The sequence below is a fragment of the Mobiluncus mulieris genome (genome assembly GCF_014204735.1).
GTDB lineage: Bacteria > Actinomycetota > Actinomycetes > Actinomycetales > Actinomycetaceae > Mobiluncus > Mobiluncus mulieris.
Genome location: NZ_JACHMA010000001.1, coordinates 1,153,428 through 1,268,770, shown reverse-complemented (window position 1 = coordinate 1,268,770; position 115,343 = coordinate 1,153,428). Strand labels below are relative to the sequence as shown.

Annotated in this window: 98 protein-coding genes and 1 pseudogene (2 of these 99 cut by a window edge); 59 read left to right on the top strand and 40 right to left on the bottom strand. The window is 56.1% G+C overall.

Annotated elements, in window-relative coordinates; all coding sequences use genetic code 11:
• Positions 1-156: the end of a LacI family DNA-binding transcriptional regulator gene (locus F4555_RS05665; protein WP_004012113.1), read on the top strand. The gene continues 900 nt to the left of window position 1, outside the view; only the last 156 of its 1,056 coding nucleotides appear in the window; the start codon falls outside the window, past its left edge; the stop codon is at positions 154-156.
• Positions 157-213: 57 nt separating this feature from the next.
• Here the strand turns inward: F4555_RS05665 and F4555_RS05660 are convergent, their stop codons facing one another.
• Together F4555_RS05660 and F4555_RS05655 are read right to left on the bottom strand one after the other, a co-directional pair.
• A complete protein-coding gene (locus F4555_RS05660; RefSeq protein WP_004015633.1) occupies positions 214-1,665 on the bottom strand; it encodes an LCP family protein in 1,452 nt (483 codons plus the stop codon).
• Positions 1,665-2,972 carry an LCP family protein gene (locus tag F4555_RS05655; protein WP_004015634.1) on the bottom strand — a complete coding sequence of 436 codons (1,308 nt, stop codon included), beginning with the start codon at positions 2,970-2,972 and terminating at the stop codon, positions 1,665-1,667. Before F4555_RS05655 ends, F4555_RS05660 begins: the two co-directional genes overlap by 1 nt.
• 108 nt (positions 2,973-3,080) lie before the next feature.
• Here F4555_RS05655 and F4555_RS05650 point away from each other — a divergent pair, with 108 nt between their 5' ends.
• Positions 3,081-4,079 carry a glycosyltransferase gene (locus tag F4555_RS05650; RefSeq protein WP_249933559.1) on the top strand — a complete coding sequence of 333 codons (999 nt, stop codon included), beginning with the start codon at positions 3,081-3,083 and terminating at the stop codon, positions 4,077-4,079.
• Positions 4,080-4,106: 27 nt separating this feature from the next.
• Here F4555_RS05650 and F4555_RS05645 read toward each other — a convergent pair whose 3' ends face one another.
• Both F4555_RS05645 and F4555_RS05640 read right to left on the bottom strand, forming a co-directional pair.
• Positions 4,107-4,577: a DUF2304 domain-containing protein gene (locus F4555_RS05645; protein WP_004012117.1), complete on the bottom strand. Its 471-nt coding sequence runs from the start codon at positions 4,575-4,577 to the stop codon at positions 4,107-4,109.
• Between the two features lies 1 nt (position 4,578).
• Positions 4,579-5,289, bottom strand: coding sequence for a glycosyltransferase family 2 protein (locus F4555_RS05640; protein WP_004012118.1), 711 nt, complete (start codon positions 5,287-5,289; stop codon positions 4,579-4,581).
• Positions 5,290-5,410: 121 nt separating this feature from the next.
• Here F4555_RS05640 and F4555_RS05635 point away from each other — a divergent pair, with 121 nt between their 5' ends.
• From F4555_RS05635 to F4555_RS05595, 9 genes are all read left to right on the top strand, one after another.
• Complete coding sequence (locus tag F4555_RS05635) at positions 5,411-7,765, top strand: cell wall-binding repeat-containing protein (protein ID WP_115325984.1); 2,355 nt, start codon at positions 5,411-5,413, stop codon at positions 7,763-7,765.
• A 29-nt stretch (positions 7,766-7,794) separates the two neighbouring features.
• Complete coding sequence (locus F4555_RS05630; protein WP_004015638.1) at positions 7,795-9,009, top strand: glycosyltransferase family 4 protein; 1,215 nt, start codon at positions 7,795-7,797, stop codon at positions 9,007-9,009.
• A gap of 42 nt (positions 9,010-9,051) precedes the next feature.
• Entirely contained in the window at positions 9,052-10,197 is a 1,146-nt protein-coding gene (locus F4555_RS05625) for a glycosyltransferase (RefSeq protein WP_115325985.1), read from the top strand.
• A gap of 113 nt (positions 10,198-10,310) precedes the next feature.
• Complete coding sequence (locus tag F4555_RS05620; protein ID WP_115325986.1) at positions 10,311-11,729, top strand: lipopolysaccharide biosynthesis protein; 1,419 nt, start codon at positions 10,311-10,313, stop codon at positions 11,727-11,729.
• Positions 11,726-12,850, top strand: coding sequence for a glycosyltransferase (locus F4555_RS05615; RefSeq protein ID WP_115325987.1), 1,125 nt, complete (start codon positions 11,726-11,728; stop codon positions 12,848-12,850). Before F4555_RS05620 ends, F4555_RS05615 begins: the two co-directional genes overlap by 4 nt.
• 242 nt (positions 12,851-13,092) lie before the next feature.
• A complete protein-coding gene (locus F4555_RS05610) occupies positions 13,093-13,578 on the top strand; it encodes a chymotrypsin family serine protease (protein ID WP_004016618.1) in 486 nt (161 codons plus the stop codon).
• Positions 13,579-13,584: 6 nt separating this feature from the next.
• Positions 13,585-13,761, top strand: a complete 177-nt coding sequence (locus F4555_RS11540) for a trypsin-like serine protease (RefSeq protein WP_112664868.1) — start codon at positions 13,585-13,587, stop codon at positions 13,759-13,761.
• A gap of 3 nt (positions 13,762-13,764) precedes the next feature.
• On the top strand, positions 13,765-14,358 hold the full coding sequence (locus tag F4555_RS05600) for a hypothetical protein (RefSeq protein WP_231282872.1): 594 nt from the start codon (positions 13,765-13,767) through the stop codon (positions 14,356-14,358).
• 9 nt (positions 14,359-14,367) lie between these two features.
• Complete coding sequence (locus F4555_RS05595; RefSeq protein WP_004015648.1) at positions 14,368-14,919, top strand: hypothetical protein; 552 nt, start codon at positions 14,368-14,370, stop codon at positions 14,917-14,919.
• 6 nt (positions 14,920-14,925) lie between these two features.
• On the opposite strand, the gene F4555_RS05590 is transcribed toward F4555_RS05595, so the two are convergent.
• From F4555_RS05590 to F4555_RS05570, 5 genes are all read right to left on the bottom strand, one after another.
• Positions 14,926-15,924: a Gfo/Idh/MocA family protein gene (locus F4555_RS05590; protein ID WP_004012128.1), complete on the bottom strand. Its 999-nt coding sequence runs from the start codon at positions 15,922-15,924 to the stop codon at positions 14,926-14,928.
• 101 nt (positions 15,925-16,025) lie between these two features.
• Positions 16,026-17,126, bottom strand: a complete 1,101-nt coding sequence (locus tag F4555_RS05585) for a DegT/DnrJ/EryC1/StrS family aminotransferase (RefSeq protein ID WP_115325988.1) — start codon at positions 17,124-17,126, stop codon at positions 16,026-16,028.
• Between the two features lie 71 nt (positions 17,127-17,197).
• Positions 17,198-17,839: an acyltransferase gene (locus tag F4555_RS05580; RefSeq protein WP_004012130.1), complete on the bottom strand. Its 642-nt coding sequence runs from the start codon at positions 17,837-17,839 to the stop codon at positions 17,198-17,200.
• A 150-nt stretch (positions 17,840-17,989) separates the two neighbouring features.
• The gene (locus tag F4555_RS05575; RefSeq protein WP_260399988.1) at positions 17,990-18,991 is read right to left on the bottom strand and encodes a glycosyltransferase family protein; all 1,002 of its coding nucleotides are present in this window, start codon (positions 18,989-18,991) and stop codon (positions 17,990-17,992) included.
• A 52-nt stretch (positions 18,992-19,043) separates the two neighbouring features.
• The gene (locus F4555_RS05570) at positions 19,044-20,177 is read right to left on the bottom strand and encodes a glycosyltransferase family protein (RefSeq protein ID WP_115325990.1); all 1,134 of its coding nucleotides are present in this window, start codon (positions 20,175-20,177) and stop codon (positions 19,044-19,046) included.
• Between the two features lie 55 nt (positions 20,178-20,232).
• Between F4555_RS05570 and wecB the strand changes: the two genes are divergently transcribed.
• Positions 20,233-21,390, top strand: coding sequence for a non-hydrolyzing UDP-N-acetylglucosamine 2-epimerase (gene wecB, locus F4555_RS05565; RefSeq protein ID WP_004016623.1), 1,158 nt, complete (start codon positions 20,233-20,235; stop codon positions 21,388-21,390).
• A 19-nt stretch (positions 21,391-21,409) separates the two neighbouring features.
• Here the strand turns inward: wecB and F4555_RS05560 are convergent, their stop codons facing one another.
• Positions 21,410-21,739 (bottom strand): hypothetical protein, encoded by a 330-nt coding sequence (locus F4555_RS05560; RefSeq protein WP_211580257.1) that lies wholly within the window; start codon positions 21,737-21,739, stop codon positions 21,410-21,412.
• Positions 21,740-21,761: 22 nt separating this feature from the next.
• Between F4555_RS05560 and F4555_RS05555 the strand changes: the two genes are divergently transcribed.
• From F4555_RS05555 to F4555_RS11155, 3 genes are all read left to right on the top strand, one after another.
• Positions 21,762-22,940 (top strand): hypothetical protein, encoded by a 1,179-nt coding sequence (locus F4555_RS05555; protein ID WP_255312889.1) that lies wholly within the window; start codon positions 21,762-21,764, stop codon positions 22,938-22,940.
• Positions 22,941-23,013: 73 nt separating this feature from the next.
• Positions 23,014-24,273: a heparan-alpha-glucosaminide N-acetyltransferase gene (locus tag F4555_RS05550; protein ID WP_263478087.1), complete on the top strand. Its 1,260-nt coding sequence runs from the start codon at positions 23,014-23,016 to the stop codon at positions 24,271-24,273.
• Positions 24,274-24,281: 8 nt separating this feature from the next.
• A complete protein-coding gene (locus tag F4555_RS11155) occupies positions 24,282-24,410 on the top strand; it encodes a hypothetical protein (RefSeq protein WP_004012137.1) in 129 nt (42 codons plus the stop codon).
• Here F4555_RS11155 and wecC read toward each other — a convergent pair.
• Complete coding sequence (wecC, locus tag F4555_RS05545) at positions 24,407-25,642, bottom strand: UDP-N-acetyl-D-mannosamine dehydrogenase (RefSeq protein ID WP_004012138.1); 1,236 nt, start codon at positions 25,640-25,642, stop codon at positions 24,407-24,409. The genes F4555_RS11155 and wecC overlap by 4 nt on opposite strands.
• 297 nt (positions 25,643-25,939) lie before the next feature.
• Here wecC and F4555_RS05540 point away from each other — a divergent pair, with 297 nt between their 5' ends.
• From F4555_RS05540 to F4555_RS05520, 5 genes are all read left to right on the top strand, one after another.
• Positions 25,940-28,165, top strand: coding sequence for a DUF6541 family protein (locus F4555_RS05540; RefSeq protein ID WP_115325992.1), 2,226 nt, complete (start codon positions 25,940-25,942; stop codon positions 28,163-28,165).
• Between the two features lie 39 nt (positions 28,166-28,204).
• Complete coding sequence (locus F4555_RS05535) at positions 28,205-29,326, top strand: glycosyltransferase family 4 protein (protein WP_004016628.1); 1,122 nt, start codon at positions 28,205-28,207, stop codon at positions 29,324-29,326.
• 497 nt (positions 29,327-29,823) lie between these two features.
• Positions 29,824-30,438 carry a dTDP-4-dehydrorhamnose 3,5-epimerase family protein gene (locus tag F4555_RS05530; RefSeq protein ID WP_004017855.1) on the top strand — a complete coding sequence of 205 codons (615 nt, stop codon included), beginning with the start codon at positions 29,824-29,826 and terminating at the stop codon, positions 30,436-30,438.
• A gap of 155 nt (positions 30,439-30,593) precedes the next feature.
• Entirely contained in the window at positions 30,594-31,901 is a 1,308-nt protein-coding gene (locus F4555_RS05525; RefSeq protein WP_115325993.1) for a glycosyltransferase family protein, read from the top strand.
• Entirely contained in the window at positions 31,895-34,072 is a 2,178-nt protein-coding gene (locus F4555_RS05520) for a DUF6541 family protein (RefSeq protein WP_115325994.1), read from the top strand. The genes F4555_RS05525 and F4555_RS05520 overlap by 7 nt, the downstream gene beginning before the upstream one ends.
• Positions 34,073-34,085: 13 nt before the next feature.
• Here the strand turns inward: F4555_RS05520 and F4555_RS05515 are convergent, their stop codons facing one another.
• Both F4555_RS05515 and F4555_RS11150 read right to left on the bottom strand, forming a co-directional pair.
• Positions 34,086-35,393 (bottom strand): cell wall-binding repeat-containing protein, encoded by a 1,308-nt coding sequence (locus F4555_RS05515; protein WP_255312892.1) that lies wholly within the window; start codon positions 35,391-35,393, stop codon positions 34,086-34,088.
• Positions 35,390-35,755 (bottom strand): cell wall-binding repeat-containing protein, encoded by a 366-nt coding sequence (locus F4555_RS11150; RefSeq protein WP_255312893.1) that lies wholly within the window; start codon positions 35,753-35,755, stop codon positions 35,390-35,392. Before F4555_RS11150 ends, F4555_RS05515 begins: the two co-directional genes overlap by 4 nt.
• Before the next feature lie 172 nt (positions 35,756-35,927).
• Here F4555_RS11150 and F4555_RS05510 point away from each other — a divergent pair, with 172 nt between their 5' ends.
• On the top strand, positions 35,928-36,773 hold the full coding sequence (locus tag F4555_RS05510; protein WP_004012145.1) for an NAD-dependent epimerase/dehydratase family protein: 846 nt from the start codon (positions 35,928-35,930) through the stop codon (positions 36,771-36,773).
• Between the two features lie 263 nt (positions 36,774-37,036).
• Here F4555_RS05510 and F4555_RS05505 read toward each other — a convergent pair whose 3' ends face one another.
• Positions 37,037-38,476 (bottom strand): hypothetical protein, encoded by a 1,440-nt coding sequence (locus F4555_RS05505; RefSeq protein WP_004012146.1) that lies wholly within the window; start codon positions 38,474-38,476, stop codon positions 37,037-37,039.
• Positions 38,477-38,611: 135 nt separating this feature from the next.
• Here F4555_RS05505 and F4555_RS05500 point away from each other — a divergent pair, with 135 nt between their 5' ends.
• Positions 38,612-39,652 carry a glycosyltransferase family A protein gene (locus F4555_RS05500; RefSeq protein WP_004012147.1) on the top strand — a complete coding sequence of 347 codons (1,041 nt, stop codon included), beginning with the start codon at positions 38,612-38,614 and terminating at the stop codon, positions 39,650-39,652.
• Between the two features lie 123 nt (positions 39,653-39,775).
• On the opposite strand, the gene F4555_RS05495 is transcribed toward F4555_RS05500, so the two are convergent.
• Complete coding sequence (locus F4555_RS05495) at positions 39,776-41,197, bottom strand: hypothetical protein (protein WP_249288357.1); 1,422 nt, start codon at positions 41,195-41,197, stop codon at positions 39,776-39,778.
• A gap of 282 nt (positions 41,198-41,479) precedes the next feature.
• Between F4555_RS05495 and F4555_RS05490 the strand changes: the two genes are divergently transcribed.
• A complete protein-coding gene (locus F4555_RS05490; RefSeq protein ID WP_231282878.1) occupies positions 41,480-42,763 on the top strand; it encodes a CAP domain-containing protein in 1,284 nt (427 codons plus the stop codon).
• A gap of 25 nt (positions 42,764-42,788) precedes the next feature.
• Here F4555_RS05490 and F4555_RS05485 read toward each other — a convergent pair whose 3' ends face one another.
• Genes F4555_RS05485 through F4555_RS05460 form a run of 6 tightly spaced genes read right to left on the bottom strand, consistent with a single transcriptional unit; the run spans position 42,789 to position 50,528 of the window.
• Positions 42,789-44,087 carry an ABC transporter ATP-binding protein gene (locus F4555_RS05485; RefSeq protein WP_004012150.1) on the bottom strand — a complete coding sequence of 433 codons (1,299 nt, stop codon included), beginning with the start codon at positions 44,085-44,087 and terminating at the stop codon, positions 42,789-42,791.
• Positions 44,087-44,986, bottom strand: a complete 900-nt coding sequence (locus F4555_RS05480; RefSeq protein WP_004015665.1) for an ABC transporter permease — start codon at positions 44,984-44,986, stop codon at positions 44,087-44,089. The genes F4555_RS05485 and F4555_RS05480 overlap by 1 nt, the downstream gene beginning before the upstream one ends.
• Position 44,987: 1 nt before the next feature.
• Entirely contained in the window at positions 44,988-46,049 is a 1,062-nt protein-coding gene (locus F4555_RS05475) for an NAD-dependent epimerase/dehydratase family protein (protein WP_004012152.1), read from the bottom strand.
• Between the two features lie 32 nt (positions 46,050-46,081).
• Positions 46,082-47,446, bottom strand: a complete 1,365-nt coding sequence (locus F4555_RS05470) for an alginate O-acetyltransferase AlgX-related protein (RefSeq protein WP_103759095.1) — start codon at positions 47,444-47,446, stop codon at positions 46,082-46,084.
• Positions 47,443-48,669: an acyltransferase family protein gene (locus F4555_RS05465; protein ID WP_004012154.1), complete on the bottom strand. Its 1,227-nt coding sequence runs from the start codon at positions 48,667-48,669 to the stop codon at positions 47,443-47,445. Before F4555_RS05465 ends, F4555_RS05470 begins: the two co-directional genes overlap by 4 nt.
• Before the next feature lie 17 nt (positions 48,670-48,686).
• Positions 48,687-50,528, bottom strand: coding sequence for a rhamnan synthesis F family protein (locus F4555_RS05460; RefSeq protein ID WP_004015667.1), 1,842 nt, complete (start codon positions 50,526-50,528; stop codon positions 48,687-48,689).
• A 195-nt stretch (positions 50,529-50,723) separates the two neighbouring features.
• Here F4555_RS05460 and rfbB point away from each other — a divergent pair, with 195 nt between their 5' ends.
• On the top strand, positions 50,724-51,716 hold the full coding sequence (gene rfbB, locus F4555_RS05455; protein WP_004012156.1) for a dTDP-glucose 4,6-dehydratase: 993 nt from the start codon (positions 50,724-50,726) through the stop codon (positions 51,714-51,716).
• 47 nt (positions 51,717-51,763) lie between these two features.
• The gene (rfbD, locus tag F4555_RS05450) at positions 51,764-52,624 is read left to right on the top strand and encodes a dTDP-4-dehydrorhamnose reductase (protein ID WP_004015668.1); all 861 of its coding nucleotides are present in this window, start codon (positions 51,764-51,766) and stop codon (positions 52,622-52,624) included.
• Between the two features lie 106 nt (positions 52,625-52,730).
• On the opposite strand, the gene rfbA is transcribed toward rfbD, so the two are convergent.
• The gene (gene rfbA, locus F4555_RS05445) at positions 52,731-53,594 is read right to left on the bottom strand and encodes a glucose-1-phosphate thymidylyltransferase RfbA (protein ID WP_004015669.1); all 864 of its coding nucleotides are present in this window, start codon (positions 53,592-53,594) and stop codon (positions 52,731-52,733) included.
• 172 nt (positions 53,595-53,766) lie between these two features.
• Between rfbA and manA the strand changes: the two genes are divergently transcribed.
• The 4 genes from manA to F4555_RS05425 all read left to right on the top strand — a co-directional run bounded on the left by manA (position 53,767) and on the right by F4555_RS05425 (position 60,658).
• Positions 53,767-54,966 carry a mannose-6-phosphate isomerase, class I gene (gene manA, locus F4555_RS05440; RefSeq protein ID WP_004012159.1) on the top strand — a complete coding sequence of 400 codons (1,200 nt, stop codon included), beginning with the start codon at positions 53,767-53,769 and terminating at the stop codon, positions 54,964-54,966.
• 268 nt (positions 54,967-55,234) lie between these two features.
• Entirely contained in the window at positions 55,235-55,528 is a 294-nt protein-coding gene (locus F4555_RS05435) for a WhiB family transcriptional regulator (RefSeq protein ID WP_103759094.1), read from the top strand.
• A gap of 196 nt (positions 55,529-55,724) precedes the next feature.
• Positions 55,725-59,036 (top strand): glycosyltransferase family 2 protein, encoded by a 3,312-nt coding sequence (locus F4555_RS05430; protein ID WP_103759093.1) that lies wholly within the window; start codon positions 55,725-55,727, stop codon positions 59,034-59,036.
• Complete coding sequence (locus F4555_RS05425; RefSeq protein WP_036369516.1) at positions 59,033-60,658, top strand: DUF5719 family protein; 1,626 nt, start codon at positions 59,033-59,035, stop codon at positions 60,656-60,658. The genes F4555_RS05430 and F4555_RS05425 overlap by 4 nt, the downstream gene beginning before the upstream one ends.
• A gap of 89 nt (positions 60,659-60,747) precedes the next feature.
• On the opposite strand, the gene F4555_RS05420 is transcribed toward F4555_RS05425, so the two are convergent.
• Positions 60,748-61,599 (bottom strand): RDD family protein, encoded by an 852-nt coding sequence (locus tag F4555_RS05420; RefSeq protein ID WP_103759092.1) that lies wholly within the window; start codon positions 61,597-61,599, stop codon positions 60,748-60,750.
• 20 nt (positions 61,600-61,619) lie between these two features.
• Between F4555_RS05420 and F4555_RS05415 the strand changes: the two genes are divergently transcribed.
• From F4555_RS05415 to F4555_RS05385, 7 genes and pseudogenes are all read left to right on the top strand, one after another.
• Positions 61,620-62,603 carry a stage II sporulation protein M gene (locus F4555_RS05415; RefSeq protein WP_115325995.1) on the top strand — a complete coding sequence of 328 codons (984 nt, stop codon included), beginning with the start codon at positions 61,620-61,622 and terminating at the stop codon, positions 62,601-62,603.
• Positions 62,604-62,742: 139 nt separating this feature from the next.
• Positions 62,743-62,943 (top strand): annotated as a pseudogene (rpmE, locus tag F4555_RS05410) (50S ribosomal protein L31); the annotation flags it as partial.
• Positions 62,944-63,121: 178 nt separating this feature from the next.
• The gene (prfA, locus tag F4555_RS05405; protein ID WP_115325996.1) at positions 63,122-64,222 is read left to right on the top strand and encodes a peptide chain release factor 1; all 1,101 of its coding nucleotides are present in this window, start codon (positions 63,122-63,124) and stop codon (positions 64,220-64,222) included.
• Positions 64,219-65,211, top strand: a complete 993-nt coding sequence (locus F4555_RS05400) for a N5-glutamine methyltransferase family protein (protein ID WP_115325997.1) — start codon at positions 64,219-64,221, stop codon at positions 65,209-65,211. The genes prfA and F4555_RS05400 overlap by 4 nt, the downstream gene beginning before the upstream one ends.
• Positions 65,212-65,321: 110 nt before the next feature.
• On the top strand, positions 65,322-67,580 hold the full coding sequence (locus F4555_RS11430; RefSeq protein WP_115325998.1) for an HlyD family efflux transporter periplasmic adaptor subunit: 2,259 nt from the start codon (positions 65,322-65,324) through the stop codon (positions 67,578-67,580).
• Positions 67,581-67,598: 18 nt separating this feature from the next.
• Positions 67,599-68,447, top strand: a complete 849-nt coding sequence (locus F4555_RS05390; protein WP_004015677.1) for an ABC transporter ATP-binding protein — start codon at positions 67,599-67,601, stop codon at positions 68,445-68,447.
• Complete coding sequence (locus F4555_RS05385; protein WP_004016646.1) at positions 68,444-69,745, top strand: ABC transporter permease; 1,302 nt, start codon at positions 68,444-68,446, stop codon at positions 69,743-69,745. Before F4555_RS05390 ends, F4555_RS05385 begins: the two co-directional genes overlap by 4 nt.
• A gap of 241 nt (positions 69,746-69,986) precedes the next feature.
• Here F4555_RS05385 and F4555_RS05380 read toward each other — a convergent pair whose 3' ends face one another.
• Together F4555_RS05380 and F4555_RS05375 are read right to left on the bottom strand one after the other, a co-directional pair.
• Entirely contained in the window at positions 69,987-70,850 is an 864-nt protein-coding gene (locus tag F4555_RS05380; RefSeq protein ID WP_115325999.1) for an aldo/keto reductase, read from the bottom strand.
• Positions 70,851-70,943: 93 nt separating this feature from the next.
• On the bottom strand, positions 70,944-72,002 hold the full coding sequence (locus F4555_RS05375; RefSeq protein ID WP_255312894.1) for a L,D-transpeptidase: 1,059 nt from the start codon (positions 72,000-72,002) through the stop codon (positions 70,944-70,946).
• Between the two features lie 94 nt (positions 72,003-72,096).
• On the opposite strand from F4555_RS05375, the gene F4555_RS05370 reads away from it, so the two are divergent.
• On the top strand, positions 72,097-72,966 hold the full coding sequence (locus F4555_RS05370) for a YwiC-like family protein (protein WP_255312895.1): 870 nt from the start codon (positions 72,097-72,099) through the stop codon (positions 72,964-72,966).
• A 229-nt stretch (positions 72,967-73,195) separates the two neighbouring features.
• On the opposite strand, the gene F4555_RS05365 is transcribed toward F4555_RS05370, so the two are convergent.
• The 4 genes from F4555_RS05365 to F4555_RS05350 form a co-directional block, all read right to left on the bottom strand.
• The gene (locus tag F4555_RS05365) at positions 73,196-74,452 is read right to left on the bottom strand and encodes a class I SAM-dependent methyltransferase (protein ID WP_311768831.1); all 1,257 of its coding nucleotides are present in this window, start codon (positions 74,450-74,452) and stop codon (positions 73,196-73,198) included.
• A gap of 176 nt (positions 74,453-74,628) precedes the next feature.
• Positions 74,629-75,060 (bottom strand): Fur family transcriptional regulator, encoded by a 432-nt coding sequence (locus tag F4555_RS05360; RefSeq protein ID WP_004012177.1) that lies wholly within the window; start codon positions 75,058-75,060, stop codon positions 74,629-74,631.
• A gap of 104 nt (positions 75,061-75,164) precedes the next feature.
• Positions 75,165-76,097, bottom strand: coding sequence for a hypothetical protein (locus F4555_RS05355; RefSeq protein ID WP_255312897.1), 933 nt, complete (start codon positions 76,095-76,097; stop codon positions 75,165-75,167).
• Positions 76,098-76,295: 198 nt separating this feature from the next.
• Positions 76,296-76,454 (bottom strand): hypothetical protein, encoded by a 159-nt coding sequence (locus F4555_RS05350; protein ID WP_004012179.1) that lies wholly within the window; start codon positions 76,452-76,454, stop codon positions 76,296-76,298.
• 82 nt (positions 76,455-76,536) lie between these two features.
• On the opposite strand from F4555_RS05350, the gene recA reads away from it, so the two are divergent.
• The 4 genes from recA to F4555_RS05330 all read left to right on the top strand — a co-directional run bounded on the left by recA (position 76,537) and on the right by F4555_RS05330 (position 79,936).
• A complete protein-coding gene (gene recA, locus F4555_RS05345; protein ID WP_004012180.1) occupies positions 76,537-77,655 on the top strand; it encodes a recombinase RecA in 1,119 nt (372 codons plus the stop codon).
• Positions 77,652-78,182: a regulatory protein RecX gene (locus F4555_RS05340; protein WP_004015684.1), complete on the top strand. Its 531-nt coding sequence runs from the start codon at positions 77,652-77,654 to the stop codon at positions 78,180-78,182. Before recA ends, F4555_RS05340 begins: the two co-directional genes overlap by 4 nt.
• Complete coding sequence (locus F4555_RS05335; RefSeq protein ID WP_115326004.1) at positions 78,175-78,738, top strand: CinA family protein; 564 nt, start codon at positions 78,175-78,177, stop codon at positions 78,736-78,738. Before F4555_RS05340 ends, F4555_RS05335 begins: the two co-directional genes overlap by 8 nt.
• Before the next feature lie 85 nt (positions 78,739-78,823).
• A complete protein-coding gene (locus tag F4555_RS05330; RefSeq protein ID WP_004015686.1) occupies positions 78,824-79,936 on the top strand; it encodes an NADH:flavin oxidoreductase/NADH oxidase in 1,113 nt (370 codons plus the stop codon).
• A gap of 57 nt (positions 79,937-79,993) precedes the next feature.
• On the opposite strand, the gene F4555_RS05325 is transcribed toward F4555_RS05330, so the two are convergent.
• From F4555_RS05325 to F4555_RS05315, 3 genes are all read right to left on the bottom strand, one after another.
• Positions 79,994-80,833: a hypothetical protein gene (locus F4555_RS05325; RefSeq protein ID WP_004015687.1), complete on the bottom strand. Its 840-nt coding sequence runs from the start codon at positions 80,831-80,833 to the stop codon at positions 79,994-79,996.
• Between the two features lie 57 nt (positions 80,834-80,890).
• Complete coding sequence (locus tag F4555_RS05320) at positions 80,891-82,504, bottom strand: ABC-F family ATP-binding cassette domain-containing protein (RefSeq protein ID WP_004016653.1); 1,614 nt, start codon at positions 82,502-82,504, stop codon at positions 80,891-80,893.
• A 137-nt stretch (positions 82,505-82,641) separates the two neighbouring features.
• Complete coding sequence (locus F4555_RS05315) at positions 82,642-84,417, bottom strand: hypothetical protein (RefSeq protein ID WP_004016654.1); 1,776 nt, start codon at positions 84,415-84,417, stop codon at positions 82,642-82,644.
• A 129-nt stretch (positions 84,418-84,546) separates the two neighbouring features.
• Here F4555_RS05315 and F4555_RS05310 point away from each other — a divergent pair, with 129 nt between their 5' ends.
• The 3 genes from F4555_RS05310 (at position 84,547) to miaA (ending at position 88,719) form a co-directional block, all read left to right on the top strand.
• Positions 84,547-85,953 carry a hypothetical protein gene (locus tag F4555_RS05310; RefSeq protein WP_004015690.1) on the top strand — a complete coding sequence of 469 codons (1,407 nt, stop codon included), beginning with the start codon at positions 84,547-84,549 and terminating at the stop codon, positions 85,951-85,953.
• A gap of 166 nt (positions 85,954-86,119) precedes the next feature.
• Positions 86,120-87,763, top strand: a complete 1,644-nt coding sequence (gene miaB, locus F4555_RS05305; protein ID WP_004017970.1) for a tRNA (N6-isopentenyl adenosine(37)-C2)-methylthiotransferase MiaB — start codon at positions 86,120-86,122, stop codon at positions 87,761-87,763.
• Positions 87,760-88,719 (top strand): tRNA (adenosine(37)-N6)-dimethylallyltransferase MiaA, encoded by a 960-nt coding sequence (miaA, locus tag F4555_RS05300; RefSeq protein ID WP_115326005.1) that lies wholly within the window; start codon positions 87,760-87,762, stop codon positions 88,717-88,719. The genes miaB and miaA overlap by 4 nt, the downstream gene beginning before the upstream one ends.
• On the opposite strand, the gene F4555_RS05295 is transcribed toward miaA, so the two are convergent.
• The 3 genes from F4555_RS05295 to F4555_RS05285 form a co-directional block, all read right to left on the bottom strand.
• Entirely contained in the window at positions 88,648-89,595 is a 948-nt protein-coding gene (locus F4555_RS05295; protein ID WP_255312898.1) for a type III secretion system chaperone family protein, read from the bottom strand. The two genes, miaA and F4555_RS05295, sit on opposite strands and share 72 nt — an antisense overlap.
• Before the next feature lie 191 nt (positions 89,596-89,786).
• Positions 89,787-90,620: a class I SAM-dependent methyltransferase gene (locus F4555_RS05290; protein ID WP_115326007.1), complete on the bottom strand. Its 834-nt coding sequence runs from the start codon at positions 90,618-90,620 to the stop codon at positions 89,787-89,789.
• A gap of 58 nt (positions 90,621-90,678) precedes the next feature.
• Positions 90,679-91,662, bottom strand: a complete 984-nt coding sequence (locus F4555_RS05285; RefSeq protein ID WP_103759079.1) for a hypothetical protein — start codon at positions 91,660-91,662, stop codon at positions 90,679-90,681.
• 191 nt (positions 91,663-91,853) lie between these two features.
• Here F4555_RS05285 and hflX point away from each other — a divergent pair, with 191 nt between their 5' ends.
• Both hflX and F4555_RS05275 read left to right on the top strand, forming a co-directional pair.
• Positions 91,854-93,395, top strand: coding sequence for a GTPase HflX (hflX, locus tag F4555_RS05280; protein ID WP_103759078.1), 1,542 nt, complete (start codon positions 91,854-91,856; stop codon positions 93,393-93,395).
• Entirely contained in the window at positions 93,392-95,413 is a 2,022-nt protein-coding gene (locus tag F4555_RS05275) for an ATP-dependent DNA helicase (protein ID WP_103759077.1), read from the top strand. The genes hflX and F4555_RS05275 overlap by 4 nt, the downstream gene beginning before the upstream one ends.
• A gap of 131 nt (positions 95,414-95,544) precedes the next feature.
• On the opposite strand, the gene lexA is transcribed toward F4555_RS05275, so the two are convergent.
• Complete coding sequence (lexA, locus tag F4555_RS05270; RefSeq protein ID WP_103759076.1) at positions 95,545-96,300, bottom strand: transcriptional repressor LexA; 756 nt, start codon at positions 96,298-96,300, stop codon at positions 95,545-95,547.
• A 254-nt stretch (positions 96,301-96,554) separates the two neighbouring features.
• Between lexA and F4555_RS05265 the strand changes: the two genes are divergently transcribed.
• Both F4555_RS05265 and nrdR read left to right on the top strand, forming a co-directional pair.
• A complete protein-coding gene (locus F4555_RS05265; RefSeq protein WP_103759075.1) occupies positions 96,555-97,010 on the top strand; it encodes a LysM peptidoglycan-binding domain-containing protein in 456 nt (151 codons plus the stop codon).
• A gap of 93 nt (positions 97,011-97,103) precedes the next feature.
• On the top strand, positions 97,104-97,574 hold the full coding sequence (gene nrdR / locus F4555_RS05260; RefSeq protein WP_252865141.1) for a transcriptional regulator NrdR: 471 nt from the start codon (positions 97,104-97,106) through the stop codon (positions 97,572-97,574).
• Between the two features lie 172 nt (positions 97,575-97,746).
• On the opposite strand, the gene F4555_RS05255 is transcribed toward nrdR, so the two are convergent.
• The 3 genes from F4555_RS05255 to F4555_RS05245 all read right to left on the bottom strand — a co-directional run bounded on the left by F4555_RS05255 (position 97,747) and on the right by F4555_RS05245 (position 103,238).
• Positions 97,747-99,525, bottom strand: coding sequence for an AMP-binding protein (locus tag F4555_RS05255; RefSeq protein ID WP_103759073.1), 1,779 nt, complete (start codon positions 99,523-99,525; stop codon positions 97,747-97,749).
• A 95-nt stretch (positions 99,526-99,620) separates the two neighbouring features.
• Positions 99,621-100,862 carry a phosphoglycerate dehydrogenase gene (serA, locus tag F4555_RS05250; RefSeq protein ID WP_004012201.1) on the bottom strand — a complete coding sequence of 414 codons (1,242 nt, stop codon included), beginning with the start codon at positions 100,860-100,862 and terminating at the stop codon, positions 99,621-99,623.
• A 51-nt stretch (positions 100,863-100,913) separates the two neighbouring features.
• Complete coding sequence (locus F4555_RS05245; RefSeq protein WP_103759072.1) at positions 100,914-103,238, bottom strand: HelD family protein; 2,325 nt, start codon at positions 103,236-103,238, stop codon at positions 100,914-100,916.
• 107 nt (positions 103,239-103,345) lie between these two features.
• Between F4555_RS05245 and F4555_RS05240 the strand changes: the two genes are divergently transcribed.
• Positions 103,346-104,389: a PAC2 family protein gene (locus F4555_RS05240; RefSeq protein ID WP_004012203.1), complete on the top strand. Its 1,044-nt coding sequence runs from the start codon at positions 103,346-103,348 to the stop codon at positions 104,387-104,389.
• A 122-nt stretch (positions 104,390-104,511) separates the two neighbouring features.
• On the opposite strand, the gene F4555_RS05235 is transcribed toward F4555_RS05240, so the two are convergent.
• Positions 104,512-105,819 carry a hypothetical protein gene (locus tag F4555_RS05235; protein WP_103759071.1) on the bottom strand — a complete coding sequence of 436 codons (1,308 nt, stop codon included), beginning with the start codon at positions 105,817-105,819 and terminating at the stop codon, positions 104,512-104,514.
• A gap of 230 nt (positions 105,820-106,049) precedes the next feature.
• Here F4555_RS05235 and F4555_RS05230 point away from each other — a divergent pair, with 230 nt between their 5' ends.
• From F4555_RS05230 to murD, 10 genes are all read left to right on the top strand, one after another.
• A complete protein-coding gene (locus tag F4555_RS05230) occupies positions 106,050-106,460 on the top strand; it encodes a DUF3040 domain-containing protein (RefSeq protein ID WP_103759070.1) in 411 nt (136 codons plus the stop codon).
• A gap of 163 nt (positions 106,461-106,623) precedes the next feature.
• Positions 106,624-107,055: a division/cell wall cluster transcriptional repressor MraZ gene (gene mraZ, locus F4555_RS05225; RefSeq protein WP_004015704.1), complete on the top strand. Its 432-nt coding sequence runs from the start codon at positions 106,624-106,626 to the stop codon at positions 107,053-107,055.
• On the top strand, positions 107,052-107,201 hold the full coding sequence (locus tag F4555_RS05220; protein ID WP_004015705.1) for a hypothetical protein: 150 nt from the start codon (positions 107,052-107,054) through the stop codon (positions 107,199-107,201). The genes mraZ and F4555_RS05220 overlap by 4 nt, the downstream gene beginning before the upstream one ends.
• A gap of 57 nt (positions 107,202-107,258) precedes the next feature.
• Positions 107,259-108,281, top strand: coding sequence for a 16S rRNA (cytosine(1402)-N(4))-methyltransferase RsmH (gene rsmH, locus F4555_RS05215; protein WP_004012208.1), 1,023 nt, complete (start codon positions 107,259-107,261; stop codon positions 108,279-108,281).
• Positions 108,281-108,685 (top strand): cell division protein FtsL, encoded by a 405-nt coding sequence (gene ftsL, locus F4555_RS05210; protein WP_004015708.1) that lies wholly within the window; start codon positions 108,281-108,283, stop codon positions 108,683-108,685. The genes rsmH and ftsL overlap by 1 nt, the downstream gene beginning before the upstream one ends.
• Before the next feature lie 69 nt (positions 108,686-108,754).
• Entirely contained in the window at positions 108,755-110,557 is a 1,803-nt protein-coding gene (locus F4555_RS05205) for a peptidoglycan D,D-transpeptidase FtsI family protein (RefSeq protein ID WP_004015709.1), read from the top strand.
• 104 nt (positions 110,558-110,661) lie between these two features.
• The gene (locus tag F4555_RS05200; protein WP_004017916.1) at positions 110,662-112,212 is read left to right on the top strand and encodes a UDP-N-acetylmuramoyl-L-alanyl-D-glutamate--2,6-diaminopimelate ligase; all 1,551 of its coding nucleotides are present in this window, start codon (positions 110,662-110,664) and stop codon (positions 112,210-112,212) included.
• Positions 112,213-112,222: 10 nt separating this feature from the next.
• On the top strand, positions 112,223-113,674 hold the full coding sequence (locus F4555_RS05195) for a UDP-N-acetylmuramoyl-tripeptide--D-alanyl-D-alanine ligase (RefSeq protein ID WP_004017847.1): 1,452 nt from the start codon (positions 112,223-112,225) through the stop codon (positions 113,672-113,674).
• Entirely contained in the window at positions 113,671-114,774 is a 1,104-nt protein-coding gene (gene mraY / locus F4555_RS05190; protein WP_004012213.1) for a phospho-N-acetylmuramoyl-pentapeptide-transferase, read from the top strand. Before F4555_RS05195 ends, mraY begins: the two co-directional genes overlap by 4 nt.
• Positions 114,771-115,343, top strand: partial view of a UDP-N-acetylmuramoyl-L-alanine--D-glutamate ligase gene (murD, locus tag F4555_RS05185; protein ID WP_004017940.1) — the start only. Its footprint extends 945 nt past the window's final position; the window shows 573 of its 1,518 coding nt (coding positions 1-573); its start codon is at positions 114,771-114,773; its stop codon lies off the right edge, out of view. The genes mraY and murD overlap by 4 nt, the downstream gene beginning before the upstream one ends.

Here is a 115,343-nt window from a genome sequence, read left to right as displayed (position 1 = left end):
CAGCCCATAGCAGAGAAAGGCCGAATCGCGGCTGATATCCTCGTCAAACTGATTCAGGGTTCCGCCACCGGCCGAGGAACAGAGGATAAGCCAACTCACCACGTGCTCAACGCTGTTTTTGTCCCGCAAGCAACCCTGGGCGGGATACCACGCTGACAGGAGCCAGGAGTTTCACCTAAAACGGCAAATCGTTGCCGTTTTTACGGCGCTACACTACGACTGCGTCGAAGTGCGGCTTGTGCCGCGCGTCGCAGAGGGCTGAAAGTCGGCGGGTGACAGGGTTCCGGCCGTCAGTTTCTCGAAGAAAACCGGGGCTTTTTCCCGATCCAGCAACACCGTGGAGCCCACGCCGTGCCCGGGATTGTAACCAACCGAGGCAATCGGTGGCACCCCCTGCATCCCGTCTCCAGAAGCCCGGCGCATCGCCAACACTAGGCGCGCCACATCCCAGGTTTTCGTCTCGCGGTCAATCGACAAAGCTGTTGCGCCCGCATCCGCCAAGGCCAACTGGCGCGACGGCGAAACAAGCACTTCGCGACTCACAGCCTTCTTTAACACCGCCGAAATCACCAGGCGCTGACGTTTCGTACGGCCAATGTCCCCGGTGGGATCCGAATACCGCATCCGGGAAAACAACAAAGCCGTACGCCCATCCACATCGTGGCACCCCGCTTGCCAATCCAATGCCGTGAAACGGTCGTGAAATGATTGATCCCAACAGACATTCACCCCACCAACCGCGTCCACAATCCGCGACACGCCACTCATGCCTACCTGAACATAGTGATTCACAGTCAGCCCGGTCAAGCCCTCCACGCTTTGCACCAACAGTGGCGCGCCACCCCAGGAAAACGCGGCATTCAGCTTTGCCGCACCTTTGCCGGGAATCTCGGTATAGGTATCGCGCGGCAGGGAAACCATCGCAGCTTGCCCACCCGGAGCTTGGTGTACCAACAGAATCGAGTCGGAACGCTCGCCCTCGGTGCCATCGTTAATCAAGCCTTCGCGGGAATCTGACCCGGCTATCAACCAAGTCGTGCCGGGGGTGGCCGCCGCCCCACTCAGCGCGTCCACCCGTCCAATTTGGCTCTCAACTCGCTGCACCAAGAACAATCCCCAAAACACTACGGCCAAGGCCGCCACCAGCATCACGGCCAGGAACACCAAGAAAAATCTGCGCCGCGGGTGGCACACGCGGGTCTTTGCAACGGGACGCGGCTGGTTCTTTGGGATTGGCGGTTCGTCGGGCGGAAATTCGAGGGATGCCGCTGGAAAACTTGGGGGCAGAGCAGTGGGGATTGCGCCGGGAGCGTGGGTCGGGGCAGGCGGTGTTTCGAGTGGGTTTCGCGGCGGAAACGCTGGGGGCAGAGCGAATTCGGCGTCGCTCGTGTTCTTGTCGGCCGCCGGGTTCGGCGGGTAGTTGCTATCGGTTGGGTTCATGAGGGCTTGGCTTGGGTGCGCCGCCGGGGCGGTCGTGTTGTCCCGGTTCATGAGGGGATTGCCGATTGGGATAGCGTTTCGACGGGAGGGCGCCCCGGCGGAAGCACCTAATGAAGCCGCGCCCGGAACCACCGGCTGATCCGCAGCGCGTTCCCCAACGCGACCCGCAGTTGAGTCGGCGTTTCCGGTTGCTGCGGGAGGGGGAAAACTGGGCGGTCGATTCATCAGCGCGAACCCCTGGAAGTACCGCTGTCGTACCTATTTATGGAAGTATCGGAACCGTTGTGCCTGCTAGTCAAGTCACCGGTATCGCTTAAACTGTTGGATTGCCCAGATTCCACACTGGATCCATCGGAATCACCGCTTGTCCGCGAAGAATTCGACGCATCGGGGTCAGCGCTGGCTTCCGGGGTGGCCTCTACCTGTTTGCCATCCAGGTCTTGATACGAGAAAATCGAAGGAATCGGTGTGTCCGCCCGCAAAGCCTTGAACATCTCATCAGCATTATCCGCCACCGCTACCCGTGCCGGGTCGGGGGGATATTCACCGAAAGGCAGGGTATAGAACCGAATATTCTCCGGCTTAATTTTCGCCAAAGACACGGCTAAACCACCCATATTGGTGGCTGAACCAAATTCTTCCGAGGTAGTCAAAGACTTCATCCCCGCTTTCAAGAAAGCGTACAAACTGGGTAAATCCGTTAACAAGTTGCGACTCTTGGCTTCTTTCATCATGGCGCCGACCAGCTGCTGTTGTCGCCCGATACGTCCAATATCCGACCCGTCCCCGATGCCCTTACGCGCCCGGGCAAAAGCCAAGGCCTGTACCGGGTCAAGCGTGTGGCACCCGGCGGGAACATCCAACCCCGCCAAGCGATCCTTTAATGGATTCTCGAAACACATCGGCACCCCACCCAAGGCCGCCACCATGTTTTGGAAACCATCAAAATCCACCACCACGAACTGGTCAATATACACTCCCGTCAACTTCTCGACGGCTTTAATCGTGCAAGCCGTGCCCGGGGCAATAAACTTGTCCTGGCTGAGCAGGGAAAACACCGAGTTGAACTGGACTTTCCGCAGCGAGGCAGGCTCGGTGTGTCCATCTTGGTAGCTGCATTCGGGTCGATCCACCATCAGGTCGCGGGGGATCGACATAATCTCGATTCGCTGGCGATTGGCGCTGATATGCGCCAATAAAGTGGTATCCGAGCGCATACCCACCACCAACTGCCCACGTTCGTCGTATTCCTTATGCGCCCGGTAATCCGTGCCGATAACCAGCACATTCAAATCCCGGTTCGCAAAACTGTCCTGGGGGTCTTTGGGTTTTTCCTTGCGGTGTTCTGTGCCCAGCATGGAACTGATATCAACTTTTTTTGCCCAAGACGACACATCGGCCATCACCATCGTCACAAACGACAGGCCGAAAATCACCAGGAACACGACAATACTGACCAGAATCCGCCATGGGTGACGTGTCGGGGGCAACGCCAGGGCGTGAGAGGCTATGGGGTGTCGCTTCGTTATCACCTGGCTATTGTAAACTGGTTGGGTGTGATTTGCCCGCTCGGGCAAGCCCAAGCCGGCGGTTTTACCTTATTTTTCCAGCCGGAAACCCCCAAAGGAGGTAAACCAATCATGAGCCCCACCGTGCGCCCTAACCCGGAAATACGGGTGGTCTGTGTGGCGTATCACAGCGCCACCCAAGTGCGCAATCTGCTGGAAAGCCTGCCGGCGGCCACCCACCGACGGGTACAAGCGGTGGTGGTGGATAACTCGGAAGCCCCGGATGCCGAACTGCAGCAAATCTGTAAAACCGCTGGTGCCGCCTATGTTTCCCGTCCGGATAACCCCGGTTTCGGGGTGGCCTCTAATCTGGGGGTCGCGCTGCGGGTAAACGGGGTGGCCAGCGAACCCTGGGTGGTATTAGCTAATCCTGACCTGCGGTTTTTGCCGGATTCATTAGATGCCCTCCTGGACGCAGCTGTTGCCCATCCCCAGGCGGCGGTGGTAGGTCCGGCGTTGGTTGACCAGTCTGGCACGCGCTATCCCACCGGTCGGTCTTTCCCGTATTTCTCGGTGGGAATCGGTCATGCGCTGTTTGGCTGGTGGTGGCCGGGTAATCCCTGGACTCAGGCGTATTGGGGGCGAGCGTGGCGCGGAAATGAAAACTGCACGGTGGACTGGGTTTCCGGGGCTTGCCAGGTGTGGCGCCGCGCGGATTGGCGGGTCTTGCACGGTTTCGACCCCAGTTTCTTCATGTACTTCGAGGACGCGGATTTATGCCTTAAGGCGCGGCGACGCTTGGGGAAAACGGCCTTGTTGGCGGCTGGCGTGGCTGTGATTCACGACCAGGGTGCTTCGACGGGGAACGTCACGGCTGGGACTGGCACCTCATGCATCCGCCGCAACGCGATCGACGCGCAAACGCCACTCGACGGTTCCAACTCCCGCAACACTTTCAGCACGCCGAACCCACCCGTCCGCAGCACGCCGAACCCGCGAGCGCTGCGTGCCCACCACGAGTCGACGCTGATATTTCTACGGCACCTCTATCCTCAAATCTATTGGAGGCCACTCTTGGCGTTGATAGGGTTGGGCTTGAAATTGCGCCTCGCCATTTTGCGGCGGAAGTAATTTACGCGTGAATTTTCTCCAAGCGACTCATGAATCCGCGCCGCCAGTTCCGTTGGGTGAAGAATCGTTGGGCGGTAACGGGTCGCGGTGGTTGGGGTCGGATTCACGAGGTGCCATCGGATATTCCGGATTAGCCAAGGCTAGCGAGCGGGTCAATTCAGTAATCCGCGCCTGAACCGCTATGTTGTAGCGCCACTGCACCAGCCAAGTCGCGACCACCACCACGACCAGGGAATATAACAGCAAATCCGTGCCGCGACCCACCCCTAGGAACCGTGCCACCGCCGAGATGAGGTTTGGGAAAATAATCGCCAAAGCCGCCCCAACCGCGAATAAAGCCGCCAAGATACGCCGCATCGCTAGGTTTCGGGCTCCCTTAAGACGCGACACATAGACCAACCCGAAAACCACCGCTACCAGCAAAACCACCTTTATCCCTAAGTGGGAAATCGAAGCCAGGTTCCAGGCGGGCGTGACGACCCAACTGAGTGAAAACACTTTAACGCACCCCCATAATCAAGTCAGCCACAATGTTTATGGAATTCCACAGGGACTGGCCTTTGGCCTTGGAATACGCCGTGTAACGGATATTTACCGGTGCCTCGGCCCAGGGCAGTCCGGAGCGACCCAGCTGCGCCACAATCTCGGAGGCATGCGCCATCCGATTTTGATGCAAATGCAGCGAAGCGGCGGCACGACGGCTGAGCAGACGCAACCCATTGTGGGCATCTGTCAAGCGCATCTTGGTGCTTTTAGCGGTCACCCAGGCGGCTGTTTTTAAAACAATCTTCTTGGGTAAACCCATTTCTTGGTGGGTCGAGAGGAACCGCGAACCAAAAACAATGTCCAAGTCGTCACGCTTGGCTTGTTCCCACATTGCCACCACATCGGTCGGGTCGTGTTGCCCATCGGAATCGAAAGTCGCCAGGTAGGGAAAATCGGTGTGTTGCAAAAAGAACGAAATCCCGGTTTGTAAGGCGGCACCCTGCCCCAGATTAACCGCGTGGTGCAGTACCGTCGCCCCTGCCCGGTGAGCCAGGGCGGCCGAGTCGTCGGTGCAACCATCATCCACCGCGATGATATGGGGGAAAGTCGCACGGGTAGCGTTGATTACTTCCGCTATCACCGCGCCTTCGTTGTAAACCGGCACGACGAGGGCGACTTCCTCGCCGGCACCGCCGTCACGGTGGACAGACACGTTTTCACTCACGGTTTCATTGTGTCACGTTCGCGGGCTTTTTTAGAAACACGCGGCTTTTTGGCATAGCGCAGCTGGGGGAATCGTAGTAAGTTTCAAAAGAGTGTTTTATTTATAAGGAAGGCATTTTTGTATGGGGAAGCTGAGAATATTTTTGGCTGGAATTGGGGTCTCGCGGCAGGCCGGGACAGGTAGAAAATGGAGTGTTTCTGTGTCCGTAGCCGCGATGCTGGGCTTGGCCGCTACCGGTCAAGCGGTGGCGGTGCCCGACGCCATGATTGATCGTCCCGGCAGCGACACCCTAAGCTATAGTTTCAAAACTGTGAAATCCTTGCCGGGGCTGTCCACAGCGGAACTGAGCGCGAAAGTAAACGAGTTTAACGCTGCGGAAGGCGAAGTTAGCTATGCCCCTGACGGGCGGCGCATCACCACAAAATTCGCTGCTGGGTATGCCAATCTCGGAGAGACCGCGAAACTTAGTGCCACAGCAAATCTGACTTCCCCCGTGGCGCTGGTGGCCGCGCGGTGGCCAGCGCAGGGAGCACAACCTGTGGCGGTGTTGGGGCGGACTTTTAAAGGCGGAAAATGGACCAAGTGGCAGAATGTTGGTGACGAGGTTGACACGGCCAAGGACGGGGTCACCAGTGCTACCGATGCTTGGGTGGTAACCAACTCGGCCAAAGCTGAAATCGCCTTGATTATGGCAGAATCCACCACAAAGGTTCGCCCGCAACTGCAGATTATTGACCCGGGAACCCGCGTGGCGGATCGTAAATTCGCCCTGCCCGCCAAAGGAGAAACTGCCGCTGGAACCAAGCCGTCCAAAACTGTCCCTGGACAAGCCGGTGGGAAGGACGGCGAAAAAGCCAATGACAACGACAGCATTGATGACTCGGGGCAAAACGTGACTCCCCCCAGTCCCACTAGCCTCTGGGCGCAGGTTCCCGAGGTACCCGGACCGGTGGAACTGTTGAGCCGCGAGGCTTGGGGCGCTAATCCTAGCTGGATGCGTTGGCAGGTGGAACCTGGAAATGTTCAGGCTGCAGTGATTCACCACACCGCCGGACAAAACGACTACCCCGCAGAAGCAGTACCGGGAATTTTGCGTTCCATCTACCGCTATCACGCGGTGAGCCTGGGGTGGGGCGATATTGGATACAACGTGCTGGTAGATAACTACGGGCGTGCCTGGCAAGGACGCGCCGGGGATTTCTGGTCGTATAACAGTGTGGGCGGACACGCCTTGGGGGTGAATAAATCCACCTTCGGGATTTCCGTTTTGGGAAACTACACGGATTTCCGACCTTCTGATGCCGCCATTGCCACGGTAGCAAAGGTGATTACGTATAAATTGCCGGTGGGATTGAATCCCCTGAATCTTTCCACCCCGATTGTCAACGACAAAGGCAATGTGATTTACGCGCCCGTGGTTTCGGGACACCGCGACTTGGTTGCCACCAGCTGTCCTGGCCAAGCTTTTTATGACTATCTGCCGGAAGTTCGCAAGAAAATCGCGGAATATATTGCCGCTCCGGGCTATACCATGAAGAATCCACAAGAGAACCCGGCAGAGCGTGAACAGCTGGCGCGGGGTATCCCCACCCAACTGGCTGGGGCGAATCGCGTGGAAACCTCTATTTCTATTGCCTCTTATGCTTTCCCTAAAGGAAGTAAAACTGTCTATGTGGCACGCGCTGACAACACTGCTGATGCTTTGGCCGGGGGTGCCCTGACTGACGGGCCGATTGTGCTGGTCAGTCACAATAGCAAGGCGCTAAACCAGGTTTCGAACTACATTGCTTCGGCCGGAGCTAAACAAGTGATAGCCTTGGGTGGCTCGGGGGCGATTGCTGACTCTACGCTGTCCGCCGTGTCTGGCAATGCCGTCACTTCCCGTCTAGCGGGTGCTGACCGGGGGGCAACAGCAGCGGAAATCGCAAAGGCTGTTATAAAGGCTAACCCGCAGATGAAAACCGTCTATTTGGCGGAACAGAGCCAGGGGATTGATGCTTTGGCGGCGGGCTCTTTAACGGATGGACCGGTGTTGCTGGTACCAACCCGAGGGACCCTTCCAGCCGCTGTTAAAACCGCGATTAACATCATCAACCCCGCACGGGTAGTTGCTTTAGGTGGGAATAACGCGGTTTCTTCTCAGATACTGCAAGAAGCTGGGGAGGGACGCACTACCGAACGGATTGCCGGGGCGGATCGTTACCATACTTCCCGGCAAATTAGCCGATACGGGTATCCTAATGGTGCTGAACATGTTTTTTTGGCTTCCGGGAAAAACCCAGTGGATGCTGTGGCTGGTGGGATTCTGACTGGCGGGCCGATTTTGCTGCTGTCCAACGCCACTAGCGCTACCCTTGACAGCAGGGTCGGCGAGGAAATCAGCCGCTTGAAAGCCAAGAACGTGACTGCGTTGGGGGGTGTGGCGGCGGTGTCTGCGAACCAGACCCGTCAAGCCTTGACATACACTACAAGGTAGATACGAAAGAACCATAAAGGCTGAGAGCAGTGCCCGATATTCAGATTGTCTCGCGGATTTTCGCCCCTGAACCGGCCGCCGCGTCTTTCCGGTTGGCCGCGCTAACAAAAGCCCTGCACGCGCACGGGGTAACAGTGGACGTGTTGACCACGATTCCTGCCCCGGGGCATGACCGGCAGGCTCACTGTGACATGGACGACCTTTCCGGGGTGCGGATTCGCCGGGTGCAAGCCAAACGGGACAAAACCGGGTATATTCGCGGGTATCTTTCCTATCTGTCCTTCGACATTCCCGCGTTTTTCCGCTTGCTGTTTATGCCTGCGCCCCGAGTGTACGTGGTGGAGCCCCCACCCACCACCGGCCTGGTGGTGCGGGTGCTCAGCTGGTTGCGTCGACGTCCCTATGTGTTCTATGCGGCGGATATCTGGTCGGATGCGGCTGCAGCCATGGCGGTGCCCGCAGTGGTGGTGCAAGCCTTACGTGGGGTGGAATCCTGGGTTTTGCGCGGCGCGGCTGTGGTGTTAACCCCTACCGAAGACGGGGCGTGCCGCGTCCGCGCCCTGGGGGCGCGTCACGTTGTGGTGGTACCCAACGGCATCGACACCGAGGTTTTCACTGACCAAGGCGCGGTTCCGGAGCCCCTAGCGGGCGCTAATCCGGGGGATGGCGACTGGCTGGTCTATGCTGGCACGGCCTCCGAGTGGCAGGGAGCCGAAGTGTTCCTAGAAGCATTCGACCAGGTCAGACAGGATTTTCCGCAGGCAAGGTTGCTGTTCCTGGGACAGGGCTCGGCCTGGCCGGCCTTGCAAGCCCGCGCTGCACGGTTGCCCCGGGGATTGGTGTTTTTTGCGCAAACAGACCCGGCTTCGGCCGCCGCGTGGCAGCGTCAAGCGGCGGCTGCCCTGGTGTCCCTGAAGCCCGACACCGGCTATGACAGTGCCTATCCCACTAAGGTTTATGCCGCCTTGGCTTGCGGCACGCCGGTGCTTTTCGCCGGGGTGGGACCGGCCGCCCGGGATATCGCCACGCATCGGTTGGGGCTCGCTCTGCCGTGGCGGGTGGACGCGGTTGTTCGCGGGATGCGTCGGGTACTGTCGGGTAATCTGGACACGGCTGATTTGCGGGCGTGGGCTTTGCGGCACTGTTCATTAGACGCCACCGGGGATAAAGCGGCTCGTGTCGTGATGAAAGCCGCCAATATTTCGGGTCAGACCCCTGGGAAAGGACAGCCAGGCAAGGTATAAAGCCTGGATTAACGGATAGCACCTCATGAAAAGGAAGGAAAAGTGAAAGTAACCGCCGTAGCGACCTGGTTCCCCACCGAGAAAGCCCCCGCCTCGGGGTCGTTTATCGTCAAAGATTTGCACGCCATCGCCAAAGCCGGGGCGAAAGTACGGCTGATACACCTGGTGGCACCCCGGCTCTATGACGGTTCACGGCGGGTGAACCACGAGGGTATCGAGGTGGTGCGCATTCCCTTTGACCCGTTTTCTCCCCTCGACTTGGGGCGCGCCGGGCGACTGCTGCCGACCTACCTGCGGGGCTCTGACCTGGTGCATTCCATGGCCATGTCCGCGTTGGCACCCGTGCTAGTGGGGAAACCTGCCGGTATGCCGTGGGTACACACCGAACACTGGTCAGGACTGACGAATCCCGACACGCTTGGGCTGGGGTTGCGCGCCGCCAGGCCAGTGATTTTAGGGCTGGAACGCTTGCCCGACGTGGTTACGGCGGTGTGCCCGTATCTGTCGGCTCCGCTGCGGACGGTGCGACCGCATAAGCCCACGGTCGAGATTCCTTGCGTAGTGGAACCGGTGGCGAACCTGGTGGAACGCCGCGTGTTGAGCGCCCCGTCCGCGCCGTGGCGGCTGGTGTCGGTGGGGGGACTGGTGGAACGCAAAGACCCACTGTTCGCGCTGCGGGTGGTGCAAGAGTTACAACGACGCGGCCGGGAAACCAACCTGACCTGGGTGGGAACCGGACCGCTGGAATCCGCGTGTCGGGATTACGCGGCGGAACACGGACTGGATTTGCGGCTGACCGGAGCCTTGCCCTACGAAGGCGTGTCGCGGGAGCTCGCGGCCGCCGACGTGTTTATCGGGCCGACGCATGGGGATAATTTCTATGTTTCCTGTGCGGAGGCGATTTTGCACGGCCGGCCCGTGGTGGTGGGGGATGCGGGGGGACACCCGGATTACATGCGCCCGGCGGCCGGCGAGGCCTTGCCACACCACGACCCGGGGGATTACGCCGATGCGGTGGAAGCCCAGATTCTGGATAACCAACATTGCGCGGGGGATATTGCCGCTACTATCGGCACAGCCTTTTCAGAGGACACGGTTGGCGCCAGTTATGTCGCGGTGTATCGCGCCATGCTAGACGGGAAGGTGGATTCTTTGCGGGAGACACTGCCTTCGTGGCGCGGTTGGTAGCGGGTGGTAGCCTTGGGTTCTTCGTCACGAGGTGCCAGCCGCGTGTGGCGCCCACTGCGCCCAGATCGCGCCTAAATATTCACGGGTGACAAATTACCAACTAAAATCACACTATGGCCACGAATACTACTGCCGGGGGGCAAGACCCCAACCCGGGGCGGCGTTTCGCCCGGTGGCGGCGTTTCGCCTCGGCGCATCCGGTGCTGAGTAATATTGGGATTCTGGCTACCGGCACCGCCGCCGGCCAGGCCATCGCTATCGCGGTTTCGGTGGTAACCGCCAGGTTGTTTACCCCTGAAGCCTTCGGAGAGTTCGCCCTGTTTTCCTCGATTGCGGGGATTTTTGCCGTGATAGCGACCTTGCGCTACGACCTGGCGATTGTCCTGCCGGAATCTGATGATGAAGCCAGGCAGTTGGCGCGCCTCGCCACCCGCGCCAACCTAGTAGTATCGCTCACCGCCACGCTCCTGGCTTTCCTCTACCGTGACACTGTGGCCGAAATCTGGAGCAGCCCCACCCTGGCGACTTGGCTCCCTTTGGTGGGTTTATCCGTATTTTGTGCCGCACAAATTTCGATTTGGCAATACTGGTTTAACCGCAAGCGTCAATATCGGGTGATTGCCCTGAACCGTTTCACTCAATCCGTGGGTACCAGTGGTGGCCAGTTGGGTTTCGGTCTGGGCGGGATGCGGTCTTTCCTGGGTCTGCTGTGCGGCAGTTTCATCGGCCTGGTTTGGGCCTTGTTCAACCTAGGGAGGCAAAGCGGCGAGTTGCGCCGCCGCCCCGGCACAGATGCCCCCACTATCCGCCAGGCCGCTCGTCGACACCGTAAAATGCCCCTGTTGAATCTGCCCAATGCCCTGGTGGATGCGGTGCGCACCAACGGAATCCAGATGTTGATTGGAGTTATCGCCCTGAATGCTTTGGGACAGTTCAACTTGGCGTGGCGCGTGTTGCAAGCCCCGATTGCCTTGTTGAATGGGGCTATCGCCCAGGTGTTTCTGGAGCGCATGAGCCGGGTGCAACGCGGGGAGCTGACGGGTCTGGTGCGCGCCGTAATGAAACGCGCAATACTGTTTGCCGTGTTGCCGTTTGGCTTGCTGTGGTTGTTGGCGCCGTGGTTGATTCCCCTGGTTTTTGGTTCGCAGTGGGTCGAGGCCGGGCTGATTACCCGTGCCCTGGTGCCATGGCTGGCGATGAATCTGGTGACGTCCCCGATTTCCAATGTGTTCGTGGTGACTTCACGCCAACAGTGGGTGCTGATTCACGCTATCGTGTTCACGGTTATCCCCTTGGCGTGGCTGTTTTTCTCGCCACTGGAGTTCCTCGAGACCCTGCAGGTGTTGAGTTTGATGATGGCGCTAATGTTGGGGTTGTTGCTGGTTTTGGCCGATATGGCCGCGCGGGCTTACGATCATGAGGTGCCATCCCGGGGGGCGGGCGAAACGCCGGATGCCGCCCCGGACACTAATCAGGAAAACGGGGCGGACACGGTTGAAACTAAGCCTGAAATCGAGGGAGGCACCTCATGAACCCGAAACCCACCCCACCCAGCGCCACCGTGGTAATCGCGTGTCACGACCCTAAGCGTCCCCTGCGGCGAGCGGTGACTTCCGTGTTGCAAAGCCGGGCGGCAAAAGTCCTGGTGGTGGCGCATAACCTGGAGGCGGCGCAATTGGCGGCGGTTTTGGATAAAGATGTCTCGGGCAGTGGCAGGGGAGCCGGGGCGGGGAGGCTTTCGACGCATCCCCGCGTGGAAATCCTCGAGTTGCGCGACGGTTTGCATTCCCCCGCCGAGCCTTTCAACTACGGTCTAAGCCGGGTACAGACCCGGTTTGCGGCGATTATGGGCTCCGATGATTTTTTGGATCCCGGGGCGGTGGATGTCTGGGTGGCTTTAGCCAAGCGATATCACGCGGATATGGTGATTACCCGGTTGCAACGCGGGGGACGTGACGCGCGGCGGCCGGTGCACACTCCGCCAGTACGACCGTGGTTGCGTGGTTTAGCGGATTTTCGCCGCGATCGGCTCTATTATCGCAGCGCCCCCTTGGGGTTGATGCGAGTTTCTCGGTTGCGGGAACTGGGGTTGGAAATGACTCCGGGTTTGGCGGTGGGTGAGGATATCGCGTTTTCGATGCGGCTGTATGCGTCTTCTCGGGTGGTGGTGCAGCGTCGAGGATTGGGCTATGTGGTTGGCGAGGACGGCCCGGCACGGGTCACCTTGCAGTCTCGTCCGATTGCCGAGGAGCTGGGCCATGTCACGGACTTGTTGGGACGTGCCTGGGCGAAAGCCTGGCCGGTGGCGGTTCGCCGGGCGGTGGCCGCGAAGACCTTGCGGATTCACGTGTTCGGGGTGGTGTTGAATCGGGAGCGTGACTGGTGGGATGTCGAACAACGCCAGGCTTTGGCTGCGATTACCCGGGAATTGCTGGATTTCGCCCCGGGTTGCGAGCGGGTGTTTAGCCGGGCGGACACGGCTTTGTTAGCGGCTATCTTGAATCCCACGATTCCCGTGGACGTGTTGCGCCAACGCGCCCAGGCGCGCCGCCGTTTCCTGTCTTTTGGGGCACTCATGCCCGCGCACCGCGAGGGCTGGTTCGCGGCGGAAGGCCCGTGGCGCTTCGCCGCCGCTTCCTTCCTGGTGCAATAGACATAGGCACCACTTCCAAGATTCCTACAATTCTCGATTTTCATAAAGTCCCAGGTTAGACCGGGGTATCGCCTGGCTGAAACCCACTGACCAGGCTAAATATTTGTGCTAACATTTAGGATTTAGGTATTGACTTCTGCCGTATATGACTGCTAAAAAAGATTCAAGCCTTCCAAGTGTGGGATTTAACGTCCTTGGTGTTGGCGCGGAATTGATTACTTTCTAAATTTGTCGAGGAGGACATGATGGGCAAGAAGGCTGTGTTCCTTATAAAATACGCTCTTTCCCCCGACACCACAATGCACGACGAAGCCCTCTACGGCGGGGGGAAAATCTCGTATGATGCAGGATATAAGGGAATTGGGACATGCACCACGGCCTTTGCAACAGAGAATGAGTACTATCCACATGCGCTATTTACTGCGGGACATTGCTTAAAACACGGTGCAACAGTGTACGGGAAATGGGGTTCCGGAATATTCTTAGACAAGATATTTACATATAAAGAATACAACGGTGATGTGGGTGTGGTTGTGCCGAGCGGAGAAGCTGTAACTGAAGGTAAATTTTGGAGTGAAAAAACTGGGGGGTTAACCCCTGTTACCTGGCGTATCGAAGAACCCTCCTATGGACAGTGGCTTGCAGTTAAAGGTGAATTATCCGGTAGGCAATATGCAATTGTGCAAGGAGATGTTTGCTACCGTGACGCTGAAAGAAAGTTTGATTGAAATCTCGTGTACGTAAATGACCATGTTACGCAGAGGGGCGATTCTGGTGGACCATGGTTCTCCAGTGGTGGTGCCGCCGGTATACACAAAGGCCAAATATATGTTGATGGACAAGCGAGTTCAGTTTTCACTAAAATCACCAAAGCTGAATCGGTGTCAGGTTTCAAGCTAAAAATGGAGTAATCCATGTATAAAAAGACGTTAACTATGTTATTTTACCTATTATTGGTAGCTAGTTTTAGCGTAGCTGGTTGCTCAAGGGTGATTTCTGCTAAGCAAACAACGCCTAATTCCCCTCCTACAGTTACAAATGAACCTACCGCAAGTAATTCCTCACCACAAAAGCGATTTGCGACGCTTTTCGAGCCTGAAACCGAATGGGTGAAGCTTGCGAAGACTGATAAGTTCAAATACTGGCAAATACCTGAGGAGAATACTAAGTATGCGATTTATAACGAACTTTTGCTGAATGGGATAGGTGAGTTACAGGTAGTGGGAGGGCAGCTTTGCTTTAAAGAAGGTATCCACATGGTTCCTGCCGTGCTATCCTCAACGTATAAGGTTTCAGGGTCTAAAATTCAAATAGGTAAAGATGAATTCGTGCAAATTGGTGAAAAATTTGAATTCGACAATGGGGTTAATAAAGGAAATGTTTCTGAGATTGGGATGTACAGCCCGGAAGAGAAATTTCCAAAGGAATTTATTAACTCCCCGTGTTTTGAAGGAAAGAAATTTACAGGTGGTAGCATAGACATTTTTTACGATTCTTCAAGTGATTAAGGAGATGTGATGGGTAGGAAGGCTGTGCTTGCTACTGTCCTGTGTCTTGCGGTTTCGCTTGGCGTAGCCGCTTGCGGCAGCCCGAAGGCTCCAGATTCCGGCTCTGATGAGGTCAGTAAACAACCGGTGCCGCACGCGACGCTTTTCGAGCCTGAAACCGAATGGGTGAAGCATGCGAAGACTGATAAGTTCAAATACTGGCAAATACCAAGGGAAAATGCTGATAAAGCTGTACACTTGGAACGAGCTATGGGAGGGACGGGAGAATTCGTTGTTCGGGAGGGGCAGCTCTGCTTTAATGCGAAACACGAGCAAGTTCCTGCGGTTCTATTGTCGGATTACCAGGTGTCCAGTGAAAAAATTCAAATCAGCAAAAACGACTTTGTGAGATTGGGCGAAAAATTTAAATATGACAATGGGAACTATATAGGAAATATATCGCTGATTGGACTGCATGGTTCGAAAGAAAAGATTCCCCAGGAATTCACCGACTCTCCATGCTTTACTGGAGAGAAATACGATAGATATGTGATAATTTTTGAAAATTCCTTATCCAACTAAAATTATTCAACCCACCTGATTTAGAGTGATGGTTTCACCAGTGCGACAGGACTCCACTATGCCATCCAGCACCCGCAGGGTGCCCAGAGCATCACCTAGGCTGACAATACGACTGGTATCCCCGGCTATCGCCGCCAAGAAATTCTCGTGCTCCACCCGCAAGGGTTCACGCTGATCCAGGGCGTATTGGCGCACCTCGCCCACCGATACGCCCCGGACATTAGCAACCTGATCCCATTCGACTTCCTTGGTTCCATTCTCAAAGAAGGTCAAGGTAGAGTTCATCGTATCCGCCACCAGTGCGCCGCGTTCGCCCGTAACTGTGGTGACACGTTCCTTAAACGGACTAAACCAGTTCACCACGTGATTCACAATCACCCCGTTTTCCAACACCCCGGTTGCCAACACCAGGTCTTCCTGGTCGCGCCCGGATTTCCGTGCCGCCCGCGCCGCGATACTGCGATACGGCGCGCCCGCCAGCCAAGCCGTCAAGTCCACGTCATGAGTCGCCAGGTCTTGAATCACCCCCACGTCGGCAATCCGCACCGGGAAAGGTCCTTGCCGCCGGGTCGCAATCTGAAAAATCTCGCCCAGCTCCCCGGCTTTCACTCGCCGCGATAGTTCCATTAAAGCCGGGTTGCAACGCTCCACGTAGCCACACGCTCCGACCACCCCGGCTGCCTCGAATGCCGCCACAATCTCGCGCCCTTCGGCCACGCTGGGAGCCAGAGGTTTTTCAATCAAAGTATGCACCCCCGCCGCAGCCAACTGCAGTGCCACTTCACGGTGAAAGGCAGTGGGCACCGCCACAATCGCAGCCTCGATTCCCGCCGCAATCAAGGCTTCCACATCCGGCAGGACTTCCAAATCCCCGGCGACCCCGAATTTGTCGCCGCCCGGGTCAGCCACCGCCACCAGGGTCTCGCCCGGGGTTTCCCGCACATTGCGCACGTGGTGGCGACCCATAGAACCGATTCCGATGACTCCGACTTTGATTTCTTCCATAACTTTCCTAACTTTCCGTGGTTGCGTTACGTTTTTTACGGTTCATGAGGTGCTAGCCGCAAATCCCGGCAAGCCCCTCATGAACCGGCAAAGAAGCGAAACTACGCACCCGCCCCCGCCAAAGTATTCACCGCCGTAACAATCCGCTCCAAGTCTTCCGAGTCCAACGAAGGATGCACCGGCAGCGAAACGACCTCGCGGGCGGCAGCCTCGGTGGCGGGCAAATCCAGCCCCGGCGCGAAACGCGCCAAGGACGGCAGCCGATGGTTGGGAATCGGGTAGTACACCCCAGAACCTATCTGGTATTCCTCGCGCAAAGCCTTGACAAACCCGTCGCGGTCGTCCGCCACGCGAATCGTGTACTGGTGGAACACATGGGTGGCCTCCGGGGCAATCGCGGGTACTTTCACTCCCTGCAGATTGGCCGACAAGAATGCGGCGTTTTCACGGCGCTTCGCCGTCCAGCCCGCGAGCTTTTTCAACTGTTCGCGCCCAATCGCGGCGTGAATATTCGTCATCCGCAAGTTGTATCCCACAACCTCGTTTTCGTATTGCTTTTCCATACCCTGGTTGCGATACAGGCGGCATTTGCGCGCCAACTCCGAGGTTTCGCAAGTAATCATCCCCCCTTCACCGGAAGTCATGTTCTTGGTGGGATAAAGCGAAAACGCCCCGAAAACCCCGAAAGTCCCCACCGGCTGTCCACTCCAAGTCGCCCCGTGAGCCTGAGCCGCATCCTCGAAAATCGTCAGGCCGTTTTCCCGCGCAATCTCGCCCAAGGCGGTCATATTGGCGGGGTGACCGTAAAGATGTACTGGCAAAATCGCCTTGGTACGCTCGGTGACCGCCGCCGCCACAGCTTGCGGATCCAGACAGAAATACTCGGGCTCTATATCGGCAAACACGGGGGTCGCTCCGGTCAGCGCCACCGAGTTCGCGGTAGCCGCAAAAGTAAAGGAGGGCACAATAACTTCGTCGCCTGCTCCGATGCCGGCCGCCAACAGTCCGCACAACAGTGCGGAAGTCCCCGAGTTTACCGCCACGGTTTCACGCCCGGCGGCAAGCACGTCCGCGAACTCGGTTTCAAAGGCTGCGACTTCGCTGCCCTGCGCCAGCATCCCGGATTGCAGCACGCCGTCCACCGCCGTCCGTTCCTCCGCACCGATAATTGGCTTCGCGGCGGGAATAAAGTCCTTACTCATTTACTTCTCCTTGCAATTTGGGTTTTTGTCGGCCGGTCGCCCGGTCAAGTTTGCCACGGTTAACGCTACTCTCACTGGGGGTCTAAGACCAGGGTTTCACCGTGTTGCGTGTAGGTTTCCCCGGTGGCGGGGCACTCCCAGTGGGTGACGGGTTCATGAGGGGCTTGCTCTGGATTTTCGGCTAACTCCTCATGCGTGGGACATGGAATCAAACGCACCCCGGCGCGACCAACCCACCCAATCCGCCGGGCGGGAACCCCCACCATCAGCGCATACTCGGGCACATCCGTGGTGACCACCGCCCCGGCTGCTACCGTGGCCCAGGCACCGATGGCGACTGGCGCAACGCACACCGCGCGCGCCCCAATCGCCGCGCCGCGACCTACGGTGACTCCCACGGCCTCCCAATCCGAGGCCGTTTTCAGCGTCCCATCGGGGTTTATAGCTCGCGGCCAGTGGTCATTGGTCAACACGGCGGCCGGACCAATGAACACCCCATCGGCGAGCTGTGCCGGCTCATAGACCAGTGCATAGTTTTGTACCTTGCAGTTGTCCCCCAAGGTCACACCCGCATCAATATACGCTCCGCGTCCGATGATGCAGTTATCACCCAGGGTGGCGCCTTCGCGGATTTGGGCATAATCCCAGATAGAACAAGCTTGACCAATGGTGGCATTCGGTGCGACCTGCGCGGTTTCAATTATGCGTGACATGCGTTCCTTTCCGTCTGGCACCAAATCCGGCGCGTGGCAGACTTAAGAATTATTCTATATCGGGGTTCCACCGGCAGAAATCGGGGAGAAAATGGGGGTGAGGCTCTGTATATTTGAGCCTCACCCCCAAAAAATCCCCGATTTGTGTCATCAAAGGGTGGCGCGCCGGTAGTCCGCCAACAATCCGGGAATATAGGCATCCGCGAGGTGATGCGCCACCACCCACTGGCGTCCGCCCAGGTCAGTGGCGGTTTCCTGGGGGTTTTCCAGCGCCGCCGCGATGGCTTCCACCACATCTTCCAGGGTGCCTTCCAGGGCGGGGGGCGTGGAGTGGTCATCCAGGCGGGGCAGGCGCGAGCCCAACGCGGCCAGCGGCAAGCCGATATACATGGCTTCGAACTCGGAGATGGCGAGGATACGGTTGGCCTGACCGATGGCCAAATCCGCCCCGGCCAGCCAGTCCAGGAATTTGGAGTGGGGCATCTTGGGATACAGTTTTACCCCCAGGCGGGCGGCTTCCGGTGCCCCCGGGCCCCAATCCAAGCCTTCTAGGGACAGAGCCGGGAAGGCTTGGCGCAGCCGGGCGACCAGTTGTAGCTGGCGGGCAACGCCTTTGTCCTCGTCCCACCGCGAAACGAAGACCACCCGGCGTTGCCTGATGTCCCTCCCGGGTTGGCCTCCGCGCCAGGCGGGTAACAGTTCCGGTTCGACAAAGGCGGGCATGTACTGGGCATCCGCCCGGGCTGCGGTAGCTTCCTCAACCGTGTCCAAATTGGTGTAATACACCTTTTGCGCCCCGTCGATGGCGTGTTGCACCAGGTCGTGCCACTGGGGTTCCTTCCAGCGGCGGCGAATATCGCTGCCGTGCAGGTGCAGGAAATACGGGCGTTTGGGTAGGGGACGCTGGTGGATTAGCGGCACCGAGGTTGCGTAGTGGACGTGCACGATTGTGTTACGGTTCATGAGGTGCCAGCGCCTCATGAAGTACGGTAACCAACGCACCCGGCCGATTCCCTGGGGGGTATGCGCGGGACGCACCTTGTCCGGCGGCAGGTAATCCCAGTGGTAACCGGCCCGCGCCGCCGCCCGCACCAAAAAAAGCCCTACATTAGCACAGTCATTGAAGTGCAGTACCCGCAGGTTTTCCGCCATACGCCCCGCCCTTTTCTTTAGGATTGACATCGCTCATTTTACCGTGGACAGCTCAGGGTGCAGACGGGTCTGTGGCGACAATTGCCGCAACCGCGTCGCGCCAGGTGCCCACGACAGTTTCGCTGGACATTTCGCGGGCGTGCGCGGCCGCGTTTTGCTTCCACTGCGCGACCTCTTCGCGGGTGGTTTGCTCTAGTGCCACCCGTAGCGCCTCGGCGGTGAAATCGGTGGCCGCCCGCCCTAAATGGTACTTATCCAGGCGCGAAACCATTTCCGGGCTAGGACCGACCACCATGCCTAGACGAGCCTGGACAAAGTCAAAAAATTTATTTGGTAGCGCATAGCGATTATTGAAGTTCACCGGCGGGAGATTGTGAATCCCCAGGTCATAGCGATTTAAGGTGGGAATCAGCTCGTGGTAAGGTACCCCGGGCAGCACCCGCACATTCGGCGTCCGCGCCGCGTATTCACCTAGTTGCGCGACATAAGCCGCGTTATTAGCTGTCAAATACATATCCAAGGTGTAGCGACCTGGCAGTGCCGCCACCGAGTCAATCATGGTTTCCAAGTAGCGATCCTCGCGACCCGCCCCGGCGTGAACCAGGCGCAACGGCTGACCCGGCTCCGGCAGGGGAGTGGGATTCAAATCCGCATAGGGCGAAGCGTTAACCACCAACTTCGCGTCCACCCCAAAGTTACGTTGGTATTCCTCGCAAAACTTGGTGGCCGTGGAAGTGACCGAGTCGGCGCGGGTTACAAAGTGGCGCACCTGCCATTCCATGTATGGTTTCACAAACACCCGCCACCGCCACACGTCTTCCTTTTCGCGGGGGGAATATTCATGCAAATCAGCGTGAACCCCGCAGCGGGGTCGCAGCCACAAAGCCAGACCCGCCGTGTCAATGTCATCGGCGAAGCACACGTCAAATCCGCCCCGAGAAAGATTCTCGCGGCACCACGCCGAGGCTGGGGAAGACCAGTACGCCCGGGTATAAAGCCGCAAAATCGTCTCTACCCGGTTGCGTCGCCAATAGGCTGCCTCGTCGGGAATTTGGTAGTGCGCCGCTGCTCCCGTTGGAGCCGGGCCGTATCCGCAGGTGGTCAGTTCGTAATCGTCTTTGAACAGGTTGATTTGCTTCAAAATTCGCGCATCAGACACCAAGCGCGAATACGACACCAACAGCATTTTCAACTTTTCCACCCCTACAGTCTAATGCGGCTAATCGCGCTAGACTGGATACATGAGCGAAAAACCCCACATCCTTGTGGTTTACGGCACCCGCCCCGAAGCCATTAAAGTTGCCCCCGTTATCCTGGCTTTGCGTGACTCGAAGTTGCGGGTCACGACACTGACCACCGGGCAGCACCCCGAGATGGTCGCCTCGGTCAATCAGGTTTTCGGTATTACCCCCGATGAAAGCCTGTCGGTGATGCGCCCGGGACAATCTTTGAACGCGCTGGCGGCGCGGGTTTTGGTGGGGCTGGACGAAAAATTGGCGCAAATCCGCCCGGACGTGGTCTTGGTACAGGGGGATACCACTACGGTGATGGCGGCGGCGTTAGCGGCTTTCAACCGGGGGATAAAGGTGGCGCATCTGGAGGCCGGTTTGCGTTCGGGGAACCTGGCGCTGCCGTTCCCGGAGGAAGGCAATCGCCGTCTGGCTGGCGCGGTCACTTCCCTGCATTTGGCTCCCACTGCGGGGGCGCGGGATAACCTATTGCGTGAGAACGTTGACCCGGGCGCGATTGCGGTCACCGGTAATACGGTAATTGATGCTCTGCATCACGTGATTGCTTCTGGTCACGCGGGGGAGGGGTTGGATGCCGGGTTCATGAGGGGCTTGTCGAATCCCGGGCTAAAAGTCTTGGTTACGGTGCATCGCCGGGAATCCTGGGGGGAACCCATGCACCAGATGGCGCTGGCGATTCGCGATTGTGCCCAGGCACACCCCGAAGTCACGTTCTTGTTACCAGCCCACGCTAACCCCCAGGTGCGAACCACCCTAACCGAAGTTTTAGGTGGGGTGGAAAACGTGATTATTGGCGATCCCCAGCCCTATGCGCCTTTTGCGGGTTTGTTGCAGGGGTGTGACGTGGTGCTCACGGATTCTGGCGGGATTCAAGAGGAAGCTCCCGCCTTGGGCAAGCCGGTATTGGTGATGCGCGACACTACGGAGCGCCCCGAGGCGATTGCCGCCGGTACCGCGCGACTGGTAGGTGTCGCTTTTGACTCGGTGCACGAGCAGCTGGAACACTTGGTGACTTCCGCCCCGGCACGAGCGGAAATGGCTCACGCGGTTAATCCTTACGGGGACGGCCGGGCAGCGGCGCGGGTGGTAGCTGCTTTGGAGGAGCTTTTCGGGGTGGGTAAACGTCTCCCTGATTTTTCGGTGCTGTAGTGCAGCCCCAGCTTCCCTATCACGCTGCGGGCAGTGAGCCCAGGTGCCACACCCGGTAATAGAGTCGATTCAGGTCGGGATTCAAGGGGCACGGTGCCTGGAAAGGAGCCAGAATCGAAAAACGCGGCCGCGCTACCGGGGTGCGTGCCACTCCGGCACCCTCGCGTTTTTGTCGGCAGATATACCCAGCATTATTGGGGGTCAAATACATGTCCAAGATGTAACGCTCGGGCAAAGCCGCTACCGCCTCGATTATGCGCTCCAGGTAGCGATTTTCGCGACCCGGTCCGGCGTGCACCACCCGGCGGCATACAAAACTGTGACTTGCCGCAGCGCGTGGTGGTTCCAAAAACGCGCTAGAATCTATCGGTGTGAAAACAGCGACACAACTTCCCATGAAGCCACGTGCGAACCAGATTATGACAAGGAAAGAAATCCTGGTAGCGGTGCTTTGTGTGCTGGTGGTGGCGATATTGTGTGTCGGGGTTGTCCACGTGACGCATAGCGAAGCGCCGCGCCAAATGCACCTGTTTCTGACCCCGCATCCTGACGACGAACTGCAAGGTTTGACCGCGCTATCCACCGACAACTCCACCTATATGCTGATAGTTACCGCCACCTCTGGCGAGGCCACCGGCAACTGTCGAGTTGCAGGTCCCCCTGGTTTGCAGGGTGACTTGGGGGAGTATCCTCCACCTGTGCCACAGGCATTGGCGCACACCCCGGAATGTGGGGGAAACCGGATTCATTCCTGGAACCAGTTTTGGAACCGGGTCGCTGCCCGGTATCCCAGCCTGGCCTTGGATCTCGAAGCGACTCATGAAACGGTTAATGTTGACGGCCGACCCGTCGACACTTGGTTGGGGAAAAATAGCGGTCGTATTGCTTTGAACCTGGGCGACGGCACCTTGACCAGCGAGAAAGTCGTGGCTGGGGTAGAAAAAATCCTGACGTGGCGCGGTTCGAAACTGCCCGATTTACCGCTGGTGGCTGTTACTGCGGCCGGGTATTACAACGACCCCGAGGTCGACCCGAAACATAGCTCCGAGGCGGCTTTGCTGTACAAGCATCACGACCACCTGGCGGTGACGAATGCGGGAATTAAACTGGCTGATAAAGCTAAAAACGGGGCGTGGATTGTGGTGAACCCCTTTGATCCGAGAGCGAATGAAAAGCGGGTTCTATCGATAGACGAATACGAGGACTATATGGGTTTGCAACACAACGGTTCGTCGTGGCAGGGGTGGCATGACGAATTCCAAGGGGTTGAAATTCAACCTGGGGATAAGCCCCGCAAATACCCTCAGTTCAGTTGGATAGACACCGAGTTTCGCGAGGGCATATCAAAGCATTCCGTGTTGTTTCCAGCCAAGCGTCTTGGTGCCTACCAGCAGTTTTACGGGTGGCTGGCTTTCCCTGATCCGTGGATTCCGGGGGAATATCAGTTGGCTCATTCCGATGTTTTATTCGCACGTCAACAGTTTTTCTTGCATACCTTGACTGCTCGGGGTGTCAGTTTGGCTCCTGAAACCGTTTTGAAACAGGGGTGAATTTGTGAATTTCTGGCAGCATCGAAATCTTCCGGGAGGTCCGCATCACGCGGCTCCTGCGGGTTACGTGGGGGTGAGGTTTGATACTTCGGTTTCACGAGGTGCCATTTCCGATTCAAGCGAAGTTTCCGGGATGGCACCTCGTGAAACGGGAAACCCCAGCGCGGCGACCCAATCCGAGGCGGCAACAACCCGACAGACCGAGCCTAACACTGGCGAGACAAACCAAACCGAAACGAAACCGGCGAAGCCCGGGCGTATCACCTCGCTGGACGTGGGGCGTGGCTGGTTCCTGATTATGTCGGTGACCTCGGCGGCGTGGCTGCTGCCGCGTCCCGACTGGCTGATTCACGCGCCTTGGATAGGGATTCGCTATTATGATATGATATTTCCGCTGTTCGTGACCCTGTCAGGTATCGGCTTGGCCTTCGCCTATCACAATCGGGTGTCCTTCAAAGTCACCCTGCGTCGTATCGTGGTGTTGGTTGTGGTCGGCCTGCTGTACAACGGGGTTTCCAGCGGGCAATGGGATCCAGCCACCTTCCGTTTCACCGGGCCACTCCAGGTGTATGCGGTGATTGTGGCGATAATCGCGACTTGTCACCTGTTCGCTCGCAATTGGATGGCCTGGGCGGGAATTACCGCCGGGGTGGCAGTGCTACAGACCGGGCTGTTGACGTGGTGGGCGGGGACTTGCCCTTCCGGAGTGCTTTCGCCAAGCTGTAACCCCTCCGGGATGTGGGATCGGGCGCTGTTGGGAGCGCATATGTACTATGGGGGCTTTTTAGGCCACGACCCCGAAGGCCTCGTAGCGATTACCGGGGCTTTACTCACGGCCGCAGCCGGCACCACCGCCGGACACCTGGCCTTGTCTTCGAGGCGTCTGGGATGGAAAACCGGGCCGGTGAAACTCTTGGCTTTAGCCGCAGCGATGAGTGTGTTCGGGCTGATATTGACCATTTGGGTGCCGGCTTTCAAACGCTTGTGGACTCCATCATTTTCCTTGATAGCCGGGGCGGTTGGGGTATTGATTTTCGCGGTGGCGTTTTTGTGCTTCGACGTACCGCTGCGCTCCGGAAATTCGCGAATTCGCGAGCGGATAGCCTGGCCTTTTACGGCTTTAGGTCGGAATTCGCTGCTGGTCTACTTCGGGTCACACCTGGCGATAGATGTGTTGAACCGTCTGGGCCCCGAACCGGGACTGGCCTGGCGTATCGCCGCTAAACTGGGTGATACGCTCGGGGCTCCCTATCGGTTTATTTTCTTGAATATGGTGGCGTGGTGGGCATTAGCGCTGCTGTTACACTGGCGCAAGATTTATATTCATGCCTAGCGTGCCTGTTGAAAGAACCTTCGCCCTTCGAGGTGGCACCTCGAGAACCTGGCGAAAAAGCCGGGGTATTCAAAAAACGCCGGGAAAAGCGGGCGGCACCTCGTGAAGCCGCTTTCCCCGCAACCAACGTGAGCTAGCGCCAAATCCCGCACGCGTCCAAAACCGGAACTGTGAGGGAATCGCGGGAAAGCGCTCGGAACTGGCGGTGTGCCACCAAACCCACCACCAAATCCGCGTCTTGCAACCCTTCAGCTAGCTCGACCTTCCGAATATTGGAACGCCCGGTCAAAATCGGGGGTAAAGTGGCGGTATTTGGCTCGCAAACCAGCAACTCTACTTTGTCCAAACCGGCCAGTTTATCCGCTACCGTAATCGCAGGGGAGGAACGCAGATCGTCAACATCCGGTTTGAACGCCAAACCCAAGACTGCGATTTTTGTGGGCTGACCCGCATTTTCGGCGCGCACCTCATGAATCAGAGTCTGTGCCTGGGCAACCACATCGTCAGGACGCGAATCATTTACCTCGCGAGCCGTGTGAATCAGACGTGCCAGGCTAGGCGCCACATCCACAATGAACCACGGGTCGACCGCGATGCAGTGCCCGCCCACTCCGGGACCGGGACGCAGAATATTCACTCGCGGATGCAGATTAGCAAGATCTATCAACTCCCACACATCAATGCCCAAATAGTCACAAATTTTGGCCAACTCATTGGCAAAAGCAATGTTCACATCCCGGAAAGAATTTTCCGCCAGCTTCGACAACTCAGCGGTTTTCGCGTCCGTCAAGCGAATCTGGCCGCGACAGAAACTGGCGTAAAGTTCCTGGGCGGCCTGGGCTGCTTCCGGAGTGAGGCCGCCGACAATCCGGTCATTAGTGAACATTTCCACCATAATCTTGCCCGGCAGCACCCGTTCGGGACAGTGCGCGAACAAGAGACTCCCGGCCAGGTCGGGGCGGTTGTGCTCGATGCGTTCACTCATGGCTTCGGTGGTGCCCGGGGGGGAAGTCGATTCCAAAATCACCAGCGCGCCCTTGGACACGTAGGGGGAAATCTCGTCGGCGGCGGCCATCACGAAAGACAAATCCGCGTGGTGGTCGCCCTGGAATGGTGTGGGAACCGAGACAATATAGACATCAGCCGGGGCGGCTTGTTCCGAGGCGGTAATCAGCCCCGCCGCGTGGACTTTTTGCAAGGCCTCGCCTAAGCCTGGTTCCAAGAAGGGCACTTGACCGGCGTTTACAGCCTGGACGTGGCTGGGATTGGTGTCCACTCCGAGGATGCGGTGCCCTGCTCCGGCCAACGCCACCGCCGTGGGGAGGCCAATGTATCCCAGGCCGATAACAGCCACGGTCTTCGTGTTCATTACGTATTCCTTCCTTTGGGGATTGACTGTGGAATATTCTGCGATTTATGCCGCGAACTTTCCGTAAGCTTCTGAGATAAATCATAGCGTTTCCGCCCAGATGGGGGGAAGTTCTGGTGTGGGCGGCGGGGCAGCTTGTGCCTTGGCGGGGCGTTCCTTGGTTTCGCACCCGCAGTTCTGTATCATTTTCCTGGAAAGACACTAAAAGCGCTACAACCGCTCTAAATACGTTAAATTCACTCAATACGTAAAAACACTACGGATGCGACACGAAGGGTTCAAGCCTTGGGAACAGTATTGCTTATCGCCGGCCTGACAGCTGCCCTAGGAGCCGCCGTAGTGGCTTTGATTATTCCCGGCTGGATGGTGGCGTGGGGTTTGGGAATCCAAGGTGCCTTGCGTCTGGTTACCGCCCCAGCCTTGAGCCTGGGGGTGTGGGCGGCGGTGACCTGGATTGCGATTGGTTTGCACTTGCCGTGGCGGGTATGGCTGGTGTCGCCACTGATGGGGCTGGTGTTGCTGCCTTTCGTATTGGGGCGTTTACTGACCTTGCGGCCAGGGGTGAAGGCGCGATGGCCCCAGGTGCCCCAGACTCGACTGACTCGCGGCTGGTGGCTGGCCGGGTGGCTCTGTGTTTTCATTAGTGGCTTGCCGTATTTGGTGGCAACCCGCGCGGGGGGACGCGTGGCGCAAACCTGGGATGTGGTTTTTCATCTTTCGGCGATTCGCTATACCCGCGAACGCGCCTCGGCTTCGCCGTGGGTGGCTTTTGCGCCGCTGTACAACGGGGAGGAAGTCTATTATCCCAATATTTTTCACAATATTGTCTCTTTGCTGCCTGGATCGCCGGTGACGGTTTATACCGCGATTACTTTGGTTTTTTTGGGGCTGTGGCCACTGATGATAGGGGTGTTTACGCTGCTGACGGTGGTTTCTTTGCGTGGGTCGACTCCGGATTCCTATTTCATGAGTGGCCTTGCGATGCTGGGCGCGGCGGTGGGAATAAACTTTCCTACCCTGGCGGTAGCGAACTATGCAACCCCGCCCTATAACTTGTCTCTGGTGGCTACCCCCGGGGTGATAATCCTGGGGTTGATGATTTATCGGCTGCGACCCCAGCCCGGCCTCGGTCTTGGGGCGGGTGCTTCGTGCGGTGGCAAATCGGGTGGGGCAAGCCTATGCGATTCTTCGCGTGCTGACGCCAGTTCTCGCGATTCCCGCGATTCTCGCGCCATCGGGCATATCCCGCCGAGTATCGAGTATCTTAAGTCCACTTGGTACCGCTGGCACCAGGTGTTATCCCAAGCTCTCTATTCCTCACAGCTCTTCGCCTGGCTCGGTCTAGGGTTTTTTGTGGCGGTCTGTGGTCTGGCCTGCACCCACCCCAGTGCCATGTTTAACCTTTTACTGCTGTTGGGGATTCCCTTTGCGGCGTGGCTTGGGTGGCTTCTCATGAAGTGGCGGCGCGCTCGCCGTACGAAAATCCTGGTGGGTGGCGGTTTCGCGATGTTGGTGTTCGGGATGTTTGCGGTGGTGTTGCTGCCTCGGCTGATTGGTATGACTAAGTTTGCTAATCACCGCAACAACCTGGTCGCCAATGCTTTGTGGATGTTTGCCGACTGGCCTTCCGGCTGGGCACGCCCGGATTTCGGTATCACCGGGATAATAACCACTGTGGCGGCTCTGGGAGCCAGTGTGTCTCTGTGGCGGGCGCGGCGCTTGGGATGGCTGGTATGGGGTTTCCTAATCTCTTGGGTGTTTTATCTTTTAGCGGCCGGCCCCGTGTGGCCGGGGTACTTCTTGGCGGCTCCGTGGTATCTCCAGGCTTCCCGTTTGGCATCGTTGGTATTAATGTACAGTCTTCCTCTGGCTGCTTACGGGTTCATGAGGTGCTTGCAGAGTCTCGAGGCGTTTTGCCTGACTCGTAACCTGGACGTATCCATGAAATCCTTGCAGTTAGCTTTGGTGGGAGTGCTGCTGGTGGCCAGTTCCGGAGCCACTTTGTGGGGGCGCCAATCCGTGATAGCCCGTTCTTATGATCCCCAGGAAATAGTGCGTGGCACCATGTTAACTGCGGCGGAACAGGATTTTATAAGGCATCAAGCCCCGCATTTGCCGCCCCAGGCCGTGATTTGGGGGGCACCTCAGGAGGGGACAGCCTACTGGTGGATACTGGAGGGAAAACGGGTCGTGTTCCCCAGTCTGTCTTGGCCGCGCGGAGACGCTTTGCGGGTGATGCGTGACTTGAATGACGGCACCCTCAGCGCCGTGAGCTGTAGGTACCTAAAACAGCTGGGGGTGACACATTACTACGTGGATACTGACCGCAGCGCGGCGGGATCGCGGTTTGGCGCCTACCGGTGGTTGTGGCACGAAAACGACGTAACATTTCGGCTGCCCGAGTCGATACTGACCAAGGTAGCGGAACATCCTAGCGGCAGCATTAACGGCAGCGAATTTTCAGGCCAACGGCTCTATCGAGTGGACTTGCAGACTTGTTCGGGGCAATATTCAGGCGTTTAATAGCACGAGCTGAAGACGTTTTAACGGCATAATAAAAGCATGAAGGTTGCTATCGTCTCTAATGATTACCCCACTGAAGCCTCACCCCACGTGGGACAGTTCGTACGGATTACCGCCCAGGCTATCGGCCAAATTCATGATGTTACCGTGATTCATCTGCGCAGCGAAGCAGCAGGGGCAGAGGAAAGCCGTTACCAAGACGGGGCGGTAGAGGTACGGGGCTTCCCTAATGCCTTGAGAACCCCGGAGGACTACGAGCGTGCCGCCCAGATTGTGTACTCTATTGCGCCGGGATTCCAGATTATGCACACCATGAATCTATGGTCGCTGATTCCCTTTGGGCTGCCAGAGCGGCAAGACGAACAGCTGGCCTGCCCGTGGGTGCACACCGAACCGTGGCAGCTGACCAGCCCGCAAGGCTGGCCCAGTGAGATTCTGCCGGTGGAAGAGATTCTGTTGAATCCCGACGGTTTAACCGCCCCGTCCGTAAAAATGCTTGAGGATATTGCCGAACGTCGTTACGGGAAGTACACGGCGGCGGTGCCCTATATTGTGCTTAAACCCGAGGCTTTTGTGGAACGGCCGCGGGAAAAAGGCAAGCTGCGATTGGTTTCGGTGGGGGCAGTTACGTCGCGCCATCAACCCGAGATTGCGATTCGTACTGTGAAAACCTTGCGGGCAGCGGGGGTGGATGCGACTTTGACCTGGGTGGGCGAAGGTACCGCCAAGATTCGCTCCCAGGAGAAGGTCAAGGAATTAGGCTTGGGAGAGTGGGTTGAGTTCGTGTCTTCGGCCGAGGCTGGGGGGGTGGACGCGGCGCTGGAGGCAGCGGACTTGTTTATCGGCCCGACCAAGTCGGAGAATTTCTATCTGTCTTTGGCGCAGGCCTTGTTGGCGGGACGACCCGCCGTGGTGGGAGAGGGCGCGAAGGATTTGGAATATATCAACGACGACACCGCCAAAGTAGTCACGGTAGTAACCGAAAAGAACTCGAAGTTCTGGGCCGAGGCTTGCCAGCAGTTGCAGGCTAAAACCCTCGGCCTGTCCGCTGCCGAGGTTTCCGCGACGATTGGTGACCGCTATTCCCCGGCGGCTATTGCCGAAGAATACGACGAAGTGTACCGTGAAACCCTGGCGGTCAGCGGCTGGGAAGTCGACTAGCCTTGTGGCTCGGTTCAGGTTCGGAATCTGGTGTCGAACGTGATGAATTCAGGAGAAAACCGGCACTCCAGGCAATATATCGGCCTTCTGTATGCGAATTTTCCTGGTTTTGTCACATAATCCGCCGCCTCGTCCCTGAATTCTCCTGATTCTGTCCCGCAGTGGTTTACTGTCAAAATCGAGGCACGGCTGTGGGTATTTTCGTGGCAGGCATGCAACGTAAGTGCAACGAAAGTGGAATCGTTGCATTTACGTTGCGGTATTTTTCGGGTTCATGAGGTGCCATCCGGGATTCTTGGCGTGGGCGCTTACGCGGCGGCTTATTTTGAATCGGGAAAGGGGGCAGGCTGGGGGAGAGCGCTCGCCGTCCGGGTTGGCACCTCATGAAACGGAAACGTCAAGGGGCACGAACGGTAATGCCAACGTGGGTGTGAACGCAACCTGGCGAACTATAATTGAACGGGTAACTGCAACGACTGTGAGAGAAAGAAGTATCAATGGAATACCGCGAACTGAAAGTGCCCGGCGCGTGGGAGATTACCCCCAAGCAGTTTCCCGACGAACGCGGGGCGTTTATGGAAATGTACAAGCTGGGCGAATTTGCCAAGGTCGTGGGGCATCCGCTGAGCCTGGTACAGGCCAACTGCTCTATTTCTAAAGCCGGGGTGGTACGCGGGATTCACTTCGCGGAGGTACCCCCCAGCCAGGCCAAATACGTGATGTGTCCACGCGGGGCAGTGCTGGATTTCGCGGTGGATATTCGCGTGGGTTCCCCGACTTTCGGGGCTTGGGATTCGGTGTTGCTGGAGGGTGAACATCGCCGGGCGATTTATTTGTCCGAAGGCTTGGGGCATTGTTTCGTGGCTTTGGAAGACGATTCCACCGTGGTGTATCTGTGTTCCGAGGGCTACAATCCGGGGCGTGAGCACGGCGTGTCGCCGGTTGACCCCGAGGTGGGTCTGGTGTTCCCGGATAAAGATTTGCAAGGGCGACCGCTACAGGTGCTTTTGAGCGAGAAAGACACCGCCGCGCCGAGCCTGGCCGAGGCACGCGAACAGGGGTTGCTGCCCGAATACCAGGCGACCTTGGATTACATTGCTTCGCTGGGCTAGTTGATTCGGGCAGGTCTATCTTTTGGATAGTTCAACGCGATAGACCAATCCGGGTTTAGGACAACCGAGTCGGTGTTTGACGTATTCTGTCGCGCAAAACGCGTCGTGCAACTTAGCGCAATTTTGGGTTTTCGGTACCGGTTAGACTGGGTGGTATGAAAGTAAACGAGGCAAAAGTCTGGGCTATCGGGGTGGCGTTTCAACCCGACACCGCACGGTTGGATGCTACCATAGAGTCCCTGTTGCCGCAGGTCACCGGGGTAATTGTGGTGGATAACACCCCGAGTCCTTCTGCCGAGCTGTTGCGGTATTGGCGGGGGTGGACGCGGCGCGGGGTGGTGGTGTTGGCGCTGGGGCGCAACCTCGGGATTGCCGCCGCCCAGAATATTGGGGCGCGCCACGCCTTGCGTCGGCTCGGGTTTTCTCCGTTGCATGAGGCGCCATCCGGGAATCCCCGCGAAACTTCCGGGGTGGCGCCTCGTGAAAAATCCCGCGAAACCCCGCCCAACGAAGACACCTGTCGCGCGGGCGACGTGCCCGGCGTAACCGCAGTAAAAACCGGGGAAATCCCCGGGGCGGGAGGCAAAGACAGTCCCGGAGCGAGGGAAGCACGTCGGGCGAGAGCATGTGGCAACGAGCCGACCGGGGGCGATGCGGCGTTACTGTTCTTTGACCAGGACTCGGTTTTTGCCCCGGACTATGTCTCGCAAATCCAAGCGGCGGAAATGGCGGAATACCAACGCTTGGTCGGGGACGTTGCGGGGGGAATCTCGGTTTTCGGTGGTTTGGCTTTCGACCACCGGGAAACCGATCCGGCTAAACGCGATGTCCTGGCCTACCGGGACACTCCGCGCGGGCCGCGGCGCTACCCCGACGCGGAGCTGCAGGAAAACGCGGTGCTACCGGCGGCTTTCCTGATTGCCTCGGGGCTGTACGTGCCGGTGACGGTCTGGCGAACAGTGGGACCGATGAATGCCGACATGTTTATAGACCATGTGGATTTGGAATGGTCCGCGCGGGCGCGGGCGGCGGGAATGCAAACCCTGCTGGTCACTGCGGCCACTATCGACCACCAGCTGGGCGATGAAATTGTGAAGCTACCGGGGCGGGCGCAAGTGGTGCATGTCCACAGCCCATTTCGCGTGTATTACCTGGTGCGCAACACCTGCTGGTTGATTCGCGGCCTGGCACCGATTCCGACCGGCTGGCGGTGGGGATACGTGCTGTGGTTGGCGAAATTCGTGGCCTTCAACCTGGTGTTTGCGCCGGGACGTCGGCAGAGATTCGCCAAGATTCTGCGCGGGTTGCTTGACGGGTGCCGTTTCCGGCATAAACCCCGGGAAATGTTTCAGCCAAAACGTTCAGAGCCTGGTTGCCGGGCACCTGGTCGAGGAATTCTTGCAAAAGAGATGACGGGAGGGTTATTCACCGGCAAATCCGGCCGAAAGGGACAGAGGTGTTAAGTCTTTTCGCCGCCATAGCCGTCGTGACGGGATTCTTGATTTTACCCGGTGCGTTGCTAGCTGTTTGCGCACGGTTTCGCCCGCTGGCATCCTTGGCGTTGGGAGCTCCCATCACTGCTGGGTTGCTGGCGGTTTTGGCGCAGGTTTTCGTCTGGGCGCATATCCCTTGGACGCGGATTCCGGTGGGAGTGACCTTGGTGTTCCTCGTGGTGTTGGTTTGTGTTTTGAGCTGGTGGTTTCGGGCGTACCGTCCTCGGGTGGCGCACGCGAGAAACACTGCAACCACACCGGATGTGTCCGGGGGGCAATTTAGCTCAACTAGTGAGGGGATAGGGCTCTTTGGTGCAGCCGAAATGGCGCCTGATGAAACTGCGAGCCTCAAAACCAACGCCAGTAGAAAAGCCAGCGTAGTCATGGCGCCATCGGGATGCATACCGACAAAACCGTTCCTGGCCGTGACCTTGGCCGCTTTTGTGCTGGCCGGGAGCGCACAACTGATGCCGTTTTTACAAACCATCCCGGTTGTTTTTGCCCCCGCCCAGTCATTTGACGCTATGTTCCATTATTCTTCGATTCGGGCGATTGCCGATTCGGGTGCTGCGGGCTGGCGCGGCTCCTTGGACGCGCTGTATCCCGGGAAAACCGGGGTTTACTATCCTAACCAGTGGGCGGCGATTTTAGCTTTGTTTTTGCCCCTGATTTCACCCACATTGATTTCTAATGCGACATTAATGTCACTAACTTTATTTGTGTGGCCCCTAGGCGTGGCATTGCTGGCGGAACAGGTGTGGGGGAGGCGCTCCCCGGCTATTCCCTTAGCCGTGCTGTTCAGTCCCATGCCGCTAGTGTTCCCCTATTTTTTAGGAGTATTGCAGGCGCTGTATCCCTATGTTTTGGCGGTCATGTGGTGGCCGGCTGGTTTGTGGGTAGTCCTTCGGGGTGCCGATGTCCTAGCGATTCGGCGGCTGGCTCACAGTAGCATATCGCTAAATGGTGTTAGTGCACCGCAATATGCACTGTTGTCGGATGTGACCGTGGGGTCGGCGCTGGTTGGTGTCAATCAAAGATCTTGGGGGCGACTGGTTTTAGGCGTGCTGGTGCTGGTCGCGGTGGTTCACGCGCATCCGGCAGCCTTCGGATTTATTGCCATTGCAGCCTTTATGGCATTGGTCAATTTGGTGTTGAATCGTCTGCTGCCACCCTGGTGGTGGATTTTCATCGTGGTTGCAGCCGTGTGTGGGGGAATTGTGGTGCCCCTGGGCTTGCAGCGTCTGGGAGTTAGTGCCCGAGCCGGTTTAGCCGGTGACAGTATAGAAATCTGGCGTTCTGTGGCTTCGATGCTGGGGTTGTGTCAGATTTCTTCGGAGCCCTGGTGGGTGCTGTTGCCTTTCGGTCTCGCCGTACTGCTGGGCTTGGTTTGGCACGCGTTGACCGCGCGAGATTGGCGTTTTCTGGGGATTTTCGCGGCTGTTTCGCTGTTAGTTTTGGCTACGAAGCTGCCATTAGGTTCGATTTCTACTTTGACCGCCCTGTGGTATGGAGCCTATGACCGGGTGGGGACAGGTCTTGCCGTGCTACTGCCGGTTTTCGCGGCTGGTTTCGTGGCTCGCCTGGCAATGCTGGTCGCCAGGCGAGTCTCGAAACCTGCGTGGCGCCTCTTGAGCGCTGTAGTGGCAGGTTTGCTGCTGGTTGGTTTCACGAGTGGCATGTACCTTCCCCAGCTGCTGGCTGACCGCCGGGGTTTGACTCAAATCGCATTCGTTCCCGGCTCACAATTCCACCCGCCGTGGGTCAGTATTGCGGAATACCAGGCTCTGGTGGAACTCCGACTGCCGCCTCATGCGAACCTAATCGGTGACCCGTCATCCGGCGCCGGTTTGGCTTACGCAGCTGGCGGTACGCAACTGTTTATTAAACAGCTCAACCCCACCGGGTTTAGTCCTGTGCAAAAATACCTGGCACAGCATTTCCGCGAAATTCACGAAAACCCGCGCATTTGCCAGCTTGTTCGCCGCGAGAAAATCACCCATTTCTATGATGACGCTACCGGGGTGGGGTCGAGTGAAAAATTCACCTACCCCGGTTTGCATGACGTTGACGTCAGCACGGGTTTCACCGAAGTTGCCCGCGTGGATCGGGCGCGCGTCTATCGTATTGATGCCTGCTGGTAGCCACGGGACACAATCACTGTTTGCAAATTCGCTTCCAGACGAGGCGGCAATCAGTGGGTTCGCTGTTTCGGTAGCAGGCACTGCTTTTCGCGAACTCTTCAGCGGTTTTGGCGCACATGGGAGCATCACTGTTTTGCTGAGAAGAGTACTGCGGAGCTGGCTCTTCAAAGTTTTGTTCCGTGTCTGGAACCCCGTCGGTGCTTTTCCCGTAGCTTCCCGGTTTGGTGGGTTCCTGCTTGATGGGTATATCGATACCGTTGGGGTCAGGGACACATCTGCCGGTACGAATTGCCAGCCCCTCGTGTTCAGCGTAACTAGCCGAAGAAGGAGCAATTTTTTCCGGATAGTTATCCCCGTGGGATTCCCGTAGGGTTTCATGGATAATCCGAATGTAATTGGAACCGGATTCCGTTAAAAACCCCATATGCGGTGGCGAGGACAAGAAATTCTCGGGATTCCAGACAGAAGACCACACGGATCCGTCGCCCTGATAGGTGTGACCGCCCCAGTTACCGGCGTTGATTAAAAACTTGCCGTGGCAGCTTTTCAGGGTTTCCACCCCACGCTGGGCACGAATTAACGCGGCTTTACGCCAGGCATAGTTCACGTTTTGGGTGGTACTGGATCCCAGGTAGGCCGAAGACCACCCCCGGCTTTTGTCGTTGTGCGTTGTCGGGTCGAAAACCCAAGCGTTGTAGTCCAGGGGTAGCTCTAGTACGGAAGCGATGTTCTTTTCCAAGAACAGGGGCTTGCCATTAGCCCCAGCCGCCGGAGCTAATTGTAGCACATTGGCCCATTGTCCGGTGGCCATCCCCACGTCCCAGGGCCAGGACTGCGCAGCAGAATTTTGCAATCCTACGAAAACATCTTTTTGTTTGGGAAAGAAAGTCTCGGCCAACCGGTGTGAGGTGGCGTAACGATCTGCCCCGTAGACGCGCTCTGTCCCGGCAATCCCCGCCAGTGAGGCTGCTTGGCTAGCCACTACGTCGTTGATGGCTCCGGAGCCGCCGGCCACGATAATGCGCTTCGGATGCAGTTTTTGGATGGCTGCTATCGTAGCGGCGGGCATGGAACCGGGCTGTGTCAGCAGTATGGGAGCGTTCAATTTGGTTCCTACCGGGCCGGCTGCGAGAGCATCAGCGGGGTTATCACCCCTGGCCAAAATAACGGCAGGGGCGCCATTGGGCCAGTAGTTTTGAGCAATACTGGCGGCAGTGGCATACCTGTCAGCGCCACTAATCCGACTGACCTTCTTGCCTAGGTTGCGCCAAGCAGTGGCATTTCCTTCCGGTACGGCACCAACGCCGCCCAGGATAATCACGTTCTTTGCTTGCCGGAGAATTGTTTGACCGTCGGCATCTGGAATCGCTGCGCCTTGACGGTTAATAAACAGGGGAGATTTATTTTTCCGGCCACAGGACCTATCGCCAGGGCATCCGGCCAGGAAGCGTCCGAGTATCCAGCCAGGAACACAGTCTCTTTGTTGGATAAAAACAGGTTAGCTACCTTGGAACCGAAATCGGGATTGGTAAAATCCCCGGATGCTATAGAGTGAACCCCCAGGCCATGGATCTCATCAGATGAGGGAGTAGCCGTGGCACTAGCTCCGGTCAGGCCGCTGAAGCCTAAAGCCAGCGTGAAAACAGAAATCCCGGCAGTTAGACAAAATCTAGCGCGTCGCACATCTACCTCCTAAATTTTCGGTGAACTATAGTTCACCTCATATATTGCCTCTCACGAGCGCTTTAAGTGTTTCTACTCACAGTCTAGGACAAGTTTAGTCTTTTCGGACAGTTCGGCGGAGGGAAAGATTTCGTAACCGGCATCGTTGACCTTAGGTAGTAGCATGGTACCTATGGAGAAACATATTCTGGTGACAGGAGCCGGTGGCTACATCGGCAGACACGTAGTCTCGGCGCTGTTGGAACTGGGGCAGCGCGTCAGCGTAGTAGATCGGCGCACTGAGGGCATTGATCCCAGGGCGGAAATTGTGGCGGCGGATATATTCGGCGGGGACAAGGACATTTACCAAAAGTTGGGTTGTCCCGAAGTAGTGGTTCACATGGCGTGGCGTGACGGTTTCAAGCATAACTCTCCGGCACACATTGATGACTTGGCGAAGCACATGCATTTCATTGAAAATTTGTACCAGGGCGGTTTGAAGCAACTGGTCGTGATGGGTACCATGCACGAGGTCGGATATTGGGAAGGCGCGATAGACGAAAATTCGCCGTGCAACCCGCAGTCACTGTATGGAATTTCTAAAAATGCGTTGCGCCAGTTTGCTTTTCTGGCGGCAAAACAAAACCATGCGATATTACAGTGGGTTCGCGCTTATTACATTGTAGGTGATGATCTCAAGGGGGATTCGATTTTTTCCAAGATTGCCCGCGCCGCTCTGGAGGGCAAAACCCGTTTTCCATTTACTACCGGTAAGAACCGCTATGACTTCATTTCCATTTCGGAATTGGCTCGCCAAATCGCTCTGATTGCCAGTCAAACCGCAGTGGATGGCATTATCAATGCTTGCAGTGGCCAGCCGCAGACCCTAGCTCAACGTGTGGAGGCCTACATTAAGGAAAACGGCTACCATATCAGCCTCGATTATGGGGCTTTTCCGGATCGTCCCTATGATTCCCCTGGAGTGTGGGGGGATTGCCATAAACTCAATCTGGTGTTAAAAGCCGAATCCGGGTGCTAGGCGAGCAGCTGACTGCGGATTGACCGCATTATTTTGCGAACAATACCCTTAACGGTGGCAGGGCAGGTTCAAAACCTGAGCGTGCGTGACGGGTGAGACAAAAGCAAATCCTTCTGGGGATGGTACCAGGAGTGGTATCAGCGTGACAAGCCTAGCGGACACCTTGTGGCGCCGGACGGGGTAATCATGCGATACGGTAGTCACGATATGGTCACGCGCAGTCTTGCAGTCCTTGCCTACCGGGCTTTTTTAGTCCCGTGATGTCAGGATTCTTTCATGCATTTGGCATTAGCGTCAGCCTTTTCGCCGGGCTGGTACTGCCAGGTCATTACCACCGCGCCCACCAGGGTCGTGTCCCAGTCCTTACCATCCGGAACCCCTTGGGCGGTGCCATGAATTTCAAAGTGCCCTTTACCATCCCAAACCGTGTTAATACCATAGTTTTTCACGCTATCCCACAGGGGGAAGAATCCACAATCCCTGGTTTCCTTATACCCCACTCGTGCTTCCACATGGTCAAAATAGGCGTGAACCACGTCGCCGTTATGCGCAGCGTTTCCTTCCACGGAAGCGTAGAGGCGACCCTTTAAATGAGCGCGCATATTCGCTACCGGTTTGCCGTCAAGCCAAATCACAGCCCAGCCGGAGTCTTTCCACCATTCTACGCGTACATTGTGCGTCCGGTAGTCGGCTGGTTGAATGTAGTCATAGTCAAAAATTCCATCCTGCATCCGCCCCGAAATCAGGTAGGGCCTGCCCCAGGTTTCGTGTGCGGTTAAAGCCGTTTGGATTCCCCCGGAAATCGCCGAGCCGTACCCGTCATGAAATTTAATGTAGGCGCTAAATCCGGTTCCCCAACCGTTGCTCATCATGTCGGCGCTGATGGAAGCATACGGCTTGCCGTCGGGAATGAACACGGCGCGTCCAGTGACCCCGCCAGCCGTATAATTAATGTTTGTAAACTTGGCATTGATTGCATTACCAGGGTGCTTACCCGCTCCTTGGAAGGAAACTTGCACCCCGTTAGTGGGCCAGGCAAATTTGTATTTTCCAAAAATGCGGGTGTTGTCTACTACGAACATAATGAAGTTGCGTGTCCATTGCGCTTTGATTAGATGCCTGTGGCTGCGCACGAAGTGTTGCTGATCAATGTCGAGGTGAGTACCGTCGCGCATTTTTTCCACAATAGAAGCGTTGTTAACCTGTTGAGCCATCGTCACCAGGGGAGTAATGGTTTGGAACATGTTTCCTTTATCTGTACCGCGTACCACAATCTGTGGCCCGTAAGTGACAAACCCTTCGTTGAGAATGCCTATCTCGTACCAGTTGGCCGGGTCAAAGCGAAACTGCATCATCGCTTTGTACCCAAAACCGGCACCGTAGGGGCAGTCGTTCTGGTCACAATCAGTCCCCATATTCCCTTCAACTTGGGCATTTATGGTACCACGAGGAGCGAGTTGCCCTGGGGTGGTAGCTGCACCGCCGGTCCATTCGCCGTTTCGGACACTGCCAGAGACACTCACGGTAGTGTTGTGGTCAAAGGTATTCACCTCGAAACCTGGGGAGCTGGCCGTGAACAAATCAATAGTGGCCGCGTTTGCTGGAGGGACGTTTGTGAAATTTAGACACAATGTAGCCAGAAGCGAGAACGCGGCAACCAGCGCCAAGGATAGTTTAGAAAATCTATTCACTTTCACACGCATTAGTCTTTTCTCTTCTTTTTTCTTTTCCTATTTGAACCGGTACCCAGTCTAGCAACCGTGACGCTCGAACAACGGTAGAAAACGCTTGCGTGGTGTAGACTTAGTGATGTAGTTAAAGTCAGGGGGTTATGTTCCATGTCACCTAGAGTTACCATCGTGACGCGTACCAAAAACCGCCCTCTGTTGTTGGCTCGGGCGCTACAATCTGTGAATGCTCAGACTTTTCGTGACTATCAGCATGTTATTGTTGACGATGCGCGTAACCCTGAACCTATAGAGCGGATGCTGGAAGGCTTAGATTCGGAGGGGCGTGACAAGGTTCTGCTAGTTGCCAGTGCGGAGAACACTAGGAGGGAAGGCGTAGTTTACGCTGGTTTATCCGCATCGCATTTGCAGTACTTGTGTATTCACGATGATGACGACACGTGGGAGCCGCATTTTTTAGAAAAAACCGTGGCGTGGATGGATGCTCATCCTGAAGCGGGAATGGTGGGCGTGCGTTGCAATCTGGTAAAGGAAAAGGTGGAAGAAACCGAAATAGTCGAGCTAGAAAAAGCACCGCTGCGTCCCGAGCTTGACAGTTTTACCCTGCTGGAAACTAGTTATGCTAATTACGTTCCGCCTATTGCCCAGTTATTTCGTCGAGCTAGCGTGGATCGGTTAGGTTTCTGGGATTCTTCCTTGGCTACTCAGGCGGATTGGGAGTTTAATTTGAGGATGCTGGCCGATAGTCCGGCAGGTTTCTTAGGGGAGGAACCGTTAGCGAACTGGCACCATCGTAGGCAAAGTGAAAACGAGTTGGATAATTCGGTGGTCTCAGAGCGTTCTGGCCACTATAACCAGAATCTTTTGATTCGTGATTCGTATCTGAAACGCAGTTTGCAGCAGGGTGATACGGGAATGTTTGCAACCGTGTTGGCGCAGCAGGTGTGTATTAAAACGTTACGCGAGGAAATGAACGAAAAGCTGCAAAATGCAGAGGATTCGCGCCAGATGATTCACGCCAGTTTGGTTAAAACTATTTTGGGGCAGCAAGAGCAGTTATCGCGGCTGCATGAGGAGTTGCAGGAAATCAAGGTCGCTAACGCGGAAGTACTCTCGGTGGTGAAGGACTTGCAGTCCTACCAGTACCGGTTCCGGCGACGTTGGAACAAACTGTGGGGGCGGGGAAAATAGTCCGAAGCCTCGTGTTGAGGGGGAAACTCCTGGTTATGTTGGCAGCATTAAACCAGTTGGCATCCCGAATTCGGGATGCCAACTGTGCTATTTAGGGTGCCGTCGTGGCTGTCAAGCCGCGATTTATCTATGTGCCGGGTCTTGTGACCAAGACGAAGTCATGCACTGTCCAGACTGGCGATTTTCTGGAAGATACTGCCAAATCATCGCTACCCCACCCACGAGTGTGGTATCCCAGTCCTTCCCGGCAGGAATTCCCTGAGCCTGTCCCTCTACTTCAAAGGAATTGGCACCAGTCTTGCGGGCTTGCAAACCGTAGGTGCCCTGGAGTCCCCATTCGTGGTGGAAACCACAGTCCCCGCCACCATGTCCAATCTGAGCCTCCACCCCGCTGAAGTAGGCATGCACATAGTCGCCGTTTTGAGCCGCATTGCCCTCTACGGAGGCATAGATACGGCCGGACAATTTAGCCTTCATATTCGCTATGGGTTTACCATCAGCCCAGATTACCGCCCAGCCGTTTTCTTTCCACCATTCGATGCGCAGATTGTGCCAGTTAAAATCGGCGGGTTGGACATAGTCGTAGTCGAAAATTCCTGCGGACATACGACCCGAAATATAGTAGGGATTCCCCCCAGTTTCCGGTGCAGTTTGGGCAGTTTGTATTCCTGCAGAGACAGCAGTTCCATGGTCATCATGCAGCTTAATGTAGCTGGAATGCCCCACCCCGTAACCGTTGTCCTTCATATTGGCGGTAATCATGGCATAAGGCTTGCCTTGGGGGATAAACACGGTGGAACCGGGAACCTTACCGGAAATATTGAGGTTATCGAATACCACATTAACCGCATCATTCGGATTTTGAGCGGCTGCCATAAAAGTGATGGAGGGGCCATTCTTATCCCCGGCGGTGAAATTGTATCCGCCGAATACTCGTGTGTTATCCACTACGAAACGGATGTAATTCCGGGTCCACTGTGCCTTGATTAGGTGGCAAAAATCCTTAATGTAATGTTGCTCATCCAAATCTACCTTTTGGTTGGACTGCATTTTTTGAATGATATTGGCATTAGCAGCTTTCTGCGCGTCAGTCACTAGGGGCTGAGTGACGCGGAAAGGATTCCCCAGATGTGTCCCCAAGACTACAATTTCCGGTCCCCAGGTCACATTACCTTGGTTGAGAATACCGATTTGATAGTAGTTTTGGGAATCGAAGCGGAACTCGACTACCCCTTGATATCCCGACCCGCTACCGAAGGGACAGTCCCCTTGCTCGCAGTTTTTGCCCATATTGCCACGTAACACCACATTGGTGGTTCCAGTGGGGGGCATTTGATGAGCAGTGGTTGCCCGTGATCCGGTCCACTGACCGCCTCGGGAGGTACCGCTTAGAGCCACAGTAGAGTTGTTATCCGTGACGTTAACCGTGAATCCTGGTCCGGCAAAGCCCCAAAAATTGGTAGTCGCACCATGAGCAGGAATAGCGGTCAGAGAAACTAAAGTCAGAGCGCATGTCCCAATCATAGCGATAAGTTTGCGTTTCATTATCAATAAAATCCTTCCTCTTCTCTGGTGAAAATGTGTTTCGTACCCTCCAGCATAGCGCTACCGGGAAGATAAAAGGGCGAAATGGAAACTGTTCTTTCGGTGCTTGATGTGTTTTTACAAGTCTTTATCCCGAGGGGATTTACAGTTCTACCGGTACCAATTTCGGTGGCGCTGAAACAAATTGTGGGCCGGGGAATTAAAAAAGTTCTTTTCATGGCTAGTGGTGAAACGATAGAATCGTTGCAAGCGAATATTTTACTTTCAAAAGGAGATGATTCGATGCTATTGCGAACCGTTACTGTTAGCCTGGGAGCCTTGGTATTAGTGGGCAGCGCCTTTACGGCGGTGCCTGTTCCTAAATCCGCTGATACCGACGTGACCACCTCGGTCAAATCTGCCACAGTAGCAACCAAATCTGTGCCGACTGCGGGATCAGCTACACCGCAGTACCGTTGGAATAATGCCCAGGCAACCTATCGGGATTTAGCTAATTTAGCGTATCACGTACACATGCGACCGGGGCTGAAAGTTTCCGTTACCCAGGGAAGTGCCGCCGAGAACTGTATCCCGGGGGCAGCCGACCCGAACTTTTTGAATCTGGCTTTAGACGCGTGGAACTACTTCCGTTCTCTCAATGGACTCGACCCGGTCAAGCTGAGTGGCGAATCGGCATTTGTTCAAAATGCTCAGCACGCCGCGATGGTGATGGCAGCCAATAATTCCTTGGGACACTATATCAGCCCCGAATGGAAGTGCTACAACGAGGCTGCTAGCGAGGGAGCGAGCAGTTCTAACCTGAATCTTCGCCACGGCTACGGAGAGCGCTCTACTGGGTTTGCGTACAGCCCGGCTGAATCCATGTTGGGTTATTTCACCGAGAACGGAGTGCGCAACGATGGTTTAGGCCACCGCACTCAAATGATGGAACCTTATTTGACTACTTCGGCCATTGGATCGTCTTGTACCAGTTATGGAACCTGCGGTGAGAGCGTACGGATGCATCGCCCCAATCACGCTGCCTTCGGAGTAATGTTTAACAGTTCGCGTCGTCGCCCCTTGGCCTTATCGTGGCCTGCGGCGGGTTATTTCCCACGCGAAATGCTGCCCAATACTCAACAGGGATCCAAGTGGCACTTCGCCATGGATGGGGCGGATTTGACTGGAGCTACGGTTACACTCACCGACGCTTATGGTAACCCGATTCCCTTGGATGAAGTGAAGAACTCTAAATCTCCCAACGGGCCGTGGCCTGAGCTCGTACAAAAGGATGACTACACAACCTATGAATATGACACGATTCTGTTCAAGCCATCTATGGCTCATCTCGGTTCTGCGGGGTATATGGACAAGGAAATCAAAGTCACTGTTACAGGGATTAAACCCAAAAAAGACGAGTACAAGCGTCCGCAGATAAATGTTCCCTCGTCCTATACCTATTCCGTGTTGATTATGGACACGACTGTGCCCGGTAATCCCTACGGGGATGCGGATGGAGACGGAATCTCCAATGTGGATGAGCTAGAAGTGTTCCGCACTAACCCCTTTATTCCCAACCGGCGGTAATCCCCGCATCCGGAGAACCGGGAATCTAGGCATTATCGGCGGCGTTAAACTCCGTGTGTGCGGCCAGCTCTTGCCAGTAGGCTTCGTCGCGAACCGGCAGTTTGGCCATTTCTGCGGGCGGGCACAGGTTTTTGAAATGCGAGCCGAAAGCCACCACGCCGCCGGATTCCATTCCCACCCAGGGCAACACGTCAAAAGCGACTCCTTTTTGCCAGGCGTCAATTACTTGGTTAACCTCAAAATTTTGGATTGACGCTGACAGGTAGTAAGTGGCGGGACGTAGTGGCAGGTGTGGAATCGTGATGTCAACACTGCCGGTTCCGGGGAGTAACATTTCGGGCACAAAACTGTCATCTAGACTGTGATGTCCCCAGACCCAAAACCCTTCCCTGGTATCAATAGAAGCCCCGAAAACCGGGCGTTTAATGGCTTGCAGGCATTCATAGTGCAGACGAATCGTAATCGGGTCACCGGTGTGAACTTTTCTCGTATCTGTCCCCTGAGGGCCAATCCATTCCATTTTGGTAATTTTGGCTTCGCCAGAGCCGAAACGGGTGCCGCCTTCTTCCACGCGCACGGCTCCATGCGCCATGTTGGAATAACGATCCACGATACTGGCGGCAGAACCGGATGCCACTAACTTGCCGTGATTGAGCCAGGCTGCTTCGTCACAGAAAGTTCGCATCATTTCCAGGGCGTGCGATACCACTACCACGGTGCGTCCTTCCTGACGGAACTGAGCGAATTTATTTAAACATTTTTCCTGGAATTCCAGGTCGCCCACGGCGAGAATTTCGTCTACTAACAGGATTTCGGGTTCCACGTGGATGGATACGGCAAATCCTAGGCGCACGTACATGCCGGAAGAATAGTTTTTGACCGGTTGATCAATAAATTTTTCCACCCCGGAAAACGCCACGATTTCATCGAACTTTTTTTCGATTTCCTTCCTGGACATGCCAAGAATCGCCCCGTTTAGGTAGATATTTTCTCGGCCGGACAAATCCGGGTGGAAACCGGATCCGACTTCCAGCATGGCCGCCATACGCCCGGTGGAAGTAATATGCCCCGAGTCGGGCGCTAATATTTTCGCAATACATTTCAGTAAAGTGGACTTTCCTGAACCGTTTTGACCCAAAAGGCCGAAAGTGGATCCCCTGGGGATGCTTAACGTCACGTCGTTTAAAGCATGAAACTCCTCAAAGGCACCCTGGCGTTGGCGCAGCAGGCGTCGTTTCAGAGAACGGTCACGCTCCTTGTATATGCGAAAGGTTTTAGAAAGGTTTTCCACTGTGATGGCAGTATTGTTGTCAGGGCTAGTCATCAGAGTTCCTCCACAATCCGTTTGGAAGCCTTTTTAAACACGAGGATACCCGCTAGCAGGCTAAGCACGGCCCAGATGGTAATACCCAGCCAGACTTCTGGGGGGGCAACTGCGTAATCGTAAAACACCGCCCGGTTGGCTTCCAGAATAAGTTCGGCGGGATTAATCCGGAAGATTACGTCCAAAGGCAGTGGTTTTCCACCCCAGTTAAAACCTTTAGCGGCCAGGGTTTCCTGGGCGGAAACCAGCATGGATAGGGGGAAAACCACTCCGGAGGCATACATCCAAATTTGGGTGAATATCCCCCACAAGTGGGAAATGTCCCGGTAGTACACTGTTCCTACGCTCAGTAGCAGAGCCAATCCCGTCCCGAAAGCGGCGCTCAGCAGTAGTATCGGTATCAGCAGCGGTACGTAAAGCAAGACTTTCGGCCCGCCCATTAGCATGGTAACAATCAACAGCACCAGCAGCTCGAAGAGAAAATTAAAGGTTTGCGCCACCGTAGAGGCCAACACTAGCACCCAGCGGGGAAAATACACTTTGGTCAATAGTCCGGCGTTACCTACCAAGGTGTTCATCCCGTTGGTGATGACCCGGGAGAGGTATCCCCAGCACAGTACCCCGATTCCTATCCACAGGGCAAAGGAATCAATGTCGGAGTTTCTCCCCGGTTCCACGCCACCTCGAAAAATCACCCCGAAAATCACTGCGAAAACCGCTATCGTGGCTAGGGGATTAATCAAAGACCACAGGCGTCCTAACACGGTGCCTTTGTATTCGGCGGAAATTTCGCGGCGAGCCAGCACCCACACCAGCTGGCAGGCGTGGAGGTATTCGGCTTTTCGTGATATCCCGGCGGGTGGTTCGGGATGGGGGGAAGAAATACGGGGAAGCTTCACGTTAATTTTCCTGATTTCGCGCATCAATCCAGTTACAAAGGCGTTCGATACCGGTAGCGATATTCACTGCCGGGTTCCACTCTAGGGCGGTAGAGGTTTGAGAAATATCAGCCCATCCGGCGCGAATGTCTCCTTCGCGGTATTGCCCGGTGATGACAGGGTCGGGAGCCTGGTAGTAGTTTGCGATTTCGACGGCAAGCTCGTGAATAGTGGTGGCTTTGCCTAATCCCACGTCGTAGGGGTAGCGGTTGGTGTGGCCTCGTTCCACTCCTGCCGCTAGGGCGCTGCTAACATCGTCGATGTAGACAAAATCGCGGATAATTTTGCCGTCTTCGTATACGGGGATTGGTTTTCCTGCTTTGGCTAGGCGGGCAAATAGGGAAACTATTCCGGTATAGGGGTTAATCAGTGACTGGCCTGCGCCGTAAACATTTTGCAGACGGAACCGTACCAGTTCCACTCCCATTGATCCGCACCAGGAGGATAACAGGTTTTCCTGGCACAGTTTCGTGGCCGCGTAAACGTTGGCGGGGTCAGGGGCGACTTCCGGGGAGAATTGCACGGTGGGTTTCAATCCGGGGAATTCCCATTGTCCTGCTTCTAGCATGGCATGGGTGCGCATTCCCGGATAGCAAGTTTGTCCTTTCTCGTCAATCCAGCGTCCTTCCCCGTATACCGCGCGCGATGAGGCCAGGACGATTTTTTCGGGAATGATTTTGTTTCTGGCCAAGGCGTCGGTCATTTGGGTGGTACCGACCACGTTAGTCGAAGAGTGTCGTGTGGCTTCCAGCAGGGACTGGGCAGTGCCAGTTTCGGCTGCCAAGTGCAAGATTACGTCTGGTTGCACTATTTGCAGGAGGGCATCCCAGTCCGCTGATTTACGCACGTCTCCCACCACCAGTTCGGCTCGGCTGTCGAGGTCTGCGGGGCGGGTGGCGGTGGCGTGAATCTGCGGGTGCAGATTATCGAAAGCCACTACGCGATCGTAGAGTTTTACCAGCAGGTGTGAAGTGGCGCAGCCAATAAAACCGGCGCCTCCGGTGATGAGGCAAGTTTTTCCCATGATTCTCCTTATTCCTAAAACTCGAAGCCATTCTAGTCGGCTTTTGTGGGCTTTGACGTATTCGCGCTTGGGTGGGGCAGGGGTGGCGGGGTGAAGGTCAAGTATCTTTCCGCAAATTCGAAAATAATGACTCTGGGTTTTTGCGTGGCGATAGCGGTTGCAAAGTCGGTGGGGTGGCCGGTGTCCAAGTAGTGTCCCATCTGGTATGTTCGTGAGAATGCAAGGTTCCACAGGGGAGAAATCCCGTTTCCCATGGAATCGCGGAATATCAGCGCCGCAGGTCCGGTGGCGTGTGGGTTGCGGGTTTCTGTTGGCAGGTTTGCGAAATCGGTGCCGCTACCCACCGGTAGGGTGAGAGAATTTCCGTTTTGATCTGTCGCGGTGAAAGTACCGGGTTGTAGTGAGAACGCGGGTACTACCCAGTCGTTGGCTTGCTGGTGGTACCCCAAGGGCAGGAATTCATTGGGTGCTTGTGTCACTCGTAGTTGCGCCACCGGGGGGACGGTTAGGCCTTGCAGTTGTGAATCTAGTGCGGCCAAGCATTTGACGGTTTGTTTCCAGGCCAGGTATCCCCCGTAGGGCGACCAGTGCGAGTTGACTCGCGACCAGCCGTAGAACGTGTCTGGGGTCTTAGGTTCGACTGGTGCTTTTGCGGAGACGGTTTCCCGCGTGTCCAACCAGGGGAGTTGCGGGTAGGCGCGAATGAGCTGGTTTAGTGGTTTGTCGGAAAGTAACTGTTCGGTCCATTCTGGCAAGAATCGTGCGAAAACGTCCCATTTGGCCGGACCGGGCATGATTACCAGGGTGGCGCCTCTTGCGTTTGCCAGGGTGCGCAAGTTTGTGAAAAATTTTCCCCATTCTGCTAGCTTGGCGGCGGATAGCTGTTCTTTTCCGATGGCTTGGGAAAAATTATGTGCTTGGGCGTCGGCCCAGAACACCCAGTTGTCGCGTCCTATCACGTAGGGGCTGGTGGTGGCGTGAGTGATGAAGGTTTCCGTGGCTCCGGTGCCGGCGGTGCCGGCAAAGTGTGAGGGTTGCGGTTGCGGGATTGAGGGTAAACATGGCGCAGGGGCGAGTGGGGCTAGGGCTTTGGTGGTATTAGCGGTGGCGTTAGTGTTGACACGGGGGGTTCGGTTGGTTGTTTTGCCGATTTCGCAGTGCGTTGCACTATACCACAGTCCGATTCCGGTGGCGGCGATAACCGCGAGCATTAACCCCATTAGCGGGAGGTAACGCAGTATGCGTTTAAATCCTCGTTCTTTTAATTCTATATCCCGTACACCGGTGGTGGAGGCGGTAAAACCGGCGGTGAAAATCCGGTTGCGTAGGCGCGGCCGGGTGGCTGAGCCGTTTTCGTGGCGCTTTGGTGAGGGGGATGCAGGTTCAGCGTGGTTCATGAATTTGCCTTTGGGGATTCGGGGGAGGCTTTCACCTCTGCGGGGGGCTGATTCTTGTCGGCGCGCCGGCATTTTTGAAACAGTATTTTCATCCATACAGGCGTCCAATTTTTCAGGCTCATAGCGGGTTTTTCGATCAGGTGCCATGAAAGAAACGCCACCACGTGGGTCGCTATGATAATCACCAGGTGGTAGACTATCCAACCACGTTGGGGTAGCCCGAAGTGCGCCCCGAAGGTCATTATCGGCCAGGCGAAAATATAAACCCCGTAAGAAAAATCCCCGAATCTCTCCCAGTTTTTTAATGGCAGCACCACTGCCAGCCACATGAGGAAGTAGCAGAAACCAAATTGTCCCACAATATTCCATCCGTGCGTGGCGTAGGTAAACACCCCTAGGCAGATTCCAAAAAGAGCTAGGCGCCCATCCAGGGGAATCCGATCCCCAAACAGGGCGAATAGGGTTCCAAACGCAAAGGGAGCGAAGAACATGAGCAAGAAAATATCCGAAAAAACCGGGCTTAAAGCGGTGACTTTCACTCCCATCCACATCAGAGCATTCAACACGATTGCCGCTAGGGCGATAAGCCCGCCTAAACGACGGTGGGTGAACAGTCCGAATAATCCCGCCAAACCCACTAAAATATAGCATAAAAATTCGTATTTTAGGGTCCACGCGCTGCCATTCCAGTCAAAAGCGCCGTGCAGGATGGAATAGGGCAGGTTCCCTCCCTCCCCGGCGATATTACGCTGGTTTAACACCAGGAACATATTGTTCCAGAAGTAGGTGAGAGGGGATTCTTTGGGCGGGTGGAGGTAACCGTTCAAATTCCCGTGTTCGTGATAGTAGGAAATAGGAGCCAGCACTACCACAGTGAACAGCAGCGCCGTCCAAAAGGCGGGAAAAATCCTGAGGATACGGCGCCAAAAATACCGGAAAATTGTGGCGTGTCCCATGCGTGATTTGGTAATCAGAAAACCGGAAAAAAAGAAAAACCCGGCTACCGCTACCCCGCCTAAGGATTGCTCGGAGGAAATTTGCACCCCTAAATCTTCCCCACCATAAAAACCTCCAATGGGCCCGGCGTGGGAAAAAATCACTAAAAAAGCCATCAGCCAGCGTAGAAAACCAATCGAGTTGCTGCGCGGGTCAAAAACTTCTGACAGATAATGCCACTGGCGAGAATGCTGCCCGGTGACGACGTGCGATTGTTGCGTACTCATGTCCAGTTTCTTTCCCCTTACCTTGAGCGGACTTTGTGATAAACCTGGCGGGCGAGGAGATAAAACGGGCGCAGCGTTTTCGCCAGATGGGGGGAGCGGCGTTGTAGTGTGAGTTTCAACTCGGGCAACAGCCCGTAAGGTCGCCGATTCTGCAAGGCGGTGACAGCCTCAAGTGGAAAGCCGGGTAATTGCGATAGCAACGCTTGCACCCGGTATTCCATAAATCCGTAATAGATACCCGCCCACTCTCGGTTCATGACGCTTTTGCAAATCAGTCCTTCGCTCAGGGAGGAGTAGGAAAAGATTCGCTCAATCACGTGAGCCAAAGATCCGTCAGAATACTGGCCTTCTTCGGGGAAATCGTTAAAAGTGAAGTGAGCCTTTGTGAGGGGAAGCAGGGCTTCGGGCCGCGCGAAAAACATTGACCCGTAGGGAGACAAGGGAGTCGTATCGTCGAAAGGCAGTTTGATTCCCAAGCGTTCGCACAGCGCCAGGGCGGGTTTTTTGTTTGCAAACCAGGCGTGCCCCAGGGTGGGGTAGCCCAGAGACACGGCGGGAGGAAACACCATTCCTAGGTAGGGCTCGGTTGCGAACAAGTGCAGCAGGTTGGCGGTGTAGCCTGGGGAGGGCAGCAGATTTTCGAACAGGTGGCGTTTGAATAATTCTGCCGCGTTGTATGCGTCCTGTGCGGATTTTTTGGAGTGAATTTTTGCCACCACGTCGAAACGTCCCGGTTCCAAGACGTCGGCGCAAGTCACCAGGAAAGCGGAAACGTCGCGGCCGCGGTTCGATTCCACGATGCGCACTTCGGCTTGGCGTCCCATGGTTTGGAGCTGTTGTTCAATTTGGGTTTTCTTCTCGGGGGTGGAAGTGGTGAGGAAAATTTGGGCGTGGTCTCCCAGGTATGAGAATCGTTTCATGATTTCTGCGGTCATGTCCGCGTAGAAAACATGAGCCACCCCGGCAATTCGCAATTTGGCATTAGCTGCTAGAACGGATTCTTCCGCATTGTCATCCAACACTTGAGTCAGATTGAAATTGGTGGACAAAACCCGGGGCTTGGCGTTGTGTGATACGTTTTGCCAGATTAGTTCTTCGGGGTATCCCGCCCGGCGGACTTCGCGCATGATATCGGCACCGATGATGGCCTGTTTGTCCAGGTAGAGCGGGTCATGGAAGAATAAGCGGCGTTTTAGAATCGGGCATCCATCGGCCAACATTAGAGCAGCATTGTCGAAAATCGGATGCACTGCGGGGTAATTTTCCGCCGGCCAGGCCACCTCGTAGCGCCACCCTAAGTCGGCAAAATGCTTGGTGAACCGTGACTCGTGGTGTACCACGGAGTCTGTGTAGGAGTTTATCGGGGGCATGGTTGCCCAGTATTGCCGGAAGTCTGTGGATGCCAGCAGTTTGTGGCGCACCGCAATCCAGTGCGATTGAATATGCAGCGGCATTTCTAAAGCTACGGTAAAAGGGTGGGGGCGTACGGCTTTGTGAGCGCTGATGCCCCAAAAGTCAGTGTCGATGGCATCCATGCGGTTAAACATGTCCGCGTAGGGGTGGATGGGGCCAAAAAATGTGTAGTTCATGAGGATAACCTCATCGAAACTATCCAGACGTTCCCAGCCGATTTTTTCCAGGGATTCCTTATAGGCGTACACGTCAAACCCGTTGTTTTCCCGCTCCCACACGGTATCCGCTACTTTGGACAGTTTCTGTTTGGAGGTTTCGGTCAGGACGCTGTTGGAGACGACGAAAATCAGTTCGGCGTGTTCCCGCAGCTTTTCCAGGTTGTATGTTACGTAGTCATCCACTTGACCTGATTTGTCATAGAACAAGTAAATGACGGCTCTGCGCATAGATTTTCCCCTTTTTGGCGTTGCTGCGTGGAAGAATGAAGCATCTTCCCGTGTTGTACATCTTATTGTATCGGGTAGTGCGGTGCTAAAAGTTTTGGTTTTCGCCACGCGCCATGTTCGACCATCTGCTATCAGTGGAGATGTGTAAGCTAGTGGGGAGCAGCATCGAATAAAACAGATGAGGGAGGATTTTGAATGCATGTCTTGGTTACCGGTGGAGCCGGGTTCATTGGCGCTAACTTTGTCCACACTACGGTGGAAGAGCATCCGGATGCCACGGTTACTGTTATCGATAAAATCGGTTATGCCGGCAACCCTAAATCCATTGAGGGTCTTGATCGGGTCAAGCTGGTGGTTGGCTCTACTGAAGATAAAGACCTTATGGATGCGTTGGTGAAAGAATCTGACTTGGTGGTAAATTTTGCAGCTGAGTCTCACAACGACAATTCACTAGTCGACCCCTCGCCTTTTATCTATTCCAACCTGGTGGGAACGTTTAACACTCTGGAGGCATGCAGGCGTCACCGGGTGCGACTTCACCACATTTCCACCGATGAAGTTTATGGGGACTTGGCACTGGATGACCCGCACAAGTTTGAGCCCGATTCGCCCTATAGGCCGTCTTCGCCGTATTCCGCTTCCAAGGCGGGTTCTGACATGTTAGTTCGCGCGTGGATTCGTTCATTTGGTATCGAGGCTACCATCTCGAACTGTTCTAACAACTACGGTCCCTATCAGCATGTTGAAAAATTCATTCCCCGCATGATTACTAACCGTATGGACGGGGTACGTCCGCGCCTCTACGGGGATGGTTTGAATGTGCGCGACTGGATTCATGTGCTTGACCATAATACGGCAGTGTGGGCTATCATCAACAAAGGCCGCTTGGGGGAGACATACTTGATTGGTGCCAATGGGGAAAAGAACAACTTGCAAGTGGTGCAGGCATTAAACAAGATGATGGGGTTCCCCGAAGATGATTTCGACCAGGTTAAAGACCGTCCCGGTCATGACCGCCGCTATGCGATAGATGCCACTAAGCTACGTGAGGAAACCGGGTGGGAGCCCAAGTACACCGACTTTGAGGAGGGTTTGCGTCACACTATCGAGTGGTATCAGAGTAACGAAGCCTGGTGGCGTCCCACCAAGGAAGCTACGGAGGCCAAATACGCCCGGCAGGGTCACTAGCCGACGCTCCGAATGTCCGCTTTGAGAGGCGAAAGTAAGGTGGAAAAATGCGGTGGATAGTTCTCGGAGCTAAAGGTATGCTCGGTCAGGACGTGGTGGAGTTGCTTCAATCTAAGAACCAGGAAGTTCAGTCCCTGGACCGTCCGCAGGTAGATTTAACTCTTTTTGACTCGCTACGTTCTCAAGTTCGCGATGCGGACGTGGTGGTGAACTGCGCGGCTTTCACTGCGGTGGACGCGGCGGAGGAACAGGAACGGCAGGCTTTTGACGTCAACGCTAAGGCGGTGCAATATTTGGCGGTGCAGTGTCGGGAAATCGGGGCGCGTTTGGTGCATGTTTCCACTGATTATGTATTTGACGAACCAGCCGATCGTGACACTCCATGTCCGGAGGACGCTTTGCCCGCACCTGCTGGCGCCTACGGTCGCACGAAACTGGCTGGGGAATGGGCTTTGCAGGCGCAAGGCAAAGACTATCTGATTGTGCGCACGGCTTGGCTATACGGGGCGAAAGGGAACTGTTTCCCTAAAACGATGGCGCGTCTGGCTGGTGAACACGACCGGTTGACGGTGGTGGCCGACCAGTTTGGCCAACCCACGTGGACGCGAGACTTGACGGATTTGATTTGGCGCCTGGTGGAGGCTAAAGCTCCTACGGGGATTTACCACGGTACTTCCAGTGGGAAAACCAGTTGGTATGGTTTTACTCAGGAGATTGTTCGTTCTTTGGGTAGGAATCCGGCGATGGTGGTTCCGGTTGCTACGGCTGATTTTCCGCGCCCGGCGCCGCGCCCGGCTTTTTCGGTGTTGGGGCATAGGGCTCTGGAGGCGATTGGGGTGGCACCGATAGGCCAGTGGGATTCACGCTGGAAGGTCGCCGCAGGGGAGGTTTTGGCAGACTTCCGCTAGTTTTTGGTTTTCTCATTAGGTGTCAGCCGGAAATGCCGGTTGACACCTAATGAACCCACCTCATGAGTCCGAACCCGTTAGCGAGCCCGCGACGGATGGTGTCTGTTTAGTCTTGCAATAGTCCGAGCAGATACTCGCCGTACCCGGATTTACGCAGCGGTTCGGCCACCCGCGCTAAATCCGTGTCGCTCAAAAATCCGCGCCGCCAGGCGGCTTCCTCGGGGCAGCCTACCTTCAGGTCTTGGCGTTTCTCAACGGTACGCACGAAGGCCGTCGCGTCCGCCAGGGAATCGAAAGTCCCGGTATCCAACCAGGCGGTGCCGCGCGGCAATACTTCGACATGCAGTTTCCCGGCCTCCAGATACTGACGGTTCACGTCGGTAATCTCGTATTCCCCGCGAGCCGAAGGCTTGAGGTCGCGGGCAATTCCCACCACGTCATTGTCATAGAAATACAACCCAGGCACTGCGTAGTTGGACTTTGGCTGTGCCGGTTTTTCTTCAATCGAGACGGCCTTGAAATCCGAATCGAATTCCACCACACCATAGGCCTGGGGGTTGTGGACGTGATAGGCAAACACTGCGCCCCCGTCAATACGATGGAAACGTTGCAGCTGGTCGCCCATGCCCGGTCCATAGAAAATATTGTCACCCAGCACCAAAGCCGCAGAATCCTGTCCGATGAAATCCGCGCCTAACACGAATGCCTGTGCCAGGCCGTTGGGGACTTCTTGAACCACATAGGACAGGTTGATTCCGAACTGGGAGCCGTCCCCCAGCAGCCGATGGAAAGCCGGGGCATCATGTGGGGTAGTGATAACCAGAATATCCTTTATCCCCGACAGAATCAGAGTGGTCAAAGGATAGTAAACCATGGGTTTGTCATACACCGGCACCAGCTGCTTTGAAGTGCCTTGGGTAATGGGGTGTAACCGAGTGCCGGAACCGCCGGCTAAAATAATTCCACGCATACGGGAATTCTATCAGGGTACGGGGTGTGGCGCGGCTTTGTGGCGGTGTGTTGGATTGCGGTTTCATGAGGTGCCATCCCCAAAGAGCTGTCTTGGTAATTCGGCCTGGTAAATTCCCGCATTGGCGGGGTTTTTAAGTAAAATCAGAGGTAACAAGGCGTCGGGAGGAAACATGGAACGTATCAGTGGAGTAAAGAAGCAATACGCTTGGGGATCGGATACCGCTATCCAGGAACACTTTGGTATTGGCGAACCGGGTGAAACCCTGGCTGAAGTCTGGTTCGGGGCGCATCGTTTGTCGCCATCTGCGTTGCTGTCAGATGAATCGGCTGACCCGATTTCCTTGGCGGATTGGATTAGCGCCGACCCCGAGGGCACCCTGGGGGTTTCGGTGGTGGAACGTTTCGGGGCACGTTTACCGTATTTAATAAAGCTGATTGCCCCTAAGCGGCCCCTGTCTCTACAGGTACACCCGGATCGGGAACATGCCCAGTTGATGTTTGATGTCGAAGAACGCGCCGGGATTCCCCTTGATGCTGCCCAGCGCATGTACAAAGACCCCAACTATAAGCCGGAGCTGATTTACGCTTTGACCCGTTTCGAAGCCTTAGCGGGTTTCCGTGCCCCGCGGCGTATTGTGGAAATCTTTTCCGATTTGGATACGGAACTGGCCACTCAGATTGTTTCTCAGCTGCGCGCGCAGCCTTCACCTGAGGGAATCCGGGAGGTCACCGATCGTTTGCTTTCCCCCCACACTACCCCGGCAGCTCCCCAGGTAGAGGCTACGGTGGCGGCGATGAGTGACCGGTTACAAGCGGGGGTTTCACCTTCGGTTCGTGTTGATCGGGTGGTCACCAGCCTGGCACGTCAATATCCGGGGGATGCTGGGGCGGTAGTAGCTGCCATGCTGAACCCGGTATCACTTCGTCCCGGCGAGGTTCTGTTCACCCCCCCGGGAGGGATTCATGCTTATGTTTCGGGGCTGGGCGTGGAAATCATGGCGAATTCCGACAATGTGTTGCGCGCCGGGTTGACCGAGAAACACGTTGACTGCCAAGAACTGTTGAACTGTCTGGACTACGTGGCAGCACCCCCGGTGCGGATTGCCCCGGAATGGGTGACGGATTCCACCCAGGTGTTCTATGCCCCAGTGGATGACTTCGAACTGTCGGTTACAAAGTTGGGCGACCCTCAGCTGTTGCCAGGGCACGGGGGGCGGATTGTGCTGTGTATCGAGGGCGAAGCCATCCTCAGTGACGCGGAAACTGACCAGTTGCGCTTGTTGCCGGGACAGGCTGTGTTTGTGCGTGCTGATAAAACCCCGGTCTATGCATCGGGACACGGGGTGGTGATGCAATCCGATATCCCCTAAATCCGCCGGATTCCCAATTACCCAAAATCCGGTTTTGTGGCAAACGGTCCATGGTGTGTCGTAGTAAATGTGATATTTATCACACTTGCGGTTTAGCTGGGTAATCAAGCGGATTGAGCTCGGTTTAGGGACAAGCACCTCGTGAATCACTTGTGAATATGAATGACAAACGTGTAACTTGGTACTAGCGATTTCCCGTCCAGCGGCCCGAGACAGGCCTCGGGTGCCGGGAAACTAAAGAACTCGATACAAGAGAGGTGCGTTGAATATGTGGAATCTGTTTGGTGAGGGAGCCATCGACTATGTCGATACCTCCACCGCCATAGATGATATTTTCAACGGGCCGCTCGCCTGGCAAGCCCAAGCCTTGTGTGCCCAAACCGATCCCGAAGCCTTTTTCCCGGAAAAAGGCGGCTCCACCCGGGAAGCGAAAGCGGTGTGTGCTCAGTGCGAGGTGCGCGAACAGTGCCTGGAATACGCTTTGGACAACGATGAACGCTTCGGTATTTGGGGTGGCCTCTCAGAACGAGAACGCCGCCGCTTTAAACGACGGGTGTCCTAGGTGAAACCCCGGCCAGGGCTTGAAATCCAGGATGGCACCTCATGAAGGGGCAACCCAACCAGTCCCACCAATCCAGCCCAGCCCAACCCCGCCGGCCAAATACCCTCCCGGCAACAGCAACTGGATAGCAAACTAGGCAACACGCCCCGACCGCGCCACTTAGGAACCAGCCCCTAAAAACGCTAACCTTAAACCTATGCCATTAGAAGTCAGCGCTTTCGTCGTCACCTCCGGGGAAACTCCCTACCTAGCGGCGACTTTGTTGGCAGTGTCGCGCCAAACTACCCCCCCGAAATCTGTCTATGTGATTGACGTTTCTACCTCTGGGGTGGCGCGGCGAGTCGGCACCCAGATTTTAACCGCGCCCGGGGCTCGTAACCTGGGGGCAGCTCTCGAACAGGCGCGTCTTTCCCCCGATTTCCCGAAGCTGGAATCCGGTGCCGCCATCTGGTTGCTGCACGACGATTCGGCACCCGACGCGACTTGCCTGGAAGAACAGCTGCGCGTTTTTGCTGCCAGCGATGATACCGTGGTGGTGGGCGCCAAACAACGTGCCTGGGACAAGGCCGCGCAACTGCTAGAAGTCGGGATTCAAGCCACTGCTTCGGGTCGGCGTCTACAGGAAATGGATGCCGGGGAAATCGACCAGGGGCAATATGATGGTCGCAGCGATGTACTCGCGGTGGGAACTGCCGCGATGCTGGTCGACTGGGATACCTATCTCGAACTAGAAGGTTTCGACCCGCAGCTTGGTTCCTTTGGGGACGGATTGGAGTTTTGCCGCCGGGTGCATTTGGCGGGGTATCGCGTCCAAGTGGCGCCTCGTGCCGTCGTGTACCACAAACTTGCCGGATACTACGGACTGCGCGGCCCCGACGGCGGGCGGCCCACCCGCGCGACCCGCCTGGCTGAAGAAAAAGACGCTCTGGAACCGGATCCAAAACGCTCTTTCACCCCTCGAAGGGTGGCGCAACTGCATAACTGGTTGGTAGCCGCACCCTGGTGGCAGTTTATTTTCCTGCCGCTGGTGGTGCTGATTCTAGGCGTTATTCGCATTGGGTGGCGCATTGTCACCAAGGAACCTAAACTGGCCGCCGGGGAGCTAAAAGCCACCCTGGTCACCGTGTTTCACCCCGTGGGGGTGTGGCGCGCCCGGCTGAAGCGTGCCCGCCACCAAAGAGTCCCGAGTCACGCCCTGAAACCTTTACAGATTAAAGGGAGGCAAATCTGGCAGGCCAAGGTCACCCTGCGAAAAATCGCCAAAGACGCGCGTAAACCCCTGATTACTGACCAGCAAGCCCGGCAAAACTATATCATCGAAAAGAATATCGATGCGGGACTTTCCCTGGTGGTGGCGCTGATTCTGTTGATGATTTCCTTGTTGACTGGGCGTTTCGCCCTGGGCGGGGTCGCTGGGGGAGCGCTGCCTAGCTTGCCAGAGGCATCCTCGGAGTTTTGGGCGCACCTGATTTCTGGGTGGCTGCCGGCCGGACTGGGCTACGGCTCCCAGATTCTAGCGGCCGACCCTTTGGGGCTGCTGCTGGGTATCCTGGGGGTGTGCCTCGGGACAGTGGGGATTAAGAGTCCGGTAATTCTGGCTATCTTGGGTTTCGCGACCCTGCCGGTGGCGTGGCTCGCGGCCTGGTGGGCGGCGGCAGTGATGACCACTTCCCGTCCTTTGCGGATTACGGCGGCTTTGTCTTGGGTGCTGTCCCCGGCTTTGCTGGCGAGTCTGGGGGCTGGCCAGATTTCTGGGTGGATATTGGCCTGGGCGATTCCGCTGTTCGCGGGGGCGTTGGCGCGAGCCAGTGGAGCGGGGCACACCCGAATAGTGATGGGCGACGGCAATGAACCGGTAGAGATTACGGTGGAATCGGCGCGAATCATTCAGGCTGGTTTAGCAGCTTTGGCTGGTTTCGTGGCGGTTTGTGCCGCTCAAGTTTTGATTGTGCCGTTGGTTTTGCTTTTGGGTTTGGGATTCATGAGGGGCGTGTCCAGAATTCCGGCGGATTATTCGCCATCCGGGCTATCCCCTCATGAGGCCGCGCCCAAAGCGACCCACGCCCGGCTCGCCTTTCGCCACCTGCTGATTATCCTGCTGCCCTCGGCGTGGCTGGTGTTGCCGATGCTGTTGCGTACCTTGAGCCACCCCAACCAGTGGCCGCTGTGGGTATCTACCCTGGGGGTGCCCCAGGAATCGCCGACTCCGAACTGGATGGATTTGCTAACTGGTTGGCCACTTTCTTTGCGTCAGGTGCATCTGGCTCTGCCGCTGCCCGGTTGGCAGTGGCTGGCAGTGGCGCCCGTGCTGCTGACACTGATAGTGACGCTGGTCAGCGTGGTGGTGCCGGGGCACAGCCTAGCCTCGCACTGGTCGGTAATCTTGGCGCTGTGCGGTTTGGCTATCGCCGGGTTGTCTGGGGTAACTCCGGTGGCTGTCCACGAGGCACATGCGGTCACGGCCTGGGCCGGCCCGGGCTTGGCCGTGTATCATGCGGGGCTGCTGACGGCGGCAGTGACTTTCTGGAACCGGCTGCGTTTGGATACCCCCCTTCAAGTCGCTGGGTGGGTTGAAAAAACCTGTCGGGTCGGGTTGGCGGTGGCGGTGTTCATCCCGGTGGTGGGGGTGGCACCGGGTCTGATTAGCGAAATCGTGCACCCACGAGCCAGCGATTTTGGGCGTCTCCAGGCTTTCCACGAAGAAATGTTGCCGGCCACGGTGGTGAATGGCCAGACTGGTCCCCAACAGCAACGTTGTTTGAACTTGGTGGTGCAAGCCGCCCCCAATCAGTCCATCCTGGTAGAGGCCAGCGTGTGGCGAGGGTGGCGCGATACCGTGTTCGAGGCTGCGCCGTGGGTGAAACTGAAGAATTATCAAAATGTGTCTGGGACGCGCAGTCCCGATGCCGCCGACACGGTGCTGTCCCAGACCGTGGCGGCGGTGTTGGGGGGTGACACTCCGCGGCTAAGCGAGCAATTGGCCAGTCTCGACATTCACTTTATTGTGGTGGCGAACGGTGATTCGGAACCGGTGCGCCATTTAGTGAATCTCTTGGATTCCACCGCTGACTTGGAGCGGGTGACTCAAACCGCAGCGGGGACGGTGTGGCGACTCGGCGATGATAGTCAAGCCGGCTTGGTACGGGTGGCTTCGGCTCATTGGATTGGGGGTCGCCCCAGTTGGCCTACCGAGAAAAACCAGGCTATGGCTTTGTCAGGGCGAGTCCCAGGACAGGTGGCTTTGCCGGCTGGTAGTGAGGGGCGATTGATGGCGCTCTCGGAGCGTCGCGATGCTAACTTTATGCTGCATCTTGACGGTAAGCCTTTGAGTGCTGTGGACAACGGTCAGTGGAATAATCTGTATCGATTGCCGGGCGGCAAGGGTTCCTTACAGATTCGCTATGCATATCTGCCCTATCAGTTGTGGGGAGCGGTGCTGGTGTTATGGCTGTTTATCGCGTTCGCGGCGGCTTTGCCTTTGCGGCGAGTCTCGGAGGTGAAAGTGTGACAAATTCAGGAAAAAATGCTGTGGGGAAAGCGCGCGAGCCTCGCGCCGGGGTACAGACTTTGAAAATGGTGTTGCACTGGGGCTTGGGAACCGTGCTGGTGTGGGGCATGAGTCTTGCCCTGGTGGTTTTTGCTTGGAAGCATCCGGTAGTAACTGGGGGGGTGCGTTATGGAGAGCCGGTGCCAGTTCCTGCCGCAGAGGTAGTGTTGTCTTGCCCGGCTGTGCCTCCCACAGTGAATCCGAAAGCGGTGGATGCGGCTGGACAGCGGGTCGCACCCCCCCAGATTGCCGGATCGCTGACCGCCACCGTGTTGGCACGTAGTGGTAAAGTCCCGACGGATGCGGTTTTCTCGCCTCTAGTTGATTCCGTTCATGAGGTGCCAGCCGCTACCCCGACCGCTAGCGCTGCACCGACGTCTGTCCCGAAAAAAAAGTCTCGAGGCAAGGATGATGATGCGCAGGCTGAGAGCGAGCCTCCCGAAGACACCCGGTCTGACCTGGTGTTACGCCCCCGCTCGGCGATGCTTTTTGGTCGTTTTTCTAAGCCGGTAAGTGGGTTTTTACGTGCGGCTCCTTGGGAAAACCGGGCAGCTTTGGCGGCGGCTGATATTGAGCAGTCGGTGTCCTCGGGAGACTATCGCGGCTTGGCTACGGGAACATGCCAGGTCGCCTCCCAGGATGTCTGGTTGGTGGGGGGTGCTACTATCCCGGGAAACTCCACCGTGTTGCAACTCATGAATCCTTCGGCGAATCCGGTGGAAGCCAAGGTAGAAGTCTGGGGGGATACCGGAAAACAGCGTTTCCCGCGCGGCGAGAAACTGCGTATTAACCCTAAAGACCAGGTTTCGATTCCTTTGGAATCCGCGCTGCCCAGTCTGCAAAGCCTCGCGGTACACGTGAGTGCTTCCGGGGCGGGAGTAGCAGCTTCTTTGATGACCCACAATTTGCAAGGACTGACAGCGGGTGGCGTGTCCTTGGTGCATGCCAGCGTGGCTCCGGGGAGAACCCAGGTGATTCCCGGGGTGGCGATGAGCGAGGATTTGGGAGCGGTGCGGATTTTGAATCCTGGTTCGGAAACCACCCATGCCTCGATAGAGGTTGTAAATGAAAACGGTCGTTTCCCTTTGCCTGGCGGAGCCAAAGTTACCTTGGATGCCGGCACCGTCACCGATTTTACTTTGGGAGGATTGCAGGCGGGTAACTATGCGGTGGTGGTCACGTCTCCAGACCCGGTGGTGGCGGGAGCGGTGGTGTATCGTCACGGTGGGGAGTCCGAGCAAGACCCAGGACGGTTCATGCGTGATCATGCTTGGCTGCCGGCTTTACCTCCCGGCGGTGGAGTGGTGCTGGGACCGGCAGCAATTAATCGACAACTTTTGGTGACGAATCTGGGCGAGGCAAATAGTGAGTTTAAAGTTGCTGGTCACACCCATGTGGTAAAGGCTGGAACCACGGCGGTGGTGCCCCTGACCGAGGAAGCGGCTGATTTGGTAGAGGCTCCGGATTTGTATGTGACTCAGGTTTTAACCACCGAGTTGGGGGATGGCTTGGGGATTGACTCCTTGGAGCCTTCCCCAGATTTAGCTCAATCACGTCAGGTTTATGTCCAACTGCGCAGCTAAATTCTGACAGACAAAACAGTATTGTAGACTTCTTGGATAACGCCAAGTTTCCCCGTTTTTTGCGATGATGAATTCGGGGGTTGTCGAGTTTAAACCCCGTATTTCGGGGCAGAGACCGCCGCGACTTTCTGGGAAATATTTGCGTCGCGCCTCATATAGGTTTCGTATTCGAGGTCGCGGCGCAACACCAGCACTGCCGCAATGAAACGTTCCGGATTTGTGTTGGGCGGCGGTGGGGGATAAACCGAGGGCTCTAGCTCGTTGGCTATCTGTAGGGCGGCCTGGCGGCGTGCCTCAGGTTGCATCTTGCCTGCAGTTTGCAAGAAACGACGTGCCATTACTGAAAATGCCCCGTCAAGTTCTTTGACATGTGCGACCATTGCCCAACCCGCGAGCTCCGGGGCTAGGAGCAGCGCCTGACGGCGGGTGACTGCGGGTTCGGAAATCACATAGGTTCCGGCAAAGAAATCCCCGACCCGCCGGGAACGTCGGTTGAAGGTAGCAGTCAGAATCGCCACGGCACCCCCGGTGAACCAAATTTCGCCCACCCCAACCAGAGCACGAATAAAGGCGTGACGGAATGTAATCGGGCCACCGTCGTCGCGTACCACGCGAGTTCCCGCCACGAACTTACCCAGGGAACGACCGTGGGTCAGGGTTTCCACAATCATGGGATAGAAAAATGCCCAAAACGCTATTGTCGTAGCGGATAAGGCCATGAGCTGGGCAGAATTGTTTATCGGCAGCTGATCAGTGGGACCAAAAAAATAAAACAAAGCCACGACTTCGCCAGTTAACACCATGCCCACAATCGCGGACGCAATGTCGATTAGGCCTGAAATAACACGTAAAAACAGGGATGCCGGCTGTACCAGCAAAGCCACTGCTTCGCCGGTGATCACAACATCTGGTCGCATCTTCTCGCCGCGAAAAGTCTCCATATTACTGTTAGATTACCATTATGGATATTGACGCGTATAGTGCAAGGCAACGCCCAGCCTGGAAACGACTGGAAAGACTGAACCGGAAACGGCGTTTGGACGGTGCGGAAGTCGACGAACTGGTGGGACTATACCAACGTACAAGCTCAGATTTAGCCACTTTGACTTCTTCAGCTACCGATCCCGATTTGGTTTTAGAGCTGACCCGAATTGTACAGTCCGCCCGCGGCCGCATCAGCGGGGCACGGGCGGGAACCTTGAAAACCTTGGGATACTTCTTTACGGTTACCCTGCCTCTAGCCATGTATCGCTTGGGACCACTGTTTTTAGCTACCTTGGTGTATTCCCTGTTCATAGCGGTTTTCGCAGGATTCTGGGTGTTTAACCACCCAGAGATTATGACTGCCCAAGGCAGTGAGTCGGATTTGCAGCGATACGCTCAAGAGGCCTTTATCTCCTATTATTCCAATAACCCCGCCCCAGACTTCATGGCGCAAGTATGGACGAATAACGCCACTATCGCCGTGCAAATGGTAGCCACATTTATGACTGGGGTGATTCCCCTGATGATTTTGACTACTAACTTTGCCCAGGTAGGTATGGCCGGGGCGATATTGGCGAAGTACGGGGACATCAAGGTTTTCTTTGGGTTAATCACCCCCCATGGCATCCTGGAATTGTCCTGTATCGTGCTGGCCACCGCTGTGAGCCTGCGTTTATTTTGGGCAATTTTCGTGCCCGGGGACTTGCCGCGTACCCAAGCCTTTGCAAAGATCGGGCGCGAGCTGCTGCCGGTGGGCATGGCTTTAATTATGCTTTTGGCTATAGCGGGAATCGAAGAGGCCTTTTTGACTCCCTCGCCGCTGTTACCACTGGTAAAGGTGCTTGTGGCGGTGGTGGTCTATGCTCTGATTATTACCTGGGTGGTGGTTTTGGGGCACCGTGCCAAAAAACTGGGCTTGACTGGGGATATCGCGGCCAACCAGGCCGGTTACATGGTCTAGGCTCAGTTCCTTTTCGGGACTGGCGCGGTAGCATTTTTCAACAGTTATGATTAGCTGTGGCATAATAGACCCTGGTTCCTGGTTCACCTGTGGAAAAGCCGCCGGACCCAGAACCCATTGAAACCCCTAGGAGAAATTGATGAAAAAGGATATCCACCCGGAGTACGTTGAAACTCGGGTTACCTGTACTTGTGGAAACAGCTTTACCACTCGTTCCACTTTGACTTCCGGTGAAATGCGCGTGGATGTGTGTTCTGCCTGCCACCCCTTCTATACCGGGAAGCAAAAGATTTTGGATACTGCAGGTCGTGTTAATCGCTTCGAGGCGCGCTATGCCAAGTACAATGCGGCCAAGAAAGCGGCGGCGGAAAAAAAGGCCGCCGAGGCTAAGAAGGCTGCTAGCGAAACCACTGCGGCTAAATAGCTTTGCTTTGGCACCGGTTCGACCCTTCGGGGCGAGCCGGTGCCTTTGCTTTAATTTCTAACCGGTGAAACCGGGTGCTTTTGAAAGGAACATCATGTCTAAATTTCCCCCCGAGCTGGCGGGGGTTGAACCCCTGCTTGAAGAATACGCCGCCGTGGAACGCGAAATGAGTGACCCGGATTTACATTCTGACCAATCACGTGCCCGCCGGGTGGGACGTCGCTATGCGGAACTGGGACGAGTTGCGGCGGCCGCGCGAGCCTTCTTGGAGGCACAAGACGACTTGGAAGCCGGACGGGAGATGGCTGCCGAAGACCCGGATTTTGCGGCGGAACTGCCGAAACTCCAAGAAGCTTTCGATACTGTTCAAGCTGCGCTGATAGAAATCCTCACCCCACGTGACCCCGACGATGCCCGTGACGTGATTATGGAAATCAAAGCCGGAGAAGGCGGCGAAGAATCTGCCCTATTCGCTGGGGACTTGATGCGTATGTACCAACACTATGCGGAAAAAATGGGATGGGCCGTACAGATTTTGGGTTTGACTGAATCTGATTTGGGCGGGGTTAAAGACGCCCAAATCGCGTTCAAAGCTAAGGGTAATCCCACCCCAGAAGAAGGCGTGTGGGCACACCTGAAATACGAAGGTGGGGTGCATCGGGTTCAGCGAGTGCCCGTCACTGAATCTCAAGGCCGTATCCACACTTCGGCTGCCGGGGTACTGGTAATGCCGGAAGCCGAAGAAACCGGGGATATCGAGATAGATCCCAATGACTTGCGTATTGACGTGTATCGTTCTTCGGGGCCGGGGGGACAATCCGTGAACACCACCGACTCGGCGGTGCGTATCACCCACATTCCCACCGGCATCGTGGTGTCGATGCAAAACGAGAAATCTCAGTTGCAAAACAAAGAAGCTGGGATGCGCGTGTTGCGATCGCGCCTGATGCAGTTAGAACAGGAAAAACGTGAAGCAGAGGCCGCTGAAGCCCGGGCTTCCCAGGTACGCACCGTGGACAGGTCCGAGCGAATCCGCACCTATAACTTTCCGGAAAACCGGATTGCGGATCACCGCACCGGGTACAAGGCCTATAACTTGGACGCAGTTTTGAACGGAGAGCTCGCACCGGTAATCCAATCCGCCATCGATGCCGACGAAGCTGCACGCCTTGCCGCTGTTGGCGAAAAACAGTGAAAATCCCGGAGCATATCTCCTCGCGGGCAGCAGTGAACGATGCGGCCTTTGTACTCAACGAAGCCGGGATTGGCAATGCCCGCATGGAAGCTTCCTGGCTGCTGCAGCATGTGTTGGAGCACCCTCCACTTTATGACGAGCGTCTCGATGCAGCGAAATATCAAGAGTTTTTTGCGCTTGTAGGCCAGCGTGCGCACCGGGTTCCCTTGCAACACGTGATGGGAGAAATGTATTTCCGAGGACTCAAATTGCGGGCGCGACCCGGAGTATTTGTGGTGCGTCCGGAAACCGAGTGGGTCGCCGAAGCCGGCATCGAGACAGCTCAAGTTTGGGGGGCACAGGGAATACCTCCCCAGGTTTTGGATCTCGGATGCGGGTCGGGCGCACTGGGGCTAGCTGTGGCTGCCGAGGTCGCGGATACGGTTTTAACCAGTGTGGATATCAGTCCCGAGGCCGTAGCCTTGACGCAGGAAAATGCGGATTTGTGCGGGATAAAGGCGCGGGTGATACTGGCCGATGCTACGGATTTAGGGGGGCTTATATCCGCACTTACAGCTGATTCCCGGTTGGCACCTCATGAAACGGACAGAAAAGTCGCCGCCACGGAGGGCGAATGCCAAACCGAAGCGGCACCTCATGAATCCGAAAACAACGGAGCAAACGAAACCAAGGCGACCCCGAAATTCCACGTTATAGTAACCAACCCTCCCTATGTAATCGAGACAGTAACCCAACCCGAGGCCGCCGCCGACCCACCCCAAGCCCTCTACGGCGGGGGGACAGACGGCTTGGACATCCCTCGCAGATTCCTGGAAAACGCGGCAAAACTGCTGGTATCCGGGGGAACTGTGGTGATGGAACACGGAGAAACCCAAGGGGAAGCTTTGGTCGTGGCGGCACGCGACCTGGGATTCGCGCGGGCACACATCGAAAAGGACTTGGCAGGACGACCCAGATTCTTGCGAGCCAGCGAGTATCAGGGACTTTAAAACTTTGTCCCCGATACTGAAGTTTTTTGGTAAGGGGTTAATTAGGGATTTCCCCTATAGCGATAAATTTAAGATTGCTTTATCGTGGTTAACGACCGAAAGGATTGCCCGTGAGTGATGATGTTAAGAAAACCGAGATTTCCAAGGAAGTAATTAGCCCGGTGAAGCCTGGCGCTAAACTTGCCGATGAGTCGGAAACAAAGCCGAGTACGAACCCGTTTGCAACCCCGACAGTGAAACCTGGCGCGGCTGGCACCTCAGCCCCGGGAGCTTTGAGCACGAAACCCATGAAGTTCAAGAAAAAACTGGGGAAGGGGAAAAGGAAGAAACGGCGTCGCATTATCATAGCCATAGTGGTGGTATTGGTGCTAGCGCTGCTTGTATTTATGCTGCCAAGTCTGTTTGGGGGGGGACGAAACGATGCTAATGCAAACGCGATTTATTCCGGTGATATTACCTCGGTGAAACGTAGTGATGTCACTAAAACCGTGTCCTTGAATGGTACTTTGGAAAGTTCCAAATCAATGGCGATATATACCACGCTTAATTCCCCGGTGACAGCCCTGAAAGTAAGGGCGGGTGATGCAGTCACCACGGGACAGGTACTAGCGCAATTGGATACCGATGCCACTGTCAAAGAAATTGCTTCGCAACAGGCAGCGATGCAAGATGCCCAGGTTTCCAAACAAAATGCCATAAACCAAGCCCAGGACACTTATCAAAACTTTGCCGATTCCTTGGCTAGCGGTACCAACCCGGAGATAAACGCCGCTAAGAAAGGCATTAAAACCGCCCAGGCTGAATATCAGAAAGCGCGAAAAGCTTTTGAAACCTTGAAAACTGATCGGGCAACTAAGATTACGGATTCCCTAGTCACTCAGGAAGCTGCGTTGCGCACCGCCTACCAGGAGGTAGAGAAAACCCAGATGAGTGCCTCGCGGATTGGGGCAGCATTGAAAGAAGCCGACAGGATGCGAGACCTAGAGAGTATTTCGCTGGCATCGGACAAAGCGGATTTGGCTTTGCGTCAAAAAGAGCTGCAAAAGGCACAAAACGATTCCAGCCTCAGCAAGGAAAAGAAAGCTGAAGTGATTAACGCTTTGCAGTGGGAAATCAACCATTTGACTGAAGTAATCGCCGAGGGCGAAGCCAAAACACAGGCCGCCAAGGAAAAGTATGATACAGCTTGGTCTCAAGAAAAAGAGAATAAGCTAAAGATACGTCAAGCCACCGAAAACTTAGGGATGGCACGCCGGCAATATCGCCTGGCTTTGCTAAAAGTTGACCGTGAGCTGGCTGATGCTCAGGATGCGGTGGCTCGGGCTCAGGACGGAATTTTGGATGCGAATGCGGGGTTGCAACAGGCCGAAGCGACCGCCCAATTGCAAAACCGCACGAACCAACGGGCGATAGAAACCGCGCGATCCGGGGCAACTAATGCCCAGGGACAACAGGCCATTGCCAAACTGCGTGCTGATATTAATTCCGCCACGGTCAGAGCCCCGATGACTGGGGTAATCACCAGCGTGACTGCCAAAGTTGGATCACCCGCTCAGGGAGCCTTATTCATGGTAGAGGATAACCAAAACTTGTTAGTTAAGACAGCCGTGAAAGAAAAAGACGTGGCGAAACTCTCGGTGGGACAACAAGTAACTTTCAAGACTCCCGCCACGGGGGACAAGAAATACACCGGAACCGTAACATTTATTTCCCCCGCTGCCAGCCGAGACCTGGCCGGTGGCGGTGACGGGAACAATTCCTCGGGCGGATCTGCCTCAGGGGGAGGAGCTGGTGGCTCTGGCGCTTCGTCGGTTATGTTCCCCGTGGAAATCAAGGTCACCGGGGAGTTGACCGGGCTGCGCTTGGGATCCACCGTGAAAGCTAAGGTTATTTTGCAAGACGCACGCAATGCTTTAACTGTACCTTCGAGCGCCTTGCTGGATGCTCCGATGCCGGTGGGGGCAAGCAGTGCCGGTGATGCTGGCGACGAAGGGGAATCCGTCCCCTCCAAGTCCGGGGCAAAACCCAGTGTGGTTTTGGATCCGGGAGCGCCCCCGGAAGCTCGGGAAGAGGCGAAGAACCCCTCGGTAGCCGGGGCTGCCAAACCCGCAGGTCCAAGTAATCCCAATGCGCCTAAGTCTGTGCTGGTCTTGGAAAATGTGGGAAGCAAAACCCCCACTATCAAGGAAGTCAAGGTGAAAGTACTGGTGGAAGGCGCTAGCGCCACCGCGATTGAAGGGTCAGGAATCGGAGCGGGCACCAAGATTCTGAACAATCCCATGCAGTACATGCACCTTATCGGTCTGAAAGCCCCGATTGTGGATACTCCGCTGCCCGAAAGCAGTGCTGGTAGCGCTCCACAAGGCTAAATAGGGAGATACAGAGCGATGAAAAATATTCCTGATACACCCGCACCGCCTGGAATTCCCAGGGTATCCGGTACCCCGGGGGTGCCACCCGTGATTGACATGCACGGTATCGTCAAACGTTTCTTCGAAGACACCGACCACGAACTGACGGTGCTAAAAGGATTTGACCTCGCCATATATCCGGGAGAATTCGTGTCCATCGTGGGATCTTCGGGCTCGGGGAAATCTACTTTGATGAATATCATTGGCTTGCTGGATCGACCCACAGAGGGCAGCTATGTAATCGCGGGTCAAGATATGGCCGATGCCGATGATGATGACATGGCATTGCTGCGTTCCTTGTCCATAGGTTTCGTGTTTCAAAGTTTTAATCTGGTTAGCCGCACCAATGCCCGAAGAAATGTGGAACTGCCCATGATGTATGCCGGGGTAGGACGTAGCGAGCGTCGTGAACGCGCCGAAGAGTTATTGGAATTGGTGGGCATGGGGGAACGCATGAACCACCAGCCCAATGAACTTTCCGGTGGACAGAAACAACGCGTGGCAATTGCCCGGGCGATGGCTAATGACCCCGATATTATCCTGGCGGACGAACCTACCGGGGCACTGGACACCGAAACCGGAAACATGGTGATGAATCTGTTCCACCAGCTGCATCGCCAGCAGGGTAAAACCATTGTGCTGATTACCCACAACCCGGAGTTGGCCGAGCAAACCGGGCGTATTTTTCACATGCGTGACGGGCTGTTGGACGCACCGGTACCGGGTTCACTGGCGCAAAGTGTCCAGGTGTCAGGTGAACAAATCGATGCTTTTAGCGGGCATTCGACCCGAGCCGCTGCGGCAACGGGGGGTGGAACGCGATGACTCTGGGAGAAAGCCTGCGCCTAGCCTTAGCCGGGCTATGGGCAAATAAGCTGCGCGCCTTGCTGACCTTGCTGGGCATTATTATTGGTATTGCTTCCGTGGTGGCGATTATGACCCTTTCAGAGGGAATCACCCAATCGGTAACCAAGTCGCTCAACAGCATTGGTGGCACAGACATGTATGTCAGGGTGGATACCAAAGAAAATATTGCCAAGATGAAGAGCAATGATAATGGTTCCTATGTCGATTCCGCCAATGTGCCCAATAAAGAGGACTCCGACTATATCACCACAGATTTTTTGGAAAAACTACGCAGCGATTTTGCCAATCGCATCGAAGGCGTAAGTGTTTCCGGAGCCGGTGGATTTGGTACGGTGACCTATCGCGAAAAACAGGTTGATGTTAGCAACCAGTCCACAAACCAGGATTTTCTGATTGGATCCAACCAAGAGATGCTTGCCGGGCGAGGCTTTACCGCCGATGAAGTTCTTGATGGGGAGCCAGTGGCAGTTATCAGTGAAAAAATGTTGAAAGAAGTCTTTGGTGGCAACAAAAATCTGGCCTTGGGGGCGGAATTTAGCTATTCGGCTGGCAACGGGGATATGACGTTTAAAGTCATTGGTATCTATCGGTCGGTGAAGGGCAAAGGTATCGGAGGAGCCCTGGCTGGAGGCCTCGGTGGGGATGACAATCAATTCTATATCCCCTATACCCTGGGGGATGAAGTAAATGGAACCACCACCAGGGGATTCGAATATGCCACGATTAGGCCTAAAGCTAGCGGGAATCTGAAGGCACTGCGAGACGAAATCCAACGTTACTTTGACAAACAGTGGGAGACCAGCCAGAACTTTGGGGTAATCGTAGTTTCCATGGAAAATGCCATGAAACAGTTAAACCAGTTGTTCGGGACGATTTCTTTAGGCCTTTCTGCGATAGCCGGACTGTCCCTGCTGGTAGGCGGAATCGGGGTAATGAACATCATGCTGGTTTCCGTTACGGAGCGCACCCGCGAGATTGGGATTCGCAAAGCTCTCGGTGCCACCCGCAGCAATATCCGCAGCCAGTTCATTATCGAGGCTATGATGGTGTGCCTCTTGGGAGGCATCCTGGGGGTGATACTTGGCGGGGTTGGCGGCTATTACGGGGGTGCCGCCATGGACGCTTCTGCGCTGCCACCCTTGGGGGCATTGATTTTTGCCCCAGCGTTCTCAGTCGGAATTGGCGTGTTTTTCGGATACTATCCCGCGTCGAAAGCCGCCAAGCTCGACCCCATTGAGGCCCTACGCTTTGAGTAGTTTGTTGTGGCCAGACGAGTCACCGCAAAAGCAGCGAAAGAGTGCTCCCAAACGCGAGACTGCTGCCGTCGCACGGCACAAGCCGTATAACGACGCAGCTACAACGCGGCGGAGCGGCGGAGCTAAAACAGCGAAGCCGCGTCGTTTTAGCCGAAACGGCTTAAGTGGCAAAGCCGCGTTCAGGGGAACCTTCCCCCTTTTGTCTCGCGTGGGGGCACTCCAGCGACGAGCGGTGACACGATTACTTATGCAGCCAGTTGACCTTATCGGGATGCGAGCCGGTGCGACCGGCTTCACCCCGGTCAAGATTATCCAGCACGGCGCTGGCCTCGGCATCGAGCTGCACCTCGAGCGCTCCCAGGTTTTTTTGCATCCGTTCGCGGTGGTTCGACTTGGGGAACACCACATCACCCCGGTCAATCGCCCAGCGCAGAACCAGCTGTGCCGGCGTGCAACCCAAACGTTTCGCTTCACGCTGTAACCCCGGGTCGTCAAAGAATCGCCCGCGCGCCAGTGGCGACCAGGCTTCGATAATTCCCCCATGAGCCCGGGTGAATTCGCGTACCTTGTTATTAGCAAACCAGGGATGTGTCTCTATCTGGTTCACGGCCGGGAACTCCCCGACTTCATCAAGGAGCCGTTGCAGGTGCGACACCTGGAAATTCGACACTCCCACGTGGCGTACCAGCCCGGCATCGCGGAAATCCAGCAGCAACCGCCAGCAATCGGGATATTTTCCGTCATAGGTATCGGGCATAGGCCAATGAATCAGAAATAAATCCACATAGTCCGTACGCAACTTTTCCAGGGATTCCTCTAGGCTACGCCGGGCATCGGCCTCGGCGTGGAACGGATTATCCAGCTTAGTCGTCAAGAAAATTTCGCTGCGGGGAATCCCACTGACCGCTAAAGCCGTCCCCACCTCAGCTTCGTTGCGATACATTTGTGCCGTGTCTATATGGCGATAACCTAGTTCCAAGGCGGTTTCCACAATCTGCTGAGCCGAATCGGGTGCAACCTTGTAGGTACCGAAACCTAGCTGCGGGATGGTGCCTCCCTTTGGGTCGGAAAACTGTATTTGGGGAATAATTATCTTGCCTGTCATTTTGGCCTCCTTTAGCCCCGATTTTATCCCACGATTGTCATCCCGGATGGCACCTCATGAACCCGCGACCCCAAGCGAGAACAACCGCATCGGCTACTGATGAACCACCACGACAGTCCCGATGCTGACCAAATCAAACACCTGTTTCGCATCCGCCACTGCCATATTTATACATCCATGCGAGCCCTTTTCTGGTTCCCACACGAAGGTGTGGCGCCACGGCGCTCCGTGTAAGGCGTAATCCCCGCTGAAATACGCTATCCACGGCGCAGCCTCCTCGTAGGGGCCGTTCCAGCCGATTCCGCGCATGATTTGGTGGTCAACCTTGGCATAGACCTGGAAAACCCCCTGGCGAGTCGGTGCTTGTGGATGCCCATTCACCATCGGAATCGGTCCATAAACCGGCTGATTTCCACGGTAAACTGCCGTAGTATGATTGCTCAGATTCACGTCCACCCACACCTGTGTAGGCTGTGCTTGATAAGCCAAGGGTGGGGTGGGCACCACTGTGTCATCAAAGCCGCCGGGAGCAGACTCGGTGCGCAACTCTATCTTGACCTCGCGTTTTCCGTCTTGTAGCGACTTCATGAGTTGCGAGGTACTCTTGGCCAGATCCTTGATTTTCACCCCGCTCACCGGGTCTTTGAGCAGCCGCACCAAATGCCCCGTCGCATCCACTTGCCGCGAACCTTTTTCGGGGGCGCGTTTCAGTTGGGCGGCGGCTTGGGTCATCCACGCGGCGACTTTTTCTGGCTGGAACTGGACTTTAGCACGAACTTTACCTTTTTGTGACCGGTCGGGCTGGAATCGAACCCAGGAACGCAGCTGTGCCGGGGTGGCGCGGATTTCGCTGGGCTGTGTTTTTTGGGGACTAGCTTTGGCGGGTTTCGCCGAGACGGAGCCGGTGTTGCCGGTGTTCCCAGTGTTGCCACTGACTCCGGCTAGAGTCACCACCACTTGACGCGAGGTAATTTCTTGAGATGCGGCCGCCGTCGCTCGCTTTATGGCATCGCTTTGCTGCTGGTTATACCTGAAAACCTGCCAAGATGCCACTATAACTATGGCCACAATCATGGCCAGCACCCTCATTGACGGGGACTCCCAGACGTGAACCCGCCGATGTTGAGGTATCAGGTGTGAAGGATGATTCATAAATAAGCGGGTTTCTCCGTAGTTTTACGAGCAAATATTCGATACGAAAATAATACCTGATTGAGACCCAGGCGAAATGCATAAACTAGAGATTATGAATAAGTCTCGCGCTCCCCACAAGAAGCTGAAGTCTCAGGTGCGTAACTGGTTGCCCAACCAGCGTGGCGCTTGGTTCATTGTCATTGTTCCGGCGCTGTTCGGGGCAAGTTTGGGCGGCTGGGTTTGGCAACATGCTCTGCTGCTAGCGGTGTGGATTATCGGGTTTTTCTTTGTGTTTTCCGCGCTGCGATGGGTAAAGAACCCGCGACGAAAGACCTTGCGGACACCCGTGGTGGTGTACGGCGTGGTGGTGGGCGTACTGGGTGTGGCGACTTTGGTAGCCTTGCCACTCCTGGCATGGTGGATTCCAGTTTTCGCGGTCATCATAGGAATTTGGGTCGAAGAAGTCTGGCGCGGACGTGAACGGGAACTGGGGGCACGGTTGAGCGTCATCGTGGCGGCCGGGCTGATGACACTGGTGGCGTATCACTGTGGTTTGATGGGCACGGCTTTGCGGATGGGACAGGATGCCGTTTTCGGGATTCATGAGGCGCCAGTCTTGGGTGGACATGCTTTTTCCTCGAGTTTACGAGGCTGGCCGGCGGCCGGGATGGTAGCGGGGGAGCTGGTGGCCTATTTTGCGGCCTCGGTGCCCTATGTGAAAACGATTTTCCGGCGACGCGGAGACCACCGATTTTTGGTGGTTTCAGCGGTTTCTCACGCGGTATGCCTGGTGGCGGCGGTGATATTTGCGCTGTTGCACTGGGTTTCTCCCTTGGTTGTGGTGGCGTGGCTGGTGGCGCTGGGGCGTGCGGTATGGTTCCCCTGGCAGGCAGCTCGACGTGGAAAACCGTGGAAGCCCCGCGTGATTGGGTTTAGCGAAGTGGCGATTTCCGTGCTGGTTTTCCTGGCGACCATGCTGTGAGCTATAGGTTCTGAGACAATTTTAGAGCGTGGACGTATCAATAAAAGTTTAACCATAACATCTGTGCATTCCCCATCAAATATTTCTGGGTATAGGATAATGATGTCCTTAAAACTTGAGTAATTCCGGACACCCAGTCTTACCTTTTGTGTCTCAAATTTTTTCTTTTTCTTTCCTCTTCTTTAAGGTTATTGGAAAGAAAGTCTAAATTAGCAAATACCTCTTTGCCCTATTTCCTTGAAAGCAACACTATTGTTTCCACATGTCGGGTGTGGGGGAACATGTCCACCAGTTTCAACTCGGTAATGCGGTATGACTTCATTCGGTGCAGGTTGTCCACCAGACTGGGCTGGTAGCAAGATGAATAAATCACGTGGGGAATCTCGGATTTTTCAATCCACTTTGACAGTTCGTTGCCCAGCCCGCGCCGGGGCGGGTTCACCACCAACAAATCGGGCGTAACCAGTTTCTTTTGATTCTTAATCCACTTGCCGGCATCGGCGGTGATGAACCGCAATCCGTTGGCGGCTGGCTTGGATATAACCTGGTTGGTTGTGATGTTGTCAGTCGTGTTGCTGCCGGTAGTGTCTCCGGTCACCTGGGTGGTTTGGTTTTCATGAGGTGCCTGTCCAGGAGTCGCCCGCTGCAACTGTGCGGCATGTTTGGCTCCCTCGATAGCGGCTCCGGCGAGTTCCACGCCAATAACCTGGCACGACCCTGGCTCGCCACCCCCGGCCTCGCCTGGACTCGGGTTGGCACCTAATGAATCCGCCACCGCGAAACCAAAACCACCCACCCCGCAGTACAAATCCCAAACCAGGCCGGGACGCAAGCGCGCGGCCCACTCAGCCGCCTGATTGTACAGCGCCAAGGCTCCTGCCGTATTGGTTTGGAAAAACGCCCCGGGTGCCAAGAACAGATCCGTGCCCACCCCGGGCATGGGTAAAAACCGCTGCGGGGACAACACGATTTCCTCCGGGCCGTCAATCAAAGTAGTGTGTTCAGGTTGAATGTTCACGGAAAACACACGCAGCCCCGGCAACTCCCGAGCCAAATCCGGCCAAGTGTTTTCCACCCGTTTCAAGGCAGCCTTCGAGCGCAACACCAGGCGCACCATCAGTTCTCCGGCTGGGTTCGCGCTGACCAGAACGTGGCGCAATTCGCCCCGGTGCGCGTCAATTTGATAGGGACGCGCCCCCAGACGCAACAGCCACTGGCGAATCGGCGCGAATGTAGCGCGAATCGACTCGGGGTACAGCGGACATTTCTCCAGGTCAACCCCGTGGGGATGACGGGGCGTGGGTGCCAGTCCCAGGGTAATGGTTTTCTTAGACCCTGAAATCACCATCTTGGCCTTGTTGCGAAAACCCGGCTGCGGGCATTGGAAAGGCGAATTCCACTTGGTATCCGGGGTCAGGAAAGGATAAAGCATTCGGCGCGTAGTGCGCATCTTGTCGCGTACCTGGTCACGATAGTCTTGCCCCATCAGTTCACAAGACCGACAGCTTCCCCGGGAAAAATACGCACACTTCACGCTAGCTAGTCTACGGCGCGGGAGGGATTGGGTAAAAAGTCGTGCCAATCACTTGTTTCCAAAGCTGGTAATCGATGGTTTTTCAACTGTCGATTACTGCGGAAGCTCGCGAGACGCTATTGGGAGAATCAAGAAGTCTTGGCGGAATCGGAATTCTGGCGGCACTCGGCGCAAACCCCGTTGAGCTCCATGACATGTTCGATCTCGGTGAAGCCGTGTTTATTGGCCAGTTTATCCAGGGTTACTTCCAGCCCTTCCAGGCTGAATTCCTCAGTTTTGCCGCATTTGCGACACACCAGGTGATGGTGGTGGTGGATATCGCCGCATTCGCGATACAGCATCGTGCCGTCAGCGGCGCGCAGTTGGTCGAGGACTCCTTCGGCGGCCAGGGAAGCCAAGTTGCGGTAAACCGTGGCTAAGCCGATGGTGGCACCGGCAGATTTCAATTTTGTGAACACATCCGCTGCAGAAAGGAAATCCGGTTCGCCGTGCACGGCTTGCAGCACAGCCTCTAGCTGACGGGTTTTGCGTTTCCGGGTGGGGGCTTCTTTCCTTTCCATAGGTATATTGTGTCGCTTTTAGCGATATAAAGCCAGTTATCGGATAATGATAACATTTTTCAACAAAAGTGTAAGTGGGATTTCTGGCGGTTAATCGTCACGAATTAGGCTGCTATCACTTCGGGAAGGTAGCTACTCGCTTCGGGCATATTGGTGGTGATACTGCCAGTGCTGACACCGCGACCAGCGTCGCTACCAGTCGCACCCCCGGCCGCCCGTTCAACACCGGGGGTGAAACTCGGCGCAATAGCAGTCACCGAACTATTCGCCTCGCGATAGGCATCAAGTGAGGCCTGAACCAGGCGTTGCGCGGGGTGTTCGCCGCGTTGCGCCAGTTGCATCTGGCGTATCCAGAACTGCCCTTCCGTCACGCGCCGCCCCCAGGCTTCGATATCGGCCTGCTGGCGCTTGCGTTTGGCTTTGCGTGCGGTCTCCAGGTGGTTCAAAGCCGCACAGCGTTTTTGCTCAGCTTCTTGCAAACGGCGTTGTTTCATGGCTCGCAGCGCCGCCTCAGCTGCCTGCTTGGCTTTCTTTTCTTCGATGTAATCCTGGGCTTCTCGGTCAAGTTTAGCTTTGCGTTCCTGGGCTTCCTGACGGGCAAGTTGCATTTCTTGGGCATACATTTGGTTGGCGTACTGGGTGGCTTCCAATGACCTTCTTTCCAGTTCTTGCGCGGCGGCATCGTCACCAATTCCGGCGGAAACTCGCGCCTGCTGGGCTAAAGACAGCGCCTGAGCTTCGTACTGTTTGGCTTTCTGAGCAGCTTGCTGCGAAGTGGTGGCTCGGGGGGCGCAAAGCGAGCTGAATACGTTGCTACGTTGTCGGATACCAGAAGCGTTTTTCTCGGCATGTCTGCGCCGAGCCTCACGTTCGATTTGCTGTTGTTCAAAATCGTCTAGGGCGTCAAGAAATTCTTCGTCTTTTTTGGAAAGTAAATTATTTTCTTTGGCGAAAGAGCGCAAAGAGCTGCGCAGCTGCATCCCAGCGGTCAGCTGGTTTCGCATCGCGAATGCGCCGGCATTAAAAACCAGACTCATTTTTCCGCCCTCCATGGCCTAGCGTGGTTATTGCTGATTTTGTGCGCCCTCCTGGCGACAATCTTTTCCATCGGCAGATTCGAGAGGAAACTTAGCTTTTTAGCGCATGTAAATATTCCCCATAGGGTGCGCATGGTTTGAGTAAATTTAAAGGTTTTTGTTGGGGGACGGGAAGGTCTCTCGGGTGCGGTTGGTGGTTTATGGGTCGAATTCATGAGGTGTTTGCTCCAATCTCGGCGTGTCTTTGCATTCGAACGCCTGTTCGATATAAGGTTTTCCACAGATGAAATAAATCGTCTGTTTCCACAGGGGTGGAGAAAGTCGATTTTTCGCGTCCAGGGTTGCGCGTAACCTCATCTTGAAGGTCTCGGAGAGGGGCTGGAACCAACAACCTGAATAATCGGGCAGCGGCGAGCTGCGAACAAGGAAGGGCAAAATAATGGCGAAAGACGATCGGGCAAAGGCTTTGGAAACCGCTTTGGGCCAGATTGATAAGCAATTTGGTAAGGGATCCGTGATGCGGCTGGGGGATAATGCAGCGGGTAAGGACATTGCGGTGATTCCTACCGGTTCGGTGGCGCTTGACGTGGCGTTGGGTATCGGGGGTTTGCCCCGCGGGCGTATTGTCGAGATTTATGGACCAGAGTCCTCGGGCAAAACCACGGTGGCTTTGCATGCGGTGGCTAATGCTCAGAAAGCGGGCGGGAATGCCGCCTTTATTGATGCTGAACATGCTTTGGATCCGGTTTATGCCCAAAAGCTCGGCGTAGACATTGATAATCTCTTGGTGTCCCAACCGGACACTGGCGAACAAGCCCTGGAAATCGCGGATATGCTGATTCGCTCGGGTGGACTAGATATTATCGTAATCGACTCGGTGGCCGCTCTGGTTCCAAAGGCTGAAATCGAAGGGGACATGGGGGATTCCCACGTCGGTTTGCAAGCCCGATTGATGAGTCAGGCTTTGCGTAAAATTACTGGGGCGCTGTCCGCGACGGGAACCACTGCAATTTTCATCAACCAGTTGCGTGAAAAAATTGGGGTGTTCTTTGGTTCCCCGGAAACCACCACGGGCGGTAAAGCCTTGAAATTCTACGCTTCGGTGCGTATAGATGTGCGCCGAATCGAAACTATGAAAGATGGCACCAACCCGATTGGTAACCGTACCCGCGCCAAGATTGTCAAGAACAAGATGGCTCCGCCGTTCCGTCAGGCCGAATTCGACATTATGTACGGCGAGGGCATCTCGCGTGAGGGGGGGCTGATTGACCTGGGGGTGGATTGCGATATTGTCACTAAGTCTGGTTCCTGGTTCACTTACGGCGAAATCCAGTTGGGGCAAGGCAAGGAAAACGCCCGTAAATTCTTGCGGGATAACCCCGAGTTGGCGGCGGAACTCGAAAACAAAATTCTAATCAAGATGGGGGTACGTCCCGATCCCGAAGCCGCTAGTGAGAGCATCGAGGTCGAGGGAACGGAAGCTGGAGCGGTGCCCAAAATTGCTGTAGTCACCGAAGAAGACACCCGTAGCACCAAGAAAACCCGGAAGGCATCGTGAGTCTGCATCTAGTAGCCTCCGCAGCCCCGGATGCGGCTGAGGCGGGACTAAAACTCCTGGATCGACGCGCTGTAACCGAAACCCAGATGCGCCAGCACCTGGCCGGTAAGGGATTCGAAGCAGCGGCGGTGAACGAGGCTGTGGCTTTGTTTACGGCTCGCGGTTGGATTGCGGATGGAGACTATGCCGGGGAACTGGTGCGTCAACGCTTTGCAAAACCGGGGCTTTCCCGGGCGAAACTGCGCGCTGATATGGAAAAGCGCGGCTTGGATTCTCCCGAGGTGGATGCCGCGCTAGCAGCCTTGGATCAGGAATTCCCCCAGTGGGAGGCACAAAATGCGTGGAATCTCTTGGAGGGGAAACTCGTCGGAGCGCGGCGTGGTCTCGACTTGGACTGCGCCCCAGACCGGCGCAAGCTCCAGGCCAAACTGTGGCGATATCTCGCTACTAGGGGCTTTGATTCCGATATTTCCCGCCAGGCCGTGCGCCGGGTTTTAGACACAATCACAGAGGCACCTCATGAATAGCACCACCCCAAAACCTGACGAGCCAAACCTCGGGGAAGCCATGGACTCACCGCAGCTCGTGGCCACGCTTCTAGCCCAGTTAGCCCGGCGCGGCTGGAAACTGGCCGGCGCGGAATCCCTGACCGGGGGGATGATAACCTCCACTATCGTCGACGTGCCCGGGGCTAGTGAAGTCCTGCTTGGCGGGGTAGTAACCTACACTGATGCCATAAAAAACCAGGTTTTGGGGGTGAGTGAAACCCTGTTGGAAACCTATACGGCCTACAGTGGCGAATGCGCCTTAGCTATGGCTGCGGGAGCCCGAAAACTGTTCGGGGCTGAGATTGCCTTCGCCGCTACTGGGGTCGCTGGACCTGGATCCGACCAGGGATTCAACCCGGGCATCGGCTTCGTGGCCTGCGTTAGCCCCTCCTCCAGCCGGATTCGTTCGTTGCGTCTCCCTGCGGACTGGGAACGTGGTCGGATTCGTGAAGCGTTTACGCATGCCGCTTTGGATTTAATTCATGAGGTGCTTGCTACAGACACGGGGCGTAACCCCGTGCCTGGACTGACCTAATAAATCAGGGAGTCCCGAGAAATCTGGACGCATCAAAGGAATAGGAGTTAAAAATACCCACGTTAATCCATGTAGAATTTAAGACATGTCGCGTTTATTTGAGCCTTTTGAATTTCATGGAGTAACCGCCCGCAACCGCATGTGGATGCCGCCAATGTGCCAGTTCACCGCGTCTTCGGAGGGATCGAGCGCCGGCTGGCCCAATGATTGGCATGAAATTCATTACGGGGCTCGCGCGGCCGGTGGGGTGGGAGCTGTTATAGTCGAGGCCACTGCCGTCTGCCCGGAAGGTCGGATTTCCCCGTTTTGCCTGATGTTGGATCGCGACGAGAAAATCCCCGGATTCGCCCGGCTCGCCACCCTCATCAAAGAGGGCGGGGCTTTAGCAGGAATCCAGATTTCCCACGCGGGGCGCAAGGCTTCCTCTTCGCCTTCCGGCACCCCCTTGGTGCCAGCGGACGACGAAATGGGGGGAATTGGTTGGCACCCGGTGGCTCCCAGCCCGATTCCGTTTTCGCCGCGTCACGAGGTGCCACGGGAACTTGACTTGCCAGGCATTAAAACTATTCAAAATCAGTTTGTTCAAGCCGCACGTCGTGCTTTGGAAGCCGGATTCGACTTCGTGGAACTACACGGGGCACACGGGTATTTGATGCACGAATTCCTCTCGCCTATCACGAACCATCGCATTGATGAATACGGCGGCGACCTCGAGGGGCGCTTCCGCTTCTGGAAAGAAATCATCGTGATGATTCGCGCCGAGCTAGGTAGCTCTTTCCCATTATTGGTGCGGATTTCCGCCACTTCCTGGCTGCCGGAATCGAATCTGGAACTGCGTCGCGATGTGACCTTGGACGACTGGGGCAAACTGGCTCATGAACTGTCCCGTCTGGGAGTGGACTTCATTGATGTATCCACTGGTGGGTTGGTTCCGGGGGCGCAAATCCCAGTTGCCCCCGGATACCAGGTGCCCTATGCCCAAGAAATTCAAAACCGTGGTCCGCTGCCGGTTTCCGCTGTGGGATTGATTACGGAGCCAGCTCAGGCGGAACAGATTCTGGTCACCGGAGCGGCCTCCGTGGTGGAGGTAGGCAGACCCCTGTTGACTGATCCTTCGCTTCCGCTGGCGTGGGCCGCGCGGCTGGGGGATGAACCGCCAGTGCCGGAACCCTATACCCGGGGTACGCCGCGCACCTAAGGCTAAGCCGGATTTCCGGCATGCACCTCATGAACGGAGCATAAACAACCCCGACGGTTACTGAGCTTTGGCGACGAAAGCCTGGCCGATATGGGTCACCAGACGTTGCAAATCCGCTTTAGCGTTCGTGGCATCCTGTTCCGGATGCGCCCCGTCAAAGAAAACCCGCAGCTCCAGGTTCCCAATCCGCTGGAAAATTCCCACCGTGGTATAACCGGCAGACTCACTGGCCACCAGGGAGCCTTCCTCTGCTTTTTCAGAAACCTTCCCGGCGGGTTTCGCCGTGAGCTTGGTCATCAACCCGTCGGTAGCACCGTCAAGCGGATAATCCTTGACATCGGCTGTGAAATTTGTGACCTCATTGGTTAACGGTTGTGCCGGGGAACTGCCGTTACTTGCCCCGGCCACAGTCAAAGTGTATTTGGGGCAAGACTTGGGGAAAGCTCGTTGAAAATCGCTGACAGACGAGGCTTCTTTCACACCCGGATGGGCACGCAGCTGGAGTCGCACCAGTGTCTTGTTGTCCTGGCTCACAGCTTGCGAGAATGCGGCCGGAATAGAGGTGTCGTCCTTGTAAGTATCCAGCAGTTTCGCTTGGCATACCTCGGGGTCAAACTTGGCGGCTCCCAGCAATTTCGCGGCTTCCATATCTCCCAGACGTGTCGAACCGGTCTCTTCGGCACTCTGAACCTCAGGCTTTAACTTGAGAATTTTCGTGTCGTTAAGCAACACTCCCAAGTTAGGTGCAGAGAACTTCTTGACCAGCTGGGGAATCTCGGATTTTTTCGCCTCGTACTGTGCCTTGGCATCCGAGGAACTAGTCGACGCGCAGCCAGACAAAGCCGAGGCCGTCAACGCGATAGTCGCCAGGCTCGCTAGAATTCGAGTTTTTTCCATAGTTATTTCGCCTTTCTTGTGGGGATTACTTTTTTAGTGTAACCGCCGAAAGTCGAATTAGTCTGCTTCAACCAGCTCTAAATATTCATCATCATCCCATAAGTCCTCGTCTCCGTCGGGAAGCAGTAAAACGCGTTGCGGGTTTAGCGCCTCGACCGCGCCGGGGTCGTGACTGACCAAGACGACAGCGCCTTCATATGTTGCCAAGGATTTGAGGATTTCTTCACGTGAAGCCGGATCGAGGTTATTCGTCGGTTCGTCCAAGAGCAGCACATTAGCCCCACTGACCACCAGAGTAGCCAAGGCCAGGCGGGTTTTCTCGCCGCCAGAAAGTACCCGGGTGGGTTTATCCGCATCCGCTCCGGAAAACAGGAATTGTCCCAGCAAGGAACGCAGCTCGGTGTCATTCAAGCCCGGCGCGGCGGCCTGGAGGTTCTCTACCACGCTTAGCGTGTCGTCGAGGGTTTCATGTTCCTGGGCATAATAACCGAGCTTCAGGCCGTGGCCTTTTATGACTTCACCCGCATCCGCAGTTTCTAAGCCGGCCAAAATGCGTAACAGCGTGGTTTTTCCCGCGCCGTTGAAACCCAAAACCACCACCCGGGAACCCCGGTCGACAGCCAGGGACAGACCCGAGAACACCTCTAAGGAACCGTAACTTTTAGCCAATCCCTCGGCTTGCAGGGGGACTTTCCCACAGGGAGCGGGTTTGGGAAAGGCCAGGTGGGCAATCTTTTCGCGGGTAGTTTTGATTTCCGTGGATTCCAGCAGCTGCTCGGCACGACGCAGCATTTGCTGGGCGGCCACGGCCTTGGTGGCTTTGGCTCGCATTTTCTCGCCCTGGGCAGACAGCGCGGCGGCTTTTTTCTCGGCCACCGCACGCTCACGTTTGCGCCGAGCCTCGTCCTCGGCGCGGGCTTTAAGATAGGCCTTCCACCCCAGGTGGTAGATATCCAGGGCGCCGCGATTAGCATCCAGATACATCACCTGGTTGATGGTTTCATCCAAAAGCTTCACATTGTGTGAAATAATCAAAAACCCGCCCGAAAAGGAACGTAAAAACCCGCGCAGCCAAATGATTGAGTCGTGATCGAGGTGGTTAGTGGGCTCGTCCAACAACAGGGTGTCAGCTTCGGAAAACAACACCCGCGCCAGTTCTACCCGGCGACGTTGCCCCCCCGAAAGTGTGCCCAAGTTTTGCTGGAGCATCGCGTTGTCGATGCCCAGGTTCGCGGCAATCTGGGCGGCTTCGGCCGCCGCCGCATAGCCCCCCGATTGGTGGAATTCCTGGTCGAGTCGCACGTACTTTTCCATGGCTTTTTGCTGTTTTTCCCCAGTTTCTTGACTCATAGCCACTTCGGCTTTACGAATCCGTGCCTCGATCTGGTCTAAACCTCGCACCGAGAGAATACGATGGCGCACGCTTTGCTGGGGGTCGGCGGCACCGGGGTCTTGGGGCAGATATCCCGGAGGCGCGGAACGTGAGACTTGCCCCTCGACCTGGATTGCGTCAGGTATCCCCGTGCCGGACAGCAGGCGCATCAGCGTGGTTTTCCCCGCACCGTTGCGACCCACCAAACCGATGCGCATCCCCTTATTGACTTGGAAAGATGCTTCGGACAGGAGGACGCGGTCAGCGATACGCAAAGTCAGGTTAGCGGCAGTAATCACCTAAAGAGCTTAGCCAACTCTGGTCTAAACCCCGAAACATTTTGGATTCAAACTAAAGTCAGCCCAACATTATAACAAATAAAGCCCCATTTGCGTGTAAAACTCGACAAGCTGTCCCGCGTAGAATTACGAAAACATTAGCCCGCGAGCAAGGCGAGTTCTTCGAGCAACATCCGCAGCTCGGCAGGGGTGGTGGCATCGACGAAGTCATCGGCTCGAATCAACCACTGGCGGGCTTCGCCCAGCCTACCCAGCTGCCAATAGGCCTGTATCAAGTAACACGCCACCCGCAGCGATTGACGGCGGCTATCCAAGCTCTCGGCCAAGTCCACCAGTGGCAGGCCACAATCCAGCATCTCGTCCCAGTGTCCGCCCAAACCCAACAGGGCAACATGACTGGTTTCAAAGAGTAACCAATGGTGATCCGCAGAAATCTCGCGGGGGAGAGACACGAAATTCACTTCGGACACGGCTTGGTGAAAACGCGTTAAAGCCGAGTGGCTCCTCATGAAATCAAGTAAAGAAAAACCCGGCACCGGGCGACTTAAAGCCATGCCCTCATCCGAGCGGAGCGAACCGTGCGTTACGTGGCCTTCTGCAGCCGCGCCCTCGTCCAAGGCAGGCAGCAGCCAAGCAGCCCAGCCGTGGTGAAAACCATGCTCGCCCAGCAAAGCTGCCACGGCAAAATGAGCTTTCAACAGGGAACGCACGCTTTGCCAAGAACACAAGGGAGTCTGGTTCAACAAAGCAGCAGTGCGCACAGAAATTGTGTTATTCCCATTGCGCGCATCAAAAGCAAGCGCCAAACCACGCGCGACCCGTTCCAAACGAGCTTGAGCCGTGGCTAAAGACACCCCGGGCTGCAAAGACTCAAAAGCAAACCACGGGTTATTGCCCGGAATAGCGAAATCCAGCTCCGGAACGGTGGTATCGAGGTTTCGATAGGCCTGTAAGGCACGCCTCAAAAGCGCGGCTGCCGCCCGGGCGGCAACCAGTAAATCCCAGGGATCCTCGGGATTCGCAAACCAATGGGCGTGAGTGTGCAAAATCTCTAGACCCTCGTCCAGGCTCCACGTTGCCGCACAAAAACGTAACTGCGAGGCGATATCGCCTAGATATTGCGAGGATTCGCTTTGATGACGATAACTGCGTTCATGGGCACGCCACGCCACGTCACCCTGGCCAGCCCAAGCCTGGGGCAACATCAACAACGGGTCAATATCCTCGGGGTGGGAACACTGCCAAGACGCGGTCGAACAACGCCCCAGAGCCTCGCGATACAGGCTTAAAGCACGGGGATAATCCACCGCGTTTACCGCCCAGGCAATCCGGGAACGGAAATGATGCAAAGGACAGTCAACCTCGCCCGTAACCTGGCGGGGAATCTCCTCGAGTCGCGACATAACATCCAAGGCTTCCCCCGCCGCGAGACGTCTACCCAAGCCCAGCTCCACTTGGTGACGGCTGCTCAGGCGGGAATGTAAATCAATCCCCGTCTTAGAGGCAAAAAACTCCATCCAAAACACCAGACTTTCGATGCAGGACGCATCAACGCGGGGATGACGTACCGCCAACGGCGGCACTTGCAACATTTGGGTGGCGATATTAAGGCGCTGTTCCTCGTCAAGCTCGTCGGGGTGATGCGCGATGTAATCTAGCACCCACGCCAAGTTAGACAAGGCCAGTTCGGTGTTACCGGAATCCAAACCATCCCACCCGATTTCCAGGCGAATTGAAATCTCGAGGTCCCCTAAAGAATGTTTTCGGGCAGAGTTAGCCAAGTCCTGCAAGTGTGCCAGGCGAGCCGCCCCCAGCGGTTCCCCCAGGGTTTCCAACAATTCCGTGCGAATCTGAGCGGCGAGCAATTCCGGGTCAACCCCGGAAAGAAAACCTTGGGTTTCGAAAATGCTCATCACCACAATTCTAGGGTTTTTCGGGGACTCCAGACTATTTCGAGTTCCGACTGCGTGTCGCGGCGCGTCATTGGCGGTTTTAGGCCAAATTATCTGTAAAGTGAAGCTGAAAATATGGGGAGGGGGGATATGGAACCAGAGTCAGCACAGCCAACTGAGTCCGCGACTTTCTTAGCCACGCAACTGGCCAATGCCACCTCTAAGCCTCCCGGGATTCCCCGCACCAAAGCCACTTTGGACGTGGTTAGTGCCGCGCGGGAAGCCGGCTACGACGAGCTATTAGCGCAAGCTGAAATTGAGCTAATTGGCTGTCACCTGCAGGGACGTAATCTTGGCAAAGCACTAGAAGCGTTTTCTTCGACCCTGACCCGGCTGCTGTACCGCCCGGAACTCTATGATTCCAGGTCTTTGTCCCAGCTGGGGAGATTTTTCCCGGAAGTGATTGAAAGCGCGGCCTGCCACCCTGATGTGCCATTGTCCTTGATTAATCACCTGTTGGTGGGCTTAGAGGCTTTTCAGGAAAGCCTCGATCCCTCGCCGGCAGCCTCGGATTATCTGCGTCACAATACGCGCCTGGCACTGGGACAGGCCCCCACAGAACGCAGTTTCCTAGATCGGGCGATTGACCGCATCACTCCGGCAGATTCCCGATCCCTACAGCGTGCGATTGATATTACTCAAATCGAAATGGCCGCCGCGACGCATCCAGATTCTGCCTTGCAAGTGGCGTGGCGGATGTTGACCCACGAGTTGCCCGGGGGACAGAAAGCGCGGTTGTTGCGAGTGATGCTGCCGGCTTTGGTGGCGCAACGTGCCTGGCAGGTGGCGTGGGAGGCACACCTGATTTCCTATGAATATGACCGCGAGGTTTCTCGCTTGGCGGATTTGGCCGAGCACTTTCGTTTCCTGGCGATAAGTGGGATGTGGCGCCGCCTGGTGAAAGTACTGGAACGCCACCTGGCTTTGATTCGTCACGCCCACGACCCGTGGGATTTGTGCCTCGGCCTGCGTGGCGCGGTGGGATCATTGGAATCATTGGTATTCAACGGGTACGGTGGGTATCAGTTAAAGGTTTCCCTCGCCCCTGCTGCCCGGTTTCATGAGTTGCCAGCCCTGGTGCGACCCACTGTTCGAGAAGCGCGCGATGCTCTGGGAAGAGCCTTGAGCGGCCTGGCGCGACGCTTCGATGACCGTAATGGCACCGTGGAAGTCTCGGTATCCTCGGGATTACTGGGCTATACCCCCCTGCCCGACGGGTTGGTGTTGGCTGGAAACGAAGGCGATGCCCGGTTCATGGCGCGCCTGTTACGGGCGCGAGCCCTGTTGGAATGTGACCAGGGATTCGATGCGCTGCTATTGTTGGGCGGACTAGAACAGACCAATTTTCCTTCCGTGGTGCGTCTTGCCCCCGAGATTCGGATGTTAACCTCGCTTGCCCGGATGCAAATGAGCCACGATGCGGCAGATCGCCTGGAAAACCAGCCAGCCCCTCATGAATCCGGAACCGAAAACCAGCAACGCACCGGCAGCGACTAAACCCGCAAAACAACGCCCCCGACCTGCAGCTTACCGGGCAGACTGACGCACTTAGAACACATTTGACTCAAATATAACCATCCCGGCGGCGCCGAAAACAGCAAAATCGACACCGATGCCTTAGAATAAGCCGGTGAGTAGTCCCCAAATTATGGAAGCGTCCGGTATGAAAACTGCGGCTGTCGCCAACCGACCCCTGTCGCCAGCCGAGAGGGGGCTACCGCGCACCTATCATGTGGTGACCCTGGGGTGTCAGATGAATGAGCACGACTCGGAACGTATGGCGGGGCTGCTGGATGCAGCGGGGATGGTGCCGGTGTCGAGTGTGCCCGAAAAGGCTGCGCGTGCCACCCGCGCCGGCGACGGGGGAGCTGACGTGGTGGTGCTAAACACCTGTTCCGTGCGAGAAAACGCGGCAAATAAGCTCTATGGGCACCTGGGACAGTTGGCCGAGGTGAAACGCGAACGTCCCGGCATGATGATTGCGGTAGGTGGGTGTTTCGCCCAACAAGAGGGTTCCGGGATTTTGCGGCGTGCCCCGTGGGTTGACGCGATTTTCGGCACCCACAATATCGACATGTTGCCGGTGTTGCTGCGCCGCGCGGAGCTACGCCAAGAGGCCGCCGTGGAACTGGAAGAAACTCTGAAAGTCTTTCCTTCGATGTTGCCAGCGCACCGCACCAGCCCGGCTTCGGCCTGGGTGTCAATCAGCGTAGGGTGCAACAATACCTGTACATTTTGCATTGTGCCGTCCCTGCGGGGGCGCGAACGCGACCGGGAACCCGAAGAGATTCTGCGGGAACTGCAAGCCGTTGTGGCGCAAGGCGCGGTGGAAGTCACGCTGTTGGGACAAAACGTGAACTCCTATGGTAACGGCTTCGGTCGACGCGGGGCATTCGCCCAGTTGCTGCGCGAGGCGGGACGCACTCCCGGGTTGGAACGGCTGCGGTTTGCTTCCCCCCACCCGGCGGCTTTTACCGAAGATGTGATAGCGGCGATGGCTGAAACCCCCACCGTGATGCCGTCGCTGCATTTCCCGTTGCAATCCGGGTCAGACCGAGTGCTGCGTCAAATGCGGCGGTCATACCGGGTGGAACGATTCTTGCGGATATTGGGTGAGGTTCGCGATGCTATCCCGGAGGCCGCTATCACCACCGATGTAATCGTTGGATTCCCCGGGGAAACCGACGCGGATTTCGAGGCCACCTTGCGGGTGATGGAACAAGCGCGGTTTTCGGCGGCCTTTACGTTTATTTATTCTCGGCGCCCCGGCACCCCCGCCGCTGACCGTGAAGACCAAGTCCCGTCCGAGGTAGTGTCCGAACGCTACCAGCGGTTGCTCGCATTGCAGGAACGAATTTCCACCGAGGAAAACGAGCGGCTCGAAGGCCAAACAGTCGAAGTGCTGGTTGGGGAACAGGGCACGAAAGACCGGGAAACCGGGCGAATGTCGGGTCGGGCTCGGGATAATCGGTTGGTGCATTTCGCGCTGCCCCCGAGTCTGAGTCAAAGCGACTTACAGAAGGGTAACGGTAGTGCAATAACGCATTCAGGCGGTAAATTGATGCATCCGGGGGACGAACCACCAATGCCGCGCCCCGGCGATTTCGTCACCGTTCAGGTCACCCACGGTGCCCCACATCATCTGGTGGCGGATTCCGCCCTGGCGGGTGGCCGGTTCGAGGTGCACCGCACCCGCGCCGGGGATTTATGGGAAGCTAGCCAGAGCGCGCCTGCCCCGGGGCACGGGATTCAACTGGGAATGCCGGGGATTCCCGTGGTGGCGCGTCGCCGGAGAGTTGCCTCTTGATAGTCACCGTGGTTGGCCCCACCGCCAGTGGGAAAAGCGATTTCGCCCTGGATTTGGCCGAAATGTTGTTGGGACAGCCTTGGTTTCAAGCGGTTTTCCCCGGCGGGGTCGAGATTGTGGGTGCCGATGCTTTTCAGCTCTATCGTGGGCTAGATATCGGCACGGCGAAAACCCCGAAAACCGAACGGCGGGGGATTCCCCACCATCAGATAGATGTGCTGGCACCTCATGAAGAGGCTTCCGTGGCGGCCTACCAACGCTACGCGCGCGCCGATGTCTTGGGCATCCAAGCCCGTGCCGCCCTGCCCTTGGTAGTGGGGGGCAGCGGACTGTACGTGCGCGCTTTGACCGACAAGCTTGCGTTTCCGCCGACTGACCCGGCGGTGCGGGCGCGCTGGCTCTCGCGTTTGGAGGCTTTGGGAGCCTCCGCGCTTCATGAGGTGCTAGCGGAACGTGACCCAGTGGCGGCGGGGCGGATTGACCCCAATAATGGGCGGCGCCTGGTGCGAGCCCTAGAGGTGATTGAACTGACTGGCCAGCCGTTTTCCGCATCCTTGCCCGACGGGACATACTGGCAAGATGACACACTACAGTTTTACTGCACCCGGGATTTGGCGGATTTGGACACGCGGATTGCGGTGCGTACCCGTGCGATGTTCGCGGGTGGCCTGGTCGAAGAAACCCGAGGTTTGTTGGCAGATACCGAGCATCCCCTGGGGGTCACGGCGCGGAAGGCCACCGGGTATCGCGAGGCGGCGGGGGTTCTTAAGGGCGAGCTAAGTGTGGCGGAAGCAGTCGAGCAAACTGCCTTGGCCACCCGGCAGTTGTCGCGTAGACAGATTAAATGGTTTCGTCGCGAGGCGCGTTTGGTGGAACTGGCGATGTCAAGCAAAGAATTTGGGGTGCTGCTGACCCAAGCGTGTCAACAAATCCGTGGATACGCCCACGCCGACTAGGATTTGCGTGTCTAACTGGTGCATTGACAGACCTTCGCCGGTGGGGATCAGGTAATCTACCCGCAAGTAAGGATTCCGGCGTAACCCGAGAATGCTGATTTCACCCAAAGCATTTTCGATATTGGAGTTATTCACTGCCAAGAACAGTTCTTCGGGTGGTACCGAATGCGGCAAACGCACCAGAGCCGAGACGGAAAACCAGGTGTCTTCGCCGAACAGGCGCAACACGGTTTCTTGGGCGGAGTTGAGGATTCGCGGGGCATCGAGCAGATGGAAAACCGAGCCGTCACGTTGGGTACGCAGGTGCAGTCGGTTGCAGGTTTTGTCCACGAAGTCTCCATCAACCCGTTGAGTGGGGTCATCCTTGTAGACAGCACTGGGAACCTGGAGGACATGCTGTTTTTGCAGCATATCGCGGTGGAAAATGTACTTGTCTTCGGGCTGAACCCACTGGAAGCTGAATTCCAGGGCGTGTGTGAAACGCTCGACCATAATCAGTGCCAGCAACAGGCTAGCCTCGAGTTGTTGCGACCCCATTCCCGCCGTGACCTGGAAACTGGTTTGGGTGGAAACATGCAGGTAGTCGCCGTGTTCATAAATCATGGCTTTCGGTCCCACCACCTCGCGATTGTGCCGCAAGATATAGGGGTAAAGTTCGGGTTTTTCCATGGTGGGGATGGCACTACGCCACACGCTACGCAGGCGTAAGACCCCCGTCACCAGGTCGATATAACTGGTGGCGGTGGAACACGGAATCATGAGCATATGTCCAGTACTGCAAACGTCAACCACGTAGTTTCGGCCAGCACTATCTAGAGCATCACAGATTCGATCCAGTGTGACCGCCTGGGGACATTGCATCGTCATTTGCGGCATAGCTAAATCGTAGTCGGGTGCGCGCGGTTACGGGGGCGAACTGGGCAGACATTTTAAATCCCGTCTAGATTTTGGCTAGCGCCTCATGAAACCCCCCTCATGGACACATAGCGTCAAGAATGCCTGACATGTGCGCTTAAGGCTAGCCCGTGACCTGGGATTTTACTTGGCGCGATATTCTATCAAAGCGCTTATGTATCCATGGGGCGTAGCTGCAGTACGCGAAAACCCTTGGAAGACGCGAGCCGTTCCGTCTCCCAGCCCGAGTCCCGAGCCCACGCCGCAAAGGTATCCGCCCCCAGGTTTCGCCCCATCACCAGGTATGCGACCCCGCCTGGACGCAACTTCACCCGCCACGCCGTCCACATCGCGTGCAGCGCATCCTTGCCGATACGCACCGGGGGATTGGACCAAATCACGTCCACGCTGCCATCCGCCAGCTGCGCCAAAGCGGCTGTCTCTGCCAGGACTTCGAGGTTTCCCAGCCCGTTTTCCCGGGCGTTCTTCGCGGTCAAATCCAGGGCACGCGCGTTCACATCCACCGCCACGACCCGCGCCGCCGGGCGCTGTCGCGCCATCACCAGACTCAACGGTCCCCAACCGCAACCCACATCCACGAAGACCCCACCCTCGGGCAACTTCGGGACTTTACGCAGCAACACCGCCGTGCCCTTGTCCAGGCCATCCCCGGAAAATACCCCAGAGTCGGTGTGTATCCGAAAAGTCATCCCCGCCAGTTCCACTTCGAGTTCCCGGGGGCGCGCGGCGGCGCTGGGGTTGGCCGCAAAGTATTGTTCGTTTCCCTCAGGTTTCGGCGTGGCGTGGGCTTTGGGGGTGGGGGGCGAGTTTTTCCTCCGAGCGTGCGTCGAGCTGTTGTGCGTCGAGCTGTTGTGCGTCGAGCTGTTGTGCGTCGAGCTGTTGTATGCCGTGCGGTTGTGCGTTGTGCCGTTGTGCTTCGTGCCGGGGTTTCCCGCGCTACCGTCGCGCCTCGCGGCAAAGTGCTGTTTATGAGGGCGTCTATTCATCTAGGTATCCTTCTGCTCGGCTCGGCGCTGGTAATTCTAGGGCTTTCATGAGGTGCCATCAAAAAATCTTGGCCACCAACACGGAAAGCAGCGAAGTCAGCACGCTCATCACCAGCGCCAAGAGCAACGCCCCCAACACGGAAAACGTAAAGAAGAACAGGCAGAAACCTACGCCCAGCGAAGAAAGCCCGAATTCCAAAATCCACTCGCCCGGTTTCGCCAGTCGCATCCGCGTTGCCGCCAGTTGTGCCGCCACATCCAGGCCTACCAAAATCACGGTCAGCCCAAACGCGAGTCCCAGATATGCCCAGAAATCCTCGAAAATAATCGCGACTTCTTTGGGTCCCCATCCCGAAAGCAGCAACACGCACAGGGTGGGCACCATTAACGCCACCAGATTTCCCAGCATTCGCGCCAGGCCTTCCCCGAAACTGATTACTGTCGGGCGTGCTGTGGTTTTGTCGGCATCGGATCTGTGCATAATCCGCAGCAGCGGTGGGGGAACGGGGGCGTTGGTGGGGCGGGGTTTAGGCTCGGTTTTATGAGCGGCCTGTGGTTCGTTGGCCGCGTCGCTTTCGGGGTCGGATTCATGAGGTGCCAGCTCCAAATCCTGTCTGGACGCATCTTTTGTATCCAGACCAGACAAAGTGGTTGCGGGCTCGGTTTCTGGGATGGCACCTCGTGAACCCGACGAAACCACAGCCTTAGCCGTACCCAACAGAGTTGCTAAATCCACGGCCAACCCTTCGCGAGACTCGCGAGGCGGTCGCCCTTCTATCACTCGCGGCACCCGGGGACGCAGCCGTTCCGGAACCGTGATGGTCGGGTCGTGTTGAGCGGCTTCTATGATAATGTCATCCTCGTTGCGCCAATCCGGGACATTGAACAGGGCTTGTTGGCGGCGTTGGCGTGAATTACTGGTGTCGGCTTCAACGGGGGCAGTGCGAGGCAAGGATTGCCCGAAGGCAGAACGCCGTTCCCCCCGAGGTGTCGACTTAGCGCTATTTTCGGGGGAGGGGTTGGGTTTATCCTTAAAAGTCAATGGCGAAAACCTCTCCATAGGGGCTAAGAGAATTTTAACGGAAGGGAAATAATTTGGGGGCAAATCGGGGCACATCCGCAGCATTTGAAGCGCAACCGGGTCGAGAGTCGCGACCACGCCCAGAGAATCGTTGCAGTTCGCAGAAACTGAGTGACCTGGAGGCGGGTGCGGAGCGAGAGTCCTTACTTGGTTTGGATGGTTGGCGCGACCCGGGGAACGAGACTGGTCGGAAAACTTGGCCGGAGGGGGGAAACCAGCGTGAGCAACAGTATCTTCGTGACCAGGCGGCGCGCTGGGAAGAACGCTATGCCTTGAGTCGGGGGGAGTCTTTGGGTGCGGAACTCTCTGATATCTCCGAGGTTGAATACCGTGAGGTGCGGCTGGAAAAAGTCGTGTTGGTGGGAATTTTTCAAACCGACCGAGACAAGGCCGAATACTCGCTGCGGGAACTGGCGGCTTTAGCGCAAACTGCGGGGGCAAAGGTGCTGGCCGGGATAACGCAACGTCGGGAAAGTCCCGATGCGGCCACGTTTTTGGGGATTGGTAAAGCTAAAGAACTGCGTGCCCTAGTGGCTAGCTTAGAGGCTGACACGGTGATTGTTGACGACGAACTCGCCCCCTCTCAGCGGCGCGGCCTAGAGGACGTGGTCAAGGTCAAGGTGATTGACCGTACGGCCGTGATTCTGGATATTTTCGCTCAACACGCGACCTCCCGCGAAGGCAAGGCCGAGGTGGAACTGGCGCAGTTAGAGTATTTGTTGCCGCGTTTGCGGGGATGGGGCGAATCCATGAGTCGCCAGGCCGGCGGACGAGCCGCCGGCGGTGAGGGCATCGGTTCAAGGGGCCCGGGTGAAACCAAAATCGAACTTGACCGGCGCCGCATCCGCACCCGGATGAGTCGCCTGCGTCGACTGCTGCGAGAGATGGCTCCTACCCGTGAAGCGAAACGCGCGGCGCGGCGTGCCGGGGGAGTCCCGGCCGTGGCGATTGTGGGTTACACGAATGCCGGGAAGTCTTCACTGTTGAACCGTTTGACCGGGGCGGATGTATTGGTACACGACGCCTTGTTTGCCACGCTGGATCCCAGCGTGCGTAAGACGCACACGGCCACGGGGCGGGTGTATACCCTGGCGGACACGGTGGGTTTTGTGCGTCGGTTGCCTACCCAGTTGGTCGAGGCTTTTCGTTCCACCCTGGAGGAAACCGCGATGGCGGATTTGCTGTTGCATGTGGTGGATGCGGCGAATCCCGATCCGATGGGCGAAATTGAGGCGGTGAACGCTACCCTAGACACGATTGAATCCATTCGACACACCCCGGTGGTGATGGTTATTAACAAGGTTGATGCGGCTAGTGCCCCGACTTTGGCGCTGCTGCGGCGGTTGCTGCCTGAGGCGGTGGAAGTCTCGGCTCGTAGTGGTCAAGGAATTGAACGACTGCAAGAGGTTATCGCCGCGCGTCTACCCTGGCCTCAACAGCGGGTACGGGTGTTGGTGCGGTGGGAAAACACCGGTTTGCTGGAGCGGATTTACCGCGAGGGGAGCCTGGTCAGCCAAGAAACTCGGGTGGACGGCACGTTTGTTGATGCCTGGGTGGAACCCGCCTTGGCGGCGAGACTGCTGAATCAAGCGTTGGGTGCAACCCTCGACAAGCCAGTCGCGGATGAAGCAAAATGCTCGACACCTGGGATGGCACCTCATGAACCCCCCGTGAATACCGAGAGGATAACATGAGCGAAACGAAACCCACCTGCGAAGATATCCTCGAAGCGGCCGTGGTGGCGCTTGGCGGCACGAAGCGATCGGGACAAGTCGTGATGGCTCGAGCCATAGCCGAGGCTTTCACACAAGGCGAACACCTGGCGGTACAAGCCGGTACTGGCACTGGGAAATCCTTGGGATACCTAATTCCAGCTTTGCAATACGCCGCCACTGAGGACACTAGGGTCGTGGTTTCCACCGCCACCCTGGCCTTGCAACACCAGATTATTGCTAAGGACGCCCCGTTGGCGGTGGCGGCGGTGAAAAAAGTGTTGGGTGAAAGCCCTCGGGTGGAAGTGCTGAAAGGCTGGCAAAACTATGTCTGTTTGCATAAGTTGAATGGTGGATACGAAGGGCTGGGCGAGGACTTATTCGCGGCAGCGGATATGATAGCACCCGAAGAGATGGCCGAAGCGGGGGGGAAAGGGGCGCAGTCAGCGTGTGACCGACGGGCGCGCCGGCCACGCGGATACGCCGCCCAGACTAAACGACTCTATGAATGGGCGCGGGAAACAGACACCGGAGACCGCGACGAAGCCCCCGCTGGAATCACGAACCGAGCTTGGAGGCAAGTGTCGCTGTCCTCTCTGGAATGCGTGGGGGATACCTGTCCGTTTCGTGACCAGTGCTTCCAGGTGCAGGCGCGCCAACGTGCTGCCGGTGCCCAGGTTGTGGTGACGAATCACGCTATGTTGGGGCTGGCAGCGGCGGGCAGGGCTACTCCGCTGCCGGAATATGATGCGCTGGTGGTGGACGAGGCGCATGATTTGGTGGAGCGAGTGCGCAGCCAGGCTACTACCGAGCTGAGTGCGAGTCTGGTGGCGAGCGCCAGCAAAGCCGCCGGGCGGGTTGGTTTGGAATGTGCCGAGCGGCTAGCCGACCAGGCTTTGGCCTTGCAGATTGGGTTTTCCCACCTGGAAGACGGTCGGTTCAAGGTAGTGCCATCCGCCATCGCAGAATGCCGAACCGTGTTAATTCCCGCCTTGAAACAGGGGTTGGCTGATTTGGCCAATAAAAAAGAGGAAACCCCCAAAACTGCCGTGGCCAAGGGGGTACTGTCTAGCCTGTTGGAAACCCTGGAGGCGATGAATCCCGACAGTGTGGAATCTGGGCAAAACGTGCTGTGGTTAACTCGCGGTTATGAACGTGACCAGGAACCCCGGCTCTATGTGGCTCCCTTGAAAGTTGCGGATAAGCTGGCTGCTCGGATTTGGGCGGATACTGCCGTGGTGATGACTTCGGCTACTTTGAAGCTGGGGGGCAGTTTCGAGCCGGTTTTGCACCAGGTTGGCTTGAATCGCGCTGTGCCCGCCCCGAAAACTTTGGATGTGGGGTCGCCGTTCCAGCCTGCCAAACAGGGGATTTTGTACTTGGCCAAGGATTTGCCCGCCCCGGGTCGCGGCGAGCACCCTGAGGTTTTTTGGAATCGGTTGGTGGCTTTGGTACAAGCTTCACGGGGTGGGGCATTGGGCTTGTTTTCTTCCCGGAGCATGGCCGAAAAGGCGGGAGAAGTCTTGCGCGAGCGCACTGACTGGCCGATTCTGGTGCAAGGCGAGGATTCCGTGGCGGCGCTGGTGCGTGAGATGCGCGAGGATTCCTCGGCCTGTTTGATGGGAACTTTGTCCCTGTGGCAGGGAGTGGATTTACCTGGAGCGACATGTCGCTTGGTGGTGATTGACCGACTTCCTTTTCCGGTTCCCAGCGATCCCTTGATAGAGGCGCGATGCGAGGCGGTGCGCCAGGCGGGGCGCAGTGATTTCATGGAGGTTTCGGTGACCCATGCGGCGCTGTTGATGGCGCAGGGTGCGGGACGGTTGCTGCGCTCTGGCAGTGATCGGGGCGTGGTGGCTGTACTGGATTCCCGCTTGGCCACGAAAAGCTACGGGCGTTTCATTATTACTTCGATGCCGCCGCTGTGGCCAAGTACCGATGCCTCGGTGGTTCTTGGCGCGCTGGGGCGTTTGGTGGAAGGTCTCGAAGCCGAGGCTTAAGCACGTGTCGCGTGTTTGCTGGCAGCGCCACATATCGAGGCTCCGTGGTGTTGCGAGTCTAAGATGCTAGCGTTTTACGCCGGCGGTCTAGTTTCAGGTGCCCTGGTGGTGTTTTTGAGTGGTGTTGCGGATTAAAGCGCACGAATAACGGTCACAACTTTCCCTAGAATTGTCGCGCCATCCCCGGGGATTGGCTCAAAACTGGGATTATGTGGCAACAGCCAGACATGCCCTTTGTCCCGCGAGAATTCCTTAACCGTGGCTTCGCCTTCCAGCATGGCGGCCACAATATCCCCGTTGCGAGCCTCGTTTTGGGCGCGCACCACCACCCAGTCCCCATTCATAATCGCCGCGTCACGCATGGATTCCCCGTTGACCTCCAACATAAACAGTTCCCCGGCTCCGGTGAAGCGTCTTGGTAGCATAAACGTGTCTTCCACCAGTTCTTCGGCGGTTATCGGGGTGCCGGCAGCGATGCGTCCCACCAGTGGGATGGCGTTGGAGTCGGCGGTGTCCGCCACGCCGATAGGGATGGTGTGGATGGTGGCAGAGATATTTTCGGTCGTTTTGAGGCTGGAGTTATTTTGGTTGTTACGTTGGGTTTCGCTGTATACCTTCGGCGCTTCGGGCGCATGAGGTGCCATTTCGGTCGTGGCCACGGGTGTCCCCTCGGGGAGCTTTACGAATTCCAAAGCGCGAGGCTGGTTGGGAACCCGGCGTAAATACCCTTTTTCGACCAGTACTTCCAGGTGATGCTGAACGGAGGAAGGCGAGGACAGCCCCATAGCCGAGGCCAATTCTCGCACCGAGGGGGGGTAGCTCAGCTCACGGCTGAGGCGGTAGAGCGTGTCCAACACTTCCCGCTGTCGTTTCGTGAGGTCGCTCACTGGGGTTCCTTTCTGTCTAAAAACTTGTCCCGAACTAGATTGGGTTTTCTCGCGTATTTGCAACGGAAAACCCGAGTGCAACGAAGCGTATTTTTCGCTTTGAGCCTGGTTGGAGACTGGTCTTACCAACTTCGGCTAGTTGCTTATCTAAATCTATATTCGCACAAATGTTCGATTTAGGCTCGACAACGCGCCGATGATGGTTTATATTATACGTACAAGTGTTCGTACGAACAAATGTTCGAGTGAATGGGATGATGATAATGACTGCAGTTTTGGCTCCGGCTTGGGGCGGCGAAGAACTTGAATTCAACTATGAATCCTTGGCTCCGAATCATCCGGCGGTGCGGAGGAAACACCACTCGCCCCGGCTCCGGTTGGTTCCCGGCTTGGGGGCGGAAACTGTGGGTGTTCCCGTGCTCTCTTGGTGGCGTATTGCCGGTTCGGTGGGGGTTTTTATTTTGGCATTAGTGGCGGCGGTGACTCTAGGCGCTCTGGTGGGAATTAGCCTTGACCCAAGTTTTGGGTTGGTACCTGTTGACTACTTCTCCTATACAGTTCTTCCCGGGGACAACCTGTGGAGTCTCGCCGCCGCTAATGTCACGGCGCTACCCCCCGGGGAAGCTGTGGCGCAAATGATGCAAATCAATCATCTCGATGCAGCTTCTGTGCTGCAAACTGGCGACCAGCTGCTGATTCCCATCTATTAAGTCAGAACAATGAATACGAATCCGCAACTTCTTGAGCCGGTTTTCACGCGCTTGCAAAAAAATTCGTTTAATCTTACGGTAAGAGCTCCTGGAATGTCCTTTAGAAAGGATTCAGCTTTGCACTGTCCGTTTTGCCACCACGAAGACTCTCGCGTGATTGACTCGCGTACCTCCGAAGACGGCGCCTCGATTCGTCGTCGTCGGGAATGCCCCCACTGTGGGGGGCGCTTCACCACAGTTGAAACCACTTTGTTGCTTGTAAAGAAACGCTCCGGGGTTACCGAGCCGTTTTCACGGGACAAAGTTATCGCGGGGATGGCCAAAGCTACCCAGGGACGTCCGGTCACCGATTCACAATTGGCGCTGCTGGCTCAAGGAGTCGAGGAGACTTTGCGACAAAAAGGTGCCGCCGTCATTAACACTGAGGATGTAGGGAAAGCTATCCTGGAGCCTTTAAAGGCTTTGGACGAGGTGGCCTATTTGCGTTTTGCTTCGGTTTATTCTGACTTCAACACCCTCGAGGATTTCGAGGCCGCCATCGCTTCACTCAAGCACCGCAGGTGAGGAAAAATTGCTGTTCATTTTACTTCTTGGCTCTGTTGGCGTCGAGTGTTGATTTTGTTCTAGCGCTTAGGTTTTCTCTCTATTGATTTGGCACGGATTGGTCTTGCTCTCCGAGAATCCTGACTTTTCTTGCCATGAAGCTCTCCTTTCGGATGTTCAAGCCCGAAGCAGCCTAGGACAGCTCTTTCAACACGGAGTCGCGAACCTTGCGACGTTGAATCTTGCCCATCTGGTTTTTCTCTAGGCTCTCGGGGAAAGACACAGAGCGTGGCATGGCATAGCGTGGCAAAACCTCACTCACCCAACTGCGTACCTTGTCTAGATCCAGGCTAGCACCGGGTTTCAACACAATCGCGGCGTGAACTTGCTCCCCGCGAGCTGCGTCAACCTGGTCAGGAATCCCCACCGCTGCAACTTCTTGTACCTGAGGCATGGACGCAATCGCGGTCTCTACTACGGAAGGGTAAACATTGAAACCGGAGATAATAATCAGCTCTTTTCGCCGATCCGACATTTTCAAGAAACAGTCATTTTCCTCTACCAAATCCCCGGTCTTCAACCAGCCGTCCGCAGTGAATAACAAGTCCGTCTCGACCTGGTCGCGCCAGTAACCAGGTGAGCACCCCGGTCCTTTCACTATCAGTTCGCCAATCTGGCCGGGCTCCACGTCTTGGTTGCTTTCCGGATCCACCACTCTAACCTGAATAGAGGGGAAGACGATACCCATATAGCCCAAACGACGGTCGGGACTCATGGGGGAGCCCAGTACGGTGGGGGAGGTCTCGGTCATCCCGTAGCCCTCGATGAGGTATCCTCCCGTAGTGTTTTCCCAGCGTTTGGCGACCTCTTCCGTCAGGGGCATTGCCCCGGAAATTGCGTAGGAAAACGAGCGCAAATTCACTTTCGGGTTATTGACAGCCGCCTTCGCTAGGCGGTCAAAAATTGGGGGCACCCCGACAATAAACGTGCCGGGACGCCGTCGTTGCGCGCGCAATATCCCTTCGACATCGAACTTCGGGAATAACACGGCCGTCCCCCCCAAAGCTAAGTTTCCGTTCAAAGACAAGGTCAAACCAAAGGCGTGGAAGAAAGGCAAGACACAGTACCAGGTTTCTTGGCCTTCCCGCAGTTTCGTCACCCAAGTGGTGTTAGCCCACAGATTAGAAACTAAGTTACGGTTGGTCAAAATCACCGCTTTTGGCTTCCCCGTGGTGCCCCCCGTATGCAGCAAAACCGCTGGAATATCGGGATCGACGCGGGTAATGCGGTTGAAAGGCTTGCAGTGAGCCAATAAATCATTGAAATCCGGCAAATCTTTGGCCGCCGCATCACACATTTGACTGCGCAAATCCCGGGCTTTCTTAACCGGAAGCTGCAAAGAAAACCGCAGGTGGCGCGGCAAAGCCCGCGCCATGTCAATCGAAATCAGCTCCGCGTCCACTTCGGCGGCCACCTCACGGATAGTGACAGCGGTTTTCTGCCAGGCAAAAATCAGTTTCGGTTCGGCGTTTTCAAACTGCCACTTCAGTTCCACCGGGGTGGCTAGAGGATTGTGCAGCACGGCAACCGCCCCGACTTGCAGACAAGCATAGAGCACGTAGATAAACTGGGGACAGTTAGGGGCAACTAATGAAACCCGATCCCCCCTTTCCACGCCGCGTTCCCGCAGTAAAGCTGCCGTAAGCTGTACCCGGTGAACCAGCTCACGATAGCTGGTGGTGGCACCAAAAAAATCCAAGGCGACGCGACGCGGATACTTATTAGAGATGCGCCGCAGCATATCAATCAGCAGTTCGTCGGTGATAGGAACTTGACGGGGAACCTTTGGATCGTAAAGCTCCCGCATTCGTTTGGTCAGCTCAGAATCATTTTCCGGGGGAGTATGTACATAGCGAGGCAGGTGAATCCCCGCAGCGGGGGCTAGACCAAGCAAATCGACGGTGTCAGTCAAGGGTTTTCCTCTCCAATTCGGCAAGCGTTATATCCAGTTTAAACATAGTTGCCGGTCAACTGTCATTTTGACCGGCAACCGCACGTCCAAACCGCTTAGTTCACCGTGGTTGCATCCACGCGGGTAAAACCAGGTAAAGGTATGACCCGGCAACGGATTGTCGTGTCCATGGCGTTGATGTCTTGCACCGCAGCCACCGGCAGCTCAGAGGCAATATCGGCAATCACATAGCCCACCTCGCCGTTCGTGCCCAGAATCTGGCCTTCAACGTTCACATTCGCTGCCGCCATTACCTGGTTGATATGCCCCATAACACCGGGGGTATTTTGGTGAATCACACTCATGCGATAGCGGGTTCTCTCGGTTGGCTGCAAGGACAGAGTGGGCATATTCACACTCATCACGGTTTCCCCAGTTTGGATATAGTTGCAAATCTTGGCGGAAACAAAGCTACCAATGTCTTCTTGCGCCTCCAGGGTAGAACCACCAATATGTGGGGTCAGAATCGTGTTTTCCTTGCCCAGCAGGGGAGATTCGAAAGGTCCGCCGTTTTTCAGTGGTTCCTCGGGGAACACATCCACCGCGCAACCCCCCAGATGCCCTGAATCCAGGGCGGCCGCCAGGGCATCCACATCCACCACGAATCCCCGCGAGAGATTCAACAGCTTTGAACCTGGTTTCATCATGGCAATCTCGCGTGCCCCGAACATATTGCGATTCGTTGGCCGTCCATCCACATGTAGGCTGACAAAATCAGCCCCCTGCAAGGCTTCTTCCAAGGAATCACACTGTTTAGCATTGCCAATCGGCAGCTTCTTGGCCAAGTCATAGAACTGAACCCGCATCCCCATAGCCTCGGCCAAAATCGAGAGCTGGGTACCCGTAGAGGAGTACCCGATAATCCCCAGGGTTTTCCCGCGCACCTCGTGGGAATTTTGAGCAGTTTTCTGCCAGTCGGCACGCTGCATATGCGCGTTTCGCACCGGCAGCAACCGCGCCAAGGCAATAATCTCGGAGATAGCCAATTCCGCTACCGAACGGGTATTAGAATAGGGGGCGTTAAACACTGCGACCCCGTGGGTCGCCGCCGCTTTCAAATCGATTTGGTTGGTGCCAATCGTAAAAGTTCCAGCGCAAATCAAGTCTGGGCAAGATTCAAACACGCGGCGGGACAGATTTGTTTTCGAACGAATCCCCACCATCTGACATCCTTGCAACGCCTCTATCAGCGCGTTTTCATCCAAGGAACCGTCGATGCGCTGCACCTCTATATTCGCATCGTGAAATGTCTTATCGGCTATCGTATGCGGGTTTTCAAGCAAAAGAATTTTCATCATACCTGTACTTTCTCGCTATTTTCATTGTTTTCCTAATAACTATAGACGGTTTCAATCGATTCCCAGCACGGCTCCGGTTTTAATCATGTGTAAACGCCTGGTGGGACGGGTCATCGCTACGTATAAATCCCCCGCTGACACCTGTGCCACGCCCGCCGGGTCGACCAAAACTACCACATCAAATTCCAAGCCTTTGGAAGCCTCCGGGGTTATCCACGTGACCTGGTCATTTAGCGGATCAGTCTGAGCCAGACCTAGAGCCGCCCCAAAGTCGGCTCCTAGATTCGTAATCACCGCCAGGCGGCCTTCACCGCTGCCGACCTCTGTTTCGAGCCGTGACACCTCTTGGTCGAGAATTCTTCGGGTGGGAGCCACCAAATCTTCGAGAGAGATATCCGCAGGCAAGTCTGTAATTTCCAGGCAGTCCTCGAGGTCGCGTGCAGAATGACACGGAACGGGAACACACCCGCCATTGGCCGCCAATACTCGCTGGGCTAAATCCATAATTCGGCGTGGGGTGCGGTAGTTAATCGTCAGAGCCTCCATAACCGGGTTGGCACGGGTTGCCGGTCCCAATAGCCCTTGCCAGTCGGTAGCATCGCCGGGGTGCCTCGCCTGGTTCACATCTCCTACCACAGTGAAAGACCGCGAGGGACAGCGGCGCAACAACAGGTGCCAATCCATGGGAGTTAGCTCTTGGGCTTCGTCGACCACCACATGCCCATAGGCCCAAGACCGATCCGCCCGGGCACGTTGTTCCAAGGGGGAGAGGATTTCCACTCCTCGGGTCGAGGCCGCTAACTGGGCTGGGCTCACGAGGCCGCCGCCCAAATCCATGGCTTCGATGGCATCGCGAGCCCGCTGGACTTCCCGTTGGGCGTGGGCGCGAGCCGCCGAGCCCTCGTCGGTGAGTCCGGGTGTTGGTCCCAACAATTCGGCCAGTTCATCAAGAATCGGGACATCAGCATCCGTAAATGGAGTTCCTTTGGGGCGAACCAAGGATTGCAATTCGCGACTCGTGAACGCTACCTTTGCCAGGGCAACCACTCGGCGTAAGTAGTCCGGATGGGCATATAAACGTTCCAACAGTTGGGGAGCTGAAGCCGGCAGATACATTCGATTTACGGCGCGGCGCACTATCGGCGAAGAACGGATTTCTTCGGTCATCCACTCTAAATCTTGGGGGCGAGCCTCTGCGCCGCCATACATGGCTGTGAGCTCACGCACCAAGTATTTCGCATAAGCTGCCCAGCGTTGATTATGAGTGCTACCGGCGTGAGACCCGGCCTCCATGGCATCACGAACCAAGGCTGTACTGAGAGTCAGCTGCACATGCCCCAGGTCAAGTTCCTGGTCGGTTGCGGGGGGACGTTTCAAATCTGCCACGACCGCCGCCGCGACTTTAATCCAGCGGGTATCGCCTTTTAACGCCCGCAGTTCAGGGCGCTCCGCCACGGTTTTCACCCCAGGGAAAGCCTCGCCCATCGTGATACTGACCACCCCAGTTTCCCCCAAAGCCGGCAAAACCCGCTCGATATAACGCAAAAACGTCTTGTTTGGGCCGATAACCAAAACCCCGGTGCTGCCCAGCAAATCTCGGTGGGCATAGAGCAAATAAGCCGCGCGATGCAAAGCCACCGCAGTTTTTCCGGTTCCCGGGCCGCCTTGCACCACCAGAAATGCATTCAAATCCGCACGAATCACCCGATCTTGCTCGGCTTGAATGGTGCCGACTATGTCTTGCATGTGCCCCCCGCGTGCCGAGGACAGGGCTGCCAGCAACGCTCCTTCCCCTTGCAATGTGGTGGTATCGGCCGCGTCGGTATTCAATAATTCATCTTCTAGGGACACCACCTGGCGCAGTTCGGTGCCGAGGTGACGTCGGCACAACACGCCCATGGGCTGCACGGCGGTGGCTTGATAGAAAGGCCGGGAGGCTTTGGCTCGCCAGTCGATTAGCAGTTGGTGGGACAGCGCATCTTCCAGTTCTGCACTGCCTGGGCTCGTTGCTGTCGCTGCGTCGCCCACACTTGGCGACACACTCGCGTTCGTCGGGTCATTATCCGTACTTGACGCAGATTCTCGCAACCCCACTCGGCCAATGTGAAACTGCGTTCCGTTTTCCATATCCAAGCGCCCAAAAACCAGGTGGTTTTCAACACTTTCCAGACGAGCGGCCTCGTCTCCGTAGTAGGCTGCCAAAGCATCCCGGTCAGCTCGAGCCGAAGGATTGGCCGAAATCTGGGCTGCGATTTTTGCTTGTTGTTCACGATAAACATGCCGCCAAGCGTCTAAAGTGGCATAGGCTTTGTCAACAAATCCCTGCTCTTTAGCCAGCTCTTGGTGGCGTATCGTGTCGTCAGGACTGGGTTCCATTGAGCCTCCCTGTCGGAAAACGTGGTAATCAATTATGACCTAAAAGCCACCTCCCAAGCGAATTAAGCTTGAAACGGGGTAATCTATTAAGGAGAGTGAGGAGGAACATGACACCAGACTATTCATTACTGCTTCCCGGCACGAACTCCAAGGTTCGCGCTACGGTGCTGCTGCACCATCTGCATGGTGCTATGGATGCGGGTCATGCCGGTCGTGGTCTGATAGAACACCTGGTGGATACCCTGCCGGTTAAAACTGTGGCTACTTTCAACTCTGATTTACTCATCGACTTCCGTTCGCATCGCCCTTGGTTGCGTTTTGAAGACTGGCATTTCTCTGACTTGGAAATGCCCGAAATTAAACTGGATTTGCTCTCCGACGATAACGACACAAATTTTTTGGTTTTGCACGGTCCGGAACCGGATGCTCGCTGGAACGCCTTTGTGCAAACCGTGTTGGATTTGGCTAGAACTATGGGCGTGAAACAAATCGTGGGGGTGGCGGGGATGCCAGCGGGGGTGCCGCATACGCGCCCCACCCCGGTGCATATGCACGGCTCGAATCCGAAATCTTTACCGCAACAGCCCAGGATGCAAGGCGAGATGACGATTCCGGCGGGGATGGATCAGCTTTTGGAATACGCCCTGGGCGAGGCTGGTTTTGATTCTCTGGGGATTATCGCGGCGGTGCCGTATTACCTGGCAGAGGGGGACTATCCGCCGGCCGCAGCGGCCATCATGCAGGCAGTGGTTTCGCAAACTGGGTTGGCTTTGCCGGTGGGTGACGTGGAAGCGGCGGCAACCGTGACTTTGGGGCAAATCAATCAGATGGTCGATCAGGCTTCCGAGGCTAAGGTCATTGTGGAAATGCTCGAGAAGAATTTCGACGAGGCCAAGCCGGATGCGATTATTGAGACGAAGCCCGAGCCTTTGCCCACAGCTGACGAGCTGGGTGCTCGACTCGAGGAGTTTTTGGAGCGTAGTGACCGCTTGTCGCGGGGTTTACAGTTAAAGAATCTGGATCGCGATTTCGAAAAGAACAGTAATTCGGGTTTGTCGTCTTTGCGTGAGACTCCTTATGAGCGCCGCGATATCGACCCGATGCGTCCGAAGCGTCGTCCCCGTCACCGTAAGGATGTGGAAGAGGACTAGGGCTTCTGTAGTTTTTGGTTCGTTGGGTTAGTCTCGCTGGGTTTTGTTTAGCGGTGCCCGCTTTGGTGGTTTTCTTTCGGATTCATGAGGTGCCATCCCGGGTGCTGGGCTAAACCCTGAAATCACTCCCATTTCCCTAGGGGCTCATAACCCGGGTTCGGGTTATGATATACCGGGAACATTAAATCGGGTTGCAGGAAACCTAGATATATAGCCAGAGACACGCAAACTATTCCCAAACCGAGCCAGAGGAACGCGCCTCTCGCTAGGCGTATGATTCTTTCTGCGCCGGTATCGAAACCCATCAGATTCACTCGGCTTAGATTGATGGGATAGTACCAGGCTCGAGGCCCCTCGGCGGCTACTGTTTCCAGATTGTGATCCTCGGAGCCGAGCTCGGCGCGTTCGGCGGCTTCTATCCGAGCCTTGGCAGTGGCTTCCTCGAAGGCTTCACGCTCCGCTAAAAGTTGGGCTTCTCTCTTGGCGCGAGCCTTGGCGGCGGCTTCCCTCACTTTGGGTGGACGGGGGTCGCTACGCGGGTCACTGCTTGGCAGAGCAGTGATTTTGATGGTGGTTTCACCTCCGGGGGTGTCAAACTGGGCGATGGCGGAATGTGCGGTGTCTTCGGGCTTCGTGGATTGAACCCGGAAATTTCCGGCGGCTTCTTCTTTGAGCTGTTCTCTGATGAGGCGCTGTAACAAAATCGTGGTGCGCCGTCGCGCGGCATCCACCTGTACTTTTGAGTATTGTACGGGCATCCCCAGAGGAGCCCACATAATTGAGACCTCGTAGCCGTTTTGACGTCCTTGCCCGCGTCCTAGGATTTGGCGCACTCCGGTGATACGCGCCGGGACTGTGACCGGGTTGGAGCTGAGTCGTACCCACAAAATAAAGTTGCGGACGCTCTTTGTCAGGGCGATGCCCCCAAGGTATACCAAGGCTCCTATTACTAAGGGGAACATGAATACAAACCAAGGGTCGGCATCCTCGATAGTCTTGAGGTTAAACAGCGAAGCGCCGGTGGCTATGAACTGTGCTGCTAGTACTAACAGCGCCCACAAAATCCGGTTCATATTCCACGATTCGTCCCGGGTAAAGACGATATCTCGCGGGTCGAAGCTGGAAACCCAGGCAGTTAGTGGTTGGCGGTGCCGCAGGGCTTCGCGGGCGCGTCCGGGGTTTAAATCGGTGGGATTGAGGCTAACTTCGTGAAATTCCGCTTCGTCATTGGATTCCCAAGCGTGAATCAGCACCGTCACCTCGTAGGGGTGAGAGCGGTGAACGTCGTCTTCCGTCAGTGCTTCGACTTCTTTGACATACACTTGAGCTTGGAAACGCTCGGTACCGGGGTGTGGTCGCGCCCTTATCACCAGGTAAATCGCCAAGAATAGAGCGAGAATCCACCATAAAGCTACGATTATCAGCTGCATAGAACCATTAAACCAGTTTGGCGCTAAAATGACAGCTTCATGACGTCAACGTTTTGTCGGATTGGTGTGCTTTTGGTTGTTTCTGGAGTGGGCGGTGTTGCTTAAGACTGGGGTAAATGGGTCTTGTTCGGCTGACATTTCGCGGTGGTGTGGCATTGCGGGAGGCAAAAAGTTACAATGGTGCTTAACATGAGTTGTCCAAGCAAGTTTTCTGCGCCGGAGGATGAAAAATGCCGCTGTCTGACTATGAAAAAGAAGTATTGGCACAGATGGAAGCGCAACTGAGTGACCAAGATCCTAAACTGGTAGACCAGATGCGAGGTTCGGCTCGTTTCCCTCGGGTAACTTCACGCCCCCGGCGGGTCGCCTTCGGGGTGGTCTTGATGCTGATTGGCATAATAGTTTTGGTTGGTGGCCTGGTGGCCTCGCCTTATCTGCAGCATCTCCAGGTTCTGGGTACTTTGACCGGAGTTTTGGGTTTCGTCGTGGTGGTGCTCGGTGTTTTGCAAATCCTGGGAATTTTATCCACGCCGCACTCACGAAGAGTTCCGAGCCGCAAGCCAGCGGTGGCGCGTAGTGGCGGTAGTTTTATGGAGCGTCAACAGGATAAGTGGAATCGCCGTCAAAACCCGCAAAGCTAAGCGGAATCGACAGATTATGATTTCCTAAAAATTCCTCCACCAGCATATTCCCTGAAATTTCACGAGATTTCAGGGAATGTTTCTTATTTAACTCGCGTTTCACTATGAAAGTGGAGCTAAGTGGAGTAAAGTGGAGGAAACTGGTAATGGGAAGGAGGGAAACGTGTTCCTAGGCACTTACGAGCCCAAGCTCGACGACAAGGGACGTTTGATTCTTCCTTCCCGTTTTCGTGACCAGCTCTCGGCTGGAGTCGTCCTCACCCCTGGTCAGGAGCGTTGTATCTACGCCTTTCCGACCAGCGAGTTCGAAACCATTTATGACGAGCTGCGCCAGGCACCCCTAACCCACAAAGAAGCCCGCAAGTTCTCCCGTGTCATGCTCTCGGGAGCAACTGACCAGATTCCCGACAAGCAAGGCCGGATTAACATCCCTGCCAATCTGCGCCAATACGCCGGGTTGAACAAGAACCTCAAGGTGATTGGAGCCGGAGCTCGAGCTGAGATTTGGGATGCTGACACCTGGGATACCTACCTTTCCGAAAGTGAAGACGCTTTCGCCGAGATAGCGGAGGAAATCGTGCCCGGATTGTTATGAGACAAAGCGGTCAAAGCCGCGAGGTGTCCCCCCGAATTCTGAATGTGCTTCCCCGCAGGCAGACCTCGGTGGGAAACCTGGCGGATTTGGCTGCTCAAACCAAGGTGAATCCCGAGACTGGCTGTTTTGTGGATGGCACCTCATGAAAACTGAATCAAAACCACCGCAAGCTTTCGTAATCGATAAAGGAGCCCCCCAACCCCATGAGTACCATCACCCCAACCGCAGCGATACACCAGCCAGTGCTGGTGCAACGCTGCGTGGAACTGCTGGCACCCGCGCTAATCCCTGTTGAGCGCCCCGTGCTGGTGGATGCTACCGTGGGGTTGGGGGGACATTCCGAAGCCTTGCTGCAACGCTTTCCCCACTTGCAGATTATCGGGATAGACCGCGATGGTGAAGCCCGCGCCTTGGCTGGAAAACGCTTAAGTGTTTTCGGATCGCGAATAGAAATCGTGGCGGCAACCTATGGGCAGCTCGCGGAAATCCTGGCGGAAAGAGGCCTGGAAACCGTCGACGGGATTCTTGCCGACCTGGGAGTTTCCTCGCTGCAACTGGATGAAACCGCGCGAGGATTTGCCTATGCCATCCCCGAGGCTCCCCTGGATATGCGTATGGATCAAAGCCGGGGGATTACCGCAGCACAATTCATAGCTACCACCAGCGAGACAGAAATCGCGAGGGTGCTGCGCACCTACGGGGAAGAAAAATTCGCCCGACAAATCGCCAGAAATATTGTGAAAACTCGGGAAGTCACGCCTTTGCGCACCACCGGAGAGCTGGTTGACCTAATCAGAGCCACAATACCTGCCCCGGCACGCCGCCACGGTGGAAACCCCGCCAAGCGCACCTTTCAAGCTCTGCGAGTGGCAGTGAACGACGAACTGCGAGACTTAGAAGTCTTTCTCACAGCGGCGCTCGACGCTTTGCGAGTCGGCGGACGCCTGGTAGTGGAAAGCTACCAGTCCCTGGAAGACCGCCTGGTCAAACAGGCCTTCACCCCGGGAATCCATCCGGAGGTACCCCGGGGGCTGCCCGTGATTCCCACCGGGTATGAACCGTGGTTACAAGACCTGACTCGCGGAGCTGAAAAAGCCGATGCCCTCGAGCTGCAACGAAACTCCAGATCTCAATCGGTGCGCCTTCGGGCAGTAGCGAAACTGCGCGAAATGGCACCTCATGAACCGAAACGCCCCAACCCCAACCCCGCACCGAGGAGGAAATAGTGAGCAACGTAAACTACGCGCTGCGCAAACCCCAACCCGCTCCACGATCACTGAGTCCGGCGGCATCACCCCGCGAGCGACTTCACGTGGTGCCGACCCTGGCAAAACGCCAGATAACTTGGCCCATGTGGGTTACGGTAACCACCCTGCTGATTATGTCGTTGGTGATACCAGTCGTGGTCAACGCGCAGATGGCGATGACCTCCTACGCTATGTACGCCCAGCGTTTAGAGCTCTCGCAACTACAGGACTATCAAGCCGACCTGGTTATGCGGGCTCGCGAAGCCCAATCCCCCCAGAAATTGGCTCAAAAAGCCCGGGAACTGGGATTGGTACCCGCCGGGAGCCCGGGGTACATCAACCTCGCGGAACACAACGTTACCCCCGGCCAGGCGGCTCGCTAGACATCGCGGTAAAGAGGGAAACCGGCGTGTGATACCGGCAAAACCTCGGAAAAAAGGCAAGCTGGGACAGTGAGTCGTTTACGGAGAGGCACCCTGGCCGGGTTGATTATTCTTGTCTTGGTGGTATTCGCGGTACGTCTCGTATTTGTGCAACTGGTTGACGGTCCCGCATTAGCCAAGCAAGCCCAGCAGCAGCGGTCACGCACTACTGTTATCAAGGCATCGCGGGGCGATATTGTGGATGCGAGCGGCAAGCCGCTGGCCACCTCGGTGCGACGCTATAACGTTGGGGTAAACCAGATTAAAATTAATACGTATTATGAACCCGTTATGACCAAGCGTGACGGCGAAGAAGTGCCTGAACTGGATCAATACCGCCGTGCAAAGATTAAAGCCTTCGGGCCGGTGGCAGCGGCCGAAAAATTGGCACCGCTGCTGAAACAAGACCCCGCCGAACTGGGGGGCAAATTGGTGGCCGCCCCCGGCAGTAAACCGTCTACCTTTGTGTATATAGCCAAGGAAATCACTCCAGAAGTGTGGCGTGACATTCAAAAACTGCGTATTCCCGGCATCGAACCGGAGGAAATCACCAAACGAATTTATCCCAATGGTAATATCGCCGGCAATATTGTGGGGTTCACGAACACTGACGGCGACGGTCTGGCGGGACTGGAACTGAGCCAAAACGCGAAACTCGCGGGGGTGGATGGCGAAGAATCTCGCGAAATTGGTCGTAAAGGGCAGGAAATCCCAGTTCAAGGCAACTACAAGAAAGACGCCATCGCCGGGCAAAGCGTGAAAACCACCATCCGCGTGGACTTACAAAACAACTGTCAACAGATAGTGGAACAGACCCGAGTCAAAACCGGGGCACAAAGCGTTACCGCCGAAGTTGAGGAAGTCGGTACCGGGAGGATTTTAGCCTTGTGTGAAACCGATACCGTTGACCCCCGCCACCCCACCAAATCCAGCGAAAAAAACCGGGGTTCCAAAGCCGTATCCACTGTTTATGAACCCGGTTCGACTATGAAAGTTCAGACCATGGCCAGCGTTTTGGACGAAGGGAAAGTCACCCCCCTGACCCGTTTCACGGTTCCTTACAAGATAACTATGTCCAATGGGCAAACCTTCCAGGATTCTGTGTTCCACGGGGTGCAAAGTTTAACGTCGGCGGGGATTATCGCGAAGTCGTCAAATGTGGGAATCGTCCAGGTCGGGGATTTGGTAAAGGATTCTCAGCGTTACGCCAAGTTACGCCAAGTAGGATTCGGAAAGGTAACCGGAGTGGAACTTCCCGGCGAATCCGGGGGGCTGCTGTCCCCACCCGAAAAATGGGATGGGCGTCAGCGCTATACCATCATGTTTGGACAAGGCGTAGCAGCGACTATTTTGCAGGTCACCAGCGGGATAGCTACCGTGGCTAATGGTGGGGTGAAAGTCTCGCCGCATCTGATTGACTCGTGGCGCACCCCGGAAGGAAAAGTCATCCAGAAAAAGGTTGATGCGGGAACCCGGGTTTATACCAAGGAAACCGCCCGGGAAATGTTGACTATGATGCAAGGAGTGGTCTCTGGAAGCGGTGGGGCATCCGCCGCCGTCATCGAGGGATACCCGGTGGCCGGCAAAAGCGGCACCACTCAGTTAATTAATTCTAAAGGCCAACAAACCGGCACCATTGGTTCATTTTCTGGCGTGTTCCCCGCAGATAATCCTCGAGTGGTAATCACGGTGGTGGTAGAGCGTCCCGCCACCTCTATCTATGGTGTGGTGGTGGCAACTCCGGCATTTAAAGACATTGCAAACGCTACGATAAGGGAGTTGGGCATTCCGCCGACAAATGCTAAGTCCGAGCTTTATCCCATCGGGGGGTAGTATCCCGGAAAACCCGGATAAACTGGGTACTTGGGGATTTCTAGAAAAACCTGGGGATTCCACAGAATCAGATAAATCTGGAAGCCCCATAAAGGAGAACACGAATGACTTTGGAAAATGAATTCAACCCTTTCGAACCGGATTTACAGGCTTTGGCTTGGGTGGATACGGCTGCTATTGCCGACGCTGTGGGGGGGACAAGGCACGGGCCGGTCGGACAGGTGCGCGGAGCCGTGATAGATAACCGCGATGTTCGTGGTGGGGAACTGTTCATCGCGATGCCCGGTCTCCATGTTCACGGCGCAAAGTTTACCCCCGATGCGATATCTCGAGGGGCAAAGGCGGTGCTGACTGATGCGGCTGGACTGGATTTAGTGGCCAACCCGGAGGTTCCGGTTATAACAGTGCCCGATGTACCCCACGCTGCTGGTCGCGCCGCCGCTATGGCTTGGGGTAATCCCGCTAATCATTTGCGATTGTGGGGGGTAACGGGGACGAACGGGAAAACCACTACCACGTATTTGCTGCGGCACCTCTTGCACCGCGTCGGAAAACTTGCTGCTTTGGTGGGAACGGTAGAAGTCGCTATCGGTAAACGTAGTGTGCCCTCGAATATCACCACCCCCCAGGCCGCTCAAGTTCAGGCCATTGCAGCGTCCACGGTCGCCGCACACCTCGAGGATCTCGTTTTAGAGGTCTCTTCTCATGCTTTGGGGTTGGGGCGGGTTGATCCGCTGCGATTTAGAGTGGCAGGTTTTTGTAACTTAACCCATGACCACTTGGATTTCCATCACTCTATGGAGGATTATTTCCAAACCAAGGCCTCGCTGTTCACCGAAAGACGCTCCGACCGCCAAGTAATCATTGTGGATGATGACTGGGGACGCCGTCTGGCTGAACAACTTGAGCGCATGGGACAACATGACTTTGTGACCCTTTCCACCACTGGATTCCCCGCAGATTGGCAAGCCTCCATCACTCCCGATACCAGTGGCTACTCTCACTTGGATTTGCGGGCTTTCGACGGGAAAACCGCCAGTGTTCAAGTACTGATGCCTGGCCGCTTTAATGCGGTCAACACGGCCTTGGCTATTGTGATGCTAGTCACCGGTTTGAGTGTCAGTCCACGGATGCTGAATGGGGATATTCTGCGTCACCTTTGTTCTCACCCCATCCGGGTGGAAGTTCCGGGACGTATGGAACTGATTGCGAATCAACCTCGAGTTATTGTGGATTTCGCGCATAATCCGGGGGCTTTAAAAAGCTTGCTCGAGACCTTGCGCCCCTCTACCGCTGGCCGGCTGCGTCTGGTGTTTGGAGGAACCGGGCAACGTGACCTTGAAAAACGCCCGATTCTGGGTAGAATCGCCGGTGAATTAGCTGATTTTACCTATCTTACCGATGACGATCCCCACGAAGAAGACCCCGACAAAATCCGCGCCGAGGTTCGCGCTGGGCTGGAAGATTTTCCCGGTAAGTATGTCGAAATTGCGGGGCGATCCGCGGCTATTAAACAGGCCATTCAAGAAGCGAAGCCCCAAGATACGGTCGTTATTGCGGGTCGTGGTCACGAGACACTTCAGGAAACCCCGGTGGGAGCTATAGACTTAGATGACCGCGTGGAAGCTCGCGCGGCATTGCAACTGCGAAACTAGGAGCAATCCCTTGATCGACATGACGATTGATGCACTGCGAGAAATCGTAGGGCTGGAGCCAGGTACAAATTCCACTCGAATTCAAGGTACGGTAAACACAGATTCCCGATTTATCGAAGCGGGTGATGTGTTTGTGGCTTTGCCGGGAGAACATACCGATGGACACTGTTTCCTGGGATCGGTGGCGCGTCGGGGAGGGAAAGTAGCGGTGGTAACCAAAAACCGCGACGAAATCCTGGCGCAAGACTGGGCTACCGAGGAGGAACTGGGGAAACTGATTTTACTCCAGGTTGACGATGCCCAGATAGCCTTGGGGAAAATCGCCCAGGCTCATCTAGAACAGCTGCGAAGCCGGGCACGAAATGGGTCAGGCAAGCTTAAACTCGTGATTGGGATTACCGGATCGGCGGGCAAAACTACGACCAAAGACCTCGCCCGCCAGCTGCTTTCTGCTAAGGGAAAAACTGTGGCTCCCCCCGGTTCTTTCAACAATGAAATAGGTTTGCCCCTGACTGTGCTCCAGGCCGATAGTGATACGGAATACCTTGTCCTCGAGATGGGTGCTTCAAAACCGGGGGATTTGAAATATTTGACGGCGATTGCTCCGCTGGATGTGGCGGTGGTGTTGATGGTGGGGACGGCGCACTTGGAATCCTATGATTCCGTGGACGCGCTGGCCGCAGAAAAATCCCAGATTATCACCAGTCTCGGTCCCACCGGGGTAGCCATCCTGAACGCCGACGATCCGAGAGTCGAGGCTATGAGCGGGCGCACCGCCGGTAGGCTGATTTACTTTTCTAGCCAGAAAGCTACGGGGGTGCGGGCTACTCACCTCAAGGTTGATTCGGATTCCCACGCCTCTTTCACCTTGCATACCCCTGCCGGTAAAGCTCAAGTAGAGATGCAACTCATCGGGGCTCACCACGTATCTAATGCCCTGGCTGCCGCAGCCATCGCGCATGTAGCCGGGATGGCAACTCATGAAATCGCGGCCGCCCTACACCACGCCACCCCCCAATCCGAGCACCGAATGCACCTGGTGCACCTGGCAGACGCAGTGGACTTGATTGACGATGCGTACAATGCCAACCCCGATTCTGTCAAAGCCGCACTGGATGTACTATCGAAGTACGCTGCCAGCCGACGGGTTGTGGCCGTGTTGGGCGACATGCTGGAGCTGGGGGTAGCTGCCCCGCAACTGCACGGCGAGATTGGACGTTACTGTGCCAAGGTAGGAATTCCGGTGCTAATTGGGGTCGGACCGATGGCGAAGAACATTGAGCTGGCTTATTCTGCGCTGCGTCATGATGGGGAACACCATCACACCCTCGATGAAAAATCCGCCGGTCGTTTGCTCCAAGAAGTAGTGCGTCCCAAAGACTTGATTCTGATTAAGGGGTCGCACGATTCGAATCTGTGGAAACTCGCTCAAAGCATCGAGGAAAGGGGACGGGTGCGATGACTGCAGTACTCCTGGCCGGTATGTTTTCGCTGGTCATCAGCCTGTTCGCCACCCCGGTTTATGTAAAGTGGCTGGTGAAAAAACAGTTTGGCCAGTTTATCCGTCAAGACGGGCCGACCGCGCACTACACTAAACGCGGCACCCCCACCATGGGCGGAGTGATGATTATCGCGGCGGTGATTGGGGGCTGGGCAGTGGCGCATATCCAGATAGGGATAGTGTCGCATCGCAGCCCGGTGGTTTCCGAGGTATTGCTGTTGTTCCTGCTGGTGGGGCTGGGATTCATTGGCTGGTTAGACGATTGGATTAAAATTTCTAAGCATCGATCCTTGGGGTTGAATCCCACCGCTAAACTGTTGGGACAGTTGACAGTGGCCTCGATTTTTTCCGGTCTGGCGTTGGGGTTTGAAAATGACCAGAAACTCACCCCCGCTTCCACTAAAATCTCGGTGATTCGCGACACTGGAGTGAACCTGGCATTCCTGGGGATTGGCCTGGGAGTGGTTCTGTTTTTGATTTGGGCTAATTTCCTGGTGGCCGCCTGGTCGAATGCGGTAAACCTGACTGACGGTTTGGATGGTCTGGCTTCTGGGGTTTCCATCTTTGTGTTTGGTGGCTACGGTTTGATATCGTTTTGGCAGTTTTCGCAGTCATGTCGCACGGCCGGGGCGGTGGTCAGTGCTTGCTATGGGGAAACTCGCGACCCGCTGGGTGTTGCCATTGTTTGTGCCGCGATAGTCGGGGCACTGATTGGCTTTCTGTGGTGGAATGCCTCCCCAGCGCGGATTTTCATGGGAGACACCGGATCCTTGGCTCTGGGCGGCGCGCTGGCGGGGGTATCGATTTTCACTCACACCGAGTTCTTGGCGGTAGTTATCGGGGGACTGTTTGTGGTGGAGGTGTTTTCCGACGTGATTCAAGTCGGTTTCTTTAAAGCCACGCGTCGCCGGGTGTTCAAAATGGCTCCAATTCACCACCATTTCGAGTTGTTGGGCTGGAAAGAGATTACGGTAGTGATACGCTTTTGGATTATTGCCGGGATTATGACGGGAGCCGGGGTAGGTATGTTCTATTTTGATTGGGTGGCGCGTTTGCCATGAGTTCGCAGTTTACTGATGCCTCTATTGGGGTTTTAGGCTTAGGGAAATCCGGTATCGCGGCGGCAGAGGTGCTCATGTCGCTAGGGGCGCGAGTGACTTGCTACGATGCCTCTGGGGCGGCGTTAGAGCGCGCGCGCCAGGCTTTGGGTGCCTCTGGAGTAGCTTTCTGTTCATTAGTCGGGGAGGAAAATCAGGCGCAGGCTGCCGTCGAGGCGGGGCATAAATTATTTATTGTTTCCCCGGGAATTCCCCCGCATAATCCGCTTTACCGGTTGTCTGCCGTAGCGGCACCCGTGTGGTCAGAAGTGGAACTGGCATGGCAGATTCAACAGGAGAGCTCCAATCGCGGGTGCAAGTGGCTGTGTATTACTGGTACGAATGGGAAAACCACCACTACGGGAATGCTGGCACAAATGTTGATTACTGGGGGAGTGGTAGCCACGGCGGTGGGGAACTATGGCACCCCGATTGTCCAGGTGGTGGCCGAAGGCGCGGTAGATGCCTTGGCGGTAGAACTGTCCTCTTTCCAGTTGCACTCGACGTTTTCCGTGCAACCCTGGGCATCGGTT

Coding starts and splice junctions, on each gene's coding strand:
- F4555_RS05660 (WP_004015633.1), bottom strand. CDS start 1,665: ATGAATCGACCGCCCAGTTTTCCCCCTCCCGCAGCAACCGGAAACGCC.
- F4555_RS05650 (WP_249933559.1), top strand. CDS start 3,081: ATGAGCCCCACCGTGCGCCCTAACCCGGAAATACGGGTGGTCTGTGTG.
- F4555_RS05635 (WP_115325984.1), top strand. CDS start 5,411: ATGGGGAAGCTGAGAATATTTTTGGCTGGAATTGGGGTCTCGCGGCAG.
- F4555_RS05620 (WP_115325986.1), top strand. CDS start 10,311: ATGGCCACGAATACTACTGCCGGGGGGCAAGACCCCAACCCGGGGCGG.
- F4555_RS05615 (WP_115325987.1), top strand. CDS start 11,726: ATGAACCCGAAACCCACCCCACCCAGCGCCACCGTGGTAATCGCGTGT.
- F4555_RS05610 (WP_004016618.1), top strand. CDS start 13,093: ATGATGGGCAAGAAGGCTGTGTTCCTTATAAAATACGCTCTTTCCCCC.
- F4555_RS05600 (WP_231282872.1), top strand. CDS start 13,765: ATGTATAAAAAGACGTTAACTATGTTATTTTACCTATTATTGGTAGCT.
- F4555_RS05595 (WP_004015648.1), top strand. CDS start 14,368: ATGGGTAGGAAGGCTGTGCTTGCTACTGTCCTGTGTCTTGCGGTTTCG.
- F4555_RS05590 (WP_004012128.1), bottom strand. CDS start 15,924: ATGGAAGAAATCAAAGTCGGAGTCATCGGAATCGGTTCTATGGGTCGC.
- F4555_RS05585 (WP_115325988.1), bottom strand. CDS start 17,126: ATGAGTAAGGACTTTATTCCCGCCGCGAAGCCAATTATCGGTGCGGAG.
- F4555_RS05580 (WP_004012130.1), bottom strand. CDS start 17,839: ATGTCACGCATAATTGAAACCGCGCAGGTCGCACCGAATGCCACCATT.
- F4555_RS05575 (WP_260399988.1), bottom strand. CDS start 18,991: ATGGCGGAAAACCTGCGGGTACTGCACTTCAATGACTGTGCTAATGTA.
- F4555_RS05570 (WP_115325990.1), bottom strand. CDS start 20,177: ATGCTGTTGGTGTCGTATTCGCGCTTGGTGTCTGATGCGCGAATTTTG.
- wecB (WP_004016623.1), top strand. CDS start 20,233: ATGAGCGAAAAACCCCACATCCTTGTGGTTTACGGCACCCGCCCCGAA.
- wecC (WP_004012138.1), bottom strand. CDS start 25,642: ATGAACACGAAGACCGTGGCTGTTATCGGCCTGGGATACATTGGCCTC.
- F4555_RS05535 (WP_004016628.1), top strand. CDS start 28,205: ATGAAGGTTGCTATCGTCTCTAATGATTACCCCACTGAAGCCTCACCC.
- F4555_RS05530 (WP_004017855.1), top strand. CDS start 29,824: ATGGAATACCGCGAACTGAAAGTGCCCGGCGCGTGGGAGATTACCCCC.
- F4555_RS05525 (WP_115325993.1), top strand. CDS start 30,594: ATGAAAGTAAACGAGGCAAAAGTCTGGGCTATCGGGGTGGCGTTTCAA.
- F4555_RS05510 (WP_004012145.1), top strand. CDS start 35,928: ATGGAGAAACATATTCTGGTGACAGGAGCCGGTGGCTACATCGGCAGA.
- F4555_RS05505 (WP_004012146.1), bottom strand. CDS start 38,476: ATGCGTGTGAAAGTGAATAGATTTTCTAAACTATCCTTGGCGCTGGTT.
- F4555_RS05500 (WP_004012147.1), top strand. CDS start 38,612: ATGTCACCTAGAGTTACCATCGTGACGCGTACCAAAAACCGCCCTCTG.
- F4555_RS05495 (WP_249288357.1), bottom strand. CDS start 41,197: ATGAAACGCAAACTTATCGCTATGATTGGGACATGCGCTCTGACTTTA.
- F4555_RS05490 (WP_231282878.1), top strand. CDS start 41,480: ATGCTATTGCGAACCGTTACTGTTAGCCTGGGAGCCTTGGTATTAGTG.
- F4555_RS05485 (WP_004012150.1), bottom strand. CDS start 44,087: ATGACTAGCCCTGACAACAATACTGCCATCACAGTGGAAAACCTTTCT.
- F4555_RS05475 (WP_004012152.1), bottom strand. CDS start 46,049: ATGGGAAAAACTTGCCTCATCACCGGAGGCGCCGGTTTTATTGGCTGC.
- F4555_RS05470 (WP_103759095.1), bottom strand. CDS start 47,446: ATGAACCACGCTGAACCTGCATCCCCCTCACCAAAGCGCCACGAAAAC.
- F4555_RS05465 (WP_004012154.1), bottom strand. CDS start 48,669: ATGAGTACGCAACAATCGCACGTCGTCACCGGGCAGCATTCTCGCCAG.
- F4555_RS05460 (WP_004015667.1), bottom strand. CDS start 50,528: ATGCGCAGAGCCGTCATTTACTTGTTCTATGACAAATCAGGTCAAGTG.
- rfbB (WP_004012156.1), top strand. CDS start 50,724: ATGCATGTCTTGGTTACCGGTGGAGCCGGGTTCATTGGCGCTAACTTT.
- rfbD (WP_004015668.1), top strand. CDS start 51,764: ATGCGGTGGATAGTTCTCGGAGCTAAAGGTATGCTCGGTCAGGACGTG.
- rfbA (WP_004015669.1), bottom strand. CDS start 53,594: ATGCGTGGAATTATTTTAGCCGGCGGTTCCGGCACTCGGTTACACCCC.
- manA (WP_004012159.1), top strand. CDS start 53,767: ATGGAACGTATCAGTGGAGTAAAGAAGCAATACGCTTGGGGATCGGAT.
- F4555_RS05435 (WP_103759094.1), top strand. CDS start 55,235: ATGTGGAATCTGTTTGGTGAGGGAGCCATCGACTATGTCGATACCTCC.
- F4555_RS05430 (WP_103759093.1), top strand. CDS start 55,725: ATGCCATTAGAAGTCAGCGCTTTCGTCGTCACCTCCGGGGAAACTCCC.
- F4555_RS05420 (WP_103759092.1), bottom strand. CDS start 61,599: ATGGAGACTTTTCGCGGCGAGAAGATGCGACCAGATGTTGTGATCACC.
- F4555_RS05415 (WP_115325995.1), top strand. CDS start 61,620: ATGGATATTGACGCGTATAGTGCAAGGCAACGCCCAGCCTGGAAACGA.
- prfA (WP_115325996.1), top strand. CDS start 63,122: ATGTCTAAATTTCCCCCCGAGCTGGCGGGGGTTGAACCCCTGCTTGAA.
- F4555_RS05390 (WP_004015677.1), top strand. CDS start 67,599: ATGAAAAATATTCCTGATACACCCGCACCGCCTGGAATTCCCAGGGTA.
- F4555_RS05385 (WP_004016646.1), top strand. CDS start 68,444: ATGACTCTGGGAGAAAGCCTGCGCCTAGCCTTAGCCGGGCTATGGGCA.
- F4555_RS05380 (WP_115325999.1), bottom strand. CDS start 70,850: ATGACAGGCAAGATAATTATTCCCCAAATACAGTTTTCCGACCCAAAG.
- F4555_RS05375 (WP_255312894.1), bottom strand. CDS start 72,002: ATGAATCATCCTTCACACCTGATACCTCAACATCGGCGGGTTCACGTC.
- F4555_RS05370 (WP_255312895.1), top strand. CDS start 72,097: ATGAATAAGTCTCGCGCTCCCCACAAGAAGCTGAAGTCTCAGGTGCGT.
- F4555_RS05365 (WP_311768831.1), bottom strand. CDS start 74,452: ATGGGGCAAGACTATCGTGACCAGGTACGCGACAAGATGCGCACTACG.
- F4555_RS05360 (WP_004012177.1), bottom strand. CDS start 75,060: ATGGAAAGGAAAGAAGCCCCCACCCGGAAACGCAAAACCCGTCAGCTA.
- F4555_RS05355 (WP_255312897.1), bottom strand. CDS start 76,097: ATGAGTCTGGTTTTTAATGCCGGCGCATTCGCGATGCGAAACCAGCTG.
- F4555_RS05350 (WP_004012179.1), bottom strand. CDS start 76,454: ATGAGGTTACGCGCAACCCTGGACGCGAAAAATCGACTTTCTCCACCC.
- recA (WP_004012180.1), top strand. CDS start 76,537: ATGGCGAAAGACGATCGGGCAAAGGCTTTGGAAACCGCTTTGGGCCAG.
- F4555_RS05335 (WP_115326004.1), top strand. CDS start 78,175: ATGAATAGCACCACCCCAAAACCTGACGAGCCAAACCTCGGGGAAGCC.
- F4555_RS05330 (WP_004015686.1), top strand. CDS start 78,824: ATGTCGCGTTTATTTGAGCCTTTTGAATTTCATGGAGTAACCGCCCGC.
- F4555_RS05325 (WP_004015687.1), bottom strand. CDS start 80,833: ATGGAAAAAACTCGAATTCTAGCGAGCCTGGCGACTATCGCGTTGACG.
- F4555_RS05315 (WP_004016654.1), bottom strand. CDS start 84,417: ATGAGCATTTTCGAAACCCAAGGTTTTCTTTCCGGGGTTGACCCGGAA.
- F4555_RS05310 (WP_004015690.1), top strand. CDS start 84,547: ATGGAACCAGAGTCAGCACAGCCAACTGAGTCCGCGACTTTCTTAGCC.
- miaB (WP_004017970.1), top strand. CDS start 86,120: ATGAAAACTGCGGCTGTCGCCAACCGACCCCTGTCGCCAGCCGAGAGG.
- F4555_RS05295 (WP_255312898.1), bottom strand. CDS start 89,595: ATGCCGCAAATGACGATGCAATGTCCCCAGGCGGTCACACTGGATCGA.
- F4555_RS05290 (WP_115326007.1), bottom strand. CDS start 90,620: ATGAATAGACGCCCTCATAAACAGCACTTTGCCGCGAGGCGCGACGGT.
- F4555_RS05275 (WP_103759077.1), top strand. CDS start 93,392: ATGAGCGAAACGAAACCCACCTGCGAAGATATCCTCGAAGCGGCCGTG.
- F4555_RS05265 (WP_103759075.1), top strand. CDS start 96,555: ATGATGATAATGACTGCAGTTTTGGCTCCGGCTTGGGGCGGCGAAGAA.
- nrdR (WP_252865141.1), top strand. CDS start 97,104: ATGTCCTTTAGAAAGGATTCAGCTTTGCACTGTCCGTTTTGCCACCAC.
- serA (WP_004012201.1), bottom strand. CDS start 100,862: ATGATGAAAATTCTTTTGCTTGAAAACCCGCATACGATAGCCGATAAG.
- F4555_RS05245 (WP_103759072.1), bottom strand. CDS start 103,238: ATGGAACCCAGTCCTGACGACACGATACGCCACCAAGAGCTGGCTAAA.
- F4555_RS05240 (WP_004012203.1), top strand. CDS start 103,346: ATGACACCAGACTATTCATTACTGCTTCCCGGCACGAACTCCAAGGTT.
- F4555_RS05235 (WP_103759071.1), bottom strand. CDS start 105,819: ATGCAGCTGATAATCGTAGCTTTATGGTGGATTCTCGCTCTATTCTTG.
- F4555_RS05230 (WP_103759070.1), top strand. CDS start 106,050: ATGCCGCTGTCTGACTATGAAAAAGAAGTATTGGCACAGATGGAAGCG.
- F4555_RS05220 (WP_004015705.1), top strand. CDS start 107,052: ATGAGACAAAGCGGTCAAAGCCGCGAGGTGTCCCCCCGAATTCTGAAT.
- rsmH (WP_004012208.1), top strand. CDS start 107,259: ATGAGTACCATCACCCCAACCGCAGCGATACACCAGCCAGTGCTGGTG.
- F4555_RS05200 (WP_004017916.1), top strand. CDS start 110,662: ATGACTTTGGAAAATGAATTCAACCCTTTCGAACCGGATTTACAGGCT.
- mraY (WP_004012213.1), top strand. CDS start 113,671: ATGACTGCAGTACTCCTGGCCGGTATGTTTTCGCTGGTCATCAGCCTG.